General features: G+C 71.5%; 111 protein-coding genes, 1 tRNA gene, 2 pseudogenes and 1 riboswitch (1 of these 115 only partly in view). Of the genes and pseudogenes, 50 read left to right on the top strand and 64 right to left on the bottom strand.

What is annotated here, in order from left to right:
- Positions 1–121: 121 nt before the first annotated feature.
- Positions 122–1,258 carry a sn-glycerol-3-phosphate ABC transporter ATP-binding protein UgpC gene (ugpC, locus tag ABZ953_RS13420; protein ID WP_361721565.1) on the bottom strand — a complete coding sequence of 379 codons (1,137 nt, stop codon included), beginning with the start codon at positions 1,256–1,258 and terminating at the stop codon, positions 122–124.
- 214 nt (positions 1,259–1,472) lie between these two features.
- Between ugpC and ABZ953_RS13415 the strand changes: the two genes are divergently transcribed.
- Positions 1,473–1,546: transfer RNA gene (locus tag ABZ953_RS13415), tRNA-Thr, on the top strand.
- A gap of 137 nt (positions 1,547–1,683) precedes the next feature.
- Positions 1,684–3,633, top strand: a complete 1,950-nt coding sequence (locus ABZ953_RS13410; RefSeq protein ID WP_361721562.1) for a restriction endonuclease — start codon at positions 1,684–1,686, stop codon at positions 3,631–3,633.
- 93 nt (positions 3,634–3,726) lie between these two features.
- On the opposite strand, the gene ABZ953_RS13405 is transcribed toward ABZ953_RS13410, so the two are convergent.
- A complete protein-coding gene (locus tag ABZ953_RS13405; RefSeq protein ID WP_361721558.1) occupies positions 3,727–5,148 on the bottom strand; it encodes an FAD-dependent oxidoreductase in 1,422 nt (473 codons plus the stop codon).
- A gap of 141 nt (positions 5,149–5,289) precedes the next feature.
- On the opposite strand from ABZ953_RS13405, the gene ABZ953_RS13400 reads away from it, so the two are divergent.
- Entirely contained in the window at positions 5,290–6,045 is a 756-nt protein-coding gene (locus ABZ953_RS13400; protein WP_361721555.1) for a thioredoxin domain-containing protein, read from the top strand.
- Here ABZ953_RS13400 and ABZ953_RS13395 read toward each other — a convergent pair.
- Positions 6,023–6,709, bottom strand: coding sequence for a rhomboid-like protein (locus ABZ953_RS13395; protein ID WP_361721552.1), 687 nt, complete (start codon positions 6,707–6,709; stop codon positions 6,023–6,025). The two genes, ABZ953_RS13400 and ABZ953_RS13395, sit on opposite strands and share 23 nt — an antisense overlap.
- A 32-nt stretch (positions 6,710–6,741) precedes the next feature.
- Between ABZ953_RS13395 and ABZ953_RS13390 the strand changes: the two genes are divergently transcribed.
- Positions 6,742–7,665 carry an aminoglycoside phosphotransferase family protein gene (locus tag ABZ953_RS13390; protein WP_361721549.1) on the top strand — a complete coding sequence of 308 codons (924 nt, stop codon included), beginning with the start codon at positions 6,742–6,744 and terminating at the stop codon, positions 7,663–7,665.
- Between the two features lie 103 nt (positions 7,666–7,768).
- Here the strand turns inward: ABZ953_RS13390 and ABZ953_RS13385 are convergent, their stop codons facing one another.
- Positions 7,769–9,046 carry a GNAT family N-acetyltransferase gene (locus ABZ953_RS13385; protein ID WP_361721927.1) on the bottom strand — a complete coding sequence of 426 codons (1,278 nt, stop codon included), beginning with the start codon at positions 9,044–9,046 and terminating at the stop codon, positions 7,769–7,771.
- A gap of 149 nt (positions 9,047–9,195) precedes the next feature.
- Positions 9,196–10,386 carry an NAD(P)-binding protein gene (locus ABZ953_RS13380; protein WP_361721546.1) on the bottom strand — a complete coding sequence of 397 codons (1,191 nt, stop codon included), beginning with the start codon at positions 10,384–10,386 and terminating at the stop codon, positions 9,196–9,198.
- 228 nt (positions 10,387–10,614) lie between these two features.
- On the opposite strand from ABZ953_RS13380, the gene ABZ953_RS13375 reads away from it, so the two are divergent.
- Positions 10,615–11,292, top strand: a complete 678-nt coding sequence (locus tag ABZ953_RS13375) for a pentapeptide repeat-containing protein (protein ID WP_361721924.1) — start codon at positions 10,615–10,617, stop codon at positions 11,290–11,292.
- Between the two features lie 194 nt (positions 11,293–11,486).
- Here ABZ953_RS13375 and ABZ953_RS13370 read toward each other — a convergent pair whose 3' ends face one another.
- Complete coding sequence (locus tag ABZ953_RS13370) at positions 11,487–12,575, bottom strand: alcohol dehydrogenase catalytic domain-containing protein (RefSeq protein WP_361721543.1); 1,089 nt, start codon at positions 12,573–12,575, stop codon at positions 11,487–11,489.
- Between the two features lie 109 nt (positions 12,576–12,684).
- On the opposite strand from ABZ953_RS13370, the gene ABZ953_RS13365 reads away from it, so the two are divergent.
- The gene (locus tag ABZ953_RS13365) at positions 12,685–13,578 is read left to right on the top strand and encodes a LysR family transcriptional regulator (protein ID WP_361721540.1); all 894 of its coding nucleotides are present in this window, start codon (positions 12,685–12,687) and stop codon (positions 13,576–13,578) included.
- A 242-nt stretch (positions 13,579–13,820) separates the two neighbouring features.
- Here the strand turns inward: ABZ953_RS13365 and ABZ953_RS13360 are convergent, their stop codons facing one another.
- From ABZ953_RS13360 to ABZ953_RS13350, 3 genes are all read right to left on the bottom strand, one after another.
- Complete coding sequence (locus tag ABZ953_RS13360; protein ID WP_361721921.1) at positions 13,821–14,318, bottom strand: hypothetical protein; 498 nt, start codon at positions 14,316–14,318, stop codon at positions 13,821–13,823.
- A gap of 35 nt (positions 14,319–14,353) precedes the next feature.
- A complete protein-coding gene (locus tag ABZ953_RS13355) occupies positions 14,354–14,965 on the bottom strand; it encodes a response regulator transcription factor (RefSeq protein ID WP_361721918.1) in 612 nt (203 codons plus the stop codon).
- Between the two features lie 89 nt (positions 14,966–15,054).
- Positions 15,055–16,242 (bottom strand): sensor histidine kinase, encoded by a 1,188-nt coding sequence (locus tag ABZ953_RS13350; RefSeq protein ID WP_361721915.1) that lies wholly within the window; start codon positions 16,240–16,242, stop codon positions 15,055–15,057.
- A 382-nt stretch (positions 16,243–16,624) separates the two neighbouring features.
- Here ABZ953_RS13350 and ABZ953_RS13345 point away from each other — a divergent pair, with 382 nt between their 5' ends.
- The 4 genes from ABZ953_RS13345 (at position 16,625) to ABZ953_RS13330 (ending at position 20,558) form a co-directional block, all read left to right on the top strand.
- Positions 16,625–17,182, top strand: a complete 558-nt coding sequence (locus ABZ953_RS13345; RefSeq protein WP_361721537.1) for a heme-binding protein — start codon at positions 16,625–16,627, stop codon at positions 17,180–17,182.
- A 50-nt stretch (positions 17,183–17,232) separates the two neighbouring features.
- Positions 17,233–17,829 (top strand): ankyrin repeat domain-containing protein, encoded by a 597-nt coding sequence (locus tag ABZ953_RS13340; protein ID WP_361721534.1) that lies wholly within the window; start codon positions 17,233–17,235, stop codon positions 17,827–17,829.
- A complete protein-coding gene (locus ABZ953_RS13335; RefSeq protein ID WP_361721531.1) occupies positions 17,826–18,986 on the top strand; it encodes a hypothetical protein in 1,161 nt (386 codons plus the stop codon). Before ABZ953_RS13340 ends, ABZ953_RS13335 begins: the two co-directional genes overlap by 4 nt.
- Positions 18,987–19,181: 195 nt before the next feature.
- Positions 19,182–20,558 (top strand): M1 family metallopeptidase, encoded by a 1,377-nt coding sequence (locus ABZ953_RS13330; protein WP_361721912.1) that lies wholly within the window; start codon positions 19,182–19,184, stop codon positions 20,556–20,558.
- Positions 20,559–20,644: 86 nt separating this feature from the next.
- On the opposite strand, the gene ABZ953_RS13325 is transcribed toward ABZ953_RS13330, so the two are convergent.
- Positions 20,645–21,712: a hypothetical protein gene (locus tag ABZ953_RS13325; RefSeq protein WP_361721528.1), complete on the bottom strand. Its 1,068-nt coding sequence runs from the start codon at positions 21,710–21,712 to the stop codon at positions 20,645–20,647.
- Complete coding sequence (locus ABZ953_RS13320; RefSeq protein ID WP_361721525.1) at positions 21,712–22,056, bottom strand: PadR family transcriptional regulator; 345 nt, start codon at positions 22,054–22,056, stop codon at positions 21,712–21,714. Before ABZ953_RS13320 ends, ABZ953_RS13325 begins: the two co-directional genes overlap by 1 nt.
- 551 nt (positions 22,057–22,607) lie before the next feature.
- On the opposite strand from ABZ953_RS13320, the gene ABZ953_RS13315 reads away from it, so the two are divergent.
- The 3 genes from ABZ953_RS13315 (at position 22,608) to ABZ953_RS13305 (ending at position 23,855) form a co-directional block, all read left to right on the top strand.
- A complete protein-coding gene (locus ABZ953_RS13315) occupies positions 22,608–23,273 on the top strand; it encodes a DUF5753 domain-containing protein (protein ID WP_361721522.1) in 666 nt (221 codons plus the stop codon).
- Positions 23,270–23,461, top strand: coding sequence for a DUF397 domain-containing protein (locus tag ABZ953_RS13310; protein ID WP_361721519.1), 192 nt, complete (start codon positions 23,270–23,272; stop codon positions 23,459–23,461). The genes ABZ953_RS13315 and ABZ953_RS13310 overlap by 4 nt, the downstream gene beginning before the upstream one ends.
- Positions 23,462–23,609: 148 nt before the next feature.
- Positions 23,610–23,855, top strand: a complete 246-nt coding sequence (locus tag ABZ953_RS13305; RefSeq protein WP_361721516.1) for a DUF397 domain-containing protein — start codon at positions 23,610–23,612, stop codon at positions 23,853–23,855.
- Here ABZ953_RS13305 and ABZ953_RS13300 read toward each other — a convergent pair.
- Positions 23,795–24,436 (bottom strand): DUF5753 domain-containing protein, encoded by a 642-nt coding sequence (locus ABZ953_RS13300; protein WP_361721513.1) that lies wholly within the window; start codon positions 24,434–24,436, stop codon positions 23,795–23,797. The genes ABZ953_RS13305 and ABZ953_RS13300 overlap by 61 nt on opposite strands.
- Before the next feature lie 47 nt (positions 24,437–24,483).
- Between ABZ953_RS13300 and ABZ953_RS13295 the strand changes: the two genes are divergently transcribed.
- Both ABZ953_RS13295 and ABZ953_RS13290 read left to right on the top strand, forming a co-directional pair.
- Positions 24,484–24,639 carry a hypothetical protein gene (locus ABZ953_RS13295; RefSeq protein WP_361721510.1) on the top strand — a complete coding sequence of 52 codons (156 nt, stop codon included), beginning with the start codon at positions 24,484–24,486 and terminating at the stop codon, positions 24,637–24,639.
- Positions 24,617–25,144, top strand: coding sequence for a DUF6879 family protein (locus ABZ953_RS13290; RefSeq protein ID WP_361721507.1), 528 nt, complete (start codon positions 24,617–24,619; stop codon positions 25,142–25,144). The genes ABZ953_RS13295 and ABZ953_RS13290 overlap by 23 nt, the downstream gene beginning before the upstream one ends.
- 84 nt (positions 25,145–25,228) lie before the next feature.
- Here the strand turns inward: ABZ953_RS13290 and ABZ953_RS13285 are convergent, their stop codons facing one another.
- Both ABZ953_RS13285 and ABZ953_RS13280 read right to left on the bottom strand, forming a co-directional pair.
- Positions 25,229–25,606 (bottom strand): VOC family protein, encoded by a 378-nt coding sequence (locus ABZ953_RS13285; RefSeq protein WP_361721504.1) that lies wholly within the window; start codon positions 25,604–25,606, stop codon positions 25,229–25,231.
- Positions 25,607–25,795: 189 nt separating this feature from the next.
- Positions 25,796–26,371: a TerD family protein gene (locus tag ABZ953_RS13280; protein ID WP_361721501.1), complete on the bottom strand. Its 576-nt coding sequence runs from the start codon at positions 26,369–26,371 to the stop codon at positions 25,796–25,798.
- Between the two features lie 237 nt (positions 26,372–26,608).
- Between ABZ953_RS13280 and arfB the strand changes: the two genes are divergently transcribed.
- A complete protein-coding gene (gene arfB, locus ABZ953_RS13275; protein ID WP_361721498.1) occupies positions 26,609–27,037 on the top strand; it encodes an alternative ribosome rescue aminoacyl-tRNA hydrolase ArfB in 429 nt (142 codons plus the stop codon).
- A 141-nt stretch (positions 27,038–27,178) separates the two neighbouring features.
- Here the strand turns inward: arfB and ABZ953_RS13270 are convergent, their stop codons facing one another.
- Positions 27,179–27,697, bottom strand: coding sequence for a flavin reductase family protein (locus tag ABZ953_RS13270; RefSeq protein ID WP_361721495.1), 519 nt, complete (start codon positions 27,695–27,697; stop codon positions 27,179–27,181).
- A gap of 516 nt (positions 27,698–28,213) precedes the next feature.
- Here ABZ953_RS13270 and cdgB point away from each other — a divergent pair.
- Positions 28,214–29,851 (top strand): diguanylate cyclase CdgB, encoded by a 1,638-nt coding sequence (gene cdgB, locus ABZ953_RS13265; protein WP_361721492.1) that lies wholly within the window; start codon positions 28,214–28,216, stop codon positions 29,849–29,851.
- An 87-nt stretch (positions 29,852–29,938) separates the two neighbouring features.
- Positions 29,939–30,961 (top strand): carbohydrate-binding protein, encoded by a 1,023-nt coding sequence (locus tag ABZ953_RS13260; protein WP_361721489.1) that lies wholly within the window; start codon positions 29,939–29,941, stop codon positions 30,959–30,961.
- 76 nt (positions 30,962–31,037) lie between these two features.
- Here the strand turns inward: ABZ953_RS13260 and ABZ953_RS13255 are convergent, their stop codons facing one another.
- From ABZ953_RS13255 to ABZ953_RS13235, 5 genes are all read right to left on the bottom strand, one after another.
- Positions 31,038–31,886: a class II fructose-bisphosphate aldolase gene (locus ABZ953_RS13255; protein WP_361721486.1), complete on the bottom strand. Its 849-nt coding sequence runs from the start codon at positions 31,884–31,886 to the stop codon at positions 31,038–31,040.
- Positions 31,887–31,972: 86 nt separating this feature from the next.
- Entirely contained in the window at positions 31,973–32,911 is a 939-nt protein-coding gene (locus ABZ953_RS13250) for a 1-phosphofructokinase family hexose kinase (RefSeq protein ID WP_361721483.1), read from the bottom strand.
- Positions 32,912–33,100: 189 nt separating this feature from the next.
- Positions 33,101–34,240: an N-acetylglucosamine-6-phosphate deacetylase gene (gene nagA, locus ABZ953_RS13245; protein WP_361721480.1), complete on the bottom strand. Its 1,140-nt coding sequence runs from the start codon at positions 34,238–34,240 to the stop codon at positions 33,101–33,103.
- Entirely contained in the window at positions 34,240–35,229 is a 990-nt protein-coding gene (locus tag ABZ953_RS13240; RefSeq protein ID WP_361721477.1) for an ROK family protein, read from the bottom strand. The genes nagA and ABZ953_RS13240 overlap by 1 nt, the downstream gene beginning before the upstream one ends.
- 78 nt (positions 35,230–35,307) lie before the next feature.
- Entirely contained in the window at positions 35,308–36,201 is an 894-nt protein-coding gene (locus tag ABZ953_RS13235; RefSeq protein WP_361721474.1) for a sugar isomerase, read from the bottom strand.
- 288 nt (positions 36,202–36,489) lie between these two features.
- Between ABZ953_RS13235 and ABZ953_RS13230 the strand changes: the two genes are divergently transcribed.
- Genes ABZ953_RS13230 through otsB form a run of 3 tightly spaced genes read left to right on the top strand, consistent with a single transcriptional unit; the run spans position 36,490 to position 38,897 of the window.
- Positions 36,490–37,707 carry an extracellular solute-binding protein gene (locus tag ABZ953_RS13230; protein WP_361721909.1) on the top strand — a complete coding sequence of 406 codons (1,218 nt, stop codon included), beginning with the start codon at positions 36,490–36,492 and terminating at the stop codon, positions 37,705–37,707.
- Positions 37,708–37,741: 34 nt separating this feature from the next.
- Positions 37,742–38,005, top strand: coding sequence for a DUF3263 domain-containing protein (locus ABZ953_RS13225; protein WP_361721471.1), 264 nt, complete (start codon positions 37,742–37,744; stop codon positions 38,003–38,005).
- Between the two features lie 19 nt (positions 38,006–38,024).
- Positions 38,025–38,897 carry a trehalose-phosphatase gene (gene otsB, locus ABZ953_RS13220; protein WP_361721468.1) on the top strand — a complete coding sequence of 291 codons (873 nt, stop codon included), beginning with the start codon at positions 38,025–38,027 and terminating at the stop codon, positions 38,895–38,897.
- On the opposite strand, the gene ABZ953_RS13215 is transcribed toward otsB, so the two are convergent.
- The 4 genes from ABZ953_RS13215 to ABZ953_RS13200 all read right to left on the bottom strand — a co-directional run bounded on the left by ABZ953_RS13215 (position 38,885) and on the right by ABZ953_RS13200 (position 43,357).
- Positions 38,885–40,435: a right-handed parallel beta-helix repeat-containing protein gene (locus ABZ953_RS13215; RefSeq protein ID WP_361721465.1), complete on the bottom strand. Its 1,551-nt coding sequence runs from the start codon at positions 40,433–40,435 to the stop codon at positions 38,885–38,887. The genes otsB and ABZ953_RS13215 overlap by 13 nt on opposite strands.
- 114 nt (positions 40,436–40,549) lie before the next feature.
- A complete protein-coding gene (locus ABZ953_RS13210) occupies positions 40,550–41,956 on the bottom strand; it encodes a trehalose-6-phosphate synthase (protein WP_361721462.1) in 1,407 nt (468 codons plus the stop codon).
- 49 nt (positions 41,957–42,005) lie between these two features.
- The gene (locus ABZ953_RS13205) at positions 42,006–42,284 is read right to left on the bottom strand and encodes a hypothetical protein (RefSeq protein ID WP_361721459.1); all 279 of its coding nucleotides are present in this window, start codon (positions 42,282–42,284) and stop codon (positions 42,006–42,008) included.
- Between the two features lie 128 nt (positions 42,285–42,412).
- The gene (locus tag ABZ953_RS13200) at positions 42,413–43,357 is read right to left on the bottom strand and encodes a glucosyl-3-phosphoglycerate synthase (RefSeq protein WP_361721456.1); all 945 of its coding nucleotides are present in this window, start codon (positions 43,355–43,357) and stop codon (positions 42,413–42,415) included.
- A 136-nt stretch (positions 43,358–43,493) separates the two neighbouring features.
- Positions 43,494–43,664, top strand: a riboswitch (SAM riboswitch).
- 17 nt (positions 43,665–43,681) lie between these two features.
- On the opposite strand from ABZ953_RS13200, the gene thrC reads away from it, so the two are divergent.
- The 4 genes from thrC (at position 43,682) to groL (ending at position 47,974) form a co-directional block, all read left to right on the top strand.
- Entirely contained in the window at positions 43,682–44,977 is a 1,296-nt protein-coding gene (gene thrC, locus ABZ953_RS13195) for a threonine synthase (RefSeq protein ID WP_361721453.1), read from the top strand.
- Between the two features lie 116 nt (positions 44,978–45,093).
- On the top strand, positions 45,094–45,369 hold the full coding sequence (locus ABZ953_RS13190) for a MoaD/ThiS family protein (RefSeq protein WP_150217764.1): 276 nt from the start codon (positions 45,094–45,096) through the stop codon (positions 45,367–45,369).
- Between the two features lie 420 nt (positions 45,370–45,789).
- Complete coding sequence (locus ABZ953_RS13185) at positions 45,790–45,993, top strand: cold-shock protein (protein ID WP_005315736.1); 204 nt, start codon at positions 45,790–45,792, stop codon at positions 45,991–45,993.
- 355 nt (positions 45,994–46,348) lie between these two features.
- A complete protein-coding gene (groL, locus tag ABZ953_RS13180; RefSeq protein ID WP_355807995.1) occupies positions 46,349–47,974 on the top strand; it encodes a chaperonin GroEL in 1,626 nt (541 codons plus the stop codon).
- Between the two features lie 90 nt (positions 47,975–48,064).
- On the opposite strand, the gene ABZ953_RS13175 is transcribed toward groL, so the two are convergent.
- The 5 genes and pseudogenes from ABZ953_RS13175 to ABZ953_RS13155 all read right to left on the bottom strand — a co-directional run.
- Entirely contained in the window at positions 48,065–48,328 is a 264-nt protein-coding gene (locus ABZ953_RS13175) for a Txe/YoeB family addiction module toxin (RefSeq protein ID WP_361721449.1), read from the bottom strand.
- Entirely contained in the window at positions 48,325–48,576 is a 252-nt protein-coding gene (locus ABZ953_RS13170; RefSeq protein ID WP_361059127.1) for a type II toxin-antitoxin system prevent-host-death family antitoxin, read from the bottom strand. Before ABZ953_RS13170 ends, ABZ953_RS13175 begins: the two co-directional genes overlap by 4 nt.
- Before the next feature lie 77 nt (positions 48,577–48,653).
- Positions 48,654–49,928, bottom strand: coding sequence for a hypothetical protein (locus ABZ953_RS13165; protein ID WP_361721446.1), 1,275 nt, complete (start codon positions 49,926–49,928; stop codon positions 48,654–48,656).
- A 1,300-nt stretch (positions 49,929–51,228) separates the two neighbouring features.
- A pseudogene (locus ABZ953_RS13160) lies at positions 51,229–51,384 on the bottom strand (DUF397 domain-containing protein); the annotation flags it as partial.
- Positions 51,385–51,399: 15 nt separating this feature from the next.
- Positions 51,400–52,138, bottom strand: a pseudogene (locus ABZ953_RS13155) (helix-turn-helix transcriptional regulator); the annotation flags it as partial.
- 116 nt (positions 52,139–52,254) lie between these two features.
- Between ABZ953_RS13155 and ABZ953_RS13150 the strand changes: the two are divergent.
- Together ABZ953_RS13150 and ABZ953_RS13145 are read left to right on the top strand one after the other, a co-directional pair.
- Entirely contained in the window at positions 52,255–52,464 is a 210-nt protein-coding gene (locus ABZ953_RS13150; protein WP_361721906.1) for a hypothetical protein, read from the top strand.
- Entirely contained in the window at positions 52,461–52,685 is a 225-nt protein-coding gene (locus ABZ953_RS13145) for a hypothetical protein (protein ID WP_361721443.1), read from the top strand. Before ABZ953_RS13150 ends, ABZ953_RS13145 begins: the two co-directional genes overlap by 4 nt.
- A gap of 37 nt (positions 52,686–52,722) precedes the next feature.
- On the opposite strand, the gene ABZ953_RS13140 is transcribed toward ABZ953_RS13145, so the two are convergent.
- The 3 genes from ABZ953_RS13140 to ABZ953_RS13130 all read right to left on the bottom strand — a co-directional run bounded on the left by ABZ953_RS13140 (position 52,723) and on the right by ABZ953_RS13130 (position 55,407).
- Complete coding sequence (locus ABZ953_RS13140; protein ID WP_361721440.1) at positions 52,723–53,391, bottom strand: class I SAM-dependent methyltransferase; 669 nt, start codon at positions 53,389–53,391, stop codon at positions 52,723–52,725.
- A 32-nt stretch (positions 53,392–53,423) separates the two neighbouring features.
- Positions 53,424–54,404, bottom strand: coding sequence for an N-acetylmuramic acid 6-phosphate etherase (gene murQ, locus ABZ953_RS13135; RefSeq protein WP_361721437.1), 981 nt, complete (start codon positions 54,402–54,404; stop codon positions 53,424–53,426).
- Positions 54,405–54,480: 76 nt separating this feature from the next.
- The gene (locus ABZ953_RS13130; protein ID WP_361721434.1) at positions 54,481–55,407 is read right to left on the bottom strand and encodes a MurR/RpiR family transcriptional regulator; all 927 of its coding nucleotides are present in this window, start codon (positions 55,405–55,407) and stop codon (positions 54,481–54,483) included.
- Positions 55,408–55,517: 110 nt separating this feature from the next.
- On the opposite strand from ABZ953_RS13130, the gene ABZ953_RS13125 reads away from it, so the two are divergent.
- Positions 55,518–55,877 carry a hypothetical protein gene (locus ABZ953_RS13125; RefSeq protein WP_361721431.1) on the top strand — a complete coding sequence of 120 codons (360 nt, stop codon included), beginning with the start codon at positions 55,518–55,520 and terminating at the stop codon, positions 55,875–55,877.
- Positions 55,874–56,140, top strand: a complete 267-nt coding sequence (locus tag ABZ953_RS13120; RefSeq protein WP_361721428.1) for a DUF4031 domain-containing protein — start codon at positions 55,874–55,876, stop codon at positions 56,138–56,140. Before ABZ953_RS13125 ends, ABZ953_RS13120 begins: the two co-directional genes overlap by 4 nt.
- 65 nt (positions 56,141–56,205) lie before the next feature.
- On the opposite strand, the gene ABZ953_RS13115 is transcribed toward ABZ953_RS13120, so the two are convergent.
- Positions 56,206–57,282 (bottom strand): GNAT family N-acetyltransferase, encoded by a 1,077-nt coding sequence (locus tag ABZ953_RS13115; RefSeq protein WP_361721425.1) that lies wholly within the window; start codon positions 57,280–57,282, stop codon positions 56,206–56,208.
- A 59-nt stretch (positions 57,283–57,341) separates the two neighbouring features.
- Positions 57,342–58,043: a hypothetical protein gene (locus ABZ953_RS13110; RefSeq protein WP_361721422.1), complete on the bottom strand. Its 702-nt coding sequence runs from the start codon at positions 58,041–58,043 to the stop codon at positions 57,342–57,344.
- 126 nt (positions 58,044–58,169) lie between these two features.
- Here ABZ953_RS13110 and ABZ953_RS13105 point away from each other — a divergent pair, with 126 nt between their 5' ends.
- From ABZ953_RS13105 to ABZ953_RS13085, 5 genes are all read left to right on the top strand, one after another.
- On the top strand, positions 58,170–58,844 hold the full coding sequence (locus ABZ953_RS13105; protein ID WP_361721419.1) for a maleylpyruvate isomerase family mycothiol-dependent enzyme: 675 nt from the start codon (positions 58,170–58,172) through the stop codon (positions 58,842–58,844).
- Between the two features lie 16 nt (positions 58,845–58,860).
- Entirely contained in the window at positions 58,861–59,559 is a 699-nt protein-coding gene (locus ABZ953_RS13100; protein ID WP_361721416.1) for a CatB-related O-acetyltransferase, read from the top strand.
- A gap of 181 nt (positions 59,560–59,740) precedes the next feature.
- Positions 59,741–62,017, top strand: a complete 2,277-nt coding sequence (locus ABZ953_RS13095; RefSeq protein ID WP_361721413.1) for a heavy metal translocating P-type ATPase — start codon at positions 59,741–59,743, stop codon at positions 62,015–62,017.
- Positions 62,018–62,185: 168 nt separating this feature from the next.
- Positions 62,186–62,875, top strand: a complete 690-nt coding sequence (locus ABZ953_RS13090; RefSeq protein WP_361721410.1) for a copper homeostasis protein CutC — start codon at positions 62,186–62,188, stop codon at positions 62,873–62,875.
- 50 nt (positions 62,876–62,925) lie between these two features.
- Positions 62,926–63,519, top strand: a complete 594-nt coding sequence (locus ABZ953_RS13085; RefSeq protein ID WP_361721407.1) for a DUF2165 domain-containing protein — start codon at positions 62,926–62,928, stop codon at positions 63,517–63,519.
- On the opposite strand, the gene ABZ953_RS13080 is transcribed toward ABZ953_RS13085, so the two are convergent.
- The 3 genes from ABZ953_RS13080 to ABZ953_RS13070 all read right to left on the bottom strand — a co-directional run bounded on the left by ABZ953_RS13080 (position 63,516) and on the right by ABZ953_RS13070 (position 69,311).
- A complete protein-coding gene (locus ABZ953_RS13080) occupies positions 63,516–65,609 on the bottom strand; it encodes an ATP-binding domain-containing protein (protein ID WP_361721404.1) in 2,094 nt (697 codons plus the stop codon). The genes ABZ953_RS13085 and ABZ953_RS13080 overlap by 4 nt on opposite strands.
- Before the next feature lie 236 nt (positions 65,610–65,845).
- Positions 65,846–68,431, bottom strand: coding sequence for a helicase C-terminal domain-containing protein (locus tag ABZ953_RS13075; RefSeq protein ID WP_361721401.1), 2,586 nt, complete (start codon positions 68,429–68,431; stop codon positions 65,846–65,848).
- A gap of 118 nt (positions 68,432–68,549) precedes the next feature.
- Positions 68,550–69,311 carry a metallophosphoesterase family protein gene (locus ABZ953_RS13070; protein WP_361721398.1) on the bottom strand — a complete coding sequence of 254 codons (762 nt, stop codon included), beginning with the start codon at positions 69,309–69,311 and terminating at the stop codon, positions 68,550–68,552.
- A gap of 163 nt (positions 69,312–69,474) precedes the next feature.
- On the opposite strand from ABZ953_RS13070, the gene ABZ953_RS13065 reads away from it, so the two are divergent.
- Positions 69,475–71,115, top strand: a complete 1,641-nt coding sequence (locus ABZ953_RS13065) for a DNA repair helicase XPB (RefSeq protein ID WP_361721395.1) — start codon at positions 69,475–69,477, stop codon at positions 71,113–71,115.
- 18 nt (positions 71,116–71,133) lie between these two features.
- Here the strand turns inward: ABZ953_RS13065 and ABZ953_RS13060 are convergent, their stop codons facing one another.
- From ABZ953_RS13060 to ABZ953_RS13050, 3 genes are all read right to left on the bottom strand, one after another.
- Positions 71,134–71,493 carry a hypothetical protein gene (locus tag ABZ953_RS13060; RefSeq protein WP_361721392.1) on the bottom strand — a complete coding sequence of 120 codons (360 nt, stop codon included), beginning with the start codon at positions 71,491–71,493 and terminating at the stop codon, positions 71,134–71,136.
- Positions 71,447–72,550: a glycosyltransferase 87 family protein gene (locus ABZ953_RS13055; RefSeq protein ID WP_361721903.1), complete on the bottom strand. Its 1,104-nt coding sequence runs from the start codon at positions 72,548–72,550 to the stop codon at positions 71,447–71,449. Before ABZ953_RS13055 ends, ABZ953_RS13060 begins: the two co-directional genes overlap by 47 nt.
- A 215-nt stretch (positions 72,551–72,765) precedes the next feature.
- Complete coding sequence (locus ABZ953_RS13050) at positions 72,766–72,954, bottom strand: hypothetical protein (RefSeq protein ID WP_361721389.1); 189 nt, start codon at positions 72,952–72,954, stop codon at positions 72,766–72,768.
- Between the two features lie 223 nt (positions 72,955–73,177).
- Here ABZ953_RS13050 and ABZ953_RS13045 point away from each other — a divergent pair, with 223 nt between their 5' ends.
- Positions 73,178–74,266, top strand: a complete 1,089-nt coding sequence (locus ABZ953_RS13045) for a hypothetical protein (protein WP_361721386.1) — start codon at positions 73,178–73,180, stop codon at positions 74,264–74,266.
- A 12-nt stretch (positions 74,267–74,278) separates the two neighbouring features.
- Here the strand turns inward: ABZ953_RS13045 and ABZ953_RS13040 are convergent, their stop codons facing one another.
- Genes ABZ953_RS13040 through ABZ953_RS13025 form a run of 4 tightly spaced genes read right to left on the bottom strand, consistent with a single transcriptional unit; the run spans position 74,279 to position 78,189 of the window.
- Positions 74,279–75,259, bottom strand: a complete 981-nt coding sequence (locus tag ABZ953_RS13040) for an iron-siderophore ABC transporter substrate-binding protein (protein ID WP_361721383.1) — start codon at positions 75,257–75,259, stop codon at positions 74,279–74,281.
- 22 nt (positions 75,260–75,281) lie between these two features.
- Positions 75,282–76,127: an ABC transporter ATP-binding protein gene (locus ABZ953_RS13035; protein ID WP_361721380.1), complete on the bottom strand. Its 846-nt coding sequence runs from the start codon at positions 76,125–76,127 to the stop codon at positions 75,282–75,284.
- On the bottom strand, positions 76,124–77,194 hold the full coding sequence (locus ABZ953_RS13030; RefSeq protein WP_361721377.1) for an iron chelate uptake ABC transporter family permease subunit: 1,071 nt from the start codon (positions 77,192–77,194) through the stop codon (positions 76,124–76,126). Before ABZ953_RS13030 ends, ABZ953_RS13035 begins: the two co-directional genes overlap by 4 nt.
- Entirely contained in the window at positions 77,191–78,189 is a 999-nt protein-coding gene (locus ABZ953_RS13025) for an iron ABC transporter permease (RefSeq protein WP_361721374.1), read from the bottom strand. The genes ABZ953_RS13030 and ABZ953_RS13025 overlap by 4 nt, the downstream gene beginning before the upstream one ends.
- Before the next feature lie 149 nt (positions 78,190–78,338).
- Between ABZ953_RS13025 and ABZ953_RS13020 the strand changes: the two genes are divergently transcribed.
- A complete protein-coding gene (locus ABZ953_RS13020) occupies positions 78,339–78,977 on the top strand; it encodes an HAD hydrolase-like protein (protein ID WP_361721370.1) in 639 nt (212 codons plus the stop codon).
- A 6-nt stretch (positions 78,978–78,983) separates the two neighbouring features.
- On the opposite strand, the gene ABZ953_RS13015 is transcribed toward ABZ953_RS13020, so the two are convergent.
- Positions 78,984–79,232 (bottom strand): hypothetical protein, encoded by a 249-nt coding sequence (locus tag ABZ953_RS13015; RefSeq protein WP_361721367.1) that lies wholly within the window; start codon positions 79,230–79,232, stop codon positions 78,984–78,986.
- A gap of 192 nt (positions 79,233–79,424) precedes the next feature.
- Between ABZ953_RS13015 and ABZ953_RS13010 the strand changes: the two genes are divergently transcribed.
- Positions 79,425–79,808, top strand: coding sequence for a cold-shock protein (locus tag ABZ953_RS13010; protein WP_076685560.1), 384 nt, complete (start codon positions 79,425–79,427; stop codon positions 79,806–79,808).
- Between the two features lie 73 nt (positions 79,809–79,881).
- Here ABZ953_RS13010 and ABZ953_RS13005 read toward each other — a convergent pair whose 3' ends face one another.
- From ABZ953_RS13005 to ABZ953_RS12990, 4 genes are all read right to left on the bottom strand, one after another.
- Positions 79,882–80,826, bottom strand: a complete 945-nt coding sequence (locus ABZ953_RS13005; protein WP_361721364.1) for a 1,4-dihydroxy-6-naphthoate synthase — start codon at positions 80,824–80,826, stop codon at positions 79,882–79,884.
- Positions 80,807–81,559 carry a futalosine hydrolase gene (locus ABZ953_RS13000; RefSeq protein WP_361721900.1) on the bottom strand — a complete coding sequence of 251 codons (753 nt, stop codon included), beginning with the start codon at positions 81,557–81,559 and terminating at the stop codon, positions 80,807–80,809. The genes ABZ953_RS13005 and ABZ953_RS13000 overlap by 20 nt, the downstream gene beginning before the upstream one ends.
- On the bottom strand, positions 81,556–82,065 hold the full coding sequence (locus tag ABZ953_RS12995) for a DUF2771 domain-containing protein (RefSeq protein WP_361721361.1): 510 nt from the start codon (positions 82,063–82,065) through the stop codon (positions 81,556–81,558). Before ABZ953_RS12995 ends, ABZ953_RS13000 begins: the two co-directional genes overlap by 4 nt.
- A gap of 117 nt (positions 82,066–82,182) precedes the next feature.
- Positions 82,183–83,577 carry an MFS transporter gene (locus ABZ953_RS12990; protein WP_361721897.1) on the bottom strand — a complete coding sequence of 465 codons (1,395 nt, stop codon included), beginning with the start codon at positions 83,575–83,577 and terminating at the stop codon, positions 82,183–82,185.
- A gap of 711 nt (positions 83,578–84,288) precedes the next feature.
- On the opposite strand from ABZ953_RS12990, the gene ABZ953_RS12985 reads away from it, so the two are divergent.
- The 3 genes from ABZ953_RS12985 (at position 84,289) to ABZ953_RS12975 (ending at position 89,773) form a co-directional block, all read left to right on the top strand.
- Positions 84,289–85,227: a DUF3027 domain-containing protein gene (locus tag ABZ953_RS12985; RefSeq protein ID WP_361721358.1), complete on the top strand. Its 939-nt coding sequence runs from the start codon at positions 84,289–84,291 to the stop codon at positions 85,225–85,227.
- A gap of 285 nt (positions 85,228–85,512) precedes the next feature.
- On the top strand, positions 85,513–88,782 hold the full coding sequence (locus tag ABZ953_RS12980; RefSeq protein ID WP_361721356.1) for a molecular chaperone Hsp90: 3,270 nt from the start codon (positions 85,513–85,515) through the stop codon (positions 88,780–88,782).
- A gap of 214 nt (positions 88,783–88,996) precedes the next feature.
- Positions 88,997–89,773: a calcium-binding protein gene (locus tag ABZ953_RS12975; RefSeq protein ID WP_361721353.1), complete on the top strand. Its 777-nt coding sequence runs from the start codon at positions 88,997–88,999 to the stop codon at positions 89,771–89,773.
- Positions 89,774–89,796: 23 nt separating this feature from the next.
- On the opposite strand, the gene ABZ953_RS12970 is transcribed toward ABZ953_RS12975, so the two are convergent.
- Positions 89,797–92,202 (bottom strand): HAD-IC family P-type ATPase, encoded by a 2,406-nt coding sequence (locus tag ABZ953_RS12970; RefSeq protein ID WP_361721350.1) that lies wholly within the window; start codon positions 92,200–92,202, stop codon positions 89,797–89,799.
- Positions 92,203–92,381: 179 nt separating this feature from the next.
- Positions 92,382–92,657, bottom strand: coding sequence for a DUF2530 domain-containing protein (locus ABZ953_RS12965; protein WP_361721347.1), 276 nt, complete (start codon positions 92,655–92,657; stop codon positions 92,382–92,384).
- Positions 92,658–92,920: 263 nt separating this feature from the next.
- Between ABZ953_RS12965 and ABZ953_RS12960 the strand changes: the two genes are divergently transcribed.
- Positions 92,921–94,369 (top strand): NCS2 family permease, encoded by a 1,449-nt coding sequence (locus ABZ953_RS12960; RefSeq protein WP_361721344.1) that lies wholly within the window; start codon positions 92,921–92,923, stop codon positions 94,367–94,369.
- Positions 94,370–94,390: 21 nt separating this feature from the next.
- On the opposite strand, the gene ABZ953_RS12955 is transcribed toward ABZ953_RS12960, so the two are convergent.
- Entirely contained in the window at positions 94,391–94,573 is a 183-nt protein-coding gene (locus tag ABZ953_RS12955) for a ribbon-helix-helix protein, CopG family (protein WP_361721341.1), read from the bottom strand.
- 143 nt (positions 94,574–94,716) lie between these two features.
- On the opposite strand from ABZ953_RS12955, the gene ABZ953_RS12950 reads away from it, so the two are divergent.
- A complete protein-coding gene (locus ABZ953_RS12950; protein WP_361721338.1) occupies positions 94,717–95,154 on the top strand; it encodes a MarR family transcriptional regulator in 438 nt (145 codons plus the stop codon).
- An 88-nt stretch (positions 95,155–95,242) separates the two neighbouring features.
- Positions 95,243–96,589, top strand: coding sequence for an MFS transporter (locus tag ABZ953_RS12945; protein WP_361721335.1), 1,347 nt, complete (start codon positions 95,243–95,245; stop codon positions 96,587–96,589).
- Positions 96,590–96,603: 14 nt separating this feature from the next.
- Here ABZ953_RS12945 and ABZ953_RS12940 read toward each other — a convergent pair whose 3' ends face one another.
- Positions 96,604–97,140 (bottom strand): GNAT family N-acetyltransferase, encoded by a 537-nt coding sequence (locus ABZ953_RS12940; RefSeq protein ID WP_361721332.1) that lies wholly within the window; start codon positions 97,138–97,140, stop codon positions 96,604–96,606.
- Between the two features lie 22 nt (positions 97,141–97,162).
- Here ABZ953_RS12940 and thpR point away from each other — a divergent pair, with 22 nt between their 5' ends.
- A complete protein-coding gene (gene thpR / locus ABZ953_RS12935) occupies positions 97,163–97,768 on the top strand; it encodes an RNA 2',3'-cyclic phosphodiesterase (protein WP_361721329.1) in 606 nt (201 codons plus the stop codon).
- A gap of 128 nt (positions 97,769–97,896) precedes the next feature.
- On the opposite strand, the gene ABZ953_RS12930 is transcribed toward thpR, so the two are convergent.
- From ABZ953_RS12930 to ABZ953_RS12920, 3 genes are all read right to left on the bottom strand, one after another.
- The gene (locus tag ABZ953_RS12930) at positions 97,897–98,889 is read right to left on the bottom strand and encodes an aldo/keto reductase (RefSeq protein ID WP_361721326.1); all 993 of its coding nucleotides are present in this window, start codon (positions 98,887–98,889) and stop codon (positions 97,897–97,899) included.
- 57 nt (positions 98,890–98,946) lie between these two features.
- Positions 98,947–99,534: a Uma2 family endonuclease gene (locus tag ABZ953_RS12925; RefSeq protein WP_361721323.1), complete on the bottom strand. Its 588-nt coding sequence runs from the start codon at positions 99,532–99,534 to the stop codon at positions 98,947–98,949.
- Between the two features lie 94 nt (positions 99,535–99,628).
- Positions 99,629–100,141, bottom strand: a complete 513-nt coding sequence (locus ABZ953_RS12920) for a MarR family transcriptional regulator (protein WP_361721320.1) — start codon at positions 100,139–100,141, stop codon at positions 99,629–99,631.
- Positions 100,142–100,175: 34 nt separating this feature from the next.
- Between ABZ953_RS12920 and ABZ953_RS12915 the strand changes: the two genes are divergently transcribed.
- A complete protein-coding gene (locus ABZ953_RS12915) occupies positions 100,176–100,682 on the top strand; it encodes a carboxymuconolactone decarboxylase family protein (RefSeq protein WP_361721317.1) in 507 nt (168 codons plus the stop codon).
- A gap of 17 nt (positions 100,683–100,699) precedes the next feature.
- Here the strand turns inward: ABZ953_RS12915 and ABZ953_RS12910 are convergent, their stop codons facing one another.
- From ABZ953_RS12910 to ABZ953_RS12895, 4 genes are read right to left on the bottom strand one after another with little or no spacing between them, the layout of a single operon-like run.
- Entirely contained in the window at positions 100,700–101,962 is a 1,263-nt protein-coding gene (locus ABZ953_RS12910) for a DUF418 domain-containing protein (protein WP_361721314.1), read from the bottom strand.
- A 48-nt stretch (positions 101,963–102,010) separates the two neighbouring features.
- Positions 102,011–102,268 (bottom strand): DUF397 domain-containing protein, encoded by a 258-nt coding sequence (locus tag ABZ953_RS12905; RefSeq protein WP_361721311.1) that lies wholly within the window; start codon positions 102,266–102,268, stop codon positions 102,011–102,013.
- Complete coding sequence (locus tag ABZ953_RS12900) at positions 102,265–102,756, bottom strand: DUF5753 domain-containing protein (RefSeq protein ID WP_361721308.1); 492 nt, start codon at positions 102,754–102,756, stop codon at positions 102,265–102,267. Before ABZ953_RS12900 ends, ABZ953_RS12905 begins: the two co-directional genes overlap by 4 nt.
- Positions 102,757–102,768: 12 nt before the next feature.
- Entirely contained in the window at positions 102,769–103,071 is a 303-nt protein-coding gene (locus tag ABZ953_RS12895) for a helix-turn-helix transcriptional regulator (protein ID WP_361721305.1), read from the bottom strand.
- 83 nt (positions 103,072–103,154) lie between these two features.
- On the opposite strand from ABZ953_RS12895, the gene ABZ953_RS12890 reads away from it, so the two are divergent.
- Positions 103,155–103,565, top strand: coding sequence for a hypothetical protein (locus ABZ953_RS12890; protein ID WP_361721302.1), 411 nt, complete (start codon positions 103,155–103,157; stop codon positions 103,563–103,565).
- Between the two features lie 186 nt (positions 103,566–103,751).
- On the opposite strand, the gene ABZ953_RS12885 is transcribed toward ABZ953_RS12890, so the two are convergent.
- Together ABZ953_RS12885 and ABZ953_RS12880 are read right to left on the bottom strand one after the other, a co-directional pair.
- Complete coding sequence (locus tag ABZ953_RS12885; protein WP_361721299.1) at positions 103,752–104,258, bottom strand: hypothetical protein; 507 nt, start codon at positions 104,256–104,258, stop codon at positions 103,752–103,754.
- Between the two features lie 57 nt (positions 104,259–104,315).
- On the bottom strand, positions 104,316–105,353 hold the full coding sequence (locus ABZ953_RS12880) for an AraC family transcriptional regulator (protein ID WP_361721296.1): 1,038 nt from the start codon (positions 105,351–105,353) through the stop codon (positions 104,316–104,318).
- A 103-nt stretch (positions 105,354–105,456) separates the two neighbouring features.
- On the opposite strand from ABZ953_RS12880, the gene ABZ953_RS12875 reads away from it, so the two are divergent.
- Positions 105,457–106,374 carry an MBL fold metallo-hydrolase gene (locus ABZ953_RS12875; RefSeq protein WP_361721293.1) on the top strand — a complete coding sequence of 306 codons (918 nt, stop codon included), beginning with the start codon at positions 105,457–105,459 and terminating at the stop codon, positions 106,372–106,374.
- Here ABZ953_RS12875 and ABZ953_RS12870 read toward each other — a convergent pair.
- Complete coding sequence (locus ABZ953_RS12870) at positions 106,355–107,104, bottom strand: GDSL-type esterase/lipase family protein (protein WP_361721290.1); 750 nt, start codon at positions 107,102–107,104, stop codon at positions 106,355–106,357. The genes ABZ953_RS12875 and ABZ953_RS12870 overlap by 20 nt on opposite strands.
- Before the next feature lie 129 nt (positions 107,105–107,233).
- Here ABZ953_RS12870 and ABZ953_RS12865 point away from each other — a divergent pair, with 129 nt between their 5' ends.
- Complete coding sequence (locus tag ABZ953_RS12865) at positions 107,234–108,241, top strand: WD40 repeat domain-containing protein (protein ID WP_361721287.1); 1,008 nt, start codon at positions 107,234–107,236, stop codon at positions 108,239–108,241.
- Positions 108,242–108,308: 67 nt separating this feature from the next.
- Here the strand turns inward: ABZ953_RS12865 and ABZ953_RS12860 are convergent, their stop codons facing one another.
- On the bottom strand, positions 108,309–109,076 hold the full coding sequence (locus tag ABZ953_RS12860; protein WP_361721284.1) for a TetR/AcrR family transcriptional regulator: 768 nt from the start codon (positions 109,074–109,076) through the stop codon (positions 108,309–108,311).
- A gap of 129 nt (positions 109,077–109,205) precedes the next feature.
- On the opposite strand from ABZ953_RS12860, the gene ABZ953_RS12855 reads away from it, so the two are divergent.
- Positions 109,206–109,549: the beginning of an ATP-binding cassette domain-containing protein gene (locus tag ABZ953_RS12855; RefSeq protein WP_361721281.1), read on the top strand. Its footprint extends 688 nt past the window's final position; only the first 344 of its 1,032 coding nucleotides appear in the window; its start codon is at positions 109,206–109,208; the stop codon falls past the right edge of the window.

Here is a 109,549-nt window from a genome sequence, read left to right as displayed (position 1 = left end):
GCGGTGTTGACGGGGCGGCGGTGAAATGACCGGTCTGCCGGGGTATTTGTCGACAACATGGGTGAACGCGCAGGGCCCCGCACCGAAGTGCGGGGCCCTGCGCGTCGCTGGTGAGCGGGTGTCAGTCGGTGAGGCGCTCGCCCGTCGAGGTCGAGAACACGTGGGTCTCACCCGGACGCGGTACGACGTGCAGCTGGGCGCCCTTCTCCGGGACGCGGCGGCCGTTGACGCGGACCACGAGGTCCTTGTGCTCGCCGCCGACCTCGGCGCTGCCGTAGACGTAGCCGTCGGCGCCGAGCTCCTCGACGACGTTCACGGAGACGGCGAGACCGGCCGGGGCGTCCTCGGTCTCCTTGGAGAGGGACTTCGCCGTGGAGCCGTCCTGCTCGATGATGTCGAAGTGCTCCGGGCGGACGCCGACGGTGACGGTGCGGTCGCCGCGGTCGGCGGCGGCGGAGAGCGCCTCGCGGTTCACGGGAACCACCGAGTTGCCGAACTTCACGCCGCCGTCGGTGATCGGGACCTCGACGAGGTTCATGGCGGGGGAGCCGATGAAGCCCGCGACGAAGAGGTTGGCCGGGCGGTCGTACATGTTGCGCGGCGAGTCGACCTGCTGGAGCAGCCCGTCCTTGAGCACGGCGACGCGGTCGCCCATGGTCATGGCCTCGACCTGGTCGTGGGTGACGTACACGGTGGTGATGCCGAGGCGCCGCTGGAGCGAGGCGATCTGCGTACGGGTCGAGACACGGAGCTTGGCGTCGAGGTTCGACAGCGGCTCGTCCATGAGGAAGACCTGCGGCTCACGCACGATGGCGCGGCCCATGGCGACACGCTGACGCTGACCGCCGGAGAGGGCCTTGGGCTTGCGGGCCAGGTAGTCGGTGAGGTCGAGGATCTTCGCCGCGTCCTCGACCTTCTGGCGGATCTCGGCCTTGTTGACGCCGGCGATCTTCAGGGCGAAGCCCATGTTGTCGGCGACGGTCATGTGCGGGTAGAGCGCGTAGTTCTGGAACACCATGGCGATGTCCCGGTCCTTCGGCGGCAGGTGCGTGACGTCGCGGTCGCCGATGCGGATGGCGCCTGCGTTCACGTCCTCGAGCCCCGCGAGCATGCGGAGCGAGGTGGACTTGCCGCAGCCGGACGGCCCGACGAGTACGAGGAATTCGCCGTCCGCGACATCGAGCTCGAGCTGGTCGACGGCGGGCTTGTCGCCACCCGGGTAGATGCGGGTCGCCTTGTCGAACGAAACAGTGGCCATGGTGAGGGCCCCCTTCACCGGCAGGAACGTGCCGGACGATCCGAGTAGAGGGAGTGGTGTAGTCCACCTGAGTGAACTGCTCGTGACCGTACCCCGGAGGTCACAGGTCTGTCAGTAGTCGGAGCGCGCCGACCTTCGCCAAAATTTTCGACGGCCGCACGGGCGGTGTTGGTTACACTGCACGGGCACGATCTGTTCGGGTCCGTGCGGGTGTGCCTCCTTAGCTCAGATGGCCAGAGCAACGCACTTGTAATGCGTAGGTCGTCGGTTCGAATCCGACAGGGGGCTCGATCGAAAGCCCAGGTCAGGATCATCCTGACCTGGGCTTCGTGGTGTCCGAAGTGCTACCGCCCGACCTGTGGTCCCCGCCCTTCCCCCTCCGGCACACTTGGTTTCCGGGGCAGTGCGCAAGGGGGACGGGCGATATGAGCGGTCGTTCGAGTGGCCTGATAGGGGCATGGGCCGAAACACAGCGCCAGCAGCAGCGGCAGCGGGAAGCGGAGCTTCGTACGGAGCGGCGGCGGCAGCGCGAGGAGCTGCGACGGCAGCGGAACCACGAGCGGGACACGGCGCGGATGCAGCGCGGGCGGCAGGCGGAGTACCGGCTGCGGTGCGAGGCGGACGCCCGTCGGTTCACGGAGGAGCTGGATGTGCGGGTGGAGTCCCTGTCGGGGCTCCTGGCGGCCGGGTGCCGGGCCCCGGCGTTCCGCGTCGCTTCGCTGCTGCGGGAGGAACCCGTCGGGCACCGGCCCGACTACGACAGGCACAGCGCGGCGCGGCTGAGCGAGATCCGCGCACACAACGCGCGCGTGGCCGAGCTGACGGGCGCGCTGCGCGACGGTGACCCGGCGACGGTGGTGGACTACTTCTCCGCGGCTCTGTACGCGTCGAGCGGGTGGCCCGACGGGTTTCCGCGGCAGGTGGCCGCTGCCTTCGACCCGGCGGTGCGGCAACTGGTCCTGAACTGGGAGCTGCCCGCGTACGAGGTGGTGCCGACGGCCCGGCTCGTCCGGTACTTCGTCGGTTCGGACCAGCAGCGGGAGATCCCGAGACCGGTCGGGCAGCGGAGATCCCTGTACCGGAGCGTGCTGGCGCAGTGCGTCCTGCTGGCCCTGCGCGATCTCTTCGCCGCCGACGAGTTCGGGATCCTCTCCGCGGTCGCGTTGAACGGCTTCGTGGACGACTTCGATCCGGCCACGGGGCTGCGTGCGGACATCGTCCTGGCCACGGTGATGGTCGAGGCGGAGGCGTTCGCCCGGCTGCGCCTGGAGTCGGTGAGTCCGGTGGACTGCCTGGTCGACGGGTTGCACGGCCGACTGTCCGTGCGGCCGGACCAGCGGATGGCGGTGCCCCCGGGGCGGCTTCCCGAACGGGTCGGTTCCGGCGTGGTGGCCCGCGGGGGCGAGGAGGAGCCGGACCTGCTCGAGATGGATCCGGCGGAGTTCGAGGCGCTGGTCGCCGATCTGTTCCGCGCGCGGGGACTGCAGGCGGTGACGACGCAGCGCTCGCACGACGGGGGTGTCGACGTGGACGCGGTCGACCCGGATCCGATCAGTGGCGGAAAGATCGTCGTGCAGGTGAAGCGGTACCGGAACACCGTGCCGCCGAGCGCGGTGCGGGACCTGTTCGGCACGGTCCAGGGGGCGGGCGCCAACAAAGGAGTACTGGTGACGACGTCGGGGTTCGGCCCCGGCTCCTACACGTTCGCCAACGGGAAACCGCTGACGCTGGTGCCGGGTTCGGATCTGGTCGACCTGCTGCACCGCTGCGGAATGCGCGGTCGGTTGGGTGGTGTCGAGGGGGCAGCGGTTCCGCGGTCGGGGGCCGGGGCCGGGGCCGGGACGGAACCGAACGGTGAGAGCGGAGACGGCACCGGTGACCACAACGGCGGTGACTACAACGTGGTGGGCATGTCGTGGACGGGCCGGGTGGCGCTGGACATGTGCGCGCTGGTGTGCCGGGGGAGCCGCGTCCTGAGCGACAGCCACTTCGTCTTCTACAACAACGTCCGGACGCCCGAAGGGTCGGTGCGGATGCTGGGCGGTTTCGCGGGGGACCGGGCCGCGGTCCGGGTGGCGTTCGACGAACTGCCGGTGGCGGCCGACCGACTTGTGCTGGTGGCGGCGGTGGATCCCGAGGCCGATCCCGAGGCCGACCTCGCCGGGTTCACCGGCGCCGGCGTCCGGCTGCGGGGCGCGGACGGCGCGGAGCTGGACCAGGTGGCGGTGTCGGACGGCAGGCCGGGGGAGACCGCGCTGGTCCTGGGGTCGTTCAGACGGCGGTCGAGCGGGGACTGGAGCTTCGTGGTGGGCGGGAAGGGGTATGCGGGCGGACTGGAGGAACTGGTCAGGGAGTTCGGGATCGACGTCGAATGACGGAGACGTCGGATGACGGAGACGTCGGATGACGGAGAGGGCGAATGGCGGAGAGAGAGGGGAGGCCGCCTACGAGGTCTCCCCCCCCTCGGCTCAGTGGCGGCCCGCCACCCTGTCCGCCCACTGGGCCAGGCGCGATGAGGTGGCCGTGTGGGTGGTTTGTTCGCGGTGGTCGGCTGCTGAGTAGGTGGCGTACATGCCGTGGACGCCGAGCCAGCGGAACGGCTCCGGTTCCCATTTGCGGACCTTGTGGTTGACCCAGGGGAGGGTCGTCAGGTCCGTGGGGCCCGCCTGGCCCGAGTCCTGTTGGACCAGGTCGCGCAGGGTGCGGGCGGCGAGGTTGGCGGTGGCGACGCCCGAGCCGACGTAGCCGCCCGCCCAGCCGAGGCCCGTGGCGCGGTCCAGGGTGACCGTGGCGCACCAGTCGCGGGGGACGCCGAGGACGCCGGACCAGGCGTGCGCGATCGGGACGCCGGCGAGCTGGGGGAAGAAGCGGGTGAGGATGGCCTGGAGGGAGTCGATCGTGGCGGGCTGCGTGCGGCCGTCGTTGTCCGTCTTCGATCCGTAGCGGTACGGGACGCCGCGGCCGCCGAGCGCGATGCGGCCGTCGGCGGTGCGCTGGGCGTACATGTACGCGTGCGCCATGTCGCCTAGCGTCTCGCGGCCCTCCCAGCCGATCGACTCCCACTGGGAGGCCGACAGCGGCTCCGTCGCGATCATTGAGGAGTTCATGGGGAGCCAGGTGCGGCGCTGGCCCTTGAGGGAGGCCGTGAAGCCTTCCGTGCAGCGCAGGACGTAGGGGGCGCGGACGGTGCCGAACGGGGTGATGGCGTGTTTGGGCCTGATCTCCGTGACCGGGGTGGATTCGTGGATCGTGACGCCGAGCGCCTCGACGGCCGACGCCAGGCCCTTCACCAGCTTCACGGGGTGCAGGCGCGCGCCGTGCGGGGTCCAGGTCGAGGCGACGGCGCCCGCCACCCGTACCCGCTCGGCCGTCTCGCGGGCGCCGTGCAGGGTGCGGTCCTTCTCGCCGTACGAGAGTTCCGTCTCGTGGAATGCCTTCAGACGGGCCAACTGCGCCGGGGTGTACGCGATTTCGAGGACGCCGCCGTGGTGGATGTCCGCCTCGATCTGCTCCTCGGCGGCGGCTCTGATCACCTCGTCGACCGTATCGTTCATCGCGCCCTGGAGGCGGACCGCCGCTTCGTGGCCGTGCAGCTTGGCGTAGCGGTCGCGGCCCGCGATGCCGTTGTAGAGCCAGCCGCCGTTGCGGCCGGAGGCGCCGTAGCCGCAGAACTTCTGCTCCAGGACGGTGACGCGCAGGAAGGGGGCGGCTTTCTTCAGGTAGTACGCGGTCCACAGGCCCGTGTAGCCGCCGCCGACGATGCAGACGTCTGCCGTCGTGTCGGCGGTCAGGGGCTCGCGGGCGGTGGGCAGGCCCTGGTCCGCGTACCAGAACGATATGCCGCCGTTGACCGCGCCGGTCCCGTGCCGCGTGTTGCTCGTGCTGCTCATGAGCGGACGTTACTGCGCAGGTGGGGGCCTTGTGGAGGGGTCGGGGCCTTGGTCCCGAGGGGTGGGTCCTTCGGCGGCCGGGGCGCGGGATAGATTCCGATACTTTGAGCGGTACGTGTTGAAATCTGGAGGGCTCTACTCATGGCCGTACACAAGGCCGGGCGCATGGCCGGGCGCGTCGCCGTCGCGGTGGCAGCGGCGGCGCTGATCGGGGTGGCCGCGTCCGCCTGCGGCCCCGACGAGAACGGTGACAGTGGTGGCAACGGCAGCAACGGTGGCGGCGGCGACAAGCCGTCGGCGTCGGCGTCCGCGGCCGCCGGTACCGGACTCGCCGACGTGCCCGCGTCGGTGAAGGGCGGCGTGATCACCGTCGGCGACCCGAAGGCCAAGCATACGGTCAAGGTGTACGAGGACCCGCGCTGCCCGTTCTGCAAGAAGTTCGAGGACGGCGGGGCGCAGGCGCTGGTGAAGCCGGTCGCCGACGGCAAGGTCAAGGTCGAGTACACGATCGCCTCGTTCCTCGACAAGAGCCTCGGCGGCAGCGGCTCGGTGAACGCGGCGAACGCGCTCCGGGCGTCCGTTGAGGCAGGCAAGTTCCCGCAGTTCCACGCCGTCGTCTTCGCCCACCAGCCCGCGGAGGAGACGGACGACGCCTACACCCCGGCCTTCCTGCTGAAGATCGCGGGCAAGGTCGACGGCTTGCGCGGCGGCGCCTTCGACAAGGCGGTCAAGGGCGGCACGTACAAGAAGTGGGTCGGTGAGGCGATGGACACCTTCTCCGGCGACGGCGTCCAGGGCACGCCGACCGTCGTCATCGACGGGAAGAAGGCCGACGGCAACGCCCTGTACGAGCAGCCCGCGTTCGCCGAGCAACTCAAGGCGGCGGGCATTTCCTGACCCGTCCCCGCGCGTGGTGTGCGGCGCCCCGCGTCAGCGGATAGCAGGCCAGACCGATCAGGACCGCGGTGAAGTGGCCCAGGTCGGTGAAGGTCCTGCCCGTGATCAGCGGGGTGCCGTACACCGCGACGACGACGAGGAGATACCCGTACCGCCATGGCGCGGGAATCCGGTACGTGAGGACGGCGACCACGCCCGCCAGCGCGTAACTCACCCCGACATCAAGGGTGTTGACCGCCGAACGGGGCGCCGCCCCGTGGTGGACGGCGAGCGCGAGGACGCCCTCGCTGACGAGCGTGGCGAGGACGTGGGCGAGCGCCGCCACCGCCAGCCAGCGCCGGGTGCCGAAGCTCCGCTCGGCGCTCGCGTGGAACACCGTGTAGAGGACGGCGTACGACAGCCAGCCGCCGCCGTCGATCCAGAACGCGCTGGAGATCAGCACCCGCACCGGGTTCCGCGACAGTTCGTGGATGTTCGTGGAGCGCTGGCGCAGGAACTCGGCCTCGAACTCCGGCGACATGTGGTGCATCGCGACGGCCGTCACGAAGAGAGCCGCCAGCCAGATGTACGTTCCCGGGGCGCTGCGGATGTATGAGCGGATGTATGAGGTGACGGCCGCGGTGCCCCTGCGGGCGGCCCCCGCCACCTCCCGAAAAGCCCTCATGAAGCCCTCACGCCGCGTCCCGAAAAATCCTCATGCGGCGATTCACGCACGTCGGTAGGGTCCCGAACGTGATCGACATTCGCATTCCGGACGCCCTGGTCGAGTCGCAGCACCTGTACGCCGGGGAGGCGGGCCGGGCCTTCATCGCCGCGCTGCCCGCGCGGGTGCGGGAGTTCACCGAGCGCTGGGGCCTGACCCCCGACGGCGACCCGATGCACGGCATGGCCGCGCTCGTGCTGCCCGTGGTGCGCGCCGACGGGACGCCCGCCGCGGTCAAGTTCCAGGTCCTGGACGAGGAGACCGAGGGCGAGCCGGTCGCGCTGCGGGTCTGGGACGGCGACGGCGCGGTCCGCCTCCTCGACCACGACGCGGCCACCGGCACGATGCTCCTCGAACGCCTCGACGCCGGGCGGATGTTGTCGACGATGGCCGACACCCGCAAGGCCGTACTCGTCCTCGCCGAACTCCTCGCCCGGCTGACCGCGGGGCCCGCGCCCGACGGCATGCGCCGCCTCGGTGACATCGCCGCCGAGATGCTCGACGGCCTGCCAAAAGCGCTGCGGGCGATCGCCGACCCCGCCGAACGCGCCGTCGTCGAACGGTGCGGGGGCGCGGTGCGCGAGGTCATGGGCGAGCCGGGCGACCGGATGCTCCACTGGGACCTGCACTTCGAGAACGTCCTGGCGAGCGACCGCGAACCGTGGCTCGCCATCGACCCGAAGCCGCTCGCGGGCGACCCCGGGTTCGATCTGTGGCCCGCCCTCGACAACCGGTTCGAGCCGGACGAGGTGCTGTGGCGGTTCGACGCGTTGACCGAGGTCCTGGGGCTCGACCGGGAGCGGGCGCGCGCGTGGACGCTGGGCCGGGTCCTGCAGAACGCGGTGTGGGAGGCCGAGGACGGGCGGCAGCCGGAGGCCGACGACATGGAGATCGCGCGCCTGCTGCTCGGACGCTGAGGCCCGCCCGGCACCCCCTAGAACTCGCCTGGCCCCCCTAGAACCCGCCTAGAACCCGCCTAGAACCCATCTAGAACCCATCTAGAACCCATCTAGAACCCGTCTAGAACTCGTCCACGGTGTGCGGGAGTCGGGCCGTGCGCAGCGCCGCGTCCAGCGCCGCCGCCGTACCCGGCGTGTGCTCCGTCGCCAGGCCCGCGCGGACGAGCGCGTCGATCCTCGTACCGCCCAGGTAGGCCGCGGCCAGGTCGCGCGCCTCGACGGTGAGGTCCGCGGGGCGCTCGGTGCTCTCGTACGTACAGCCGTCGGGGGACGCCGTCAGGCGGTGGCGGCCCGCGTTGGCCGGGAGGCGGTCGTCCCGTACGTCGAGGACCGCGTCCACCGGCGCCGCCCACGTGCGGGCGGTGAGCGCGGCCCGCACGTCGATCAGGCGGAGCCGGAGCGCGGGGAACTCGCCCGTCACGCGGACCTGGTCGCGGTCGGCGGCGAAGAGGTGCAGCGAGTCGTCCACGGGGCGGCCCCAGGCGCGGATCAGGCCCGTCAGGTCGATCGATGCGAGGTAGCGCCAGAGCGCGGCCTCGGCGGCCGGGGAGTCCGCCTCAAGCTCGTCGAGGCGGACCAGGCCGGGGGCGTCGTCGCGGGTCTTGGTGCGATAGATCGCGTAACCGGCGACGGCTCCCTCGGGGGCGGCGGGTCCTTCGGACGCGGCGGGTCCTTCGCGACCGACGGGTCCTTCGGGGGCGCCGAGGACGACCACGCGGGGCGGCGACAGCTCGTCGTCCTCCTCGTCCTCCGTCACCAGCCACTCCTCGCGCCACCACGCCTCACCGCGGGCGATGCGGCCCGCGCGCTCGGAGCGGGTGCGGTCGTAATACTCGGAGAGCAGCGCGGGGGCGTCGGCCGGGTCGACCAGGCGCAGCGGGCGGTCGTCCGGGGTGATGCGCAGGGCCAGGGGCCGCCGCGAGTCGATCTCCACGGAGTGGCCATACGTGGCCGGGCCGAAGCCGAACCTGCCGTAGATCGCGTCCTCCGACGCCCACAGGGCGGCGATCGGCGAACCGTCCGCCGCCGCCCGCGCGAACAGCTCCGCGATCATTCCGGAGAGCACGCCCCGCCGCCGGTGCGTCGGCGCCACGGAGACGAACGTCACGCAGGGGCAGGGCAGTTCGCCGCCGGGCACCGACACCGTGAAGGGAAACGAGGCGAGGAAGCCGACCAGCTCGCCGTTCTCATACGCGCCGATGCGGGTGCAGTCGCGCAACAGGTCGTGGTGGTGCTTGCGCTTCTCCTCCTCCGGGGTCTCGTGGAAGACGAGGTAGGCGAGGGAGAGCGCGCGGTCGATTCCCGACTCGGGGATGTCGCAGAACTGGACGGATTCCATACCCATATAACGGACGGTAGTTCCCGTATGCGGTGCGGGCATCCGAATATCGGGGCGGTGGCAAGGGGGAGGGGTGGGGTGGGGTGGGGAGGGTGGGTCAGGGGATCGGAGGCTGCCGCGGGTCTCCAGCCGTGACGTGCCCCCAGCCTTCAACCTGAAGTGGACTTGAGGTCAAGGGCGCACCCGGCCAGCGCGAGCGACACCGCCTCCACCGCGCTGTTGAACGACACCTCGGAGAGCATGCCGGGGGCCGCCACCTGGTCGCCCGCGAGGAAGACGCCGTCTCCCCGGACGATCGCGGGGCGGTCCCGCCACGTGGTGCCGGGGCGGTCGAGGGCGCCCGTACGGCCGCCCGCGACCGAGGCGCGGCGCCACGTGAGGCGCTCGCGCCAACCGGGGCAGCCCAGGTCGAGCAGGTGCTCGGCGCGGGCCACGCCGTCCGCCTTGGTCTCGTTCGGGGCGAGGGGGATCTGCGCCTGCGCGAGTTGTTCGCCGTCGGGGGCGAGCGTGCGGTCCTGGGCGGTGAAACGTTCGACCCAGCCCGTCCGGTCAAGGTCGGACACGACGAAGGCGTCGCCTCTGCGGGAGCGGAACGCCACGTCGACGAGCGCGGTGCGGCCGCTCTCCCAGCACAAGGACTCGTCCCCGAGGATGCGGCGGGCGGAATCGAGGGACGTCGCGACGACCACCGGGCCGGTCCGGGCGATGTCGGACAGGCTGTCGACGCGGTCAAGGGTCTCCGTGCGTACGCCCATGTTCCAGGCCCGCGCGGCCATCCGGTCGATGAGCGAGCCCCAGCCGCCGCGCGGGTAGTGCGCCTCCGGGGGCAGCTTGGCGGCGCGGCGCAGGCGCTCGTGCACGAAGCGGGCGGAGAGCGAGCCGGGGTCGTGGTGGAACGTGGCCACCGCGGCGTAGTGCGCGGCGGCGTGCGCGCCCTCCTCGCCGACCTCGTCCGTCGCCCAGCTCGTGAAATCGAGGTCCACCGGGGCGTGTTCCGCCTTGCGGCGCAGCAGCTTCAGCATGGCGAGGGGCGGTGTGCGACGCAGCTCGCCGTGGTGCAGCAGGCGCAGCCTGGCGGCTTCGAGGGGCGGGAGGGGGGCGAGGGGGCCGATGAGGTTGCGCTGCTTGAGCCAGGCCCAGTGGGGGCCGCCGTTGTAGAGGGCGTGCGGGCCCTCGTTCGTCTTGTACGTGCCCTCGGACGTACGGGCCCGGCCGCCGAGCGTGTGGTGGGCCTCGCGGAGGGTCACGCGGGCGCCCGCCTCGGCGGCGCTGATGGCCGCGGTGAGGCCGGCGAAGCCGCCGCCGATGACGGTGATGTGGTGGGCGTTGGTGTCGGGCATGGGGTGGGCTCCCTAAGGGCGGGTGCGTGGGCTTCACCTCTTGGACGCCCGGGGGTGGGCCGGATGTGACATCGAGGGGCGGGAAGCGGCCTGCTCGGGTGGGCGGGCGATGTCAGACGTGGCGTGCACGATGGAGGCATGGATCGGACAGCGGGCGTGGGTCGGACGGCGGGCATGGATCGGACGGCGGGCATGGGCCGGACAGCGGGCGTGGATCGGACAGCAGGCATGGGCCGGACAGCGAAACCGGCGCGGGTGGTCAAGGCGGCTCGGCGGGCCGAGGTGCGGCTGCCTCCCCTCCAGCCCTTCGAGGGCGGGGAACTGGAGCCCGACGGGGACTATGACGGGGTCGAGTTCCGCGGCCTGGACCTCGGGGGACAGGACGGCGCGGGCGCGCTCTTCATGGACTCCGCGGTGACGGGGTGCGCGGTCGGCGAGACCAGGCTCTCCCGGGCGCGCTTCGTCGACTCCGTGCTGACGGAGCTGCGCGGCGTGGGCACCGACCTCATGGAGGCGTCGCTGCGGGACGTCGAGGTGGTCGACGCGCGGCTCGGCGGCGTGCAGTTGCACGGGGGCGTGCTGGAGCGGGTGGTGGTGCGGGGCGGAAAGATCGACTACCTGAACCTGCGGAAGGCCCGGTTGCGGGACGTCGTCTTCGAGGAGTGCGTCCTGGTGGAGCCGGACTTCGGGCTTGCCTCGCTGGAGCGGGTGGAGTTCCGGGGGTGCGCGGTGCGGGGGGCCGACTTCTCGGGGGTGCGGATGGTGGACGTGGACTTCCGGGGGGCTTCGGAGCTGGAGATCGCGCGGGGGGTCGAGTGCCTGACCGGCTCGGTGATCAGCCCCGCCCAGCTCCTCGAACTGGCGCCGGTGTTCGCGGCGCAGGTGGGGGTGCGGGTGGCGTCTTGAGCGGGGGGCTCTCTTCAGGTGCTGTTTCTGCCCTGAGCCCTGAGCCCTGAGCCCTGAGCCCTGAGCCCTTAGAGGCCGGTTCGTGACTCTTTAGGTGGCTCTGTGATCGCCTGATGGTGTGGGTGTGGGTGTGGGCGGAAATCGCTGGTCCGCCGCCTACGGTCTGTTGGGGTGGTGGGGATCAGGGGGCCTTGTCAGCCAGCCGATGGGGTGAGGCTGGTGCGGTCGAACGGGCCACCGTGCGCGGCGGCGTACGCGATGGCGTCGTTGACAGCATCGAGGCCGAACGACCGGACTCGTTCGGGGGCGAGATCCAGAGTGCCCGAGGCGAGGAGCCGGATGATGCCGACATTGGCTGTGCGCGGGTACATCCACTGCCCGCGCACGGTGATCGAGTTGCGCATGATCCATGGGTACGGGAGTGCGAGGTCGTCGCCACCGAGCATGCCGACGCCGCCCATGAGGACGATGCGGCCGTACTCGCGCACGGTCATGGCCGCCGCGCGCGACGCCGAGCTGGGTGCGCTCGGCGGCAGCAAGTCGATCACCATGTCGATCGGGCCGTCGGCCCCCGCGGACATCGCCGCGCGGTCGGTGGCCTCGTCTCCGGTCAGCGGGACCGGGCGCAGACGCGGACCGAACCGGTCGGCGAGGAGGTCGAGGGCGGCCTTGTTGCGGCCCGGGGCGACCACGCGGCCCGCTCCCATCGCGAGCGCGACCGCGACCGCGCTGCTGCCGAGGTTGCCGGTGGCCCCGCTGACGAGCAGCGTTTCGCCGGCTGCGAGCCCGCCTGCCAGCAGCCCGCCGTAGGAGATGGCGTGCACGGTGAGTGCGGCCCAGCGGGCCGGATCGTCCCCGGCCGCGGCGGGCAGCGGAAAGACGTTCTCCGTCGGGACCCGCATGAGCTCGGCGAACGCACCGTCGTGCCAATACCGGGCGAGCCGCGCGCCGCCCTCGCCGCGCGAGCTCCAGCCCTGGAGCGTGATGTCGGGCGTCAGGGCGTCGTCCCGCGAGCGCACCATCGAGTCGCACCACACCACATCGCCGACGCGCAGCCGGGTGGTGTCCGGGCCGACGTGGACGATCCGCCCCACGCCGCCGACACCGGGCACGACAGGCGGGACAAGGGGGTAGTTCCGTTCGCCGCTGAAGACTTCGCCCGCGTAGGGCCCCACATTGGCGGCGAGAACCTCGACCACCACCTCGCCGCCGCCGGCCTTGGGGTCGGGCACCTCCCGCACCGTGAGCTGGGCGCCGAACCGCGTCAGAACTGCTGCTCGCACGTGATGACCTCCATGTTTCCGTGTTCGTCCGTGCTCGTGAGATCGACACTAGGAGCTGGGTGAGCATGCCGGAAGCGACGATCTGGCATCCGTGGTATGCGTAGGTCGCATGGACATCTCCAGCACGGGACTGCGGGTCCTGCGGCAGATCGCCGAGTCCGGCAGCTTCACCGCGGCAGCCGAGCGACTCGGCTACACGCAGTCGGCCGTCTCACGTCAGGCCGCCGCCCTCGAACGCAGTACCGGCACCACCCTCTTCGAACGCCGCCCGGACGGGGTACGGCTCACTCCTTCCGGTCTGACCCTGCTGCGGCATGCCCACACGGTCCTGGCCTCGCTCGCAGCAGCCGAGCGTGAGCTCGCCGGCACCGTCCCGCGGACCGAACTGGTGCGGCTCGGGGCCGTCCCGAGCGCGGGCGCGGCGATCCTGCCCGCCGTACTCGCACACCTCGCGGTGACCGACCCGCAGACCACGGTCACCACCCGCGAGAGCACCACGCCCACCCTGATCCGGGCGCTGCGCGCCGGCTCACTCGACCTCGCCGTGCTGACGTCCCGCCCACCCCACCGGCCCTTCGACGGCGACTCACCGCGCCTGCACGTCGAGACCGTCGCGGACACCGAACTGGTCGTGGCAGCGCCCTCGACCGGAGAGTTCGCCGGGCGCACAACGGTGCACGTCGACGAGCTGGTCGACGCCGCGTGGATCGCCACCCCGTCATCGGGCTCCGAGCCGCTGCTCGGCGTCTGGCCCGGCCTGCCCGGACGGCCCCGCGTCATCCACTCCACGCGCGACTGGCTGACCAAGCTCCAGCTGGTCGCCGGCGGCTTCGGCGTGACGACGGTGCCGTCCCGGCTCTCACCGGTGCTGCCGCCCGGGGTGAGCCTGCTGCGCATCGACGGCGCACCCCCCGAGATCCGCAGGGTGCTCGTGGCACGCCTCCCCGGCCACCCCGCCCCGGCGATCACGACCGTCACCCGAGCGATCACTTCGACCGCCTGAACCGCCGCCGAGGCCGCGCACGATCGCGTGTACCCCCTTCCCCTCACGGGTGGGGGTGGGCACCGCGGTCACCGTCGGCCTGTTCTTCGCAGTACTGGCGATCGGCCTCGCCGTCGTCACGGCCCTGCACGAACTCCTCGCGCCCCGCGGCCGCGCATAACGGCCTCGGCAGCCAGCCTTCCGCCGAGGCAAGCGGACCTAGGTCTTAGGCCTTAGGCGGTTTAAGCCGTAGGGGGAAGGCCCTAGCTCCGCGGGTAGCGGGACAGGAGTGACCAGATCGCGGGGTTGTCCGCCAGGGAGTCGTGGAGGTCGGTGAGGTCCGCCACGACATCGTGGAGGAAATCCCGTGCCTCGCGCCGGAGTTCCGCGTGGGAGAAGGAGAGCGGCGGGTCGTCCGGGTCCATCCAGTCCGCCTCGATGTCCACCCACCCGAAGCGGCGGGCGAACAGCATGCGGTCCGTCGACTCCGTGAAGTCGAGCTCCGCGTACTGGGGCCGGGAGGCCCGGCTGCCGAGGGGATCCTTGTCCAGCGCTTCGACGATGTCGCACAGGGCCCACGCGAAGTCGAGGACGGGCACCCATCCCCAGGCTGTGGACAGTTCCCGGTCCGCCTTCGTGTCCGCCAGGTACACGTCTCCGCAGAAGAGGTCGTGGCGCAGGGTGTGGACGTCCGCCCGGCTGTAGTCCAGCCGAGGGGGGTCCGGGAAGCGGGCGGAGAGCGCGTAGCCGATGTCGAGCACGGGGTCGATGGTGTCACGACCGGGCGCCCGGAGGATCACGGCAGCAGCCGCCGCTCCTTCGCCACCGCCACCGCCCCCGCCCGCGTCTCCACACCGAGCTTGTCGTAGATGCGGCCCAGGTGCGTTTTCACCGTGGCCTCGCTGATGAACAGGGCGCGGGCGATCTCACGGTTGCCGAGCCCCCGGGAGAGCTGGCCGAGGATGTCGCGTTCGCGGTCGGTGAGCGTGGGGTGCGGGGCGCGCATGTGGGCCATGACGCGGGAGGCGACGGGGGGCGAGAGCGTGGTGCGGCCCCGGGACGCGGCGTGGATCGCGGCGAAGAGTTCTTCGGGGCGCTCCGCCTTGAGCAGGTAGCCCGTCGCGCCCGCCTCGATGGCGCGGGTGATGTCCGCGTCCGTGTCGTACGTGGTGAGGACGAGGACGTGCGGGGCGGGGGAGAGGCCCGTGATGCGCCGGGTCGCCTCGACGCCGTCGATGCCGTCGCCGAGCTGCAGGTCCATCAGGACGACGTCGGGCGTCAGCTTGGTGGCGAGGGCGAGTGCCTCCTCACCCGTGCCCGCCTCGCCGACGACCTCGATGTCCGGTGCGCTGCCGAGCAGGGCGAGCAGTCCGGCGCGTACGACGACGTGGTCGTCGCAGACGAGCAGACGGACGGGGCGGGTGGGGCGGTCGGGGTGCTCGGGGTGGTCGGGGCCGTCGGAGTGGGCGGGGCGGTCGGGGCGATCGGGGACGTTCGTCACTGCGGCTCCAGCGGGATCGATACGGAGAGGACCGCGCCTTCGCCGGGCGCCGACTCGATCGTCAGTGTGCCGCCGAGCTGCCCGGCGCGGGCGCGGATCGCGGGCAGCCCGTGTCCCCGTACGCCACCGGCCGTATCGGAGGCGGTGCCGCCGGGGGCGGTGTCGGGGGGTGTGAAACCGCGACCGTCGTCCGCGACGTCAAGGACCACCTGGTCGTCCAGGAGCGTCAGGGTCAGCGCCGCCGTGGTCGCGTCGGCGTGCTCCCGTACGTTGGCCAGGGCGCCCTGCGCGATACGCAGCAGCGCCGAACTGACCCGGTCGGGGAGGCGTACGGGAGTGTCCTCCGTGCCTTCCGCGCCCTCCGCATCCTCCGTGCCCTCCGCGTGGAAGCGGACGGTGAGGCCGGTGTCGGATTCGCGTTCCGCGAGCGCCCGCAGCGCCTGGGCGAGACCGCCGCCGTCCGCGAGGTCGGCGGGGGCGAGGTCGTGCACGAAGCGGCGGGCCTCGGCGAGGCCGCGCTCGGTGATCGACTCGGCGGTGCGGATGTGCGTGCGCGCCTTCGCGGGGTCCGTGTCCCAGACGCGGTCGGCCGCCTGCAACAGCATCTGCTGGCTGGACAGGCCCTGCGCGAGGGTGTCGTGGATCTCCATGGACAGGCGCTGGCGCTCGGCGAGGGTGCCCTCGCGGCGCTCGGTGGCGGCGAGTTCGCGGCGGGTGCGGATGAGGTCGTCGATCAGCTCGCGCTGCCGCGCCGCCTGACGCTGCATGTAGAGGAAGACGGCGGCGGCGACCGCGGCCCAGGCGGGCGGCGCGAACAGCAGTATCGGGTCGAAGCCGCCCGCGAGCTTCAGCTGCGCGACGACCACGAAGGCGGTCAGGACGGCCACGAGGAAGAGCGCGGCGCGCGGTGGGAGGGTCCGCAGGCCCGTGTAGAAGAGCGGCACCGCGCACCAGGCGAAGCTCGGCGCGAGTATCACGATGACGACCCAGACGGCCACGACGAGGGTCAGCCAGCTGAGGCGGCGCGGCGCGGAGGGGCGGGCGCCGACGGTGGGGCCGAGCACGTAGAGGAGAGCGAGGGCGACCGACAGCGCGATGATCCACGGGGTGCGGGGTTCGCCGGGGTGGCGCATGAGGAAGCGGGCGAGCGACGAGCCCAGGAGCAGGAAGAACGCCGTGTGCATGACGGTCGCGAGCCAGCGGGCGTCGGGGTCCGGCGTGCGCTGTTCCACGGCGGCTCCTTCTCGTACGGCCATTTTGTGCGGCCCCGTACTGTGCGGCCCCGTACTGCTTGCGTACTGCCGTCACACGGTCGCTGAACTGGGCAGACACCTTCATTGTGACCCGCCGGGACCACCACGGGGTCAACCGATCGGTTGACCCGGGTGTCGGTCGAGTCGCGCGCCGCTGCGAGCCGGTACGTCGAGGGGTGGGCCCCGGATGCGGCCACAGGATTGAGGGCAGAGGCAAGCATCAGCCCCAGGCCCCAAGCCCCAAACACCCCTCGGACCCACCGAACCCGCCTCGCACCTCACCCTCACCCTCACCCTCACACCAGGAGCCCCCATGCAGAAGCTCTCCCGCCGCACCCGCGTCCTCACGATCGCCGCCACCGCCGCCGTTCTCGGCGCCGGTACCTTCGGCGCCGTCTCCGCGAGCGCCGAGTCACCGGCCGCCGCCCCCAAGGCCGCCGTCACCGCCGACGCGGGCAACAAGAACCTCACGCAGTCGACGCACCTCACCGTCGCCGCCGCCACCAAGGCCGCGCAGGCCACCCTCGACGCCGCGAAAAAGGAGAACCAGCGCGTCTCCGTCGCCGTCGTCGACCGCAACGGCAACACCATCGTCGAGCTGCGCGGCGACGGCGCGGGCCCGCAGTCCCCCGAGTCCGCCGTGAAGAAGGCCTACACCGCCGTCTCCTGGAACGCGCCCACCTCCGAGCTGACCAAGCGCCTGGAGCAGACCCCGAACCTGAAGGACATCCCCGGCACGCTGTTCCTCGCGGGCGGCGCCCCGGTCACCGCCAAGGGCGCGCCCATCGCGGGCGTCGGCGTCGCGGGCGCCCCGAGCGGCGACCTGGACGAGAAGTTCGCGAAGGCGGGCGTGGCGGCCCTCGGCCGCTGAGGCTCGTGCCGAGGCTGTTCCCGGCCCGTACGACGACAAGGAGAACGCACATGTCCACCGTCGATCAGCGGCTGCTCGACGCCGCACGGGCCGGTGCCGCCGCGGAGGTGACCGCCGCCCTCGCCGCGGGCGCACGCGTCGAGGCCCGGGACGCCGAGCTGCGCTCACCCCTGCTGCTCGCCGCCCTGGGCGGCCACGTCGAGGCGGCCGAGGTGCTGGTCGCCGCCGGCGCCGACGTCAACGCGCAGGACCACAGGGCCGACAGCCCCTGGCTGGTCACCGGGGTGACGGGCAGCGTCGCGATGCTGCACGTGCTGCTGCCCGCGGGGCCCGACCTGAAGCTGCGCAACCGCTTCGGCGGGATCTCCGTGATCCCCGCCTCGGAGCGCGGCCACGTCGCGTACGTACGAGAGGTGCTGCGCGTCACCGACACCGATGCCGACCACGTCAACGACCTCGGCTGGACGGCCCTGTTGGAGGCCGTGATCCTCGGCGACGGGGGCCGCGCGCACCAAGAGATCGTGGAGTTGCTGCTGGCCGCGGGCGCGACGCCGGATCTCGCCGACCGGGACGGCGTCACGCCGCTCGCGCACGCGGAACAGCGGGGCTTCGCGGAGATCGCGGAGTTGCTCAGGGACGCGTCGTGAGGAGGCACCGGAGGCACCGGAGGCACCCGCCCAGGGCCGCCCTCGGTGGGGCCGCGGCCCTCCTCGCCGCAGGCTTCCTCGCGGGCTGCGACACCGGCCCGGACGGTCCCGCCGCCCTCCCCGCCGCGACCGAGACCCCCGAAGGCACCCTCCTGGTGGCCGACTTCGGCTCCGACACGGTGACCTTCGTAGACCCCGAAAAGGGCCCCGTCGACTCGGTGAAGGTGGGCAAGGCACCGTACGGCCTGGTCGTCGGGAAGGACGGCCGCGCCTGGGTGGCGACCGCGGAGGGCGTCGCCGTCGTCGACACGGAGCGCCGCGAACGCGTGGACCGCATCCCGTACGAGACGGAAATCCCGTACGAGACGGAAATCCCATACGAGGCAGGGTCGGGGACAGAGACGGGGTCGGCCACCACCGGCGAGTACCGCGGCGGCGGCATGGGCATCGCCCTCGCGCCGGACGGCGAGCACGTGTACGTGGGCGTCAACGTCCCCGGCGCCAAGGGCACGCTGGAGGTCATCGATACGGACGAGCGCGAGGTGACCGACACCGTGCCCGTGGGGCGCCGCCCCTTCGACGTCGACGTGTCCGAGGACGGCCGCGAGGTCTACGCGACCGGCCACGACTCCTTCGACGTGACGGTCGTACGCGCCGACTCGCTGAAGCCGCGCCGCATCGAGGTCGCCCCCTACGGCACGGAGGGCGGTCTCGGCTCCTGGCTGAATCCGCACTACGCGGCCGTGCGGCCGTCCGACGGGCGGCTCCTGCTGCCTTTCGAGGGCGAGCGGCTCGTCGTGCTCGATCCGCGCACCGGCGAGTACGACGTCGAGAAGACGACCGCGAACACGCATCAGCACGGCGTGACGGTCGCCGACGACGGCACGCTGTTCGCGGTCGGCACGGGGCCCATCGACCCGGACACCGACGAGGGCCCCTCGCTGACCGTGCGGGCCGCGGGCGGTAAGGAGCGGGTGATCCCGCTGGACGGTCCGCACGAGGACGTCGCCGTGTCGCGGGACGGCCGCACCGCGTACGTCACGGGCGGCTTCACGCGTGACGGCTATTGGAACGGCATCTCGGTCGTCGACACGGACGACGGGACGGTACGCCGACTCCCCGCGGGCGAGCGGCCGTTGGGCATCGCGGTGCTCTGACCAGCAGGTACCCGGCAGGTACCCGGCAGGTACTTAGCAGGTACCCAGTAAGTATGGGGCCCGGCGTGGACCCCGGTACGGACCCCGGCACCGAGCACCCATACCGCCCCCGCCCGCACATTTGCCGCATAAGATCACCCGGTGGACCTGCGATCTCCGGCCGTGCGAGCCGCCGCCGTCACCTGCTCCCTCGCCCTGCTCGCCACCGTCAGCGCCTGCGGCACGGGTGTGGACGGCACCCCGGGCGCCGACGGCGTGCGCGACCCGTACTTTCCCAAGCTGGGCAACGGCGGGTACGAAGTGACGCACTACGGCCTCACCCTCGGCTACGAGCCCGACTCCCGGCACCTCACAGGGACCGCCGAGATCACCGCCCGCGCCACCAAGAACCTCAGCTCCTTCACCCTCGACCTCAAGGGCCTGGACGTCTCGGGCATCACGGTCGAGGGGGAGGCGGCCCGCTTCCAGCGGGCCGGTCAGGAGCTGCGGGTCCGCCCGGCCGACGAGCTCGACCGGGGCGAGACGTTCCGTGCGAGCGTCCGCTACTCGGGCACTCCGGAGACCATCACCGACGCGGACGACGCCGAGGAGGGCTGGCTGGAGACCGAGGACGGCGCGCTGGCGCTCGGCGAGCCCACGGGGTCCATGGCGTGGTTCCCCGGCAACCACCACCCGAGCGACAAGGCCTCGTACGACATAGAGGTCACCGTTCCCGAGGGCCTCAAGGCCATCTCCAACGGCGAGTTGACCCGCGAGTCGACCAAGGGCGGCCGCACCACCTTCGCCTGGCACAGCGCCGAACCGATGGCGAGCTATCTGGCGACCGTGGCCATCGGGAAGTTCGAGATGAAGACGTCGACGACGGACGACGGGCTGCCGGTCGTCACCGCCGTCGACCCCACCCAGGCGAAGGCGAGCGAGAAGGTCCTCGCGAGGATCCCGGACATCCTGGAGTGGCAGGAGTACAACTTCGGCCCCTACCCCTTCTCCTCGGCGGGCGCGATCGTCGACCGCGAGGGGGACGCGGGCTATGCCCTGGAGACCCAGACCCGCCCGGTCTTCCCCGGCGCCCCCGACACCGACCTCCTCGTCCACGAGCTGGCCCACCAGTGGTTCGGCGACTCCGTCACGCCCAAGACGTGGCGGGACATGTGGCTCAACGAGGGCTTCGCGACGTACGCGCAGTGGCTCTACGAGGAGGACCACGACGGCGACAGCGCGCAGGAGACCTTCGACGCGCTCTACGAGGGCGACTACTACGACGACGCCGACGACAACGAGGCGATCTGGGACTTCCCGCCCGCCAGGCCCACGGACGCCGCCCACATCTCGGACCCGCCCGTCTACGACCGCGGCGCGATGGTCATCCACAAGATCCGCCAGGCGGTCGGCGACGACGCGTTCTACGACATCGTGCAGGGCTGGACGAAGACGTACCGGCACAAGAACGCGGACACCGCGGACTTCACGGAGTACGTCGAGCAGCACGCGGGCGGCGAGGAGGCGCGGCGGAAGGTCGGCCGCATCTGGGGCGACTGGCTGTACGGGGACGGAAAGCCGGACCACCCCTGACGGCCCGCTTCGCACGGCCCAGTCCGACGGCCCCTGCTACTCAGTGCTACTCCGTGCTACCCCCTGCTACTCCCTGCTGCGCCCTGCTACGTCCTGTCCGCCGCCGCGGTGGCGCGCAGCTCGCGCAGGCGGCGCCACTCGCCGACCGCGGCCCAGGCCGCGCAGCCGAACGCGCCCACGTAACAGGCGATCCACCCCGACCGCTCCTGCGGATCGATCAGCTGGTCCGCGGTGAGGACGGCGAAGACCACGGACGAGAAGAGAGCGCCGTAGAACTTCTGGCGCGTGACACGCTGTTGCCTGCGCGGGCCTTCGGAGAGACGCAGGGCGTAGATCTCGGCGTCACCGAAGACGTCCTCGGCGCGTCCGTCCTGCGGGGCCGCGGCGAGGTGCTGCCGGACCTCGCGCACATGGCCGCGGGCCTCGGCGGCCGTCATGCCGTGCCGCCCGCGCAACAGGTTCTCCAGGCGGGCCAGCCACCGGTCGTCGTCGAGGCCGCCGGACGGGCGCGCGGGGGTGAACCAGCGGTTGACGCGCTCGTCGGGGAGCAGGAAGGCGGCCACCATCCACGCGACGCCGAGCAGCATGAGCGCGGGCGCGGGCACGCGGAACAGCCGCTCCTCGGAGAGCGCGGTGGCGAGGGTGATCCCGCCCACCAGCGCGGCGGCCGCGCCCGCCAGGAACGCCCACATGCCCCGGAGCAGCCCTGCGGCGCGGGCGACGAAGGCCAGGCACCCCAGCGTGGCGCCCAGCGCGATCCCGGCGAAGCCCGCGAGCGAGGACCGGCTCACCGTCACCCACAGGCCGTCCTGGATCCAGTAGAGCCCGAAGACGCCGAGCAGGATGAACCCGAGCGACCCGACGGAGGCGGTGACCCGGTCCCCGGGTTGCATGCCATGCGTGTCGATCCCGGCCCGGTACTGCTCGCTGACGCGTTCGGCGGCGACGGTACGGGCGTACGAGGCCGGGTCGCCGAGCACGTCGGCGGCGGGCTGCCCTGCCTCGGCCACGAGCTGGTGGGCCTCGGCGAGCATCTCCTCGGCGAACCCGACCGGCACGTCTTCGTCGAGGGCGAGCCGCACGTGCACGGCGTCGGCCCACTCCTGGTCCTGGTCGCGAGCCCAACTGAGTTCAGGCGTATGTGTCTTGCTCATCAATGTCCCCCTTCGACCTGCGCCGGGAGGAGCGAGGCGACGGTTCGGGAGAAGTCCCCCCAAGCGGCCTGGTCACGCCGCAGCCTCGCCCGCCCCTCCTCGGTGATCCGGTAGTACTTGCGCCCGGGCCCGCCCTCGCCGGCACCCCACTCGACCTCCACGGCACCTTCCTCTTCGAGGCGGGTGAGCGCTGGATAGAGGGTTGCTGCCTTGACGCCGTCGAGCCCGGCGTCACCGAGCCTGCTGAGCAGGGCGTACCCGTAGCTCTTCGGCTCCCCGTCGAGGATGCCGAGCAGACAGAGGGGGAGCGCGGCACGGGTCCATGCGGTGGGTGGAACGGCCACGGTGCTCTCTCCTTCGCCGTTGCTGGGCCTACTCGGCTCACTCGATCTACTCGGCTTACTCGGCTTTCCCGACTATTCAAGTATCCAGAATAGTCGGGAGTTTGTAAATCCTGGCCTCCGTGTGGTTCGGCCAGGATGCGGGTGTCCATGCGGGTGGTTGGGGAACCGGTGTGCGTGACGGCGTTGGTGACGACTTCGGAGACGAGGGTGCGGGCGGTGTCGACGAGCTCGGGCCTGCCGGTCAGGGTGAGGAGCAGGGCGATGGTGTCGCGGCAGATCTTGGGGGAGAGGGGGGTGTTGGGGGTGGTGAGGTGGTACGTCTGAGGGGTGGCCGGGGACTCGTGCGGGTGGTCCATGGTCGTCAACTCCCGTTTTCCGTTGCTGGGTTGCTGCCCGGGGCCACCGTGGCTCGGCCGCCTTGCGGCGGCTGCTCTGCGGTTTCACTGACGTCCGGAGTGGCTGTAGGCGTGACGCTCGGGAACCAAGCCCAGATCAGCCACATCGAAGCAGGCCGTTGGGGTGTCAGTGCCGAGCGGGTACGTCAGCTGGCTGTGAACTACGAGGCATCGAACGCCGAACTGGTCGAAGCGTTGTGCGCGATGGCTGAGGAGCGAGGCAAGAGATGGTGGAGCGATTACCGGAGCGTGCTCGCCCCGGGGTTCCTGGACGTTGCCGAACTTGAGCACCACGCGACGTATCTGAGGTCCCTCCAGACGGTGACCCTGCCGGGGCTCCTACAGGCCGAGGGCTACGTACGGGCCATCTATGGCGGCCACCTCCCCCAACTCCCGTCTGAGGAGCTCGATCTGCGCGTGGAGTTCCGGATGAAGCGGCGCCGCATTTTCGAGCGGGACGAGCCGCCCCGGTTCGAGGCGCTCATTCACGAGGCGGCACTGCGCATGCGGTTCGGTGGGGCCCAAGTGGCGCGGACGCAACTCGGCTACCTCCGGGAAGCCTCCGAGTGGCCGACCGTAACCGTGCGCGTCATCCCCTTTGCCAGCGAGCAATTCATCGAGGTCACCCAGCCCGTGCTCTATGCGGGTGGCCCGATGAGAGAACTGGACACGGTCCGCCTGGCCGGCGCTCTGGGCGGGCGCAGTCTGAGCACGGACGCAGGGCTCGAAAAGTACCGTGCGCTGCTCGACGTCGCGGACCGAGCCGCACTCAGCGTCGAGAAGTCCCGGCAACTCATCCACGATATCGAGAGAGCGCTGTGAATACCTTCCCCAAGGCAGCCCTGTGGCAGAAGTCGTCCTACTCAGGGGCGGGTGACGAGGACTGCGTGGAGGTGGCCCGTCACGAGGCCCGAAACCTGCTCCGCGAAAGCGACACCCCCGACGCCACGCTCACCGTCACCCCCGAGGGCCTCGCCGCCCTGATACGCACGTGCAAGGCCGCGAATTAGCCGACCAACGGAGACGGGAGAGGTGAATGGTGCGGCTGGCGCAACGGTCCGCCGCGCACCTGGAGATGCGGGACGGCTACAGGCAGTCCGCCCCGGAGTGCATCGCCATCGCCATCGCCATCGCGAGAGAACTGTGAGAGCCCACCCCATGACCGTTCAGTGGCAGAAGTCGTCCTTCTCCGGGGCCGGAGGAGAAAACTGCGTCGAGCTGGCCCGGCACGCGCCCCACACCCTGGTCCGCGAAAGCGATACCCCCCACGCGACCCTCACCGTCACACCCGACGGTCTCGCCGCCCTGATACGCACGTGCAAGGCTGAACGTTGGACGCCCGGTCAGGAGACGGAGACGGCGTGCAGCTCCGTCTCCATCAGGGCCCGGGCCTCGCGTCCGTAGACCGCCGACTGCTCAAGAAGCCGGAACGCCCGCTCGTAGGCGTGGACTTCGTCCTCATCCGTGATGGTGAGGCCCGCCGAAAAGTTCTCCACCTCGACCCGTCGCCCGTCGAAGATGGAGAAGGCATGCCCCGGGTAGAGGGCCAGTTCCGCCCGCGCAGGGATGATGCCGAGCCTGAGGCCCGGTACGTCCAGCGCACCGATGAGCCGCTTCAGCTGTCCCCTCATGACCTCCGCGCCACCAAGATTCGTCCGCAGCGCCTGCTCGCCCAGGAGTGTGTGATACGTACGTTCCCCTTGCCCGAGGAACTGTGCGCGGGAGGTGCGACGCACCACGCCTTCCTCCACGTCGTCGAGGGTCTCGTGGAAGTCCACGACCCGCTGGAAGACGGCTCTGGCGTAGTCGGCGGTCTGGAGGTTGCCCCAGATGATGTTCGGACAGTAGTGGTGCGAGTGCTGGGTCCTGCGGACGAGTTCCAGGAACGCGTCCTGCACCGGCCCGGTGCCCTCCTGGCGGGCCTTGTCCCACGTCTTGTGTTCACTGCCGGACGCTGTCATGCCCAGGAGTCTTCCCGTGGTCATGCACGGTGTGAACCTTAAATCCCTGCAGGTATCCGCAAGTTCCATGCATGACGCGGAGCTTTCTGGCCCAAGGCTGGAAGGTGTTGGACCAGGAGCGGTTGTCGAAGCTGGAGCTGCCGGACCACGAGACTGTCGTGGAGATTCCCCGACGCATGCTGCAGTTCTTTCCGGAGGTGAACGGTGGCGGAGTCGCCCACGTTTGAGGAGTTGTTCCGGCTGGCGCGACGGTCCGCCGTGCACCTGGAGATGCGGGACGGCTACATGCAGTCCGCCCCGGACTACATCGCTTGGCGGGAGGGCGCGAGGGACACGTCTCGCTCCCTGGACCGGGAGGAGAGCGCATGGCTCTCGCTCATGCGGGAGATCACCGGCCGGGGCGTCGAGGTGCGCCGGGCGAGGATCGTGTCGGAACCCGTCACCGACTACATCCGGTTTGAGCACCACGTAACGGCCGGGAACGTTCAGGCGGGGGAGCAGGTCCGGTGGCTGCCCCGGCGCCGGGCCTCGGATCTGGCGCTGCCGGGGAATGATTTCTGGCTGTTCGACGACAGCCTGGTCGTGTTCCTGCATTTCACCGGGGACGGGGAGCTTTCCCCCGACGGGGATGAGGAGCGTACGACGGATCCTGCCCAGGCCCGGCTGTGCTCCACGGCTTTCGAAGCTGTGTGGGGTCGGGCCGTTCCGCACGAGGAATACAGGATCTTCTGAAGGGCGCGGCATCGGTCGGCGGGGCGACAGTGCCGCACCAAGGCCTCAGTGCGGCACGGAAGCCTCAAGTGCGGCACGGAAGCCTCAGTGCCGCACCAAGCAGAACGGGTGCCCCGCCGGGTCCCCGTACACCCGCCACCCACCGCCCCCGGACTCCGCGTCAAGGACCGTCGCGCCCAGCGACAGCACCTGCTCATGGGCGGCCTCCAAGTCGGTGACCTGGAAGTCGAGATGGAACTGCTGAGGTGCGGCCGGGTCGGGCCAGCGCGGCGGGGTGTACGGGGTTACGCGCTGGAAAGACAGGATCAGGCCCGTGGGCGTGTGCAGGGTCGACCAGTCGGCGCTGATGGCCCAGCGGGGGTCCGGGCGGTTCACCGTGCCGCCCAGGAGGGCACCGTAGAACTCCGCGAGGGGCAGGGGGGCGGGGCAGTCCAGGACCACGCACTGCAGGTTGGCGATCATGCGGTGAGCGTAGGGCGGGTTGTGGGCGGTGCAGGGGGCAGGGGGTGCGACAGAGGGCCCCGGCGGCAACTGCCGTCGGGGCCCTCCGGTGTGTCAGTCGGTCACGTCGTCTCAGACGTTCACGTCAGACGTCCACGTGAGACGTCCACGTGAGACGTCCACGTGAGACGTCCACGTGAGACGTTCACGTCAGACGTTCACGCCGAAGTCCTGCGCGATGCCGGTCAGGCCCGAGGCGTAGCCCTGGCCGACGGCGCGGAACTTCCACTCCGCGCCGTTGCGGTACAGCTCGCCGAAGACCATGGCGGTCTCGGTGGCGGCGTCCTCGGAGAGGTCGTAACGCGCGATCTCCGTGCCACCCGCCTGGTTGAGGATGCGGATGTACGCGTTGCGGACCTGGCCGAAGTTCTGCGAGCGGTTCTCGGCGTCGTAGATCGAGACCGGGAAGACGATCTTCTCGATGTCGGCCGGCAGGCCCTCGAGGTTCACGTTGATCTGCTCGTCGTCGCCCTCGCCCTGGCCGGTGACGTTGTCACCGGTGTGGACGATGGTCTGGTCCGGCGTCGCCTTGTTGTTGAAGAAGACGAAGTGCTGGTCGGAGAAGACCTTGCCCTGCGTGTTCACCGCGATCGCGGAGGCGTCCAGGTCGAAGTCGGTGCCAGTGGTGGTGCGGACGTCCCAGCCGAGCCCCACGGTGACGGCGGTCAGGCCCGGAGCCTCCTTGGTGAGCGAGACGTTGCCACCCTTGGACAGGCTTACTGCCATTGTTGGGAGTCCCTTCCCTCGTTACGACGCACCGCCGCCCTGTGCGGGCAGTGCGTACGGGCTTCGTACTGGGGACGAAGCTACCTTCACTCCTACCAACGCCGACCGGGGTCCCCAAGGTTCCACTTGGCTTTACTTTCTTTACTCGCCTCTTTTCGCGCCCCGGTTTCGCGCCCGGCTTCGCGCCCCGGGAAAAAGAGCGTGACGTGAGCCCGACAGGCGCGGGACCATGGAGGCATGTCCGGTCCCTATGTAATCCGCGGTTCGGTCTCCCTGCCGGAGGCCGAGCTCATGTGGCGTTTCTCGCGGTCGTCCGGGCCGGGCGGGCAGCACGTCAACACCAGCGACTCCCAGGTCGAGCTGCGGTTCGACCTCGCGAACACCGACGCGCTCCCCGATGTGTGGAAACAGCGCGCCCTGGAGCGCCTGGCCTCCCGGCTCGTCGACGGCGTCGTCAGCGTGCGGGCGAGCGAGCACCGGTCCCAGTGGCGGAACCGGGAGATGGCCGCCACCCGGCTCGCCTCCCTGCTCGCCGAGGCCACCGGCCCGCCGCCCAAGCCGCGACGCGCCACGAAGATCCCTCGCGGGATCAATGAGCGGCGTCTGCGGACGAAGAAGGCGCGCAGCGAGACGAAGCGGGGGCGGTCGGGGCAGGGGTGGGGCTGACCCCGCCCCGTCAGGGGCGCGGGGAAGGGCGCGGCCGGCCACGAACAAGCCGCAGCCGCATCTGCCGGGATCCCGGCAGTCGCGGCTGCGGCTCATTTCGTGGTTGCTCGCGCCGTTCCCCGAGCCCCTGACGGGGCGGGGTCAGCCCAGCTGGCGATAGCGGCCCCGGAAGTACAGCAGGGGGCCACCCTCCCCGCTCGGGAGCGACGCGGTCAGGACCCGGCCGATCACCAGCGTGTGGTCGCCCGCCGTCACCGTCTGTTCCGTGCGGCACTCCAGTGTCGAGAGGGCGCCGCCGACCAGCGGAGCGCCCGACGCCGCGCCCCGCGCGTACGGGATGTCCTCGAAGAGCAGGCGGTCGCTGATGCGGCCCTTCATGGCGAAGCGGCCCGCGATGTGGCGCTGGCTCTCGGCCAGGACCGAGACCGCCCACAGCGGCTGCTCGGCGAGCAGGTCGTCCATGCGGGAGCCCTCGCGCAGGCTCACCATGACCAGGGGCGGGTCGAGGGAGACGGAGAGGAAGGCCGTGGCCGTCATGCCCACGTCCTCGCCCATCGGGGCGCTCGGGTCGTCCGGGTCCAGGCCGGGCTCGCGCGCCGTCACCAGGACCACGCCCGCGGCCAGCCGGGACATCGCCGCACGGAACTCGTCGTTGCTCACACCGTCAGCATGCCCACCCGATGACGGGTGGCGTGGGGAAGGCGGGGCCGGGAAGGTCTTGAGTACATGAGCCACGTCATCGAAGCTAGCCCGTGCGCACCGCCCAAAACATCGGGCTGTGGGCCCAGATCGGTCCTAGGTCCGAAGGTCCGACGGCCGGGTGCCCGGCCAATGCCAGGCCCGCGCCGGGCCCACCGACCAGGCCTGGCACGCAGTGCCGCCCACGCGGTGGACTAGTCCAAGGGACTGGACCAACGGCGGCTTCCCATCTGTGACTTGACTCACAGGAGCCATATTTTGTTGACCCTGTGTACCGAGTGAGCAGCTCGCTGTGATTCAGTGACGGTGGCAATAAGACACTGAGGGCACCAAAGGCACAAGGGCACAGAAGAGCCACTGCCACACGAAGTACGGGCACGAAGTACGGGCACGGGCACGAAGTACGGGCACGGGCACGGAATCACTGCGGGCGCTGCGCATCCTGGAGTTGCTGTCGAGGTCTCGGGGAGAACGAGCATGGAGACCGAGTCGGAGCCGTACGTCCGTCTTGCGACCCTGCGGCAGCTGCACCAGGTGGTAGCGGAGCTGAATACGGCCCGGAGCCTGGCGGACACGCTGCAGACCGTCGCCGACGGCGTCGTCAACGGCCTTGGCTATGAGCTGGCGTGTGTCAATCTCGTGCGCCCGGACGGCGATCTCGTCGTCGCCGCCTTCGCGGGCAACTCCTCCGCCGAGGCCCTCATCACCGGCCGCGTCGGCTCGCGCGACGCCTGGGAGCGCCGCCTCGCCATGGGTGAGGCCTGGGGCGCCCTGCGCTTCATCTCGTACACCGAGGGCTGGGTCCTCGACGACGACGACGTCCCGCAGTGGTACACCGAAGGACCCGAGCCCCGCTTCGAGGACGAGTGGCACCCCTCCGACCGCCTCTTCGCCCCCATGTACGCGACCGGCGCGGCCGGCGGCGAACTGCTCGGCGTGATCTCCGTGGACCGGCCGCGCAACGGCCGCAGGCCCGGCGCCTGGGGCCGCGAGGCCCTGCAGATGTACGCCTTCCAGGCCGCCATCGCGATCAGCAACGCCCGCCTCCGGGCCAACATGCAGCGCGCCCTGGTCCGCCTGGAGCGGGAACAGCAGGCACTGCGGGCCAGCGAGGAAAGCTTCCGGCAGGCCTTCGAGTACGCGCCGTCCGGCATGGCCATCGCCGAGATGGGCGGCGACCAGCACGGGCGGATCCTGCGTACGAACGACGCGCTCTGCCGCCTCCTCGGCAGGCCCGCCTCCGCCATGCGGCGCTACTCCTTCTCCGACCTCGTGCATCCCGAGGACATCGGGACGCTCCTGCGCACCTCCGCCGAGGGCGGCCGCGCCGAGCTGCGGCTCGCGCGGCGCGACGGCACGTACGTATGGGTGTCGCTGCGCAACTCCGTCGTCGCGGACGCCGCCGACGGGCCCCGCTTCCTGCTCACGCACGTCGAGGACATCGAGGAGCGCAAGCGCCGCGAGCTCCAGCTCGCCCACCGGGCCAGCCACGACTCCCTCACCGGCCTGCCCAACTCCGCCGAGCTGCGCGCCCGGCTCAGCGCCCGTCTCTGTCGCAGGCCCCACGCGGGCCAGCCCAGCGCCGTGGACTCCCTCGACGCCGCGTACGAGCACGGCTTCGACTTCGGGCCCGCCGCGCACCAGCCGGACGACGGGTTCGACCACCACGTGCACACCGTCGCCCCCGAGGGCGGCGACGGCGACGTGGACGACGGAACCAAGGGTCTCGCCGTCCTCTTCTGCGACCTCGACGGCTTCAAGTCGATCAACGACAGGTTCGGCCACCACACCGGCGACGCCGTCCTCATCGAGGTCGCCCGCCGCCTCACCCACGCGGTCAGGGACGGGGACACCGTGGCGCGGCTCGGCGGCGACGAGTTCGTCGTCCTCGCCGACGGGCTCGGCCGCGCCGACGCCCAGGACCTCGCCGTCCGGCTGCGGAACGGCATCATCCCGCCGATCCGCGTCGACGGCAGGGCAGTCCGCGTAGGGGCCAGTTTCGGCATCGGCTGGGCGCACTGCGGGATGTCGGCGGACGAAGTGTTGCACTCCGCCGACCAGCGGATGTACGTGGAGAAACGGTCCCGTGCCAAACAGCACCGGCGGGCCGGATAGCGGCCTGGATGAGGCCGACGCCACCCCTTGGGCCCGTGTGGACCGGGTAGGCTCCCCGCGTCAGCGATGTGAGGGAGTGACCTGGGAATGACGCCCGGCAATAACGGCGAGAACACGCCGAGCGCGCCGCAGGGCGACGACGATCCGTTCGGCTACCTGTATGAGGACGGACAGGCGGCCGGAGCGACCCCGCCCAGCGGCGGCGGCGGATACGGGTACCCGGGTCCCCGCTCCTCGTACAACCACGTGCGGGCGGTCGGCGACCGGCGTCCGGCGTACGGCCAGCAGACCTACGGCGGCCAGCAGGCGTACGGCCAGCAGGTCCCGCAGCAGCAGGGTCAGCAAGGCCAGCACGGCCAGCACGGTCAGCAGGGCTACGGGCAGCCGAACGCCCACTACACCGCCCCCGAGGCCCAGCCCGGCGGCGCCCCCGTCGCGTCGCCGCAGTACGCGCCCGCGGGCGGCGGCCGGGGCCGGGGGCCCAACACCAAGGGGCTGCTGATCGGCGCGGTCGCCGTGGTGGCGGTCGTCGCGGTGGGCATCATCGCCGCCGTGGTCACCGGCAACGACGACGACAAGGGCGGCGACACGGGCGCGGGCGGCAAGCCGTCGCAGGCCGAGTCCGTCAAGCCCAGCGAGAAGCCGGAGAAGAAGCCCGAGAAGAAGGCCGAGCTGCCGCAGACGGACGCGAAGGCCCTCAAGCTGGAGGGCGGCACGTCCACGGCGTCCGACGTCGAAGGCGCCAAGGCCGCGGGCGGGACGTACGTGGCCGGGTTCGACAAGGTCGGCGCCCAGGTGACGTGGACCGTCAACGGCATCCCCAAGGCCGGCTCGTACAAGCTGTGGGTCAACTACGGCGTCCCCGGCAAGAACTCCAACGCCACGATCCTCGTCAACGGCAAGAAGCAGACCCGCCCCCTGAACATGGAGAACTTCTCCGGCGGGCCGGAAGGCGACTGGGAGAAGGGCTGGACGCACACCTGGGCGCTGGTCCAGCTCACCAAGGGCACCAACACGGTCACGCTCACCTGCGCCCAGAGTGACCTGTGCGGGACGACCGGAGCGAACATCGACCAGATGTGGCTCAAGGAGGCGGGCAGCGAGGGCTGACGCTCCCAGCGCCCCCCTTGAGGCTTGCGGCCACCTTCACTCCTGGGGCTACTTCAGCAGCCCCAGGAAACCCGGGCTACTTCAGCAGCCCCAGGAAACCCGCCACCGTCCCGGCCATCGCCTCGCGAGCCGGGACGAGGTATTTCCGGGGGTCGACGCCCTTCTCATGGGCGTTCAGGTAGGCGCGGACCTCGCCGGTGAACGCCGTGTTGAGGGCCGTGCCCACGTTGATCTTCACCATGCCGGAGGCGATGGCCCGCCGGATCTCGTTGTCCGGTACGCCACTTGAGCCGTGCAGCACGAGCGGTACGGGCACGGCGGCCGCGAGGGACGCGATCAACTCGTGGTCCAGGGCCGCCGTGCGCTCCGTCATCGCGTGCGAGGAGCCCACCGCCACCGCGAGGGCGTCGACGCCCGTCTCCGCGACGTACGCGACCGCCTCCCCGGCATCCGTCCGCACCCCCGGCGCGTGCGCGTCGAGCGGCGCCTCACCCTCCTTGCCGCCCACCTCGCCGAGCTCGGCCTCGATCCAGATGCCGCGCTCGCGCCCCCAGCGGACCGCGTCCGCCGTCGCCTTCACGTTGTCGCCGTACGCCAGCTTCGACGCGTCGAACATGACGGAGCTGAAGCCCTCCGGGTGCGCGGCGCGCAGCAGTTCGGGGTCCGTCACGTGGTCGAGGTGGAGGGAGAGCCGTGCGGAGGATGCGCGGGCCACCGCTGCCGTCGCCGCCGCGATGGCGGTCGGGCGGCCGCCGTGGAACTTCACCGCGTTCTCGGATATCTGCAGGATCGCGGGGGCCCCGGCCCGCTCCGCGCCCAGCGCGACCGCCTCCGCGTGCTCCAGGGTGATGACGTTGAACGCGGCGACGCCGTGCCCGGCCCCACGCGCCTCCGTGACGAGTTCTCCGGTGCTGACCAGTGGCACGTGCTCCCCAATTCCCGGGGCGCTGCGCCCCGTTGCGCGGTGCGGATACGGCTCTGCGTACGGGCCTGTGGAGGCTGTGTACGGCTCTACGTGGCTGCGGGCCCCGTCGCGGCGACCTCGACCCGCGGCAGCAGTTCGTCGTACGTGGCGGGGTCGAACTCGCCCGCCACCGGCGCCGCCACCGTCGCCGCCGACAGCGCCACGGCACGGGCCAGGCGGTCGGGCCACGGCAGGTGTTCGGCGAGCCCGGAGAGCAGCCCCGCGACCGCCGAGTCGCCGGCGCCGGTCGGGTTGCCGCGCACCCGCTCCGGGGGCCGCGCCTGCCAGGTGCCGTCCGGCGTCACCGCGACCAGCCCTTCGGCGCCGAGCGAGGCGATCACGGCGTGCGCGCCCCTGCGGCGGGCATCGCGGATGGCCTGGGCGGGCTCGTGGGAGCCGGTCAGCTCGGCGAGCTCGTCGGCGTTGGGCTTGACGATGTCGGGGCGGGCGGCGACGCCACGGCGCAGCGGTTCGCCGCTGGTGTCGAGCAGGACCGGGACGCGGGCGGTCCGTGCGGCCCGTACGAGCAGGGCGTACGCCCCGACGGGCACGCCGGGCGGCAGGCTGCCGCAGAGCGCGACCGCGGCCGTGCCCGCTCGGTGCACCAACTCCGTGTAGGAGTCCAGGAACGCGGCCCATTCGGCGGGCGTGACGGTCGGCCCCGGCTCGTTGAGCTGGGTGGTGTCGCCGGTCGTCGCGTCGACCACGGCGAGGGTGCGGCGGGTGGCGCCCGCGACCGGGGCGAGCGCGTCCGTGACGCGCGGTTCACCGGCGAGGCGCTCGTGCAGGGTGCGGCCGGTGTCGCCGCCAGCGAAGCCGGTGACCGTCACGTCGTGGCCGATGGCGGCGAGCACGCGGGCGACGTTCAGGCCCTTGCCGCCGGGGCGTTCGGTCACTTCGGTGACGCGGTGCGAGGCGTGCGGGGTGAGGGCGGGGACGCGGTAGGTGAGGTCGAGGGCGGCGTTCAGTGTGACGGTGATGATCATTCGTGCCACCCCAGAAGTGCCTTGCCGAGTACCTTGCTGCGTGCCTTGCCGAATACCTTGCCACCGGCGTTGCCACCGGCCTCTTCAGGATTCTGATCATGCCAAACGGAAGGCGGTTGGCCCAGGGGTGAGGGCCAACCGCCTTGTGTTTCACGGGTCTACGCGGGCTACGGGGGACTGATACGGGGGCTAAAAGGGCTCAACCACCCATTCGCCCTTGCGCATCACGCCCTTGAGGTCGAAGGCCGCGTCCAGGACCACCAGGTCCGCGTCCTTGCCCGGCTCCAGGGAGCCGATCCTGTCGTACTGGCCGAGGAGCCGCGCCGGGTTCACGGAGATCGCGCGGACGGTCTCCTCGACGGAAAGACCGTCGACGGTCACCGAGCGCTTGAACGCGCGGTCCTGGGTGAGGGTGGAGCCCGCGATCGAACCGCCCTCGACGAGCCGCGCCACGCTGTCCTTCACCTCGACCTCCAGCGGGCCGAGCATGTAGCGGCCGTCGCCGAAGCCCGCCGCGTCCATCGCGTCGGTGATCAGCGCGACGCGGGACGCGCCCGCGTGGTGGAAGGCCAGCTCGAAGGAGGCGGGGTGGAGATGGGTGCCGTCGTTGATCAGCTCGACGGTGATCCGCTCGTCCTCCAGGAGGGCGGCGATCGGCCCCGGGACGCGGTGGCCGAGGCCCGGCATGGCGTTGAACAGGTGCGTGGCGACGGTGGCGCCCGCGTCGATGGCCTCGACCGTCTGCTCGTACGTGGCGTCGGTGTGGCCGATCGCCGCGATCACGCCGTGCTCGGCGAGGAGCCGCACGGAGTCGATGCCGCCGGGGAGTTCGGTGGCCAGCGTGAACATCTTCGCCTGGCCGCGCGCCGCGTCCATCAGCTTGCGCACGTCGGCCGGGTCGGGGTGCCGCAGCAGGCCCTCGCTGTGCGCGCCCTTGCGGCACGGGGAGATGAACGGGCCCTCGAAGTGGATGCCCGCGAGGTCGCCCTGCTCGGCGAGTTCGCTGAGCACTCCGGCGCGCTGGGCGAGGAAGCCCATCTCGCCGGTGACGGTGGAGGCGACGACGGTGGTCGTGCCGTGCAGGCGGTGGGTGTGGATGCCCTTGAGGACGTCCTCGACGGTGCCCGACGTGAAGGACGCGCCGCCGCCGCCGTGGTTGTGGATGTCGACGAAGCCGGGGACGACCCAGTGGCCGGTGAGGTCGACGGTCTCGGCGTCCGCGGCGGGAGCCCCCGCGATACGGGCGCCGTCGACGATCACTCGGCCGTTCGTGACGGTCCCGGTGGGCAGTACCACCTGGGCACCGGCGAGAACCTTGCTAGTGGCCATCAGGTGGCTACCTCCGTGGGGTCGGATTTCCGGTCGACGGTCTTCCCGTCGTTCTTTTCGTCGTTCTTTCCGCCGACGAGGTCCCAGGCGAGCAGGCCCGCGCCCAGGCATCCGGCGGTGTCGCCGAGGGCCGCGGGGACGATCTCCGGCAGAGTCTGGAACTGCACGATGCGTGCCGTGACAGCGGCCCGCAGCGGCGTGAACAACGTTTCCCCGGCCTCGGCGAGACCGCCACCGATGATCAGCGTGTGCGGGTCCAGCAGAGTGAGGGCGGTGAGGAGGCCGTCGGCCAGGGCGTCGACGGCGTTCCGCCAGACCTCCTGGGCCCGCGGGTCGCCCGACTCCACGGCCTTCGCGCAGTCCGCGGCGTCCGCCTCCGGGTCGCCGCTCGCCTCGGCCCACGCCTTGCTCACCGCGGACGCGGAGGCCAGGCGCTCCAGGCAGCCGTACTGGCCGCAGCCGCAGGGCGGGCCGCCGGGCCGTACGACGATGTGGCCGATCTCGCCGGCCGAGCCATGGGCGCCCGGCTCGATGGCGCCGCCGATGCCGATGGCGCCCGCGATGCCGGTGCCCAGGGGGACGAACAGGAACCGGTCGGCGTCCTTGCCCGCGCCGAGCCGCCCCTCCGCGAGGCCCCCCGTGCGGACGTCGTGGCCCAGGGCCACGGGGACGCCCTCCAGGCGGGTGCTGAGGAGCTCCCGCAGGGGGACGTCGTGCCAGCCGAGGTTGGCCGCGTACACCGCGATGCCGTGCTCGGCGTCGACGATGCCGGGGACGGCGACGCCGGCCGCGGCGGCGGGTTCGCCGAAGCGGTCGATGCCGAGTGCGCGGAGGTCCGCGGCGAAGTCGAGGATGGACTCCACGACGGCGTCGGCGCCCCGCTCGCGGCCAGTGGGCCGGCGCGCCTCGTGCAGCAGGGCGCCGTCCGCCCCTACCAGGGCGGCCTTCATTCCGGTGCCGCCCACATCGAGGGCGATGACGTGTCTCACGGGGGACAGTCTCGCGCGTCACCCCGTGAGAGGTCTAGTCCACTCCGGGGTGTCTCTTTTAGCGGGGAGCCCGCGAGGTCAGGGCAGGATCACGCTGCGGGTGAGGTTTCGGGGGCGGTCCGGGTCGTAGCCGCGGGACTCCGCCAGGGCCACGGCGAGGCGCTGCGCGCGGACGAGGTCGGCCAGCGGGTCGGCCTCCTGCCGGGCGACCAGTTCGCCGCCGACGCGGGCCACGTCACCGGCGAGACCGTCGGGCAGGGTGCCGAACATCCAGGTGACCCGGCCGGGGCCGGTGATGGAGATGGGGCCGTGGCGGTACTCCATCGCCGGGTAGGACTCCGTCCACGCGCCCGCGGCCTCCCGCATCTTCAGTGCCGCTTCAAGCGCGAGCCCGTACGTCCAGCCGCGCCCGAGGAACGTCCACTGCTCCGCGCCGACGACCGCCGCGGGCAGCGGCTCGGTCACCGCGAGCTCCGCGTCGACGGCCGCCTCGGCCACCGTCTTCATGCCGGGGATGTCACCGAGCCCGGCCCGCAGGAAGGCGAGGGCGGTCGTGGCGAAGCGGGTCTGGACCACCGACTCCTCGTCGGCCCAGTCCAGGACCGCGACGGCGTCCGCCGCGTCCATGACGGGGGTCTTGGGGTCGGCGGTCAGCGCGAGGGTCGGGACCGTGCCCTTGAGCCGGGTGAGGAGTTCCAGGACCTCCGTCGTCGTACCGGAGCGGGTGATCGCGACGACCCGGTCGTAGGACCGTCCGGCGGGGAACTCGGAGGACGCGAAGGCGTCCGTCTCGCCGAGACCGGCGGCCTCGCGCAGCGCCGCGTACGCGATGGCCATGAACCACGATGTCCCGCATCCGGTGACGGCGACCCGCTCGCCGGGCTCCGGCAGCCCGTCGAAGGAGGCGGCCGCCTCCACCGCCCGTGTCCAGCAGGCGGGCTGGGTGGCTATTTCTGCTGCGGTACGCGACATGCGGCGAGGCTCCTCGTCAGTGCGGGGTTTCCGGCGTGCTGTGCATGAACGTGACGTGCATAGCAGCCGCCGGGCGGACGCGGCAATGGCGGGCCGCCCGGTGGGGCCGCTGTGGAGGCCGTTGCACAAGTGATATGCGGGTGGTGTAGACCTTGTGTCCGGACTCGGGGGAAACTCGCAGTTCAAGGGCATTGAGGCCGAGAAGCCTCGGAACGCGGAAGCAATGAGGGTGGGACAGCTGTGCAGCGGCGCGTGACAGGACTGACCGCGGCGGTGGCCGTACTGGGCATGGCGGGCGTTCTCGCCGGCTGCGGCGGGTCCGGTGACTCGGGCGACGTCACCCTCAAGCTGGTGGCCGCGGACTACGGCGACTCCGCGGAGAACAGTTCCAAGAAGTACTGGGACCAGCTGGCCCGGGGGTTCGAGAAGGAGAACCCCGGCATCAAGGTCGACGTGACCGTCCACTCCTGGAACGACGTGGACCGCGAGGTCAAGGAGAGCGTCAAGAAGGGCGACGCCCCCGACCTGGCGCAGATCGGCGCGTACGCCGACTACGCCGCGCAGGGCAAGCTCTACGAGGCCGACGAGCTCCTCTCGATCGCCACCCAGGCGGACTTCCTGGCCCCGCTCTCCCGCGCCGGCGAGGTCAACCGCATCCAGTACGGCATGCCGTTCGCCTCCTCGACCCGGCTGCTCTTCTACAACACCAAGCTCTTCAAGGACGCCAACCTCACCCCGCCGCAGAGCTGGAGCGAGCTGAAGGCGGACGCGAAGGCGCTCAAGGCGCGCGGCGTGAAGATCCCGTACGCGCTGCCGCTCGGCCCGGAGGAGGCGCCCGCCGAGACGCTGATGTGGATGCTCAGCGGCGGCGGCGGTTACACCGACAACGTCGGCTCGTACGACATCGACTCCAAGCAGAACGCGAAGACGTTCGGCTGGCTCAGGGACAACCTCGTCGGCGAGGGCCTGACCGGCCCGACGGCGCCCGGCGAGATGAACCGTGCCGAGGCGTTCGCGGCGTTCTCGCGCGGCGAGGTCGGCATGCTCAACGGCCACCCGACGCTGATGAAGATGGCGGCGAAGAAGGGCGTGAAGTTCGGCATGGTGCCGGCGCCCGGCGTCAACGGCAAAGCGCAGGCCACGATGGGCGTCGCCGACTGGATGATGGCGTTCAAGCAGAACGGTCACCGCAAGGAGGCCGGCAAGTTCCTCGACTACGTGTACAGCAAGAAGAACGTGCTCGACTTCTCCAACGAGTACGACATCCTGCCGGTGACCACGTCCGCGTCGCAGGCGATGGCCAAGGACCGCGGCCACACGGCCCTGGGCAAGTTCCTCGACGAGCTCCCGACGTCGGAGCTCTACCCGGTGGGCAAGACGTCCTGGGCCGAGGTCTCGGCGCAGATCAAGAAGGACATCGGCAAGACCGTCCAGGAGGGCGGCAACCCCGACTCGGTGCTCAAGGGCATCCAGAACCGGGCGGTCACCGAGGAGAACGCGGAGTAGAGCAGCGGAGTGGGGCGAGGCATAGCGTGTCCGCATGGATCCTCAGGAAGCTGGAGTGAGCGCTCCGGAACCGGCGGAGCTCTCCGAGCGCGACCGCGCCGTCCTCGCCCTGGAGCGCCGCTCGTGGCCGGGCCCGGGCGCGAAGGAACGCGCCATCCGTGAGGAGCTCGGCATGGTCCCGGTGCGCTACTACCAGGTACTGAACGCACTCCTGGACGACGCTCGGGCGCTCGCCCACGACCCGATTACGGTCAATCGGCTGCGCCGGGTGCGGGAGTCACGGCGCGACGAGCGCTGACGCCGTTAAGGTCGGGCCCATGGGTGACCCTACGTACGCGCAGCCCGACAGGCCCGGACGCCCCGGCCTGCCCGAGCCCGTGACGCCTGCCGGGCGGGACGGGCTCTCCGCACTCCTCGCGCGGCCCGAACGGGCCGTCGTCGCGCTGGACTTCGACGGCACGCTCGCCCCGATCGTGGCCGACCCCGAGCAGGCCCGCGCCCACCCCGACGCCGTGCCCGCGCTCGCCGCGCTCGCGCCGCGCCTGCGGTCGGTCGCCGTGGTCACGGGCCGCCCCGCGGGCGTCGCCGTCCGCTACGGCGGCTTCGCGGGCGTGGCGGGCCTTGAGCACCTCGTGGTCCTCGGGCACTACGGCGCCGAGCGCTGGGACGCCGTCACCGGCACCGTGCACGCCGCCGAAGCGCACCCCGGGGTCGCGGCGGTCCGTGCCGAGCTGCCCGGGTTCCTCGACGCGATCGACGCCTGGCGGGGCTCCTGGATAGAGGAGAAGGGCCGGGCCGTCGCCGTCCACACGCGCCGCGCGGAGGACCCGCAGGCGGCCTTCGACGCGCTGCGCGAGCCGCTCGCCGAGCTGGCGGGCAGACACGGCCTGATCGTCGAACCGGGCCGCATGGTCCTGGAGTTGCGGCCGCCCGGCATGGACAAGGGCGTGGCCCTTGAGGAGTATCTGCGCGAGGTCGGCGCCGAGTCCGTCCTCTACGCGGGCGACGACCTCGGCGATCTCCCGGCCTTCGGCGCGGTGGAGAAGCTCCGCTCGGACGGCGTCGCGGGGCTCCTCGTGTGCAGCGGCAGTACGGAAGTCACGGAGCTGGCAGGGCGGGCCGACCTGGTGGTGGACGGTCCGCCCGGTGTCGTACGGCTGCTTTCGGCGATCGGCGCTCAACTGCCCTGATCGGCGCCGATGTTGGGAGGGTCGGGGATCGGGTTGCCGAAGTAGTCGTGGCCTTCCGTGCCATCGGGGTCGTCGGGGTCGTCGGGGTCTGCGGTCCCCGTCCCGGCGCCGCGCGCCGGTGAGCCCTCCCGCAGGCGTACGTCACCGGGCTTTTCGGGGGCCGGGTCGACGAACCGGGGGTCGGCGACGACGGCGCCCGGGTCGCGGGGCTGCGCGGTGTGCCAGTACAGGTTGCCGGTGAAGGTGCTCACCGTGTCCTTGATGGGGGAGCCCGCGCCGGGCGCGCCCACGAAGACGTTGTCCTGGAAGGTGACGCCGGTGGGTCCGTTGTTGGAGACAAGGGCGGTGTCGGAGCGGTTGGTCACGACGGTGTTCCGGTAGATCCGGGTGTCCGTCGAGGCGCCGCAGACCACGGAGATCACACCGTACGGCGATGCGGTGTTGCGGTCGTTCACGCTGATGTTGTCGTGCACGCGGTTGCCATCGCTGACGGTGTCCTCGGCGTTGCAGACGAGGAGGAAGCCGCCCTCGTTGTCGTGGCTGTAGTTGTACCGGTAGACGTTGCGGTTGTTGCCGCCGTCGATGTCGTACGCCATGGAGTCGCGCGTCCCGTGGCCGCCCGTGACCTCGTTGTACTGGTAGACGACGTCGTCGGACTGCCACGCCCACAGGCCCGCGTTGTAACCGGCGGAGCGCATGTTGAAGCCGTCGACGTAGTTGCGCTCGGCCAGCGCGCCCCGGGCCTTCTGCACGACGATCGCGTCGCCGCCCACGTCGTACACCTTGTTCCGCTCGAACCGCACGCCGGTGGAGAGCCAGTTGGCGCCCTCTTCGTCGCGGCCCCAGGTGGAGGAGGTGCCGATGCCGGTGCGGTCGACGTGGCGGACGGTGGAGTCCGACACGCGCACGCCGTCGAAACGGGTGGGCCTCGCCGTGCCTTGGACGGTGAAGAGGATGCCGCCGGAGGGGTCGGGGTCCTTGAAGTCGGCGCCGTTCACGTCGTGCACGTCCACGCCGTCGACGACGAAGTGGTGGGCGACGCCGTAGTCGGTGAGCTGGACGTAGAGCCCGGCGCGGCGCCGGGTGGTGGTGGCGGGGCCGGTGTTGGAGAGGTCCAGGTTCCGGATCTCCCACTGTTCGGTGTCGACCAGGTGCAGGGCGGCGCGGGCGCCCTTGGCCTCGATGTGCGGCTTGGCCAGGCGCTTGTTCCCGTACGCGTCGATGCGCACGGGGGCGCCGGCCGCACCCGCACCTTGGGGAGCCAGCACCCCCGTGCAGCTTGTGCCCCGCTTGAGCAGGAGCCGGTCGCCGGGGCCGAAGGTGTGCCCGCTCGCCTTGGCCACGGTGCGCCACGCGGCGCTCGCGGAGGTGCCGGGCGCGGTGTCGTCGCCCTTGGCGCAGTCGACGTAGTACGCGGTGCCGGTTCGTGCGGTGCCGGTTTGTGCGGTGCCGGTTTGTGCGGCGGCGGGGGACGCGGCCGCGCCGGTGGTGGCGAGAGCGGTGAGGATCACGATGCTCGTGCTGCGGCGCAGGGTCATGCGGGGACCGTAGTGACGGTGCCCGCGCCGGGCCCATGGACAAACCGAAGCGGTCCTTGGACTGGCCGAGGTCTTCCGCCGTACTCGGTTGCCGTACTCGGTTGCCGTGCTCGGTCAGCCGGTGAGGGCCCGCAACTGGTCCAGGAACCACTGCGCGGGCGGCAGCGCCGTCGCCGCCGACGCGAGACGCTTGGTGCGCTCGGCGCGCTCGTCGTCCGGCATGGTCAGCGCCGTGTGCAGGGCGGCGGCCGTGGCCGTGATGTCGTACGGGTTCACCGTCAGCGCGTCCTCGCCCAGCTCCTCGTACGCCCCCGCCTCCCGCGAGAGCACGAGCGCGCAGCCCTCGTCGGAGACGACGGGGACCTCCTTGGCGACGAGGTTCATGCCGTCGCGGATGGGGTTGACCAGGGCCACGTCCGCCATCCGGTAGGCGGCGAGGGAGCGCGCGAAGTCGTCCTTGACGTGCAGTACGACGGGGGTCCAGCCGGGCGTGCCGTAGCGGGAGTTGATGTCGGCGGCGACCCGGGAGACCTCGTCCGTGTAGTCGCGGTAGACCGCCAGGTCCTGCCGCGACGGGTAGGCGAAGGCGACGTGCACGACGCGCTCGTGCCACTCGGGGCGGGTGTCGAGGAGCTCGCGGTAGGCCAGCATGCCCCGCACGATGTTCTTGGAGAGCTCGGTGCGGTCCACCCGGACGATCAGCTTGCGGGCCTCCCCGTCCTGCTCGCCCGCCTGCTCCCGCAGCGCCCGCATCCGCTCCTCGACGTCGTCCCGCCGCGACCGCTCCCGCAGGAAGTCCGCGTCGGCGCCGAGCCCGTGCACCCCGATCCGGGTGCCCGTGGTCCCGCCGACGATCTGTACGCAGCACTCCGTGAACGCGTCCGCCCACCGCCCGGTCAGGAAGGCGAGCCGGTCGGCGCCGAGCATCCCGCGCAGCAACTGCTCCGCGATGTCGTCCGGCAGCATCCTGAAGTAGTCGGCGGGCGCCCAGGGAGTGTGCGAGAAGTGGCCGATGCGCACGTCCTCGCGCAGCTCGCGGAGCATGCCGGGCACCAGCGCCAGGTGGTAGTCCTGTACGAGGACCGCCGCGCCCGGCGCCGCCTCCGCGGCCAGTGCCTCGGCGAAGGCGCGGTTGTACGTCTCGTACGCCGCCCACTGCGCACGGAACTCCGGTCCGAAAACCGGCTCGAGCGGGGTCTGGTAGAGCATGTGGTGGACGAACCACAGCACCGAGTTCGCGATGCCGTTGTACGCGGCCGCGTGCACGTCCGCGTCGATGTCCAGCATCCGGACGCCGTCCTCGCCGACGCCGCGCCGCACCGCCTCGCGGTCGCCGTCGCCGAGCGCCGCGCACACCCACAGGGCGTCCGCCTCGTCGCCGATGGCGCTGAGCCCGGACACCAGGCCGCCGCCGCCGCGCTTGGCGGACAGCTCCCCGTCCTCTCCCACCGTGTACGAGACGGGGCCGCGGTTGGAGGCGACCAGTACCTGCGCTGCTGACGATTCGTACTCGGAGACCATGTGGCAGAACGTAGCCCGTCCCGGGGACGGGCAAACGTACGGCCGGTGGTCAGTCCCGACGCCTGCGCCCCGCGGCGATCAGCAGCACGCCCAGGACGCACAGTGCGACCGCGATCCCGCCGTACAACAGGGCCCGGGAGTCCCCGGTCGTGGCGAGCTCACCGGCCGGGCGCCCGTGCGGCTGTCCGGGCTGCGGCGGGGCGGGGGGCGGGGCGGGGGCGGTCGCCGTGAGGTGCTTGACGACCGGCGCGGGGGCGGCTGCCGCGGTCGCCGGTGGCGCGCTGACGGCGAGCGCGCCCACCGCGACCGCGGCGGAGGCGATCCCCACCGCGCTCCGTCCGACTCTGTCCCACAACGCAGCTCTGGCCCACGCAGCTCTGGCCCACGCAGCTCTATCCCACACAGATCTATCCCACATAAGACGGAAATGTAGGCAAAGCACATCATCGGCGGAGGTTACGCCACGCGACGATGCGCATACTCGGCGATATCCGTCATCGGCGGACGCTCCTCCGTGTCGACCGCGTACGTCCGCGGCACGAACCCGTGCTCGCCCCGCTCGAACTGCGTCAGTTCGGGCCGCAGCAGATGGCCGCGGGCGAGCCGCAGCTGCGCCGTCCGGTATATCGCCGCCGCCATCCGCCCGAGCGCCTGCCCGTCCTGGTGCCGGTGCCTGCGCACCCCGACATCGACCTGCGCGAGCGCGTCAAGACCCACGGTGTGCAGCGCGTCGACGAGCAGCCCCAGCTCCACGCCGTATCCGACGGGAAACGGCAGCCGCTCGAGGAGCGACCTGCGCGCCGCGTACTCGCCGCCCAGCGGCTGGACGAACCCCGCGAGGCGCGGCCAGTGCATGTTCAGGAGCGGGCGCGCCATCAGCTCGGTCACCCGGCCGCCCTGACCCGCCGCGGCGCCGAGCGGCCGGTCGTACATGGCCTTCACGAAGGCCACGTCCGGGTCGGTGAGCAGCGGTCCCACGATGCCCGAGACGAAGTCCGCGGAGAACTCCCGAAGGTCCGCGTCGACGAAGGCCACGACGTCCCCGCCGGTCACGAGCAGTGACCGCCACAGGACCTCGCCCTTGCCGGGCACCGGTGAGATGCGCGGCAGGATCTCGTCCCGGTGGACGACCTTGGCGCCCGCCGCCGACGCGACCTCGGCCGTACGGTCCGTGGAGCCTGAGTCGATCACCACGAGCTCGTCGACCAGCGGAATCTTCTCCATCAGAGCGCGGCGGATCTCGGCGACGATCTCGCCGACCGTCCCCTCCTCGTCGAGCGCGGGCAGTACGACGCTCACCGAGGTTCCTGACGCGCGTTTGGCGGCGACCAGGAGGTCCAGCGGGCGGTCGGCGACGGACCAGGAACGCCTGCTCAGCCAGTGCTCGACCTCTTCCAGCACGGTCGCGGTCCTCCCATATGTGATCCATCTCGCGGTTCGGACGACTATCTCAAGGGTCCGGGGCTTCGGTTACAGTCTTGAACAACGCCGGTGACCATCGCATGTCGGGGGTCCCGGGCGTCACACAATCGAATACCGCTCATCCAGAGGGGCAGAGGGATACGGCCCGTTGAAGCCCCGGCAACCACCCAGCCGCGCGTCGCAAGACGCAAGTGTCACCGTGTGCGCGATCAGCGCCGCGAGGCTCCCGGCTCGGGAAGGTGCCAATTCCGTCTCGCGGCGAGATGCGTCGCGAGGAAGATGAGGAGAAAGGGCCTCGCCTCCATGGCTGTGCAGACTGTCGCCACCGAAAACACCACCTCTTCCGTAGACCTCGGCCCCGCATCGGGTCTCTCCTGCCGAGAGTGCGGCACGAAGTTCCCGCTCGGTCCGATCTTCGCGTGCGTCGAGTGTTTCGGCCCCCTCGAAGTCGCGTACGACCTGCCGCTGGGCGACCCGGAATCTCTGCGCAAGCAGATCGAGGCCGGTCCCGCCAACATCTGGCGTTATGCCCCGCTCCTGCCCGTCCCCGCCGACGTCGCCGAGAAGCCGAACCTGAACCCCGGCTGGACCAAGCTGGTCAAGGCCGACAACCTCGCGCGTGAACTGGGCGTCGACCAGGGCAAGTTGTTCGTCAAGGACGACTCGGGCAACCCCACGCACTCCTTCAAGGACCGGGTCGTCGCGCAGGCGCTCGAAGCCGCGCGTGCCTTCGGCTTCACCACCCTCTCCTGCTCCTCCACCGGCAACCTGGCGGGCGCCGTCGGCGCCGCCGCGGCCCGCGCCGGTTTCCGCTCCTGCGTGTTCATCCCGCACGACCTGGAGCAGGGCAAGGTCGTCATGGCCGCGGTGTACGGCGGCGAGCTCGTCGGCATCGAGGGCAACTACGACGACGTGAACCGCTTCTGCTCCGAGCTCATCGGCGACCCGCTGGGCGAGGGCTGGGGCTTCGTCAACGTCAACCTGCGGCCCTACTACGGCGAGGGCTCCAAGACCCTCGCGTACGAGATCTGCGAGCAGCTCGGCTGGGAGCTGCCCGACCAGCTGGTCATCCCGATCGCCTCGGGCTCGCAGCTCACGAAGATCGACAAGGGTCTGAAGGAGCTCATCGCGCTGGGCCTCGTCGAGGACAAGCCGTACAAGATCTTCGGCGCCCAGGCCGAGGGCTGTTCCCCGGTGTCGACCGCCTTCAAGGCAGGTCACGACGTGGTCCGCCCCCAGAAGCCGAACACCATCGCCAAGTCCCTCGCCATCGGCAACCCCGCCGACGGGCCGTACGTCCTGGACATCGCGCGCCGCACGGGTGGCGCCGTGGAGGACGTGAACGACGAACAGGTCGTCGAGGCGATCGAGCTGCTCGCTCGGACCGAGGGGATCTTCGCGGAGACCGCGGGCGGTGTGACGGTGGGCGTCACGCGGAAGCTGGTCGACGCCGGGCTCATCGACCCGGCCCTCACCACGGTGGTGTTGAACACCGGGGACGGGCTCAAGACGCTCGACGCGGTTGCCGAGAGGTCTCAGGCGACGGCGACGATCAAGCCGAGCCTCGACGCGTTTCGCTCCGCGGGTCTCGCCGGTTAAGTCGCCGTTGGGCCCGTCGCTCGCCGCCGACTGCGGGTCGTGGTCCGTCCTCGCGCAGTTCCCCGCGCCCCTTTCAGGGCGCCTCCCCTCCGCCCCCGTACCCCTGAGGTGAACCCATGAGTGTCAACGTCCGGATTCCCACCATTCTCCGCACCTACACCGGCGGCAAGGCCGAGGTCGCCGCCGAGGGGGCGAACCTCGGTGAGGTCATCGCCGATCTGGAGAAGAACCACACGGGCATCGCGGCCCGCGTCCTGGACGACCAGGGCAAGCTGCGCCGTTTCGTGAACGTGTACGTCAACGACGACGACGTCCGCTTCGAACAGGGCCTGGAGACGGCCACCCCGGACGGCGCGGGCGTCTCGATCATTCCGGCCGTCGCCGGCGGCTGATCCTTTTCCGCAAGAACCCTGCTTAAACCGAATTGCCCTCTCCGGTCGAGAAACGGAGGGGGCAATTCTGCATGGTTGAGCGCGGTACAGTTGGGAAGAGTGCTTCGCCGTTAATGCCGAGCGCATATACGAAGTCGGCCTGGAGCCGACAAGAAGTAGCCAAAGAGCGCTGCCCATTTGAACCTTATGTGGCTTTTGCCTGGCCCTTCTTGCCCTGAATCGTGGCGAATTCTCCGCATATTACCGATCGGGCGTGCCCAGAATTCTCGTCCGATTGACCTGTTGCAGACGGCAGTTGGACAGATACATTCAGCGGCGGTCGACGCGTTCCGGCGCACACCCCCAGCAGTGGGGGGTGAGGTCTGACCCGGGTCCGCGAAGTGCGGTCCTGTGCAAGGGCCAGTAATAGGGGAGTTAGGCATGGCTCAGGGCACCGTCAAGTGGTTCAACGCGGAGAAGGGGTACGGCTTCATCGCGGTCGACGGTGGTGCGGATGTTTTCGTCCACTACAGCGCGATCCAGATGGACGGGTACCGCACCCTTGAAGAAGGTCAGCGAGTCGAATTCGAGATCTCGCAGGGCCAGAAGGGTCCGCAGGCGGACATGGTCAAGCTCGCCGTCTAGCTCGGCGCGACCGACCACCGAAGCAAGCATCGCGAGGGGCTCGTATCCCAGCCGGGGTACGGGCCCCTCGTGTGCGTGGGGTACGCGGGGGCGCGCGCCCGGAAGCTGTCCGGGATCCAGAGAGGCGCTTGCACTCGCAGGGGTCGAGTGCTAATCATTGGGCTTAGCACTCTCCGAGTGAGAGTGACAGAACTTGGATCGGGTCGGTGAGGCCCGCAGGCCGGGTGGGGCAAGGAACCACAAGGGCTGCAGGCCGTCCGTCGCGGGCGCCGGCACGATCTGTTTGCTTGCGTTTCCTTCCCCAAGCTCTTAACGAGCTGGGGGAGACCCCATTCGTCCGGGAGGACCACTTCACATGGCCAAGATCATCGCGTTCGACGAGGAGGCACGGCGCGGCCTCGAGCGCGGCATGAACCAGCTCGCCGACGCCGTCAAGGTGACCCTGGGCCCCAAGGGTCGCAACGTCGTCCTCGAGAAGAAGTGGGGTGCCCCCACGATCACCAACGATGGTGTGTCCATCGCCAAGGAGATCGAGCTCGAGGACCCGTACGAGAAGATCGGCGCCGAGCTGGTCAAGGAGGTCGCGAAGAAGACGGACGACGTCGCCGGTGACGGCACGACGACCGCGACCGTCCTGGCCCAGGCGCTGGTCCGCGAGGGCCTGCGCAACGTGGCCGCCGGTGCCAACCCGATGGCCCTCAAGCGCGGCATCGAGAAGGCCGTCGAGGCCGTCTCGGGCGCCCTGCTCGAGCAGGCCAAGGACGTGGAGACCAAGGAGCAGATCGCTTCGACGGCCTCCATCTCCGCCGCCGACACCCAGATCGGCGAGCTCATCGCCGAGGCGATGGACAAGGTCGGCAAGGAAGGCGTCATCACCGTCGAGGAGTCGCAGACCTTCGGGCTCGAGCTTGAGCTCACCGAGGGCATGCGCTTCGACAAGGGCTACATCTCGGCGTACTTCGCGACCGACATGGAGCGTATGGAGGCGTCACTCGACGACCCGTACATCCTGATCGTCAACTCGAAGATCTCGAACGTGAAGGACCTCCTTCCGCTCCTCGAGAAGGTCATGCAGTCCGGCAAGCCGCTGCTGATCATCGCCGAGGACGTCGAGGGCGAGGCCCTGTCGACCCTGGTCGTCAACAAGATCCGTGGCACCTTCAAGTCCGTCGCCGTCAAGGCCCCGGGCTTCGGTGACCGCCGCAAGGCCATGCTCGGCGACATCGCCATCCTCACCGGTGGCACCGTCATCTCCGAGGAGGTCGGCCTCAAGCTGGAGAACGCCGGTCTCGACCTGCTCGGCCGCGCCCGCAAGGTCGTCATCACCAAGGACGAGACGACCATCGTCGACGGCTCCGGTGAGAGCGACCAGGTCCAGGGTCGCGTCAACCAGATCCGCGCCGAGATCGAGAACTCGGACAGCGACTACGACCGCGAGAAGCTGCAGGAGCGCCTGGCGAAGCTCGCCGGCGGTGTTGCGGTCATCAAGGCCGGTGCCGCGACCGAGGTCGAGCTCAAGGAGCGCAAGCACCGCATCGAGGACGCCGTTCGCAACGCGAAGGCTGCCGTCGAAGAGGGCATCGTCGCCGGTGGTGGCGTGGCCCTCCTCCAGGCCGCCTCGGTCTTCGAGAAGCTCGACCTGCAGGGTGACGAGGCGACCGGCGCCAACGCCGTGAAGCTCGCCCTGGAGGCCCCGCTCAAGCAGATCGCCGTCAACGGTGGTCTCGAGGGTGGCGTCGTCGTCGAGAAGGTGCGCAACCTGACCGTCGGCCACGGCCTGAACGCCGCGACCGGTGAGTACGTCGACATGATCGCCGAGGGCATCCTCGACCCGGCGAAGGTCACGCGCTCTGCCCTGCAGAACGCCGCGTCCATCGCCGCGCTGTTCCTCACCACCGAGGCCGTCATCGCCGACAAGCCGGAGAAGGCGGGCGCTGCCCCGGCCGGCGGCGGCATGCCGGGCGGTGACATGGACTTCTGAGCCTCTTCGGCTCGGTAGGCCAGTCTTCACGTACCGAGGGCGGCACCCCCATCGCAGGGGTGCCGCCCTCGGGCGTTTTGAGCCTGTGGTTCAGCGTTCGTAGTGGTAGCGGCAGGCGGCGATGCGGACCTCGTCCTCGACGACCTTGTAGACCAGCCGGTGCTCGTCGGTGATGCGCCGGGACAAGTACCCATGGAATCCGTGCTTCAGAGCCTCGGGTTTGCCGATGCCCTCATCGGGGCCGTTGCGGGCGATGTCCTGGAGGAGAGTATTGATGCGCTTCAGTACCTTGCGCTCCTGCTCCTGCCACCGGACGTAGTCGGCCCAGGCCCTCTCTTGCCAGACGAGCTTCAATCGAGCAGCTCCCTGACCGTGCCGCCGCCGTTCTCCAAGTCCTCGATGGCGGCCAGAATGCGCCGCGCGTTCTCCGGGCTGCGCAGCAGGTACGCCGTCTCCTTCAAGGACTCGTACTCGTCGAGCGCCACGATGACGACCGGTTCGCGGCCCGCGCGGGTCACTATGACCTCTTCGCGGTCGTCGACCACCGCGTTGAGCGTCTCGGCATAGTTGGCCCGGGACTCGGTGTAGGTCATGGTGCGCATCGCTGCCTCCTCAGGGCGTACGGATGTACGGGATCCTGTACGTACAGGAAATTGTACGACCGCTCGCCTGTGCCCGGCTACGGCAGGCGGGCCATGATCCAGGTGCAGAGTTCCTCGGTCACCGTCGTGTGGCCCTCGTTCTGGGAGGCGCAGAGGAACTCGTCCAGTTCGCTCTCCTCCTCCGCCGAGGCCGTGACCGGGCCGTACAGCTTCTCGTGCGTGTCGATGTCGCGCAGTGCGATCGCGCTGACCACCGGTACGAAGCAGTGCTCGCGGATGTCCGCCTCGGAGCCGAGACCGATGAGCGCCGGGATCTTGTCCAGCTCGTCGGCGAGGATGCCGAAGCCCTCCAGGGTGCCGCCCGGCGCGCCGTCCATCTCCGGCAGGCCCGACGTGTGGATCTGCGGCTTGCGCAGCGTCACCACCCGCAGTTGCGCGATGAGTTGACGCTCGCCCGCGGGCTGCGTGTGCAGCCGGGTGCCGGTGATCGCCAGGCCCTTGCCGTGGAAGGCCCTCTCCCCGCCGCGGATCCCGTTCCCCTCGCCGGTGCGCACCCCGTTGGCCACGCCGATCTTGCGGGGCCGCCTCGGCCAGCCCCCGACCCGCTCCAGCTCGGCGAGGAACTCCACCCGCTCCTTGTCCGTCTCCGGGCTGTCGTCCCATTCGGAGATGTGCTGCCACAGCAGCTGCCGGGCGGCAGGGCTGTTCATCTGGTTCGAGAACGCCGCGTTGAGCCGCCGGATGTAGTGCGCGAACGACTGAAGCGCGAGGGGGACCCACGCGCCCCGGTGCGGGCTGTCGAAGGAGAAGTACAGGGCGGTCTGGTGGTCGTTCTCCTCGCCGCCGTCGTGCTCCATCTTTGCCAGCGCGTAGCGGGTGACGAGGCCGCCCATGCTGAAGCCGCCGACGGTCAGCGGGTGGTCGCCCCTGCGGCGCGCTATCGCCTCCAGGATCGCGGCCCGTACGACCTGCGCGTTGTCCAGGATGGAGGCGCTGCGCTCGTCGTAGCCGATCAGTACGACGTCGTAGCCGCGCCGGCGCAGCTCGCCGATGAACGGGTACGGGCCGCACTCCAGGATCTCCCACGAGAAGTTCAGCTCGCTGGGCCCGCTGCTGAACCCGTCGCCGATGATCACCGGCCGGGTCAGTCCCCGCTCGGTGTCGGCGAGGTACACCCAGGCCCTGCCGTTCGGCAGCGCCCACTCGTCGTCCGGCTCCGGTGCCTCGGTCGGCTGCTCCCTGGCCTCCTTGGAACCGGGCGCCAGGGTGACGCGGGCGGCGGCTCCGAAGGCGGCGGAGATCTGTGAATCGGCGGGCTCGTGGGGTTCGTTCGACGCGGTGGGCTTGGACATGAGGGTCCCCTCGGGTGCGTGGTCGGTGGTCGGTGGTCGCTAGTCGTGGGCGTACCGGTTACGTGCGGTGCCATCTTTGGTACGTCCGGTAGTCGTCCGGTAGTCGTCGGGCAGGGGGCGCGGGGCCTTTCGGACAGGGCGGGTTCGGCCGGTTACGGGTGGGGCGCGAGGGGGTCGGCCGTCTGGCCAGGGGGGCGGGAACGGGTGTGTCGGGAGTGCGGGTCCGGGTGGCGGCGCGTCGGCCAACTTCGCCTTGCGGCGGGGGTGAAGGGGCCGGTGGTGAGGCGCGGAAGTATGTCGCGAAGGTGCCTGGGCCCCGTTCCGGGGCATCACGGGTGACTTCGGTGGGCCGGGGCCTTTGATGGTTCCCGGGGCCGCCCGGCTTTTTGCGGAGTGTGGCGGTTCCGGGCCGCCAGTAAAGGGCGCTCCGCTGCGCTCCGCGTCGGCTGCGCCGATGGCCCTTCGGCCCACCCTTGACTGCCGCCCCTACACCGCACGTGAACTTTGACCCGGACGCCCAGGGGTGGGGGCTGCGGACTCCTCTGCTCGGGCCATCACCTTTCACTGCCGGGTGCGGACCGGCCCAACGTGAGCGCGGGCTACGGAAGGCGCTCGGCCAGCCGCCCGGCTTCGCCGCTCGGGCCATCCCCGCCCGCTGCCGGGTGCGGACCGGCCCAACGTGGGTCCCCGTCACGGTCGAGACGCCGCCGGGCACGCGGAATGAATGGCGAGATCGGCCGCTCCCGGACATCTACTTTGGAAAAGTTGCGAAGCAGACCGCCGCGCGCCCCCCTGTCGGAGGGAGTGCGCCCCCCATCGCCATCAGGTACACGGGCCATGACAATGCCGTTGGGGAGGGCGCGCGGGGTGTGGTCGGGGGGCGCGCGGCGAAACGATTCGCAACTTTCCCAAAGTAGATGTCCGGGGGCGGGGCCAGCATGCTCGTCGGTGCCTCGACCCTCACGGCCGCCCACGTTGGGCCGGTCCGCACCCGGCAGCGGGCGGGGATGGCCCGAGCGGCGTGGCCGGGGACCGCGCTCAGACCGTAGCCCGCGCTCACGTTGGGCCGGTCCGCACCCGGCGATGAAAGGTGATGAACCGAGCAAGGCCCCCCGTCGGCCCCACCCCTGGCCGTCCGGGTCAAAGTTCACGTGCGGTGGAGGGGCGGCAGTCAAGGGTGGAGCGGAGCGGAATCGGCGTAGCCGACGCGACCGCAGGGAGCGCCCTTTACTGGCGGCCCGGAACCGCCACACTCCGCAAAAAGCCGGGCGGCCCCAGTACCGTTCGTTGCCGGGCTTCGTCAGGCGTGCTTGATGTTCGTGACGAAGACGGACCAGGCAGAGGCTTGGAACATGAGCTTCGGCCCCGTGGGGTTCTTGGAATCCCGGACGGGGACGAGGTTCGGATCTGGGTTGTTCCGGTGCCCGTCGGCTACTTCGAGGCAGTCGCTGCCGTCTCCGGCGCTGTACGGGTGTGGTTCCTCATGGTCGTAATCGTGCGCCACCGACTCGATTAGGGCCAGAGAAGCCTTGGGTGAAAGCCCCAACGCCTGCAAGAGGTTGAACGTCATGGTGTGGCGAGCCACCGTCGCGGGGTCATCGATCAGCCTGCCTGTGTCCAGCCCTTCGACGAAGCAGAGGGGTGGGGCATCCGCGAACTCCATGAGCTTCAGGGAGCGGCCCATTCCCGCGTGCGCCTCGGCGCTGAACGGCAGCACCTGCAGAATGATTCGATGTCGACGTGCCAGCTCGGCAACGCGACGGAGCGCCTCGGCCATGACGGCCCGACCGCCGACCGGGCGGCGGAGCGCGGCCTCGTCGAGAACTACCCACAACAACGGTGCTGTTGAGTCCTCGATCAGGCGACCGCGATCCATGCGCGTCGCCACCAGGTCCTTGATCTCATCGGCCGTGGCCTCGGGCCGGTAGGGCCGGAACAGGGCGGCAGCGTATGCCGGTGTCTGGAGCAGGCCTGGGACCAGCAGCGGCAGGTAGTGCTTGATGGTCGTGGCGGCCGTCTCCATCTCCGCCGCCTCCGCGAAGTGATCCGGGTACTTGGACTTGGCCAGGGCGCCGCAAACGCGTACCGGCCTCCAACTGTCCGATGAACGAACCGCTCACGAAGAGCGGCGAGCCCAGCGCCTCCTGGCTGAGTCCGACCCGTTCGCGGGCGTGGCGGAGCTCCGCGCCGAGGTCTTTGGGGCGGGCCATGGGGCAACTCCTCGATGAACACGGGGGGTTGTTGGGTCGCCTGCGTTGTTCAGCGTACGCAGACTCGGACACGCTGGGTGAGGAAAAGGCAACACTCGGTGGGAGAGGCAGAGATGATGGCGCTGACGGCGGAGGAACGTATGCGGGCGGCGGAGGAGGCCGTACGGCAGGTGAGGGCGGCACTCACAGGCGTGGGGATCACGTTGCCGTCGCTGCGGGTGGACCCGCTGAGCGTGACGGAGGGTGCGCTGCCGCTCGTGGAGTTGGGGCGCTGCAACCTCGACACGGCGCTGCGCCTTGCGGCGGTGCTGGAGGAGGCGCGGTGAGCGAGGACCCCTGTGTGCCGGAGACGGGGACGTTCGCGGTCGACTTCAGGGACGGGAGTGTCGGGCAGGTGATGGGCTGCGAGGGCGGGCTGGTGCAGCTGAGGCCGATCGGGGGCGGCCGGGAGTGGGACTGCCCGCCGGCTTCGGTGAGGGAGGCGCCGCCGGTGGAGGTGCTGCGGGAGCGGGTGCGGCAGGTGAACCGGGAGGGGCGGCTGCCGTGACCTCTTCGTGGAGGGCTACGGCAGCCGAAGGGCGGCGTCAGGCAGGTCGTTCGGCCATGATGACCACGCCGGGCCCGGCCTGCTCGCTCGCGGGGAGCCGGAGGTCGGCGACGGGGCGCAGACCGGCCTGTTCGATCAGGGCGGTGAGCTGTTCCGGCTGCCACTTGTGCGTCGTCCAGCTGACGGGCACGTCCCCGTACGCAGAGGTGCGCGCCAGGTCCTCGTCGCCGACGTGCGTCGCGGCGATGAGGTGTCCGCCCGGCTTCAGTGCGCGGGTGAACATGGCGAGGACCTGCGGAAGGACGTCGCGGGGGAGGTTGAACAGCGACCACCAGCCGAGGACGCCGCCGAGGGACGCCTCTTCGAGGTCGAGCTCGGTGGCGGAGGCGACGCTGAAGCGGCACTGCGGGTGCAGTCGGCGGGCGTTCTCGATCATGCGGGGGGAGAGGTCGACGCCGGAGACGTCGAGGCCGCGCTCGGCGAGGTAGGCGGTGACCTGGCCGGGGCCGCAGCCGACGTCGAGGACGGGCCCGTGCCCGCTCACCGTGTCGGCGAAGGCGTCCATCGATGCCTTGAGCCACGGATGGCGGCGGATGTCGCCCATGCCTGTCGTCTGCATCATGTGGACGTAGGTGTCGGACACGCGGTCGTAGGACTGGCGGACCTCGTCGAGATCGGCCGGGCGGTCGATGGGGTGTGCGCGCATCCGTCAACCTTAGGGCCGAGGTTCGGTGTTGCTCAGTTGGGGCGGCTGGTGCGGGCGTGGTCGAGGGCCGCGCGGAGGTGGCCGTCGGAGGTGGTGAGCAGATCGGCGGCGGTGGGGCCGTCGATCCGGCCGAGGATCGTGAGGATGGCGTTCTTCACCTCCCCGTCGGTCGCGGCGAGCGCGGCCTCGATCTCGTCGTCCCCGGCGCCGGTGGCGAGGGCGACAATGCGGCGGGAGCGTGCGCGCAGCTTCTCGTTCGAGGCGCGCACGTCCACCATCAGGTTTCCGTACGTCTTGCCGAGGCGGATCATCGTGATGGTCGACAGCATGTTGAGGACGAGCTTCTGGGCCGTGCCCGCCTTGAGGCGGGTGGAGCCGGTGAGGAGTTCGGGGCCGACGACGACTTCGATGCCGTGCTCGGCGGCGGCCGCGAGTGCGCTGTCCGCGTTGCAGGAGAGGCCGATGGTGAGTGCGCCGCGGCGCTCGCGGGCGTGCTCGACGGCGCCGATCGCGTACGGGGTGCGGCCGGAGGCGGAGACGCCGACGACGACGTCGTCCGCCGTGAGGTTCAGGGCGTCCAGGTCCTCGGCGGCGAGCACCTTGCTGTCCTCGGCGCCCTCGACCGCCGTGACCATGGCGCTCGGGCCGCCCGCGATGAGGCCGACGACCTCGCTCGGGTCGGTGTTGAAGGTGGGCGGGCACTCGGAGGCGTCGAGCACGCCGAGCCGCCCGGCGGTGCCCGCGCCCGCGTAGACCAGGCGGCCGCCGCGGGCCATGCGCTCGGCGGTGCCGTCGATGGCGGCGGCGATGGCGGGGAGCTGCTCGGCGACGGCCGCGGGGACGGTGGCGTCCTCGCCGTTCATGATCCGCGCGATCTCCAGCGTGGGCAGCCGGTCGATCTCGGACAGCTCGGGCCGGAACGCCTCGGTGGTGAGGGTGGCGAGCTGGGCGCGGAGCTCGCCGTAGGTGTCGCCCTGGGAGGAGGAGTCGGGGGCGTCGGTGGTGGAGGTCATGGCGTCTGCGGCTCTTTCGTGTCCGGTGCGGGGGGGGGAGTGGGACGGTGAGTGGTTTGCGGCGGGCGGTGCCGCCTCAGCGGCTGCCGCCGCCGCGCGGGTGGTGGCGGTGCGCGAGCGCCTCGTAGGACGCGGCGAGTGCGGGCGCCGCCGTCTCGTACGTCCGCTGTGCGACGCCCACGAACAGGCAGTCCACGACGAGGAGTTGACTCGTACGGGACGACATCGCGGCGGGCCTCAGCTCGCTCTCGCGGGCCGTCGACGTGGTGAGGATGTGATCCGCGTACTGGGAGACGGCCGCGCCGGGCCGCCCGGTGATCGCGATCGTGGTGGCGCCGTGCTCGAAGGCGACCCGGAGGGGTTCGATCACGTCGCCCGTCGAACCGGAGTGAGTGATCGCGATCGCCACGTCCTTGGCGCGCAGCGTCACCGCGTTGGTGACGGCGAGGTGCGGGTCGGAGTGTGCGTGCGCGATGTGCCCGATGCGGAGCAGCTTCTGCGCGAGGTCCTGGGCGACGAGGCCGGAGGCGGCGACGCCGTAGATCTCCACGCGGCGGGCGGTGGCGAGCGCGGCGACGGCGGCGCCGAGCTGCACGGTGTCGAGCCCGGCGGCCGTGTCGGCGAGGGTCTGCTGCTCGTCGTACGCGAGCTTCGCCACGACGTCGGAGATGGGGTCGTCGACCGCTATGTCCGCGGTCACGGCGGGCGCGCGCCCCGACTGCTGCTGGGCGGCGAGCCCGGCGAGGGCGAGACGCAGGTCGCGGTAGCCGGGATAGCCGAGGAGGCGGGCGGTCCGCACGACCGTCGCCTCGCTGGTGCCGGTGAGCTCGGCGAGGCCGGTGACCGTGAGGGCGGCGCATCCGGCGGGGTCCCCGGCGACGGCCTCGGCGACGCGCTGCATGGAGCGGGTCATCGACGGCGCCAGGGTCCGCACCTTCGCCGCGAGGGCGGCGGGGGCGGGGGGTGCGGTGCCTGCGAAAATTTCCTTCACGCTATGGGTCACATCTGAAAGATATTTTCGGACCTGTGGCCGGTCAAGACCCCTGTCGAGACCTCCCGCGTCCCGGGCCGCAGCTGTGCGCGGTTGTCGCGTACGGGGTGACAATGGAGTGCATGGACACGATCGACCCCCTGGAGCAGGCGTTGCACGCCGCCCGCGCACTCGTCCTCGCCGACCTCGTAGCCCGTGAGGTCGCCGAGGCCGAGGTCGTCTCGATGGTCGAGGAGGCGGTGGCGCACCGCCGCTGGTGGGTCGAGCAGTGGCCGGAGGGCGTCGAGTACGTTGCCGGTCTCGTCGCCCAGGACGTCCAGGACTCGCTCCTGGAACGGTACGGGCGGTGGCCGCTGTGCCCCGTCTGCGGCTCCGGCGACCCCCACGCGCTCGACGTGGAACCGGAGTTGGGGCCCGACCCGCACTGGGTGTGCGGCAAGGCGGGCGTGGTGGTGGCGCCGGTGGGGAGCCTGACGGCATGACGCTCTACATAGACCCGCCGACCTGGCCCGGCCACGGCCGCATGTGGTCCCACCTGGTCAGCGACGTCTCGTTCGAGGAGCTCCACGCGTTCGCGGAGTCGGTCGGCTGCCCGCGGCGCGCTTTCGAGCGGGACCACTACGACGTCCCGGCGGAGCGGTACGAGGACGCGGTGCGGGCGGGGGCCGTGGAGATCGGGTCCAAGGAGCTGGTGCGGAGGATCACGGGGGCGGGGCTGCGGAGGCCTAAGGGGCGGCCGGCGTAACGGGGGTCTCGGGGGAGGCCGAGGAGGAAGGAGAGGGTGATCGCGGCGGCGCTCAGCGGCCGGGGTCAGGCGCGGGACAACCCGAACGCGAGGTTGGGAGCCCGATCCGGGAGGCGGGTGAAGCCCGCCCTCGTGGCGACCCCCTGCGACGCGACATTCGCGGGGTCGACCACGGCGAGGACCGTGCCCACCTCGGCCCGGTCGAGCGCCCACCGCGAAAGCGAGCGCAGCGCCTCCGTGGCGTAACCGCGGCCCCGCGCCCCTTCGGCCAGGTCGTAGCCGACCTCCACGCAGCCGTTGTCGTCGGGCGGCCCGTGGAAGCCCATGCCGCCCACGGCCAGCTCGTCGGCGGTGCGGATCAGCGCGTACATGCCCCATTCGGGGCGGTACACCCCGGCCGCGTACGCCTTCATCACCATGACGGCGGCCGTCCGCGTCCCTTCGAAGGGGCCGCCGTCGACCCAGTCGAGACCGCCCGTGCCGCCCGCCGCGAGGTCCGCCGCGGCCGCGGGGGTCACCTGGCGGAGGGCGAGGGGGCCGGCCGGCAGGGAGGCGGCGTTGTGCCAGCGCCAGTGGGCGAGGCGGGGGCGGCCCGGCAGGGTGCCGCGGCCCGTGGCCCAGAGCAGGGTCGTCCAGGGGGTGCCGCCGGAGGGGGCGGGCGGCACGTGCGGGAAGAGGTGCGCGAGGACGGCCTCGCAGAGGGAGGCGGGGGGCTCCGCGTCGATGTCGAGCGCGCGGGCGATGTCGTACGTGTGGAGCAGGACCTCCGCCACGCCCATCGCCGCGAAGCCGGGCGCGTCCGCGCTGCCGCAGGGGTAGGGGTGGTAGGCGCGGACTCCGCGGGGCGTCGTGCGGACCACCGCAGCCAGCATGCGGCCCGTCGCCTCGATCACCCGGATCGCGCCGTCGGGGCCCGTGCCGTCGTCGAGCGCGGTCTCGAAGGGGACGTAGGCGTCGGTGGGCCGGCCGGTCAGCTGGCCCGCGTAGGCGACGAAGTCGCCCGCGATGTGCTCGGCCGTCTTCAGACAGGTCCAGTCGAGTCCGCCCGCCGGGACGCTCCAGTCGCGGTCCGCCGCCCCGCGCAGCACCTTCGCCGCGTGTGCCACGGCCTCGTCGATCCGGTCCTCACCCATCAGAAGCATGCGGTGAGGGTACGGGAGCGGGGGGTAAGGGTACGGGAGCGGGGGCCCGGTCGGGATGCTCAGGGATCCAGCAGGGCCAGTTCCGTGGCCAGGTTCTCGCGGGCGGGCGCCTCCCAGTGGGCCGTCCCGTACGGCGTCCTGAACAGGCGCGGCAGCGCGACGAGTTGGCGCAGGATGTCAGCCCGGCCCCGGCGGAACGCCTCGTCCGGCACGAAGCCGTACTCCTCGCGGACGGCGGCCGCATAGGCGGCGTAGGCGTCCGAGGGTGCCGCCAGGATCGCCAGGTCGGCGTCGCAGAGCGCCTCGCCGTTGTGGTCGTCGTCGGCGGGGTCGTGCGTGATGGTGAGGCGGACGAGGCGGGCGACCTCGGCGACCTGCGTTTCTGCCAACCCCGCCTCGGAGAGCGCGCGTTCGGCAAGGCGGGCCGAGCGCTCCTCGTTCTCGGAGCGGTCGGGCGCGTACACCGCGTCGTGGAACCACGCGGCCAGGCGTACGAGCTCCGGGTCGTCGGCGTGGTCCGCGAGGACGTCGAGGTGGTCGAGGACCGCCGTCAGGTGGGCGGTGGTGTGGTACTTGCGCTGCGGTTCGGACCAGCGGGCCAGGAGCCGGTCCGCGTAGGGCGCGGGGTGGGGGGCGGCATGGGCGGCTTGGGCGGTCTCGCTCGCGCGGAGCAGGGTCGCGTGCCAGCGGGTGCGGAGCGCGGCGTTCGGCTCGTGGTCTTGCGGCTCGTCGTCGGGCAGCTCGTCGTCGTGGTCGGCCATGCGGCGACTGTAGCTGTTGGGTACGGGGCGGGGGTATGTGTGACGGTGTGCGTGGTGGGGGGCCTCGTGGCCGGTTCCTCGTGCGGGGCGTTGCCATGCGCCATCACGCACTGTTGGCTTCGGGCCATGACTCATGACGACGCGAGCTACGAACCCGAACGTGCCGGGCGCCTCCTGCGTACGGAGCGCGATGCGCTGATCCCGCTGCTGCGGGCCGCGCCCGACGAGGCGTACGCGATCCGCACCTGCTGCCCCGGCTGGACCGTGCGGCACGTGCTCGCGCACTGCGGCTCCGTGCTGATGCGGGTGGTGGAGAGCCGGTTCGAGGAGGGCGTTTTCAGCCCGGAGAGCAATGACCGCGACATCGCGGAGCGCGCCGACTGGTCCAACTCCCGGATCGTGGACGAGCTGGAGCGCGGTATGACGGAGGCCGGGCCCGTGCTCGCCGCGGCGAAGGGGCGGCTCGACGGCGTGTCGCTGGGGGAGTGGGTGCACGCCGGTGACGTACGGGAGGCGTGGGGAAAGCCGGGTGCGTACGGCGGGGACGGGGTGCCGGACGCGCTGTGCCTCCTTGAGCAGTTCAGCAGGTCGGAGAACTCCCTCCCGATGCCGTCGCTGCACGCGGACGTCAACGGCCGGGACGATCCGCTGACCCTGGGCCTCACCGACGGACAGCGGCCGCCGGCCCGCTACATCGGCGACGCGCCCACCCTGATCCGGCTCTGCGCGGGGCGGCCGCTGACCGGCACGCGGTACGAGCTCGCGGGCGCCACCGAAAAGGAGTTGGCACTCTTCACGTAAGAGGGATCATGGCGGCATGACGACCTCCGACCACCCCGCCGCTTCCGGCGGCCACGCTCCCCTCGTGCCCGCCGACCCGACCGTCGTGCACCCGATGCCGGGCCAGCCGCGCGTCGTGCTGCTCAAGCCGCTCGTGACCTCGCCGCTGATCGAGGTGGGGGACTTCTCGTACTACGACGATCCCGATGACCCGACCGCCTTCGAGACGCGCAACGTGCTCTATCACTACGGGCCCGAGCGGCTTGTCATCGGGAAGTTCTGTGCGCTCGGGGAGGGCGTGCGGTTCATCATGAACGGTGCCAACCACCGGATGGACGGGCCCTCGACGTTCCCCTTCCCGATCATGGGCGGGTCCTGGAGCGAGCACTTCGACCTGATCAGCGGGTTGCCGGGGCGCGGTGACACCGTCGTCGGCAACGACGTCTGGTTCGGCTACCGCGCGACCGTCATGCCGGGCGTGCGGATCGGGCACGGCGCCGTCATCGCGTCGGGCGCGGTCGTCGTCGACGATGTGCCGGACTACGGCATCGTCGGCGGCAACCCGGCGAAGCTGATCCGGCGCCGCTTCGGCGACGAGGACATCGCCCGGCTGCTCGAACTGGCCTGGTGGGACTGGCCCGTCGAGCATCTCACCGCGCACGTCCGGGCCGTCATGTCCGGCTCGGTGGAGGAACTGGCCGCCGCGGCGCCCGCCCCCGCCCCGGAGGGTGCTTGAAGTCCAGGGACAGGCGGTACGCGCCCAGCGCCCAGGTAGGACTCGAAGATACCCCCGGGGGGTATTAAGTCAAGCGGTTCGCCACCCTTGCGTTCGGTACCCCCTGGGGGTATAGATGGATTCCGTCAGCGATACCCGCCCCGGGTATCGGAGCGAGTCCACTCGTACAGGAGATCCGGACATGGCCACCACCGCCGCACCCGCCCCCGCCGCAGAGGTAGAGCTCGCCATCGGTGGCATGACCTGCGCGTCCTGCGCTGCCCGTATCGAGAAGAAGCTCAACCGCATGGACGGCGTCGAGGCGACCGTCAACTACGCCACCGAGAAGGCCAAGGTCACCTACCGCGGCCAGGGCGTCACCGTGGGGGATCTGATCGCCACGGTCGAAGCCACCGGGTACACCGCCCAGGAGCCCGCCCCCGTGCGTGCTGCGCCCGGCGCCGGGGAAGAGGGCGGGGAGCCACCCGAAAGTGACGGGCTGCGGACGCTGCGGCAGCGCTTGACCGTCGCCGTCCTGCTGTCCGTTCCGGTGATCGCGATGGCGATGGCCCCCGCACTCCAGTTCGAGTACTGGCAGTGGCTGTCGCTCACGCTGGCCGCGCCCGTCGTCACGTACGCGGCCTGGCCCTTCCACAAGGCCGCCGTCACCAACGCCCGGCACGGCGCGGCGACCATGGACACCCTGATCTCGGTCGGTACGTCGGCGGCGTTCCTCTGGTCGCTGTGGGCGCTGTTCTTCGGTACCGCGGGCATGCCCGGCATGACGCACCCCTTCGAGCTGACCATCGCGAGGAGCGACGGCGCGGGGAACATCTACCTGGAGGCCGCGGCCGGTGTCACCGCCTTCATCCTCGCCGGGCGGTACTTCGAGGTTCGGTCCAAGCGGAAGGCGGGCGCCGCGCTCAAGGCACTGCTCCAGCTCGGCGCCAAGGACGTCACCGTGCTGAGGCAGAGCGGGCGCGAAGAGACCATTCCCGTGGCCGAGTTGGCGGTCGGCGACCGTTTCCTCGTACGGCCCGGCGAGAAGATCGCCACGGACGGCAGGGTCGTCGAGGGCTCCTCGGCGGTGGACGCGTCCATGCTCACCGGCGAGTCCGTGCCCGTCGAGGTCGCGGCGGGCGACGCGGTCACCGGCGCCACCCTCAACGTCGGCGGGCGGCTCGTCGTCGAGGCCACCCGCGTCGGCGCCGACACCCAGCTCGCCCGCATGGCCGAGCTCGTCGAGGACGCGCAGAACGGCAAGGCCGCCGCCCAGCGCCTGGCCGACCGGATCTCCGCGGTGTTCGTGCCCGTCGTCATCGGGCTCGCGCTCGCCACACTCGGCTTCTGGCTCGGCAGCGGGGCCGGACTCACTGCCGCCTTCACCGCCGCGGTCGCCGTCCTGATCATTGCCTGCCCGTGCGCCCTGGGCCTCGCCACCCCGACCGCCCTCATGGTCGGCACCGGCCGCGGCGCCCAGCTCGGCATCCTCATCAAGGGCCCGGAGGTCCTGGAGAACACCCGCAAGGCCGACACCATCGTCCTGGACAAGACCGGCACCGTCACCACCGGCAAGATGACCCTGCTCGCCACCCACACCGCCCCCGGCACCTCCGCCTCCGACGCCCTGCGCCTGGCGGGCGCCCTGGAGCACTCCTCGGAGCACCCCATCGCCCGCGCCGTCGCCGCCGGTGCCGCCGCCGAGGTGGGCGAGCTGCCCGTACCCGAGGACTTCGCCGACGTCGCGGGCCTCGGCGTGCAGGGCATCGTCGAGGGACACGCGGTCCTGGTCGGCCGCGAGCAGCTGCTCGGGGAGTGGGAGATCCGGCTCCCCGACGAGCTGCGGCGGGCCAAGGCCGAGGCCGAGGCGGCCGGTCGTACGGCCATCGCGGTCGCCTGGGACGGCGAGGCCCGCGCGGTGCTCGTGGTCGCCGACGCGGTGAAGGCCACCAGCGCCGAGGCCATCGAGAGGCTGCGCGCGCTCGGCCTGACCCCCCTCCTGCTGACCGGCGACAACAAGGCGGTCGCGGCATCGGTGGCCGCCGAGGTGGGCATCGCCGCCGACGACGTGATCGCCGAGGTCATGCCGCAGGACAAGGTCGACGTGGTGAAGCGGTTGCAGGGTGAGGGGCGCGTCGTGGCCATGGTCGGCGACGGCGTCAACGACGCGGCGGCGCTGGCCCAGGCCGATCTGGGCCTGGCGATGGGCACGGGCACGGACGCCGCGATCGAGGCGGGCGACCTGACGCTCGTACGGGGTGACCTGCGCGCCGCGGCGGACGCGATCAGGCTCGCCCGCCGCACCCTCGGCACGATCAGGTCGAACCTGTTCTGGGCCTTCGCCTACAACGTGGGCGCCCTGCCCCTTGCCGCGGCCGGTCTGCTCAACCCGATGATCGCGGGCGCGGCGATGGCCTTCTCGTCGGTCTTCGTGGTCGGCAACAGCCTGCGCCTGCGGGGGTTCAAGCCGTTGGCCTGACGCGATGTCCGACGTGATGTCCGAAGTGATGTCCGACGCCCCGGTGCGAGCGACACGGCTCGCGCCGGGGCGTTCTGCGCGTAGGCTGGTAATTGGACTAGACCTATGTGACTGGCCTATGTGGCTGACCTGCGTGACGGGTATCGCGACCAGAAGGAAGAGACATCCATGAGCAAGCGTGCAGTCCTGGAGGTGATCGCCCTCGACGCCGAGGACGCCGTCGCCGCCCAGGCAGGCGGAGCGGACCGCCTCGAGCTGGTGACCGACATGGCCGCGGACGGCCTCACCCCGTCCCGCGAGACCTTCGCCGGAATCCGCTCCTCCGTCGACATCTCGCTGCGCGTGATGCTCAGGCTCGCCGACGGCTTCGCCGCGGGCGACGTCGACGCACTGGTGCGCCGTGCCCAGGAGCTCCGGAGCGAGGGCGCCGACGAGTTCGTGCTCGGCTTCCTCGACGAGGACGGCGGCCCCGACATGGCCGCGGTCGAGACGCTGGCCGGGGCCATCGACGGCTGCCGCTGGACCTTCCACCGGGCCATCGACCGCGCCGCCGACCGCGACGCGCTGCGCAAACAGCTCGCCGACCTGCCGGGCCTCGACACCTACCTCACCGCGGGCTCCGCGACCGGCGTCGACGACGGACTGCCCACCCTGATCGCCGAGGCGGCGCGGTGCGGCGAACCGGGGTACGAGCCGCGTCTCCTCATCGGCGGCGGACTCCGCCTCGACCACCTGCCCCGACTGCGGGAAGCGGGCGTCGACGCGTTCCACATCGGCGGGGCCGCCCGACCCGACGGCTGGTCCGCCCCGGTCTGTGCCGAGGCCGTCGCACAGTGGCGGGCCGCACTCGACGGTTGATCGTTTCTCCGCGGGACGCGATAGAACTGGGTTGACACGGAGGGGACCTCATGCCGACACCAGTACATCAACCGCGTCCTGCGGAGCGCATCCTCGCAGCCGGGACGCTGCCCGTCGCAGCGATGCTGCTCACCGGGACAGTCGCGCTCTACATCGCACTCGTCGCGTTCGGGAACATCACCGACTTCGGCACCAACCAGCAGTTCGTACGCCATGTCCTGTCGATGGACACCACCTTCAAGGACAACGGCCTGAGATGGCGCGCGGTCGACTCGACCGGCCTCCAGGACGCGGCCTACGTCGGGATCATCGCCTGGGAGACCCTGGCGGCGCTGACGCTCATCGCGGCGACGGTCCTGTGGGCCGGAGCGCTGCGCCGCCCCCGGGGCGTCCTGACCCGCCCCCAGAAGCTGCGCCGGGCCCAACAGGCCGCCACCATAGGCCTGTTGATGATCCTCTTCCTCTTCGGGGTCGGGTTCATCGGCATTGGCGGCGAGTGGTTCGCCATGTGGCAGTCGGAGGCCTGGAACGGCCTGGACTCCGCCATCCGCATCGTGACGCTCGCGGGCATCGCGCTCGTGGTCACACACCTGCCGTCCGCCGGGGCCGCACCGACGGACGGAGACAGCGAAAAGGGCAGTTAGCCGAGCTGCGCGGGCAGTCCGGCCGAGTGCACGACGATCAGCCCGGACACGGCACGGGTCAGCGCCACATAGAGCCGGCGCAGGCCCGTCCGCTCGTCGGGCTCGCCGTCGACGACGGCGGCAGGCTCGTCGAGCACCACATAGTCGTACTCAAGGCCCTTGGCGAGGGACGCGGGCACCAGGGTGAGCCGGGTGTCCGGCGTCGTCTCCTCGCCGGGCGAGAGATACGTGATCCCGGCCGCGGTCAGCGCCGCGGTGAGCGCGGGAATGCGGGCGTCCGCCGCGATCAGGCCGACCGACCCCTCCTGCCGCAGCGACTCCGCGCACGCCTCCAGGCAGGCCGCGTCCAGGCCGTCGGCGCCGTCGGTGCCGTTGGTGTCCGGTACCTCGCGCACCGCCAGGGAACCCGGCGACTCACGCACCGAGTCGACCGCCGCCAGGCCGGGCGCGATGTCCGGCAGCAGCCGTGACGCGTACGCGATGACCTCGCGCGGCACACGGAAACCTGCCGTCAGCTCCTCGACGACCGCGCTGCCCTTGCCCAGATGACCCAGGGCCTCGGCCCAACTCCGCGTAGCCCACGGGGTGGTGCCCTGCGCGAGATCGCCGAGCACGGTCGCCGAACCGGTCGTGCAGCGCCGCCCCACCGCGCGGTACTGCATCGGCGAGAGGTCCTGCGCCTCGTCGAGGACGACGTGCCCCAGCGAGTGCGTGCGCGAGACGAGGTCGGTCGTCTCGTCGATCAGTACGGCGTCCGCGGCCGACCACTTGGCCGCCTTCACGCTCCGCGCGGGCTTCGCCCACAGGATGGTCCGCTGCTCGTCCTCGCTCAGGATTCCGTCGGCGTGCGCGGCGAGGAAAGCCGCGTCGGACAGCAGCCGCAGCACGAGCTTCGCGGGCTCGACGGGCGGCCAGACCGCCTTCACGGCCGCCTTCACCGCGGTATTGCGGGCGACGGCGTCCTGCACCCGGTCGTCCGGGGCCTCGCCCGACTCCTCCATGCGGACCAGCACGGCATGGGCGATGCGCTGCGGCAGGGCGTCCCGCGCGGCGCCGTACCGGATGTCCCGCGCGAGCAACTCCTGGACGAGCTCCTCCAGTTCGTACGCGGGGATCCGCCATCTGCGCGAGCCGCGGACGACCACGACGGGCTCGGTGGGCGGGGTGACGTGCGACCGCACCGCCTTGCGCAGCACCTCGGCCATGCGGGCGTCGCCCTTGACGAGGGCTGCGGCGGCGTCGTCCGTGCCGCGCACCTCCACGTGGGCGACGAGGTCGTCGACGGTGGCCTGTTTGACCTCCAGCTCGCCGAGCGCGGGCAGGACCTGCTCGATGTAGTGCAGGAAGGAGGAGTTCGGGCCGATGACGAGGGTGCCGGTACGGGCGAGCCGCTCCCGGTGCGCGTACAGGAGGTAGGCGACGCGGTGCAGGCCGACGGCGGTCTTGCCGGTCCCGGGACCGCCCTGCACGCATACGCTCCCGCTCAGCCCGCTGCGGACGATCTCGTCCTGCTCCGGCTGGATGGTGGCGACGATGTCCCGCATCGGCCCCACGCGCGGCCGCTCGATCTCCTGCTGCAGGAGCTTGCTGGTCTGCTCCGCCTCCGTCGCGTCGCTGAGGTGCTCGTCCTCGTACGCGGTGAGGCCGCCGCCCGTGTAGCCGAAGCGGCGGCGCAGCGCGATGTCCATCGGGTCCTTCTTCGAGGCCCGGTAGAACGGCTGGGAGACCGGCGCCCGCCAGTCGATGACCATCGGGTCCCCGTCGGCGTCGTGCACGTGCCGCCGCCCGATGTAGAACTGCTCGCCCTCGGCGCCCTCCGCCTGCTCGGCGCCCGGCGCGTGCAGATAGTCCAGGCGCCCGAAGAAGAGCGGGGTGTGGGCGAGGTCGGCGAGGGACTTGATGCGCTCGCCGAGCTGCCGCTCAAGGACCGCGGCGTTCACCCAGTTCGCGGTGACGTCCCGGATGTCGAGGGCCTCGGCGTCCTCACGCATGGCGCGCAGGGCGGCACGGGACGCGGCGAGGTGCGCGCGCTCGCGGGCGAGCGGGTCAGAGGGGTCGAGAGGGTCAGAGGGGTCGAGAGGGTGGTCCACGGGAGTGCCTCCGGCCGTTCAGCGGTGTCGTGTGAACCGACCGGTTTCCGTCCGGACGGCGGCGCTCCGCGGGGGGAGGCGGGAAGGGGGCATCCTAGAGCGCGGAAGTGTGGCGAGGCCAACGAGTTTCCGCGGGGACGGGCCCCGTTAGGGACGCCGGGAACTGCGCGATCGGCCCCCACCGGCGGGGCAGCCGGAGAATCACCGGGCCCCGCAAGGCGCACGCGGCACGGCACTCACTCGTCGGCGAGCTCGGCCACACCCGTGACGCGGTGCAAGGGATACGTGCGGACCTCGTCCGCCGTGTGGTCGTACGCCGTGACGAAGCCGCCCTCCACCCGGACCGGGGCGATCACCCGCTGGCTCGCGGCGCCTTCGGCGTTCACGTAGCCGATCCAGACGGCCTCGCCGGTCAGCACCGCGGCCTGCATCGTCGCGAGGGTCTCGGCGGCCGCGGTGCGGGGCAGCTTGCCGTCCGCCGCGGCCGGAGCCTCCTTGCGGGGCGCCGTCGACGCCAGATCGCCCGCGCGGATCGCCCGTACCGCCGCGTCGACGAGCGTGGCGCCGGGCAGCGGCGGACCGTCGGGGACCGGCTCGGGGGCCGAGCGGGGCGGCGTGCGGTGCGCGTGGGCACGGGTGATCAGGACGTCGCCCTCCGCGCTCTCCGCGGCCGGTGCGAACCCCATGGCTCGCAGCCCGTCGAGCAGCGTGCCGGGGTCCGCCTGGGCGGCGAGGACGGTGGGCGCGAGACGGCGCAGGCGCAGGGTCTGGGCGCGCTTGTCGGCCATGATCTCGTTGAGCAGGGCCTCGTCGTCGCAGCGCACGTACGCGGAGGCGGCGCCGATCCGCAGGTGGCCGTGTTTCCGCGCCACGTCGTCGATCAGATAGGCCAGGGGCTGCGGCACCGGCGTACGGGAGTGGGCGGCGAGGAAGGCGTGCAGGTCCGACGCGGACTGCCCGGCGTCGAGGGCGCGGCGCACGGAGCCGGGCGTGAAGCGGTAGACGGTGGCGCCGCCCTTCGACTCGACGTCGGCGATGACGGCGAGGGCGTCGCCGAGCGGCCGTTCCAGCGGGCCGGGGGCCACGGCGGTGAGGTCGGCCTGGAGGAGGACGTGGTCGAGGGGTTCGGGGAGGAGCGGGGCGAGGAGCCGGGCGGCACGGGCGGCGGCGACGGCGCGCGCGGCGAGGCTGTCGGCGTCGGAGTCCGCGTTCTCCGCAGGGGCCGGAAGCAGGGCACGGCCGTGCGTCGACAGCGCGCCCCGCCCCGTGATGCCCAGCAACTCGGCTTCGCTGAGGGTCCATCGGGCGATACGGGAGCGCAGGTCCTGCGGGGCGGTGGGGGAGTCGGAGGGGTTCGCGGCGCCGTCCTTGACGAAGGCGGAGGCGGCGGCGGGGGCGGGGGCGGGGCGCGGGCGGCCTGCGACGGGGCGTTCCCAGCCGAGCCGGGACAGGAGGGATTCGGGGGCCGGGGCGGAGCCCTCGGGGAGCGTGCCGAGGAGGGAGAGGACGCGCAGGCGGACCTCGGGGGCGGCGGAGCGGTCCAGGTGCGGGCCGAGCGCGGAGAGCGTGCGGTCCTTGCCGTCCCGGCCGCCGACCAGGCCCGCCGTGCGGGTGGCCGCGAGCCAGGCCGTGGCGAGGGCCGACCAGCGCTCGGGGGCGGGCAGCTCCTGCCACTCGTCGTACGCGGGGGTCGCGGCGTACCGTTCGTCGGCCTCGCCGTCGGAGGCGAGGAGGCCCGCCGCGTAGGCCAGTTCGACCCAGAAGGCGGCCATCGGCTCGGACGTGTCGAGCGCCACGGCGGTCCGTTTCAGATCGCGCACGCTCAGTCCGCCCGCGCGCAGCACCGTGGGGCCGCCCTCGTCCCAGTCCTTCAGGAGCTCCTCGACGGTGGCGAGCGCGGTGTAGGCCTGGCCCGCGGCGGTCGCGTCCACAACCTGTGGACGGTGCTCGCGCGCGGACTCGACGGGTGGCGGCGTCGGCTCGGTGACGCGGTGGGCGCGGCCCGCGCGCAGGTGCAGGGCGGCCTCGCGGGGCAGGACGACCGTGCCGGGCGCGGTGGGCAGGAGCAGTCCCCGGTCGAGGAGCCAGCGAAGGTGCCGGGCCGGATCGGCGGTGACCTGCCCGTACGGCGGCCCCCACACGAGGCGGGACAGCACCTCCACGGACTCGGCGGGCGCCTCGTCGAGCAGGGCCGACATCCGGGTGCGGTCCGTGAAGAGGGCGGTCAGGGACCGCACGGCCGACACCGGATCGTGGGTCGTCGGCAGCCCGGCCGCCCCGACGATGTCCTGGATCCGGGTCGGCGACATCCCTGCCGTGGCCTCGGCGACGGTCGGGCCGAGGCCGGTCGAGGAGGGGTGCTGCGGGGTGGGGGCGAGCAGCTCGCGGGCGGTACGGACGAGCCGGAGCCGGTCGTCGGGCCCCCACACCAGGGCCTGCTCGTGCAGGGTGGCGAGGGCGCGGGGCAGCGCCTCCTCGACGGCGGCGTCCCTGTCGTCCCCCGCGAGCAGTGCGCGCACCTCGTCGTACGAGGCGGGCTCCGACGCCACGGCCAACGCCTCGGCCACCTGCTGGGCGAACCGGTCGAGCCGCTCAAGGGCACGCACGACGGAGGCGCGGGTCCCCGCGCGCGTCGCCAGCTGCGTCAGATCGTTCGGCACCGGACTGAGCAGATCGGGCCGCGCCCGAAGCAGCCCGGCAAGCGCCTCGTCCGCCCGCGACCGCAACGCCTCGGCGAGGGACCGGGGCACGTCCGCGCCGCGCGACGGTGCGGTGGCGCTCGCGTCGGCGCTGTCCGTGTGCTGCGACTCGTCGGTGCTCATCCGGTTCACGGTAGCGGGTCGGGCCCGGTCCCCGGCGTGCTGACGCCCGAGCCGGGCCGCCCGCCCCCTGCCCCGCCACCCTGCCCCCTGCCCCGCCACCCCGCCTTGCCGCCCGGCCTTACCGTCCCCGGCCGTCCAGGGGCCCGAACACCGCGAGCGCCTCGGCATCGCTGTCACGGGCCCGCAGATAGTGACCGGCCCACTCGGCGATGCCGGGGTAGTCGCACTCCCGGGTCAAGCGGGCGACGGCGGCCTCGACGTCGTACTCCGTGGTCCGCAGCTCGACGCCCGGACCGAGGAGCGCCCAGTGGGCCCCCGCCCTGCCGTAGGGCATGCCGACGCTGCCGGGGTTGATCACCATGCGGCCGTGCGCGAGGCGGACGAACGGCATGTGGGTGTGGCCGCAGACCACCGTGCGCACGGCGGGGTCGAGGTCGCCCAGGACCTCCTGCCACCGTTCGAGGCGGGAGTCGACGAGGACGATCTCCTCGTCGTCGCGGGGCGTGGCGTGGCAGAACAGGACGTCACCGAGGCCGTGGAGGGAGAGGCGACGGGACGGCGGCAGGGCGGACAGGAGGGCGAGGTGGTCCGGGCGGAGCTGTTCGGAGGCCCAGGGAGAGATGGGATCGGGGAGGGTGTCGCGTTCGCCGCGTCGGTGTTCGAGCAGCTCGCGGTCGGCGTTGCCGCTGACCCAGACGACGCGCTCGCCGAGACCGGACAGCAGGTCCAGGACCTGGGCGGGCTGTGGTCCCGCCGTGATGTCGCCGGTCAGCACGATGCGGTCCGCCGCACGTACCTCCGGTTCGGCGAGGACGGCCTCCAGGGCGGGCAGGACGCCGTGTATGTCGGACAGGACAGCTACTCGGTTCAGCGTGGTCATGGTCCATACGGTGGCGGAGCGCACCCGCCGGTGCGAGGCGTTTCGCCGCCCGCGAAGGGCCGCGTGTGCGCCCGCGCGTACGCCCGGGCTGTAGCCGACGTCACCGTCGCAGGGCGCGTCCATGCGGCACACTGGACGTTTGGCCTAACCGAAAGGCGCTCGCGTGAACGGTCCCCTCATCGTCCAGTCGGACAAGACCCTCCTGCTCGAGGTCGATCACGAGCGGGCCGACGCCTGTCGACGGGCCATCGCGCCCTTCGCCGAGCTGGAGCGGGCGCCCGAGCACATCCACACCTATCGCGTCACCCCGCTGGGGCTGTGGAACGCGCGCGCCGCGGGGCACGACGCGGAGCAGGTCGTGGACTCGCTCGTGGAGTTCTCGCGGTATCCCGTACCGCACGCGCTGCTCGTCGACGTCGCCGAGACGATGGCGCGGTACGGACGCCTCACGCTCTCCAAGCACCCCACCCACGGGCTCGTGCTCACCACCACCGACCGGCCGGTCCTGGAGGAGATCCTGCGGTCGAAGAAGGTGCAGCCGCTCGTCGGCGCCCGGCTCGACCCGGACACCGTCGCCGTGCACCCCTCCGAGCGCGGGCAGATCAAGCAGACGCTGCTCAAGCTGGGCTGGCCCGCCGAGGACCTCGCCGGGTACGTCGACGGGGAGGCGCACGCGATCGACCTCGACGAGAGCAGCTGGTCGCTGCGGCCGTATCAGCAGCAGGCCGTCGAGGGGTTCTGGCACGGCGGGAGCGGCGTCGTCGTGCTGCCCTGCGGAGCCGGGAAGACGCTGGTCGGCGCGGGCGCCATGGCGCAGGCCAAGGCCACCACCCTCATCCTCGTCACCAACACCGTCTCCGCCCGCCAGTGGAAGCACGAGCTGGTCAAGCGGACCTCGCTCACCGAGGACGAGATCGGCGAGTACAGCGGGACCAGGAAAGAGATCCGGCCCGTCACCATCGCCACGTATCAGGTGCTCACCACGAAGCGGAAGGGCATCTATCCGCACCTGGAGCTCTTCGACTCCAGGGACTGGGGGCTCGTGATCTACGACGAGGTGCATCTCCTTCCCGCGCCCGTCTTCAAGTTCACCGCCGACCTCCAGGCGCGCCGCCGTCTCGGGCTCACCGCGACCCTCGTACGGGAGGACGGGCGCGAGTCCGACGTCTTCTCGCTCATCGGGCCGAAGCGGTTCGACGCCCCGTGGAAGGAGATCGAGGCGCAGGGCTACATCGCGCCCGCCGACTGCGTGGAGGTGCGGGTCAACCTGACCGACAGCGAGCGGCTCGCGTACGCCACCGCAGAGGCCGAGGAGAAGTACCGGTTCTGCGCGACCACCGCCAGCAAGCGGAAGGTCACGGAGGCGCTGGTCAAGAAGCACGCCGGTGAGCAGACCCTGGTCATCGGGCAGTACATCGACCAGCTCGACGAGCTCGGCGAACACCTGGACGCGCCCGTCATCAAGGGCGAGACCACGAACGCGCAGCGCGAGAAGCTCTTCGACGCGTTCCGCCAGGGCGAGCTCTCCGTACTCGTCGTCTCGAAGGTCGCCAACTTCTCCATCGACCTGCCCGAGGCGACCGTCGCCATCCAGGTGTCCGGCACGTTCGGTTCGCGGCAGGAGGAGGCCCAGCGGCTCGGGCGGGTTCTTCGGCCCAAGGCCGACGGGCACGAGGCGCGCTTCTACTCCGTCGTCGCCCGCGACACCATCGACCAGGACTTCGCCGCCCACCGGCAGCGGTTCCTCGCCGAGCAGGGGTACGCGTACCGGATCGTGGACGCGGACGAACTGCTGGCCGGGTAGCGGGCCGGTCGGCGGCCCTCAGCCGCCCACGAGCATCGCCGCGGGGACCGTCACGAGCGACGTCAGGGCGAACGCCGTCCGCAGCCACGCCGCGCGCGAGTCGCGCGGCGTGAGCCAGCCCGCCGTCAGGCAGCCGAGGCCACCGAAGGCGGCGAGGACGTAGCGGGCCACCAGGTCCTGGTGCGCCGACGACGCCGCGTCGCCGAGCTCCGCGTCGAGCTCGACGACCCACCAGCCGACGACGAGGAGCAGCAGGACGGCCGGGGTCGCCAGGGCCAGCGCGACGACGCGGGAGGGGCGGGGGACCGGGTGCGCGGCGGCGTAGGCGGCGTTACGGGCGGCCCACTCGGTGCGCGACTCGGTCGGCTCGGTGGTCATGGGGTGAGTCAACCGCCCCGCGCGGGGGCGGCACCTCTGTCCGCGTACTCAGGTACGTACTCAACATCGGCAGCAGCGCCAGCGCGAGCAGCGGGTACGGCGACGCCAACGGCTGCTGCCACCACGGCAGCCGCAGGTCCAGGTCACCGTCGTGCGGGAGCAGCCAGAAGGTGCGGGCCGTGAACACCACGGCCACCGCGGCGGCGAGGCGCGGCCTGCCCCCGGCGACCAGCACGGCGAGCAGGGGCACGCACCACACCCAGTGGTGGGACCAGCTGATCGGCGAGATCAGCACGGTCGTGAACGCGGTCAGGAGCAGCGCGTGGGCTTCGCCGGGGGCGCGGCGGACGAGCCAGAGGCCGACGGCCGCCGTCAGGGCCGCCGGTACGGCCCAGGCCGCGCCCGGCTCCGCCGCGTGGAGGAGGCGGGCGATCAGGCCCTGCAGCGACTGGTTGTCGATGATCCACGCCTTGCCGACGCGCCCCGTCTCGAAGACCCGCCGCGTGAAGAACTCCATGCTGGCCGCGGGCAGCACCAGCGCGCCGAGCAGCACCGTGCCCGTGAGCGAGGCGAGCGCGGTGAGCGCCTCGCGGGTGCGGCCCCGCAGGAAGAGGTACGCGATGAAGACGGCCGGAGTCAGCTTGATCCCGGCCGCGACACCGAGCGCGAAGCCCTTGCCGACGGCGCCGGGCGGCCGGGTCAGGTCCCACAGGATCAGGCAGGCGAGCGCGAGGTTGATCTGGCCGAACACCACGGTCTGGAAGACGGGTTCGAGCCAGAGGGCGAGGGCCGTGGCGGCGCAGAGGGGCGCGGTGCGGGCGGGGAGGCCCGCAAGGCGGCAGGAGAGGCGGACGAGGACCGCGAGGAGGACGACGTTGCCCGCGAGGAAGACGGCCTTCAGCGCCCCCAGGGGGAGCCAGGTCGTCGGCACGAAGAGGATCGCGGCGAACGGCGGGTAGGTGGCCGGGAGTTGCCACGGGGTGACCGTGAACCCGTACAGATCGCCGCCGTCGGCGACGGCTGCGCCCTCGGCCCGGTAGACCAGGGTGTCGGCCATCGGGACGTGCTTGACGACGCAGAGGATGGCCAGCGCGGTGAGGGAGGCCGCGAGCAGTGCGCCGCCCGCGAGCAGGGTGCCTGTTGCTGGGGGTTGCGGGCGGGTCACAGTCCGTGGTTTCACGGCGTGACCTTAGTGGACGGCGGTCCGGCGGAGGGTGGGTCCGGTGGAGGGGGTCCGCGGGGCGGGTCGCCGGGGTGGGGCGCCGGGGCGGGTCAGCGGCGTCGTACGCCCGCTTCCTCCCCGTACTCGCCGAGCACGACGACGCCGAACGCCGCGCTCACGAAGGCCTTGGCGGCGCGCAGGGCGCCACCCTTGCGGTGCGGGTGCGCGGCGTCGTGGGACGCGGCGGCGGAGCCTGCGGAGGACGGCACGGACGCGGAGGTGAAGGTTGCTGCGCTCATGTATCCATGGTCGTTTCCCGGCGTCCCCCGCACATCGGCCTGTGGTGCAACCCGCCCTCGGCCTCCGGTGCACCCTGCGAAGGACCGCGTACGCCTTGAGATGGAGGCCGACCCCTAGGGCCTGTGTCGGAAGTCCCGTCTGCCCTCCCGCCGAGAGGCGGTACCGTCGAGTGCGCTGTGCACCATCGCGGCGCGTCAACGCAGCCGCCCCTGAGGGGACTTCGTGGGGATCGAGAGCGACCAGCTGGTCTACGACTATCTGAGCCGGGTCGGGGACCTGGCCCAGCAGCGGCAGTTGCCGTCCGGAGACCGGATGAGACTGGTCTCCGAGCTGCGGCACACGATCGACCGCGGCCGGGCCAAGGCCGTCGGCGACAGCCCCGCAGGGGTGCGCCGCATCCTCGACCGCCTCGGCACCCCGGAAGAGATCGTCGACGACGCGGCGGGCGGCACCGCGGCAGGCGGCACCTCGGCGGGCGGCGCCCCGGCGCAGGACGTACCGGCGGAGCCGCGCGCGCCCCGACCCCGCCCCGCGGTACCGGCCCAGCGGACCGGATGGTCCCGGCCACGCCCCCGCCCCCGCCGCGCCGCCCCCGCGCCCCCCGACCCGGACCCGGTGGAGTTCGACGGGCCCGTCCCCTCACCGCCCCACCTCGCGGGCGCCGACGAACTGGGGCCCAGCGGCTCCCAACCGGACTGGTGGCGGGTGGACAGCAGCCCGTTCGGCGTCGCCGACAGCGTCCCCGGTTTCGTCGGCGGCGTGGAGATCCCCGAACTGCTCAAGCCCCCGCCTTCCGAGGACGAGGACGAGGGCGAAGAGGAACAGGAAGAGGGGGAGGACGAGGACGAGTACCAGGAGGAAGGCGCGTCCGAGGGGGCGGCGGCGCAGGAAGGAGCTGCGGGCGGCCGGCGGCGGTGGCGGCTGCCCCGGGGGCGGGCCGCGGCCGTGGCGGCGGGCACGGGCGCGGGTGCCACGTTCAGCAATCCGCTGCTCCTGCTCGCCGCCGCCCTCCTCACCGTCGGCGCGATCCTCGGCAACTTCCTCGCCCTCGGCGTCGGCTGGCTCATCGCCTACGCCTCCCGCAGGCTCTCCCGCACCGAGGCGAAGTTCGCCGCGCTGGGGCTTCCCGTGCTCGCGGTGGCCGCCGGGATCGGCTGGCTGTGGGGGCGCAGCGACGGACGCTGGGGCGAGCCGATCAGGGACGGCCACCTGAGCGACGCCATGGCCGACACCTGGCCGTGGGTGGTGCGGGGCGCGGCCGTCGCCTCCGCGCTCTTCCTGCTGTGGAGGTCGCAGCGGCACCGGCCCTGACCCACCGGTGAGCTACTTCTTCCTGGTCAGGTCCGCCCGCATCTCGTCCAGGATCTTCTCCGCCGCCGTGTAGCCGCAGCCCTGGATCCACAGCTCGTCGTCGACGGTGTGGACGTTGCCCGACTTCACCGCCGTCATGTTCTTCCACAGGCCGCTGCCCACGGTCCGGGTCTCCTTGGACTTCTTCGGATCGCCGTACGTGGACCGGAAGATGACGTCCGTGTCCGCGAGGTCGATCTTCTCGGGGGACAGGTCGTAGGAGAAGCCGTCCTTCGCCTTCGCGGAGATGGGCGCGCGGCCGAGGCCGACGTCCTTGAGGACCGTGGCGATGTAGCTCTGGTCGCCGTAGAGGCGGATGTCGGCGCCTTCGATGAAGCGGACCACGTTGACCTCGGTCTGTCCGGCCTTCGCGCGGCCGCCGATGGCCGCGGTGACCTTCTTGGCGTGGGCGCGGTAGGCGGCGACGGTCTTCGCCGCCTCGGCCTTCTTGCCCAGGGCCTCGGCGTGCACCTGGAAGTTCTCCTTCCAGGGGTAGCCGGTCGACTCCGTCATGACGGTCGGGGCGATCTGCTTGAGCTGGTCGTACTTGGCGGCGTGCCGGATCTTCGAGGTGAGGATCAGGTCGGGCTTGAGCGCGGCGATGGCCTCCATGTTGGGGTTCATCATCTCGCCGACGTCCTTGATGCCGCCGACCTCGTCCTTGGGCAGGTAGCTCAGGAAGCCCGAGGACGCCTCGACGTGCGTGGCGCCGACCGGGCGCACGCCGAGCGTGATCGCCGAGTCCAGTTCGGCGGTGTCGAGGACGATGACGCGCCGCGGGGCCTCGGGCACCTTCACGTCGCCCATGGCCGTCCGGACCGTGCGGGTGCTGCCGGACGTGCCGGAGCCGTCGGAGTCCGACGAGCCGCAGGCGGTGAGGGTCAGGGCGCCGGTGAGGGCCAGGGCGCCGGTGGCGAGGGCGCGGCGGCGCAGCGGGGAGCGGAAGCGGTTCACGGGGACGCCTTTCACGAGGGCCTCATGCGGGGGTGGTGGTGCGGGCGGGTGCGGACCAGGGCGCCCCGGGGACGACCAGCGGGGAGCCGGTCACGGGGTCCGGCACGACGACGCACTCCAGGCCGAACACCTCACGTACGAGGTCCTCGGTGACGATCTGCGAGGGGGCGCCCTCGGCGACGACCTCGCCTGCCTTCATGGCGACGAGATGATCGGCGTACCGCGCGGCCTGGTTGAGGTCGTGCAGGACGACGACGACCGTGCGCCCTCGGTCGCCCGTACGCGTGGCGGCGGCCAACTGCCGCACCAGATCGAGGACTTCGACCTGGTGGGAGATGTCCAGATAGGTCGTGGGCTCGTCGAGGAGGAGGATGTCCGTGTCCTGGGCGATGGCCATCGCGATCCACACGCGCTGGCGCTGGCCGCCGGAGAGTTCGTCGACGGGGCGTTCGGCGAGCGCGGTCACGTCGGTACGTTCCATCGCCTCCGTCACCGTCCTCTCGTCGTCGTCGGACCACTGCTGCCACCAGTGCTGGTGCGGCTGGCGGCCGCGGGCCACGAGGTCGGCGACGGTGATCGCCTCGGGGGCGACGGGCGTCTGCGGGAGCAGTCCGATCTGCTGAGCGATCTTCCTGGTGGGCAGCTCGGTCAGCGCCGCGCCGTCGAGGAGGACGGCGCCGCGCCGCGGTTTGAGGAGGCGGCCGAGGGCCCGCAGCGTCGTGGACTTGCCGCAGGCGTTGGGGCCGACGATCACCGTGACCCGGCCGTCGGGGATCGTCAGGTCGAGGCCGTCGACGACCGTGCGGTCCTCGTAGGCGAGGGTCAGCTCGCGGGCCGTGAGGCGGGCGGTGAGGCGGGTGGCGGTCACGGCGTGCCTCCAGTGCGGACAGAGCGGCTGCGGACGATGAGCCAGATCAGGTACGGGGCGCCGATCGCCGCCGTCAGGACGCCGACCGGGAGTTCGGTGGGCGAGAAGAGGCGGCGGCCCGCCAGGTCGGCCAGGACCACGATCAGCGCGCCGAGCAGCGCCGAGCACAGGAGCGGGATCTGCGCGGTGCGGGTCAGTCTGCGGGCGGTCTGCGGGGCGAGGAGCGCGACGAAGTCGACGGGGCCCGCGGCGCCGGTGGCCACCGAGGCGAGGACGACACCGAGCAGGACGAGGCCGAGGCGTACGTGTCCCAGGCGGGTGCCGAGGGCCGTCGCCGTGTCGTCGTCCATGGTGACGGCGCGCTGGGCGCGGGCCGCCCACAGGACGCAGGGGAGCAGGACGAGCAGGGTCAGGCCGAGCGGGTTCGCCTCGGCCCAGCCGCGGCCGTTGAGGGAGCCCGTCATCCAGATCTGCGCCTGCTGGGCCACGAGGTAGTCGCCCTTCGTCATGAAGAGCGTCGTCACCGAGCGCAGGGCGACGGCGAAGCCGATGCCGATCAGGACGAAGCGGGTGGCGTGCAGGCCGCCGCGCCACGCGAAGACGTACACGAGGGCGGCCGCGGTGATGCCGCCCAGCACGGACAGGTAGGGCAGGACGGTGTACGAGGTGACCCCGTACGTCATCGCGCCGACCGTCAGGGCGCTCGCGCCGTGGCTGATGCCGATGATGTCGGGGCTGGCGAGGGGGTTGCGGGCCACGGTCTGGATGAGGGCGCCCGCCACGCCGAACGCGGCGCCGGTCAACAGGCCCACCACCATGCGGGGTTCGCGCAGCGTTCCCACGACCAGCTCGTCGGGGGAGGGCTGCCCGAGGACGACCTTCAGGGCCTCGACGGGCGGGACGAAGGACTCGCCGACGCAGAGGTACGCGAGGCAGCCGGCGGCGAGCAGCAGGGCGAGCGCGGCGGCGACGGCGGCGGCCCGCCGGTGCAGGAGGAAGGTGGCGCGGCGCAGGCGGAGCACCGCGTATCCGGCGGGGCGGACGCCGGGCCGGGTGGCCGCGGTCATGCGGCCACCGCCTTCCTGCGTACGAGGGTCACGAGGAAAGGCACGCCGATGAGCGCGGTCATCACGCCCGCGGGGACTTCGCCGGGCGGGAAGACGATCCGGCCGACCGTGTCGGAGACCAGCAGCAGCACGGGGCCGAGGAGCGCCGCGAGCGGCAGCACCCAGCGGTGACCCGCGCCGACGAGCGCGCGGGCGATGTGCGGGACGGCGAGGCCGATGAAGGCGATGGGCCCGGCGGCGGCCACGCCCGCTCCGGTGAGGATGGTCGCGCCGACGCCGCCGACGATCCGTACCGCCGCGACGTTCTGGCCGAGCCCCTTCGCCACGTCCTCGCCGAGCGCGAGCGCGTCGAGGCCGCGGGCGACGGTGAGGACGAGCACCACGCCGACGGCGAGGAACGGCCAGATCTGGCCGACGATCGCGGAGTCGCGGCCGGAGAGCGAGCCGACCTGCCAGAACCGGAACTCGTCGAGCGCGGCGGCCCGGGTGGTGAGGACGGCGGTCGTCACGGAGACGAGGAGCGCGTTGACGGCGGCGCCGCCGAGCGCGAGTTTCACGGGGGTCGCGCCGCCCCGGCCACCGGCGGCGACCGCGTAGACGGCGACGGCCGCGAGCCCGGCGCCGGTGAACGCCCACCACACGTAACCGGTCAGGGTGTGCACCCCGGCGAAGGCGATGGCGAGGACGACGCCCACGGAGGCGCCCTGGCTGATGCCGAGGATGCCGGGGTCGGCGATCGGATTGCGGGTCATGCCCTGGAGGACGGTGCCGGCCAGCGCGAGCGCGGCGCCGACCAGGACGCCGAGCACGGTGCGCGGCACCCGCATCTCGCGGACCACCTCGGCGGAGTCGCCGTGCCCGCCGTGCAGCAGGGCGTCGAGGACGGCGGAGGGTGCGATGGCGCGGGCGCCGACGGCGAGGCTGAGCAGGACGGCGAGCAGCAGGGCCACGACGGCCGCCGTGAGCACGGCCGTGTGCCGGACGGGCACACGCATCAACTGAGCTCGTTTCACGTGGAGGGCAGGCACTCGTGCAGGTACTCGTGCGGGTACTCGTGTGGGCACTCGTGGAGCATGACGTGGCTCGGTAAGGCGAGGCTAAGTCTAGGTGCGGTCCCGGTGCCCGCCGTCGGCAGAATGGCCTCATGAGCTCACACACGCTGACCGTCGGCTTCGACCTCGACATGACCCTGATCGACTCCCGGCCCGGTATCAAGGCCGCCTATCAGGCGCTTTCCGCGGAGACGGGGACGTACGTCGATGCCGATCTGGCCGTGACGCGGCTCGGCCCGCCCCTGGAGGAGGAACTGAGGAACTGGTTTCCGGAGGAGAAGATCCGGGAGACGGGCGACCTCTACCGTGAGATCTACACCACACACGCCATCGTGCCGACGCTCGCGATGGCGGGTGCCCGTGAGGCCGTCGCCGCGGTCCACGCGCACGGCGGCCGCGCGATCGTGGTGACCGCCAAGCACGAGCCCAACGCGAAGCTCCACCTGTCGCACCTGGGCATCGAGGCCGACGCGGTCATCGGCTGGCTGTGGGCGGAGGCGAAGGCGGAGGCGCTGCGCGAGTACGGCGCGGCGGTGTACGTCGGGGACCACACCGGTGATGTACGCGGCGCGCGTACGGCGGGCGCGCTGTCCGTCGCGGTGTCGACCGGACCGTGCGACGCAGCCGAACTGCGCGCGGCGGGCGCGGACGTCGTCCTCGGCGGGCTCGCGGAGTTCCCCGCCTGGCTGGACGGGTACGTCGCGCGGGGCGCGGAAGGCGTTAAGGCCTAGGGCGCCCTAAGTGCCGGACCTGGCCCGACGTCGCTGGAAGGCGATGCCGCGGAGGACGCCGGCACCGGCGATGAGGAACCCGACGCCCATCAGCATGCACACCGCGTAGGCGATGGACGGAAAGGGATCAGTGCCCAGAAAGAGCGGGGCCACCGTGACCAGTGTGGCCACGGCTCCGACGAAGAAGACGATTGCTCCGGTCCGGACCATTCCATCGCCCGGCCCGGCGGAATTCGCTTGGGTTTTGTCACGCACCCGACCAGGGTAGTTCCCAGCGCGAAGGAAGAATCCGGGGACGTCTTGTCACCGGCCCCCGGACCAATAGTCTTGGTGCCGGCGGGTCGGGCGACCCGCTGTAGTGCTATCCAGAGCCGTTTTCGACCCGTCGTACCGGATGGGCGGACCCGGCATAGACGAGTACGACGAGTACGAGGACGAGGACTTCACGTGCCTACCGGCAAGGTCAAGTGGTTCAACAGCGAGAAGGGCTTCGGCTTTCTCTCCCGCGACGACGGCGGCGACGTCTTCGTGCACTCCTCAGTACTGCCCGCCGGCGTCGACACACTCAAGCCCGGCCAGCGCGTGGAATTCGGCGTGGTCGCGGGACAACGCGGTGACCAGGCCCTTTCGGTGGCCATTCTCGACCCGACCCCGTCAGTGGCGGCCGCGCAGCGCCGCAAGCCGGACGAACTGGCCTCGATCGTCCAGGACTTGACGACACTGCTCGAAAACATCACGCCCATGCTGGAGAAGGGCCGATACCCCGACAAGGCGTCCGGCGCGAAGATCGCGGGCCTGCTGAGGGCGGTCGCGGACCAACTCGACGTGTAGCTGCCGGTTTTCGACAGCCAGTACAGCTTTCGAGGAGATCCGCTCGAATTCCGCTAGGGAAACGACAGGGCCTCTACGGGAACGACAGGGCGTCCGGGCCGAGGGGCGGTACGAGTCCCTCGGCCGCGGCGCGCGTAAGGAGACCGCGGACCGCCGCGTAGCCGTCCTCGCCGAGATCGGCCGTGAACTCGTTGACGTACAGGCCGATGTGCTGGTCGGCCACGGCCGGGTCCATCTCCTGGGCGTGCTCGAGGACGTACGGACGGGAGGCCTCCGGGTCGTCCCACGCCTGGCGGACCGAGGCGCGCGTGACGTCCGCGAGGGAGCGCAGCACCTCCGTGCCCAGCGACCGCCTCGCGATGATCGCGCCCAGCGGGATCGGCAGCCCCGTCGTGGCCTCCCAGTGCTCGCCCATGTCGGCGAGGCAGTGCAGGCCGTAGTTCCGATACGTGAAGCGGGCCTCGTGGATCACCAGGCCCGCGTCGACCTTGCCGTCGCGCACCGCCGGCATGATCTGGTCGAAGGGCAGCACCACGATCTCGCCGACGCCCTCGTCGGAGAGCGTGTCCGCCGCCCACAGCCGGAAGAGCAGATACGCCGTCGACTTCTCGCTGGGCACCGCGACGGTCTTCCCCGTGAGGTCGACGCCGGGCTCCCGGGTCAGCACCAGCGGGCCGCAGCCCCGGCCGAGGGCGCCGCCGCAGGGCAGCAGCGCGTACGCGTCGAGGACGTACGGGAGGACGGCGTAAGAGACCTTCAGGACGTCGAGGTCGAGGTCGAGGTCGGGCGAGGCCAGAGATGAGGGCGCGGACGAGTGCGCGGCCGCGGCGCGCTCCGCGATGCCGTTGGTGATGTCGATGTCCGCGAACGTGACGTCGAGCTCGGGCGCGCCCGGCACCCGGCCGTGGGCCCAGGCGTCGAAGACGAACGTGTCGTTGGGGCAGGGCGAGTACGCGATGCGCAGGGGGCGGCCGAGGGGGGCCGTGGCGGGCTCGGGCTCAGTCGTGTGGGATGCCATGTGTGTTCCAACTCCTCAGTACGGGCGCGCACTTCCCGAAAGCGTCGCTCAGTGCGGCCAGCGCGTCGCCGATCCGCCAGGCGGCGCGGTCGCGCGGGCCGACGGGATTGGAGACCGCGCGGATCTCCAGGACGGGCAGCCCGTGCAGGGCGGCCGCCTCGGCGACCCCGAAGCCCTCCATCGCCTCGGCCAGGGCGCGCGGATGGCGCCGCCGCAGCTCGGCGGCGCGCTCGGCCGAGCCGGTCACGGTGGAGACGGTCAGGACGGTGCCGGTCGCGGCACCGCAGGCGTCGGCCGCTTCCCGTACGAGGGAACGCGGCGGACGGTGAGTGACGGCGCCGAAACCCAGCTCGGTGACGGGCGCGAAGCCCTCGGGGGTCTCGGCGCCCAGATCGGCGACGGTGATCTCGTCGGCGACGACGAGCGAGCCGACGGGGGCGTGGGGCGGGAAACCGCCGCCGATACCGGCCGAGACGACGAGGTCGTAGGGCCGGCCGTCGGCGGCGGCACGGGCGAGTGCGGTCGCCGTGCCCGCCGCGGCGGCGGCCGGACCCACACCGACGGCCAGGACGTCGGCGTCGAGGCTGTGAGTGTTCAGGCTGTCGGTGTCGAGGCCGCCTGTGGTCAGCGTGCGGGCCACCGCGTCCCGTTCGGCCGGGACCGCGGTGGCCACGAGGACGCGCGGGGAAGACCCCGGCGCGGCGTGCGGAGCGTGCGGGGCAGACGTGGTCAGGAGTCCTTCTCGAACTTGAACGACCACAGGCCCGTGGCCTTCGACGTGGAGCCCTTGCCGCCCTCAAGGAGGCTGACGGTCGACTTGTCGCCGCCACCGCCGTACTGCTGGTTGAAGAAAACGCTGCCCGGGATGACCACGTACGTCTTCTTGCTGGCCTCGGTCAGCGGCTGACCGTTCATCAGGAGCGTCCAGCCCTTGTCGGCCATCTCCGGGTCGACGCCGAAGCGGACCTTCTCGTCGGGGTCGACCTTGATGGACTTGACGTCCTTGTCCTGCAGGCAGGACTTCAGCTGCGACTCCTCCAGCTCCTTGCCGTCGTTGTAGCAGGAGGCTTCGGAGTTCACCGAGTCGCTGCCGACGGTCACGGTGGCCAGCGGCGTCGGCTTGTCACAGGCGGAGAGCACGAGGAGTCCGGCGGAGACGGCGCCAAGCGCGGCCACTGTGCGGCGGCGGCGTGCCGCGCGGTACACATTCGCGGCTCCGCCGCGGAGCAGGGAGGTCATGGGCGAAGGCTATCGGGCGCGCCGGGGGGTGCCGTTACGCGGGGGTCACGGGCGTGCCGTGCCGCAACCCGTCTCACACCACCCGGGACCTCGTCTCACACCACCCGGGCCCCCGTCTCACACCACTCGAGTACGCCGCGAGCCGCCGCGCCGGGACGAGGCGAGGAGACCGCGGACCGTCGAGAGCCAGCCCACCGCGACGATCCCGGCCGCCACCGACATGCCGAGCGTCCCCACAAGCGGCAGGGCGATCCCGACGCCGCCGCCGATCACCCAGGCCACCTGGAGCAGCGTCTCGGAACGGGCGAACGCGGACGTACGGACCTGCTCGGGGACGTCCCGCTGCAGCAGCGCGTCCAGGGACAGCTTCGAGAGGGCCTGCGCGAAGCCCGCACACGCGCCGAGGCAGGCCACCCCGACCGCCCCGAAGAACAGCGCGGCCATGACCGCCACGCCAAGCACCACCGCGACGACCGTGACGATGATGAGCTCCGGCGCCCGGGACTTCAGCCAGGCGCCGACCGCCGTGCCCAGCGCGTTGCCCACGCCCGCCGAGACGCCCACTATGCCGAGCGAGACCGCCGCGCTCTGGCCCGCGAGCGGGTGCTCGCGCAGCAGGAACGCCAGGAAGAAGATGAGGAAGCCGGAGAGACAGCGCAGCGCCGCGTTGGCCCCGAGGGCGTGGGTCACGGCCGGGCCGACCGTGCGCAGCCCCATGCGCTTTCTGCGGGTGGTGTCGCCCGCGGCCTCCGCGCGGGCGTGCAGATGCAGATGCTCCTCGTCGGCGGCGAGCAGCGCCTTGCTCTCGCCCTTCGCCGAGTCGACCTTCCGCGGCAGCGAGAACGACAGGAACATCCCCGAGACGAAGATCACGAAGGCGCCGGCCAGTGGCCAGCGCGGCCCCAGCGCCTGTAGACCGGCTCCCGCGGGGGCCGCGACGGCCGTGGCGAGGAGACCGCCGAGTGTGACCCGCGAGTTCGCCTTGACGAGGGAGAACCCGAGCGGCAGGAGCCGCGGTACGACGGCGCTTCTGACCACCCCGTACGCCTTGGACGCGACGAGTACGCCCAGCGCGGCCGGATAGAGCTCCACGCTGCCCGTCACGACCGCGCCCGACAGCACGAGGGCGAGCAGGGCACGCGCCAGCATCGCCCCCGCCATCGCGGCCCTGCGGCCGTGCGGGAGCCGGTCCAGGAGCGGGCCGATGACCGGGGCGAGGAGAGTGAACGGGGCCATCGTGATGGCCAGGTAGAGGGCGACGCGGCCGCGGGCCTCGTCGGTCGGCACCGAGAAGAAGACGGTGGACGCGAGAGCGACCGTGATCATCACGTCACCGGCGCCGTTCACCGCGTGCAGCTCGATGAGTTTCCCGAGCCCCGACTCGCCCGCTCCGTGGGCGTGGGTGGCCTTGCGGATGCCGCGGGCGGTGCCGGTGAAGGGGAGGTGCAGGGCGCGGCCCAGCGCACGCGCGGTCCGTCTCGCCGGGCCCGGCGAGACGGTTCCTACGGGTATCGACCTGGTGGGCGCCACTCCGTCATAGTGCCCTGTTGGGGGGCCGCTAGTGCGAATACTGGCTGTGAGCCGTGCGGGCTTTCTCCGCCGCTTCGCGGCGGGGGCGGTGTGCTGCCGCGCCGGGGGCGGGGTGCTTCGCCGCTCCGCGGCGGTGGGGTGGTCCGGTGGGCTGTCACTCGGAGTGGCGGGGTGCTTCGCCGCTTCGCGGCGGGTTTCCCACCCGCCCACCCGTTTGCCCCGCGCCGTGGGGTTGGGGTGGGGAGCCGGGGTGCTGTCACTCGGAATGGGTGGACTGCTTCGCCGCTTCGCGGCGGGGCTCACCCGCCCACCCACCCGTTTGCTCCGCGGCGGGTAGGTGGGGGAAACGCCGCGGAGCGGCGACGGGGTGGTGTTGCGGGGCAGGGGGAGTGGGGCGCGCGGGAGGCGGATTTCGGCGGGGGAACGGGCGGCCGGAGGGGGCCCGGGACACGGCTCGGGGCGCCGCGACGTACGTCGGTGTAGGCCCAGGGGCCAGGAGAAGGTAGCGTGCGTAGCGCGCCTGCGGCGGTTGTTCTTGGCCGCGCGCCTCTCGGTCATCCCGCAGAATGGGTGACGTAGGCGCGCCCCAGAACGTCGGGCGCGGACGTTGACGCGGCCCTCTGGTCCGCTCCGTCCGCACCCCCGCGTAAGGGTGGCGCACTCGTGAGACGGCGTAGGAGAGAAGCGATACTTGTGAGCGCAGCGACAACGCGAAGCCGTACCCCGCGCACCCCGCGTACCCCCGACCGCCTGTGCGCCGAGGCGGTCGGCCTGGCACGCGCCGCGGCGGAGGAGACCGCCGCGCCCGGTGTGGTCGGTGAGCACGTCGAGGTTCTGGTGGAGGGCGACCGGGTCGTCACCCACCTCTTCGAGTGCAAGGAATTCGGCTACCGCGGCTGGCGCTGGGCGGTGACGGTCGCCCGCGCCTCGCGGGCCAAGGTCGTCACGCTCGACGAGACCGTGCTCCTTCCGGGCCCCGACGCCCTCCTCGCCCCCGAGTGGGTGCCGTGGAGCGAGCGGCTCCGCCCCGGCGACATGGGCCCCGGCGACCTGCTGCCGACCGACGCCGAGGACCTGCGCCTGGAGCCCGGCTACTCGGGCGAGGAGGAGCCGCCGCCGAACTCCGTCGTATCGGAGGAGATGGCCGAGCTCGTCGAGGCTGAGGACGCCGAGATCACGGCCGTCCCGCCCGCCGAACTGCCGGCCGCGCCGGCCCGCGGCTCGATCGCGGCGGTCGCCGAGGAACTGGGCATGCGGCGCGCGCGAGTGCTGTCCCGTTACGGCCTGCACGTCGCCGCCGACCGCTGGGACGAGGCGCACGGCGCGAAGACCGCGATGGCGCAGGCGGCGCCCGCGGCGTGTGTCAGCTGTGGCTTCCTCGTCCGGATCGGCGGCTCGCTCGGTCAGGCGTTCGGTATCTGCGCCAATGAGTTCGGGCCCGCGGACGGGCAGGTCGTCTCCCTGTCGTACGGGTGCGGCGGGCACTCGGAGGCCGCGGTCATGCCGAAGCCGCCGCGGCCCGCGCCGCCCGTCCTGGACGAGACGCGCGTGGACGTGCTTCCGCTGCGGCCCGCGGCGGATTCCGGATCGGTGAGTGCGGAGGGGCCGAGCGAGGACCTCGGTCACTCGTAGGTTCCGACGGCGGGGCGGGGTCCTTACGCGCCCCGCACCCCGTGCCACGCGCCCCGCACCCCGTGCCACGCACCCCGCGCCCGGTGGGGCGCTTCGCTTCGAGCCGTATGGCGCCCTGCGGGAGCGTGTCCTGAGCGGCCTGCGCCGGATCGCGCACGCGTCGCCGCTGCGCGGCGTTCTCCCCACCCACCCGCCCGATCTCTGCGCGGTACCGTTCGCCGCAGGGCACAAGCACGCCTCCCCGTAACCCCGTAACGGGTGCCGACGCAGAGAAGAGAGACGACCGTGAGCAAGACCGTGCGGCCGGCGGCCGAGGGCACCGACCCTTTCGGCACCGCCCGCCTCCGCCGCGGAGTCCTCGACGCGTGGGCCGCGGCCCCGGCCCGGTTCCGTGAGGACGCGAACGCCGAGGAGGACCTCGCCCTCGGCGGCTACCGCGACCGCCTCGTCGTGGAGCTCGCTCAGAACGCCTCGGACGCCGCCGCCCGCGCGGGCGTACCCGGCCGCCTCGCGCTGACCCTGCGCGGCGGGGTCCTCGCCGCCGCGAACAGCGGCGCCCCCCTGGACGCCACCGGCGTCGAGTCCCTCTCCACCCTGCGCGCCTCCGCCAAGCGGCAGCACGAGCCGGCGGCGGGCGCGCCGTCCGGCACCCCGGGCAGCGTCGGGCGCTTCGGCGTCGGTTTCGCCGCCGTGCTCGCCGTGACCGATGAGCCGGCCGTCGTCGGGCGCACCGGCGGTATCCGCTGGTCGCTGTCCGAGGCGCGTGAACTGGCCGCGGAGACCGCCCGGTTCAGCCCGGGTCTCGGCGACGAGATCCGGCGCAGGGACGGGCACGTGCCGCTGCTGCGGCTGCCGATGGCCGCCGAGGGCACCGCCCCCGACGGCTACGACACCGTCGTCATCCTGCCGCTGCGCGACGCCGCCGCGGAGGACCTGGTGGCGCGGCTGCTCGACGGCGTCGACGACGCGCTGCTCCTGGCCCTGCCCGGCCTGGAGGAAGTCCGCATCGAGACCCCGGACGGCCGGACACGCACGCTGCGCCGCCGCGTCGAGGCCCCGTACACCGTCGTCGAGGACAGCCGGGACGGTACGACGCGCTGGCGCACGGTCGACGCGCGCGGCCCGCTCGACGCCGCGCTCCTGAAGGACCGGCCCGTCGAGGAGCGGCTTCGGCCGCACTGGTCGGTGACGTGGGCCGTGCCCGTGGGTCCCGACGGCGCTCCGGAGCGGCCCCGTACGACTCCCGTGGTGCACGCGCCGACGCCGAGCGACGAGCCCTTGGGCGTACCGGCGCTGCTCATCGCGTCGTTCCCGCTGGACACCGCGCGGCGGCATGCCGCGCCGGGGCCGTTGACCGACTTCCTGGTGGAGCGGGCGGCGGACGCGTACGCCGAACTCCTCGACGGCTGGCGGCCGGTGACCGAGGGCATCATCGGTCTCGTGCCTGGGCCGCTGGGCAGGAGCGAGCTGGACGGCGCGCTGCGGCAGGGCATCCTGGCGCGGCTGCCCCGCACCGCTTTCCTGCCGCCCGCGCTGCCTCGCGCCGAGGGCGACGAGGACGAGCTGCCGCAGGCGCTGCGGCCGCGTGACGCGGAGGTGGTGGAGGGTGCGGGAGCCGATACGGTCCGGGTCCTCGCCGAGGTCCTGCCGAGCCTGCTGCCCGCGGGCCTGGAGCGCCGCGCCGAGCTGCGCACCCTCGGTGTCGCGCGGGTGCCGCTGACCGAGGCGGTCGACCGGCTCGCGGGGCTCGACCGGGAGCCGGGCTGGTGGCGGCGCCTTTACGACACGCTGGCCGGGGTGGACCCGGACCGGCTCTCGGGACTGCCGGTGCCGTTGGCGGGTGGCGCGCGGGGTGGCGGCCCCACGGCCCTCGGCGCCGAAGGGGACGCGCCGGACTTCGACTCCATGGGCACCCCCACCGGCCCCCGCCCCCGTTCCCGTTCCCGCTCCGCGGGCGCGTGGCGTACGACGATCGGGCCCCGGCAAGTACTGCTCCCCGCCCCCGGTGGCGGGGACACGGGCGGCCCCGACCCCGCCGTCCTGGCGCGCCTCGGGCTGAAGATCGCCCACCCGGAAGCCGCCCACCCGCTCCTGGAGAAGCTCGGCGCGCTGCCCGCGACGCCCCGCGCCGTCCTCACGACGCCGCAGGTGCGGGCCGCCGTGGCCGCGTCTCTCGACGACGAGACGTGGGACGAGGAGGCGCTGGACGCCGAGGAGTTGGCGGACGTCGTGCTCGCGCTCGTGCGGGACGCGAACCTCGCGCCCGGCGACGAGCCGTGGCTGGCCGCGCTCGCGCTGCCCGACGAGGAGGGCGAGCTCGCTCCGGCCGGTGAGCTCGTCCTGCCCGGCAGCCCCTTCGCGCAGGTCATGCGGGAGGACGAACTCGCCCTGGTCGACGAGGAACTGGCCGCGCGCTGGGGCGAGCAGCCCCTCGCCGCCTGCGGTGTGCTCGCCACCTTCGCGCTCGTACGGGCCACCGACGTCGTGCTCGACCCCGACGAACTGGAGCCGCGCGAGGGCGACTTCGCCGAGCCGGACGACGCGGGGCTCCTCGACGCGGTCGACGTGTGGTGCGAGGACGTGCTCGACCGGCTGCCCGACACCCCCGTGCCGCCGGTGGCGACCGAGATCGTCGCGGTACGGGACCTCGATCTGGTCGACGACGACTGCTGGCCGCAGGCCCTTGCGATGCTGTCGCGCCCGCCGTTGCGGGACGCGCTGACGCAGCCGCTGCGGGTGCTCCTGCCGGACGGGACGACGGAGACGGTCCGCTCGTACACGGCGTGGTGGCTGCGCGGGCATCCGGTTCTTGACGGTCGCCGGCCCGCCGGGCTGCGGGCGGAGGGCGGCGATCCGCTGCTGGAGGGCTTGTACGACGCGGCGGACGCGACGGGCTTCGGGGACGAGCAGGTGCTGCGGGCGCTGGGCGTACGGACGTCCGTCGGCGCCCTCCTGGAGGAGCCGGGCGGCGCGGCGGAGCTCCTCGACCGGCTCGCGGACCCGGAGAGGACCGTTTCCGCCGCCCAGCTGCACGCGCTGTACGGCGCGCTTGCCGACCTCGATCCCGACCAGGTGACGCTCCCGGACGAGCTGCGCGCGGTGGTGGACGGCGAGGTCGTGGTGGTCGACGCGGCGGACGCGGTGGTCGCCGACGCCCCCGACCTGCTGCCCCTTGCCGGTGGCGTGGCGCTGCTGCCCGTACAGCCCCGCAGGGCGGGCAACCTGGCCGAGCTGTTCCAGGTGCGGCGGCTCAGCGAGACGGCGGCGGAGCCGTCGGGTGAGGGCGTCGAGCACGCGGTGCCCGAAGCGGTACGGATCCTCCTTGGCCCGTCGGCCCCGGAGACGTACATCGAGCACGATGAACTGATCGCGTCCGGCGTGGAGCTGGACTGGCGCCGCACGCCGAACGGCGCGGTGCACGCGGCGACGCTTGAGGGCGTCGCGGCGGGCCTCGCCTGGGCAGCGGGCCAGTGGCCGCGCCGCTTCGAGGTGGCGGCACTGCTGGAAGACCCCACACGAACGTCGGAGCTGGCGCGGGACCGCTGGTTCGACTGAGGCGGTTCGACTGAGGCGGTTCGACTGAGGCGGTACGACTGAAGCGGTTCGGCTATGGCGGTTCCGTGGCGCGGTCACATTTTCTTCACTTGGTGTACAACCAGGACCCCCTGTCGAGAGTCTGATCTTGCGAGTCAACAGACTCCTAGATCACTTGGGACCCGCGTGACGGCGTGACGCACCGCGGGTCCCCTTCTCCAACTGGGGAAAAAACATGCGCATCCGTGCCACTGTGGCCGCCGTCTCCGGCGCCCTGGCTCTGTCCGCCATCGCTGTTCCGGCCGCGCAGGCCGACGCGGCCGCGGGCGATCTCAAGATCTCGAAGGTGAGTGTCAACGGCGGCAAGGACGTCGTGATCGGCACCACGGAGATGAAGAAGTTCAAGCTCTCCATCACCGCCACCGACCCGGTCGGCGTGCGCGGCATCAGCGGTTTCCTGTGGTTCGGCTCGGACTTCAACACGTCCACCGAGGTCATCAAGCCGATTGTCTTCGACCCCCAGTGCGTGGCCGTGGACGAGACCACGACGACCTGCACCGACACGGTCATCGCCTTCCCGCAGGACCTCCGCAACGCCCACGCCGGGTCCCGCTGGAACGTCTTCGCGACCGCGGTCAACAACGACGGCGACAAGCACCGCGAGGAGTACCTCAAGTCGGACGCCCGTCTGAAGCGCGCCGCCCGCCTCACCACCAACGCCTCCCCCGAGCCCGTCAAGAAGGGCAAGACCCTCACGGTCACCGGTGCGCTGACCCGGGCCAACTGGGACACCAGCAAGTACGCGGGCTACACCAAGCAGAGCGTGCAGTTGCAGTACAAGAAGAAGGGTGCCGGCAGCTACAGCACCCTCAAGACGGTCAAGTCCGACACCAAGGGCAACCTGAAGACCACGGTGAAGGCGTCGGCCGACGGCTACTTCCGTTACGTCTTCGCCGGTACGTCCACCACCCCGGCCGTGACGTCGACCAGCGACTTCGTCGACGTCCGCTAGTTCGCCGGTTCCCTGGTAAAGACCTACGCCGGGAAGCGGCGGTCCACCCAGCGGTAGACGATCTCGACAGCCAGCGAGGCCACCGCCGCTATCCCGACCGCCGCCCACGGCATCGTCGTGCCCACCAGCTTCAGCTGGAAGAAGTCCTGGAGCCAGGGCACGGTCAGGACGAGCAGGAAGCCGAGACCCATCGCGCCGATCAGGCAGATCCGCCACCACGTGTAGGGGCGGGCGATGATGGCGAGCACCCACATGGCGATCAGGAACAGCGCCAGGGTCGCCGCGCTGGTCTCGGCTTCCCGTGCGCCCGCACCCTCGTAGTGGTGCCGGGCGAGCAGGTACGTCACGAAGGTGGCGACGCCCGCGATCACCCCGCCCGGAATCGCGTACCGCATGACTCTGCGGACGAAGTGCGGCTTCGCGCGCTCCTTGTTGGGGGCGAGGGCGAGGAAGAAGGCCGGGATGCCGATGGTGAGGGTGGAGAGCAGCGTCAGGTGGCGCGGCAGGAAGAGGTACTCGACCTGTGAGCAGACCACGAGCAGCGCGATGATCACCGAATAGACGGTCTTCACCAGGAACAGCGTGGCGACGCGCGTGATGTTGCCGATGACCCGGCGGCCCTCCGCGACCACCGAGGGCAGTGTCGCGAAGCTGTTGTTGAGCAGGACGATCTGGGCGACCGCGCGGGTGGCCTCCGAACCCGAGCCCATCGAGACGCCGATGTCGGCGTCCTTGAGGGCCAGGACGTCGTTCACGCCGTCGCCGGTCATCGCGACCGTGTGGCCGTGCGACTGCAGGGCGCCCACCATGTCGCGCTTCTGCTGCGGGGTGACCCGGCCGAAGACGGTGTGCTCGTCCAGGGCCTGCGCCATGCCGTCCCGCTCGGTGGGCAGCTTGCGGGCGTCCACGGTGTTCTCGGCGCCGGTCAGGCCGAGCTTGCCCGCGACCGCGCCGACCGAGACGGCGTTGTCGCCGGAGATGACCTTGGCGGCGACGTCCTGCTCCGCGAAGTAGCGCAGGGTGTCGGCGGCGTCGGGGCGCAGCCGCTGTTCCAGGACGACCAGGGCGCTCGCCTCCGCCTGCGCGGCCACGTCGGGGTCGTCGAGGTCGTTGCCGGCCGCGCGGGCGAGCAGCAGGACGCGCAGCCCCTGCTGGTTGAGCTCCTCGATCTCGGCGAGGGACGGGTCGCCGTCGGGCAGCAGCACGTCGGGGGCGCCGAGCAGCCAGGTCGACGTGGTGCCGTCGCCCTCGCTGAAGGAGGCGCCGCTGTACTTGCGGGCGGAGGAAAAGGGCAGCGACTCCGTGCAGCGCCACTCCTCGCTGTCGGGGTAGGAGTCGATGATCGCCTGGAGCGACGCGTTCGGCCGGGGGTCGGATTCGCCGAGGGCGCCGAGGACCTTGCGTACGTACGCCTCGTCGCCGCCGTTCAGCGGGCGCAGCTCGGTGACGTCCATGCCGCCCTCGGTGAGGGTGCCGGTCTTGTCGAGGCAGACCGTGTCGACGCGGGCGAGGCCCTCGATGGCGGGGAGTTCCTGGACGAGGCACTGCTGGCGGCCGAGCCGGATCACGCCGATCGCGAAGGCGACGGAGGTGAGGAGGACCAGGCCCTCGGGGATCATCGGGACGATGCCGCCCACCGTGTACGCGATGGACTCCTTGAAGTTGTCGTCCTTGACGACGAGCTGGGAGATCACCAGGCCGATGGAGGTGGGGACCATCAGCCACGTCACGTACTTGAGGATCGTGGAGATGCCGGTGCGCAGCTCGGAGTGGACGAGCGTGAAGCGGCTGGCCTCCTCGGCGAGCTGCGCGGCATACGCCTCGCGGCCGACCTTGGTGGCGGTGAACGCGCCACCGCCCGCGACCACGAAGGAGCCCGACATCATCCTGTCGCCGGGCTTCTTGACGACCGGGTCGGCCTCGCCGGTCAGGAGCGACTCGTCGACCTCGAGGCTGTCGGTCTCTACGGCCTCGCCGTCCACCGGGATCTTGTCGCCGGGCCCGAGCTCCACCAGGTCGCCGAGCACGATCTCGGAGGCGGAGATCTCGGTGGCGCCGCCGTCGCGCCGGACGGTGGGCTTGGCCTCGCCGATGACGGCGAGGGAGTCCAGGGTCTTCTTGGCGCGCCACTCCTGGATGATGCCGATGCCGGTGTTGGCGACGATCACGAAGCCGAAGAGGCTGTCCTGGATCGGCGCCACGAAGAGCATGATCACCCAGAGCACGCCGATGATCGCGTTGAAGCGGGTGAAGACGTTGGCCCGGACGATCTCGCCGAGGGAGCGGGAGCTGCGTACCGGTACGTCGTTGACCTCGCCGCGGGACACCCGCTCGGCGACCTCCGCTGCGGTCAGCCCCGTGGCGCGCCCCTGCGGGGGCGGCACCGGGTGGACCGGGTCGAGTTCGGCGCCCGCGTCGATATGCGTCATGCATTCGACGGTAAGCGTGGATGTGGGGCTTCACCCCTTGAATGTCCCGAAGATCCGACCTCGGGAGGACGTGGTCGGTCCTGAGGTCGTACGGCGTACTGCGGGCGCAGGACGTCCGGGGAGCGGGGCCGGGACCTTCGGCCCTGGCGGCGCGCCCCTACTCCGCCCCGCTGCGAGCCCTACTCCGCCCGCGCCGTCTCCGCCCCGGCCTCCGCCTCGGCCCGCTTGATCGCGGCGTCGCGCCCCCGTACGTACCAGATGCCGATGAGACCGAGACCGGCACCGGCCAGGCAGGTCCACACCCACCAGGTCGCGTCGCGGTCGTCGAACCAGCCGTAGAACGGGAGCTGGACCAGGAAGAGGACGAACCAGAGGATCGTGCCGCCCGTGATGGTGGCGACCACGGGGCCCTCAAGGGGCTCCGGCGCCTCGTGCTTAGGGGTCCACTTCGCCATGCGTACAGCTTATGCCGGGCCCGGGGGCGCCCGGCAGCGAGCCCGCCAGCCCTTGCCGCGCAGGGGTCTACGCGCGGAGATAGCGATTTCTCTCTCATGTATTCATACTGAAACGGCTCGTTAATGGCCGATTGCTTTCGTACGAACTCACAAGTCGGACCGCAGTCACCGCACCGCAGTCACCGCAGCCACACCGCAGTCACCGCAGTCATCGCAGTCACCGCCAAACGATCTCCCCCTTCTCTGAGTCCACGAGGTCCCGCATGTCTTCCTCGGCCACCGCTCCGGTCGACGCCAGCAAGGAGCCCCCGAAGCCCCCGCAGAACGGGCTCGACAGCTTCTTCAAGATCTCCGAGCGGGGCTCGACCCTCGCCCGCGAGGTCCGCGGTGGCTTCGCCACCTTCTTCGCGATGGCCTACATCGTCGTGCTCAACCCGATCATCCTGGGCAGCGCGAAGGACATGTACGGGCACCAGCTCGACAACAAGCAGCTGGTCACCGCGACCGTGCTGACCGCCGCCTTCACCACGCTCCTGATGGGCGTCATCGGCAACGTCCCGATCGCGCTGGCCGCCGGTCTCGGCGTGAACACCGTCGTCGCCCTCCAGCTCGCGCCCCGCATGTCGTGGCCCGACGCGATGGGCATGGTCGTCCTCGCCGGGTTCGTCGTGATGCTGCTCGTCGCGACCGGGCTGCGGGAACGCGTCATGAGCGCCGTGCCGCTCGGCCTTCGCAAGGGCATCGCCATCGGCATCGGCCTCTTCATCATGCTGATCGGCCTCGTCGACTCCGGCTTCATCTCGCGCATGCCGGACGCCGCGCACACCACCGTCCCGCTCCAGCTCGGCGCCGACGGCCACCTCAACGGCTGGCCCGTGCTCGTCTTCGTGCTCGGCGTGCTGCTCACCCTGGCGCTGCTCGTACGCAAGGTGCCGGGCGCCATCCTCATCAGCATCGTCGTCATGACGGTCGTCGCGATGATCATCAACGCTGCCGCGGACATCCCTTCCTGGGGCCTGACCACCCCGGAGTGGCCCGGCAACCCCGTCTCGACGCCGGACTTCGGGCTCGTCGGCCAGATCAGCCTCTTCGGCGGCTTCGGCAAGGTCGGCGTCCTGACCGGCGTCCTCTTCGTCTTCACCGTGCTGCTCTCGTGCTTCTTCGACGCGATGGGCACGATCATGGGCATCGGCGACGAGGCGGGTCTGACCGACTCCAAGGGCAACATGCCCGGCATGAACAAGGTGCTCTTCGTCGACGGCATCGCGGTCGCCGCGGGCGGCGCCTCCTCCGCCTCCGCCACCACCTGCTTCGTGGAGTCCACGGCGGGCGTCGGCGAGGGGGCCCGTACGGGCTTCGCGAACGTCGTCACCGGCGGGCTCTTCGCCGTCGCGCTGTTCCTCACGCCGATCGCCACGATGGTCCCGTCCCAGGCGGCCACGCCCGCGCTGCTCGCGGTGGGCTTCCTGATCCTGTCCGGGTCCATCCGGCAGATCGACTGGGCGGACTCCACGATCGCGATCCCCGCGTTCGTGACGATGCTGATGATGCCGTTCACGTACTCGATCACGAACGGCATCGGCATGGGCTTCGTCACCTTCACCGTGCTGCGGCTCGCGGCCGGGCGGGCCCGGGAGGTGCCGGTGGCGATGTACGTGGTGTCGGCCGTGTTCGCCTTCTACTACCTGATGCCGGCGCTGAACCTGACGTAAGCGCCAGGCAGGCGGGGGCGGTCACGCCGCTCCGTAGAACTTCTCCGTCTCCTCGATCGATGTCGCGAACCGTTCGTCGAAGTCGTCGCGAATGAGCGTCCGGACCACATAGTCCTGGACGCTCATTCCTCTTTTGGCCGCGTGCTGTCGGAGCCGGTCGAGCAGCTCACCGTCTATGCGCAGGCTGAGCACTGGCGATCCCATACGCGACAGAGTCCCGGGCGCTCGGCGGCCGGTGCGTCACTTTTCGGCGCCGCCTCACTCGTACGGGTGACGAAAGGGTTCGCCGACCAGGGTGTGGGAATCCGAGTGGTCTTTAGCTAGGGTAATGAGTTACGCTAACAACCATGCCGGACCTCTCCCATGGTGACGATGCCGTCGCCGTGAACGCCTTGCGCTCCGCTGTGATGCGCCTCTCCCGTCGACTCAAGCACCAGCGTGTCGACGAGTCGCTGAGCCCCACCGAAATGTCGGTGCTCGGCACCCTTGCCCGCTGCGGCTCCGCCACCCCGGGTGAACTCGCCCGCAAGGAGCACGTGCAGCCCCCGTCGATGACCCGCATCGTCGCCCTGCTCGAGGCGAAGGGACTTGTCCGGCTCGAGCCGCACCCCGAGGACCGCCGCCAGAAGGTGGTGACCCAGACCGAGACCGCCGAGGCCATGCTCGAAGAGAGCCGCCGCAAGCGGAACGCCTGGCTCGCCTCGCTCACCGAGCACCTCGACGACGACGAGTGGGCGCGGCTGCGCGCCGCCGCTCCCGTACTGGAGAAGCTCGCGCACCTCTAGGGGGCTGCCGACCCCAAGCCCCGCGGCACCCCGCGGGCACTCCCGCCGCCCGCGGGAGCCGTACGTACGCCAAGGAGGCGAACCTACTTTGAGTACGGGATCCGGAGCAGACTCCGCCCCCGCACCAACCGCCCTCGACTCAACCGTCCGCCCCCGCAAGACCTCGATGTTCAGCTCGCTGAAGATCCGTAACTACCGGCTGTTCGCGACCGGCGCGGTCGTCTCCAACACCGGTACCTGGATGGCCCGCATCACCCAGGACTGGCTGGTCCTGAGCCTGACCGGCTCCTCCGCGGCCGTCGGTATCACCACGGCCATGCAGTTCCTGCCGATGCTGCTCTTCGGCCTGTACGGCGGCGTGATCGCCGACCGCTTCGCCAAGCGGAACCTGCTCTTCCTTACCCAGGGCGCGATGAGCCTCAGCGGGCTCTTCCTCGCGACCCTCACCCTGACCGGCAACGTCCAGGTCTGGCACGTCTACTTCGCGGCCTTCTTCACCGGCCTCGTCACCGTCGTCGACAACCCGACGCGGCAGTCCTTCGTATCCGAGATGGTGGGACCCGACCAGGTCCGCAACGCCGTCTCACTGAACTCCGCCAACTTCCAGTCCGCCCGCCTCGTCGGCCCCGCCGTGGCGAGCGCGCTGACCGCCGCCGTCGGACCCGGCTGGGCGTTCCTCGCCAACGGCCTGTCCTTCCTCGCCCCGCTCACCGGCCTCATGCTGATGCGCACCGCCGAGCTGCACCACACCCCGCGCAAGCCGCGCGGCAAGGGGCAGCTGCGGGAAGGCCTGAACTACGTCTCGAAGAACCCCGAGCTGATCTGGCCGATCGTCCTCGTCGGCTTCATCGGCACCTTCGGCTTCAACTTCCCGATCTGGCTGAGCGCCTTCGCGGACGACATCTTCCACGGCGGCGTGGGGATGTACGGGCTGTTCAACACCCTGATGGCGATCGGCTCACTGGCGGGTGCGCTGCTCGCGGCCCGCCGCGGCACCTCGCGCCTGCGGCTCCTCGCCGGGGCGGCCACCGCCTTCGGCGTGCTGCAGATCGTGGCCGCGTTCGCGCCCGAGCTGTGGATGTTCGTCGCGCTGATCGTGCCGATCGGCATCCTCGGCCTGACGGTGAACGTCACCGCCAACTCCTCGGTGCAGATGGCCACCGACCCCGAGATGCGGGGCCGCGTCATGTCGCTCTTCATGATGGTCTTCACCGGCGGCACACCGCTGGGCGGCCCGCTCTTCGGCTGGCTCGCCGACGCCTACGGCGTCCGGATCAGCATGGCCGCGGGCGGACTCGTCTGCGCCCTCGCCGCGGTCGCCGTCGGCCTGATGCTGGCCCGCGCGGCCAACCTCCGCCTCAAGGTGGACCTGCGCCGGGGCCGCCAGCACGTGCAGTTCGTACCGAGGGAGCGGGAGCTGGCGGCTGCGGCGTAGCGCCCGTGCGCCGGTCAGACGCGGCGGGACAGGACCTGGCCCGGCCAGGTGCCGTCCGGCCCCGTGAAGAGGTCATTCGATGTGAAGCCGTTGGACTCGTAGTACGCGACGAGCTTGCCGTCGTCGCCCGCGTAGCAGTCGACCCGGAGCAGGGACACTCCCTGCCTCCGGGTCTCCTCCGCCGCGTGGGCGAGGAGGGCGCGGCCCACTCCGCGGCCGGGGAAGCGGCGGTGGTCGGCGACGAGGAGGTGGACGTACCGCTCGGGCTCGTCGGCCGCGGGGATGTAGTCGCCGCCGGGCCCGTCGGTGAGCGTCACCGTCCCCGCCACCGTGCCGTCGATCTCCGCGATCCAGGGTTCGCCCGTCGTCAGGTACTTCTCGATCATCGCGACAGCCTTGGGGTTGGCCGACCAGGGCCGCGTCCCCCACTGCCCGGTCCGGCCCTGCGAGACGAGCCACTCCACGGCCCCGTCGAAGAGCGCGGTGACGGCGGGGATGTCGTCGGCACTGCCCGGCCTGATCTTTATGGTCTCCGTGTCCGTGTCCTTCATGGAGGGAGGCTAGCGTCACCCCATGAGACTCTTCGCCGCCGTCCTCCCGCCCGACTCCGCGGCCTGCGAACTGGCCGCCGCGGCAGGCGCGTTGAAGGGGCTGCCCGGCGCCGACGAGCTGCGCTGGACGCCCCGTGACAGCTGGCACTTCACGCTCGCCTTCATGGCGGAGGTCGACGAAGGGGCGGTGCCGGACCTCACCGCCCGCCTGGAGCGTGCCGCGCACCGTACGCCGCCCTTCTCCCTCGCCCTGCGCGGCGGCGGGCACTTCGGGGACCGGGCGCTGTGGGCCGGGGCGGCGGGGGCCCCCGGGGACACGGCCGCGCTGCGGCTGCTCGCCCAGCGGGCGGACGCGGCGGCGCGCAAGGCGGGCATCACGATGGAGGAGCACCGGCACTACCGCCCGCACCTGACGCTGGCGCGCGGCCGGGGCGATGCCGGCACGGCCCTCGCGCCGTTCGCGGACGCGCTCGCCGCCTTCGAGGGCACGGCGTGGACCGTACGGGAGCTGACGCTGGTCCGCAGCAATCTGCCGAGGAGCGGGGTGCCGGGGGAGCGGCCGCGTTACGAGGCGGTGGGGAGCTGGGCACTGGGAGGCGGCGCGGGGGCGCCGGGCGGGGCCGGTTAACCTCGACTACGTGGACCCGAAAACCAGAAACCGGATCATGGCCGGCGTGCTCGTGCTGATGTTCATCGTGGTGGCGGTGGCGGCCGCGGTCGGCGGTTAGCCGACGCGGGCCGCCCCGCTCACCGGGCTCACCAGGCGAAGGACTCCGGGGACGGCCCGGGGCCGGGGAAGATCTCGTCCAGCGCGTCGAGGACTTCTGCGGAGAGTTCGAGATCGACGGCGCGCAGCGCGGATTCGAGCTGCTCGGCCGTGCGCGGGCCGACGATCGGCGCGGTGACGCCGGGCCGGGTGAGCAGCCAGGCGAGGGCGACCTCGCCGGGTTCGAGGCCGTGCTTGTCGAGCAGGTCCTCGTACGCCTGGACCTGCGCGCGGACCTCCGGCTTGGCGAGCTCGGCGGCGGCGCGTCCGCCGGTGCGGCGCGAGCCCTCGCCCTCCTTCTTCAGCACGCCGCCGAGCAGTCCGCCGTGCAGCGGCGACCACGGGATGACGCCGAGGCCGTACTCCTCGGAGGCGGGGATGACCTCCATCTCGGCGTCGCGGGCGGCGAGGTTGTAGAGGCACTGCTCGCTGACGAGGCCGTAGCCGCCGAGGCGCCGTGCGGTCTCGTTGGCCTGGGCGATCTTGTAGCCGGGGAAGTTGGACGATCCCGCGTAGAGGATCTTGCCCTGTCGTACGAGGACGTCGACGGCCTGCCAGATCTCCTCGAACGGCGTCTGCCGGTCGATGTGGTGGAACTGGTAGATGTCGATGTAGTCGGTTTGCAGCCGCTTCAGCGACGCGTCGACGGCGCGGCGGATGCTGAGTGCGGAGAGCCGGTCGTGGTTGGGCCAGGTGGGTTCCTCGCCCGTGGTCATGGGCCCGTACACCTTGGTGGCGAGGACGACCTTGTCGCGGCGGCCGCCGCCCTGGGTGAACCAGGTGCCGAGGATCTCCTCGGTGCGGCCCCTGCCCGCGCTCTGCCCGTAGACGTTGGCGGTGTCGAAGTAGTTGATGCCCGCGTCGAGCGCGGAGTCCATGAGTGTGTGGCTGTCGGGTTCGTTGGTGAGCGGCCCGAAGTTCATGGTGCCGAGCGTGAGCCGGCTGACCTTGAGCCCTGTGCGTCCCAGCTGCGTGTACCTCATGGTGATCCACCCAACGGGGTGGAGTGGGCTCTAGGCAAGGGGGGGTGGCGGGGGCGGTCAGTCGCGGCAGAAGTCGGAGGTGTCGAGGGCGAGACCGAGGAAGGTATGGGTCAGGTCGACTTTTTCGCCGAAGTCGACGGTCGTCTGGACGTGGTAGTCGCCGTCCCTGGGTTGGGTGTAGGCGTGACACTTGCCCTGGTAGGGGTCGACGACGACATAAACGGCGACTTCGGCGGCAGCGTATCCGGTCTTCTTGGGGCCGTAATCGTTCGCACTTGTGCCGCGGGAGATCACTTCGGCGACGAATTCGACGTCGTGGCAGAGAAAGCCGCCTTGTCTCGTGCGTCCGGCCTCTTCGGCGATGACTGCCACATCACTGCAGAAGGCGTTGAGCTCGCCGGGGTAGTCGATGCGAACGTCCGACAGCACGCGTCGACGCGGATATTTGGTCCGCAGCTGGTCATAGATGCCCGCGATGATGTCCCAGTGGTTGGCCCGCTGCGGCGTCATGTGGACGGCCCCCTCGATGATGTCGATCTTGTATCCCTCGAGGAAGGGCCCCTGCTCGAGCGTCTTGAACATCTCGTCCAAGCGCAGGGTGTTGTCGTCGGCCATCTCGATCCTGTCGGTCTCTACGACGGTCATCGTGGCGCTCCTCCCCGACCACCCTCGGTCGAGCGCGGCAGCGCAGTACAACGATACGCACGGAGGATACGCACGGAGCCGAGGTCACGTCCGGTCACGAACCGCCGAGCCACCCGGCCGCGTCGAGCCGGAACGCCTCCGGGGGAACGACCGTGCGAAGGCCCGCTTCCAGGTCGCTGAGCCCGCGATCGCCGAGGGACGCCGCCCACTCCGCCCGCAACTCGTCGAAGACCGCCGCTGAGCGGCGCAGCGCGTCGATGCCGTGCGGGGTGAGGCGGACGAGTTTGCGGCGGGCGTCGGCGGGGTCGTCGGTGCGGGCCGCGTAGCCGAGGGCGATGAGGCGGTCGACGGTCTTGCCCGCCGCCTGCTTGGAGACGCCGAGGCGTCGCCCGACCTCGCTGGCGGTGGCGCCTTCCGGCCCGATGGCCTGCATGGCGAAACCGTGGGCGGGGCGGATGTCGGGGTGGCCCTGACGGGCGAGTTCGGCGTGCAGGCGGTCGATGAGGGTGCGGAATCCCGCGAAGAGGAGCAGGGGCAGCTCGTATCCCTTTCCCTTGCCGTTATCGACAACCTGGTTTACCTTCTTGTCGTCAACCATGTTGTCCATTTTAGGGCCGGGTCAGGCCCACAGGGGGTACGGGATGTTCACCGAGCACACACTGGAAACCGCACCGCCCGCCTCGCGCACCGCCATGGAGCGCACCGCTGCCGCCTTCGGGAAGGTGCCGGACGCGGTGGCGCGCCTCGCTGAGTCGCCCGAACTCCTCAACGGATTCCTGGAGATGAGTGCGGCGTTCGAGCGGACGACCCTGGAGCCCGTCGCCCGGGAGGTCGTCATCATGACGGTGGCGACGCGCAACGACTGCCACATCTGCGTGACCATGCACACGGGGAAGCTGCGGAAGCTGGGCGCGGGGGCGGAACTGGTGAGTGCCCTGCGCGAGCAGCGCCCGCTGGACGATGAACGCCTCGAAGCGGTCCGCCGGTTCACCCTCACCGTCCTCGCGACGGCGGGCGGCGTCCCCGACGACGACCTCAAGGAGTTCCTCGCGTACGGCTACACCGAGCGCAACGCCCTCGAAGTCGTCCTCGGCATCGGCACGTACACGATGTCGACGCTGGCGAACCGGCTGACGCGGGCGGCGTGAAGGCCGTGCCCTCACGCTCACGGCCGGTACATCAGGCGCCGCAGGACCGCCTCCACCGGCCCCCGGCGCCCCGCCCGTTCCAGGGCGTACGCGCCCGCCACCGTCACCAGCCACACCCCGACCGCGACCAGCGCCATGGTCGAGCTGGTCAGGTGCGCGCCGAGACCCAGCCCCCAGGCGGCGAGGAGCGGGGCGAAGAGGAGGGAGTGCGTGAGGTAGCAGGACAGGGAGCGTTTGCCGACGGCGGAGAGTGCGGTGACGGCTCGTGCGCCGCGCCTCTTCGGGCGCCGCGTCCACCAGTGGACGAAGAGGGCGAGTGCGGCGACGTAGCCGAGCCCGGCGGCGTTGCCGGTGACGTCGCGAAGCAGGCCCAGGGCCCCCGACTCGCTCTGTGCGTCGTCCGGTACGTCGAGTGCGCCGATGTGCGCGAGCGCGGCGGGCAGCGCGCCGAGCCAGCCGATCGCGATGCCGATGACGGCGGTGCGGCGCAGGAGGGGGAGGTGGCGGCCCGGCTCCTCCAGGATGCGGCGCCGCGCGGCCCAGAAGCCGAGCAGGAATACGGTGAAGCCGCCGCCCACGAGGGAGAGGGGCGCGGCGACGAAGGTGACGAAGAGGCCGCTCTCCAGCCGGGTCCCGGCGGCACCGAGCCAGCTCGGGTCGCCCGCCGCGTAGGCCTCGGCGCCCGGCTCGGCGCCCGCGTCCCCGAGTGACCCCAACTCGCCGTTCAACGTCGCGGATACGAGGGGCTCAAGGGCCCCGAAGATCAGCAGCGCGGCGCCGATCCCGATCCACCACTTCAGCGCGCGGTCGCTTCGGCGCAGGAAGAGCCAGCCGAGGGCGAGGCTCAGCAGCCCGTAGTAGCCGACGATGTCGCCCGCCATGAGCAGGGTGGCGTGCGCGAGCCCGATGACGATCAGCAGGAGACTGCGCCTGCGGAGGAGCTCCACGGCCCCGCGTCCGCTCGTCCCCGTGGAGGTCTGGCGCAGGTACAGCTGCGTCATCCCGTACCCGAAGAGGAAGGCGAAGAGCGGGTACACCCGCAGGTCCAGGGTGGTGATCATCGTGAACTGGACGGCGTGGTCCAGCCACCCGCCGTCCACGGGCTGCCAGCCGGAGGGCCCGTGCGTGGCCTTCCAGAGGTGGAACCCGGTGTTGGACAGCACGATGAGCAGGAGCATCAGCCCTCGGGCGAGGTCCGGAGCGAGTGCGCGGGACGCTGCGCGGACGGGGGCGGGTCCGGGTGCGGGTGCGGCTGCGTGCTGGGGGGTTTCTGCCGTCATGCCCTGGACGGTAGGGAGGCGGGCGGGGGCCCCGCGTCGGCCTTCCGGCTAGGGGGCGGTGACGAAAGTGGTGGCCTGGGTGAGGAAGGCGGTCCAGGTGGCGGGGGATATGTGGAGGGCGGGGCCGGTCTCGGGGGCGTGCTTTGAGTCGCGGATGTGGATGGTGGTGGGGGTGGCGGCCAGTTCGAGGCATTCGTTGCCTTGGCTGCCGCTGTGGCTGGACTTGGTCCAGGCGAGGGCGACCTCAAGGCACTCGCCCTCGCCGACGCTGTAGCTGCTCTTGAGCCAGTGCATTCTGTCGCTCATAGTCCGGCTGCCGTCCTCTCGATGAGTTGCGCGGAATCCTCCGGGGCGAGCGCCTGGCTGCGGAGAATTCCGTACTTACCCTGCAGGTTGCCCAAGTCAGGCTGCTCGGTGACGAAATATCCGCCCTGGTGTCCTTCGATGTAGGCGACCTGCTGGTGCTCGCCCGTCTCCAGCAGAATCATCGGCCCCATGAGACCGGCGTGGGTCCGTCGGTCGTGCGGCATGATCTGGATCGTGATGTTCCGGAGTTCCCCGAACTCGACCATGTTGTGCAGCTGCTCCTTGAGCACGGGCTTGCCGCCCAACGGGCGGGTCAGGGCGCTCTCCTCGACGATGAAATTGAGAACTGCAACGGGTTTGCGCGCGAAGAGCGCCTTCCGCGCCAGTCGATCTGCCGTCCGCTTGTCGATCTCGTCGTCGTCCAAGGGCGGGTATACGGAGTTGAACACAGCTCGGGCGTAGCTCTCGGTCTGCAGCAACCCAGGCATCACGTGGTCCTGTTAGGAGTGGATGGACAGCGCCGCCTTCTCGTGTTCCAGGAAGTCCTCGGTCCACAGCTGGAGCCCGCCCTTCTGGAACTCCTTCTCCGCGAGCAACATCAGTGCACCTTGTGCGCCCAACACGGCATCCGCGATCTCGACCAACTTCCCCTTGGGCGGCCGCTCTCCCCGCTCCACCATCGCCACCTGCGACTTGGAGTACTGGACGTGCGTGCCCAACGTTTCCTGCGTGATCCCGGCCCGCTCGCGGTAGAACCGCAACAACGCACCGAAGGACTCCGAACCTCGTTCACCTGAGCGCACAACGTCCTCCCCGAGCGCACGGCCCCGCACCACCAGAGCGAAACCCTGGTCACAGTATGTGAGCGAGGTGAAGCATTCGGTGCATGAACTCGGAAACCTCATCACTCAGGGTCCACGACTGGATCCCGGCGTCCGGCCACGCCCTGCGCCACGCGGGCATCCACTTCGACGCGGTGCGGGTCGGCGGCGTGTTCGGCGAGAAGACGACGTACGAGCTGCAGCAGTTCACGGACTTCCGCGCGGGCCCGGTCGTCCGCGAGGCGACGGGCGGGCGTTACTTCTACTTCCTGCTGCCCCCGCTGGAAGCGACCACGTACGACTGGCCGGCGGGGGCGCGGGCGCTGAGCCGGGGCGCGGGGGTCTTCGCTTTCGTGGGCGTGCCCGCGCTGGACGGATACACGTGGCCGCTGGACTGGCAGTCGCGGCCGACGGCGGATGTGCCGTTCGTGGAGGGCGAGTTGCTGTACGAGGCGGTACGGCGCGCCGAGAGGTGAGGAGGCGGGGTTCAGATGCGGAACGCAGGCGGGGCGGCGCGGAAGTGCCGAGGCCCCGTGACGCCCGGCACGAAGAACGCTAGGAGCCTTCGCCAACGCGACGCCAACTTTGTTTGTCCTGTGGCCCGTTGAGGTCTCGCGTGCCTGTCGGTACAGGCTCTCCCAGCCCTTCGCCGCGGCCCGCCGTCATTCCGCGTTCCTGGGATCCGGCGCCAGGCCGTAGTCCGCGTCGTGGTCCCTGGTCAGCGCTGCGAGGAGGGCCGGGTCCGAGTGGGCCTCGGCTGTGTGCTGCCAGGCGGTGAGGAGTTGGGCCACGGCCGCGCTATTGGAGATCGAGTCGGCGGCGCGCATCGTGTCGACAAGTTCGAGGGCGAAGGCGTGGACGTCCGCTTCGGGGAGGAAGCGGACCCACGGGAAAGCCTCCGGCAGTATGTCGAGAAGGAGTTCCATGCTGCCGGGCTCGCGACGGGCCATCGCGGCGAGCATGCGGGTCGCCGCCGAGACCACCGTCTGGTCCTGCTCGGCCCGCGCCGCCGTGGTGAGGACCAGGTCCTCGCCGTCCCTGCGGTGCAGGAGAAGCCGTGGGGATTCCTTGAGGCGGGCGAGCGTCTGCCTGTTCTTGTTCACCAGCTCGGAGAAGTTCACCGCGTCCGTGGAAGCGGCGGCGCCGGTGGCTGTGCTCTTGGAGCTCATGACTTCGAAAGTACTTTGAAGGTTGCCGGTGCGCCATCGCCCTCAAGGGTGGTCCTCTCAGGGTGCGGGCCACCGCTCCTCGGTCCGCGTCCTGTAGCGGCCCGGCGTCGTGCCGAACGTGCGGGTGAAAGCGTGGGAGAGGGCGTACGGGGAGCTGTAGCCGACCTGGCGGGCCACCGCGTCCAGGGAGGACGTCGTATCGCGCAGGAGCGTCGCGACGCGGGACATGCGCCACCAGGTGAGGTACGCCATGGGGGCGCGGCCCACCAGGGGCGTGAAGCGGCGGGCGAGCGTGGCGCGGGAGACGCCCGTGCGGGACGCCAACTCCTCGTTGGACCAGGGGGCTTCGGGGGCGTCGTGCAGGAGGCGCAGGGCCTTGGCCACCACCGGGTCGCTGAGCGCGGCGGGCCAGCGGGCCATGCCGTGCGAGTCGGCGGCGGAGTCCGCCAGCCAGGCGCGGACCATGTACACCAGGAGCAGGTCAAGGAGGCTGGGCACGGCCACGTCCGCGCCGCAGCGTGACGTGCCCGCCTCCCTGCGGAGCAGGTCGATCGCGGCCTGGAGCTCCGGGTGGCGGCCGGACCGGTGGGGCAGGTGCACGATCTCGGGGAGCTCCGCGAGCAACGGGTGCGTGTGGTCGCCGCCGTCCAGGCGGTATTTGCCGCAGAGCATCTCCAGGGCGGCGGGGGCCGCGGGGTCAGTATCGGAGGGTGCCGGGTCGGAGGGTGCCGGGTCGGAGGGTGCCGGGTCGGAGGGTGCGCGGTCGGAGAGATCCGTCGCGTCCGTCGTCGGCGACGCGTGTGTCTCCAGCCAGTGGTCGAAAGGGATCGCCCGCTCGATCGTGGGCCCGTCCACGGGAGAGTCCGCGGCGATGTGCCCCGCGCCGCGTGGCAGCAGCACCGCGTCGCCCGTCGTGAGCGTGATCGGGGCGCCGCCGTCCTCGGGGAGCAGCCAGCAACTGCCCTCCAGGACCACGTGGAAGCCCACCCCGTCGTACGAGGGAATTCTGCTGCACCAGGAGCCGGACACCCTGACCCGGTCGGAGGAGGGCTGCCCGATCCGTACCGCCGAGATCACATCGCTGACGACGTCCATGGGGAAATTCTAGAGCGGGAGCCCAGTGCCGTGAGACGTATGCGTATTCAGTTGAGGTGAGTGGGCATTGAGGCACTCGCTGCTGGATTCCTACGGTGGGGGCATGAGTGAAGTCGGCGGTATCAGTCAAACCAGTACAGAGCGCCTCGTGTTGGGCGACGTCGAGATCAGCCGCGTCGTCGAAGTGGAGAGGCTGGCCCTCGGCGCCGAGGCGATCGTGCCCGACGCGCCCGGAGAAGTGTGGCGCGAGAACACCGACTGGCTCGCGCCCGATCACTGGGACCCGGCCAGTGGCGACGCCCTCGCTGTCGTGCAGACCTGGGTGCTGCGGAGCGAGGGGAAGACCATCCTCGTCGACACGGGCATCGGCAACGGGCGGGAACGGCCCGGAGTACCCCTCTTCGAGCACCTCGACACCGACTACCTCGACCGGCTCGCCGCCGCCGGGGTGCGCCCCGAGGACGTCGACATCGTCGTCAACACCCATCTGCACGCCGATCACATCGGCTGGAACACCAGGGAGGGGCACGGGAGTTGGGTGCCCACCTTCCCCAACGCCAGCTACCTCATGCCCGCCGCCGACCTCGCCTACTTCGGCCCCGAGCGCGGTGACGCCGTCCGCGTCGACCACCGGTACGGCATCGCGGACGCCGTCACGCCCGTCGTACAGGCGGGCCAGGCCGTGCTGTGGGAGGGCGCCCACCGCATCGACTCCCACCTCACCCTGGAGGCCGCGCCCGGCCATACCCCCGGCTCCTCCGTGCTGCGGCTGACGTCCGGCACCGACCGCGCCGTCTTCACGGGCGACCTGTTCCACGTCCCGGTGCAGATCCTCGAACCGTGCTGCAGCAGCGGTTTCTGCGAGGACCCGAAGGGAGCGGCGGAGTCCCGTGTCCGGGTTCTCGGGCGGGCGGCGGACGAGGGGGAGCTGGTGATCCCCGCGCACTTCGGCGGGTCGGGGGCGGTGGAGGTGCGGCGTCGTCAGGGGGAGAAGTTCGCGATCAGCCGGTGGGTGTCATGACCGCCGACTCGCCCTTCCTCGGGGCGTTCTCGACCTTCCTTCCCGTCGTCCCGGCGTAAAGTCCGCCGATCCCCCACGCCTGCGCCATCGCGTCCGCGAACGCCCCCGCCAGCTTGTGTTCGCCGCTCGCGTTCGGGTGCGTGCCGTCGTACGTGTCCACGTGGATGTCGTACGACGGCGGGCGCGCGGCCAGGAGCAGGGGCGAGGGGGCGGAGTCCAGGTCCGCCACCGTCTTCGCGAGGAGTTCGTTGAAGTGGGCGACCTCGGCGGCGAAGGGCGCGTCCGACTCGGCGCGGATGTTGGGGATGACGGGGAGCAGGACCATCCGGATGTGGGGGTTCGCCGTGCGGGCCGCCCCGACGAAGGTGCGGACGTTGTGCGCCGTCTGCTCCGCGTTCGTGTAGAAGCCCAGGTCGATCAGGCCGAGCGAGACGAGCAGGATGTCGGCGGGGTCGCGGGTCAGCGCGTCGGCGATCCGAGGGGCCAGGTGCTGCCAGCCCTCGCCCCAGCCCGCGAGATGGTGGCGGGGGAAGTCGGGGGACGCGTCCGCGTAGTCGTGGGAGAGGGGCTCGCCCGCCGTCTTGTCGTAGAGGGCGGTGCGTGGGCCGACCACGGCGACGCCCTCGGGGCCGAGGGCGTCGCGCAGGTGGCGCCACATCCGGTACCGCCAGGTATGTTCCCCGGCGCTTCCGATCGTCATGGAGTCGCCGACGAACATGAACCTGAGCATCCGCTCATCATCGCGGATCGGGGGCGCCGACTGCGATGTGAGGCTGCGCACGCTGCGATGTGAGGCTGCGCACGCCGCGATGTGAGGCTGCGCACGCCGCCCGCGCGGGCGGATGGCACGCTTGGGCCCATGCGTACGCTTCGGGCTGTTCCGTCAGTTCTCGCCGGTGCCGTACTGGTCTTCGCCGTGGCCGTGCCTGCCGCACCCGCCGTGGCCGACGACCACGACGGGTTCACGATCAAGGATCCACGGATCATCGAGTCCAGCGGTCTGGCCGCCTCCCGCGCCCACCCCGGCATCTACTGGACGCACAACGACCAGGACAAGGGCGCCTTCCTGTACGCGGTCGACTCGAAGACGGGGGAGACGGTCGCCACCGTCACGATGACCGGCGTGGGCGCCCCGCGCGACGTCGAGGCGATCTCGGTCGGCAGCGACGGCAACATCTACGTCGGCGACATCGGCGACAACCTCAACGGCACCTGGAAGAACGTCTGGATCTACCAGCTCCCCGAGCCGAAGCAGCTCAAGAACCAGACGGTCCGCGCCACCCAGTACGTCGTGAAGTACGCCGACGGGGCGCGGGACGCCGAGGCGATGATGGTCCACCCGAAGACCGGGCGGATCTACATCGTGAGCAAGAACGAGGACGGCGGCGGGCTGTACGAGGGCCCGGAGCGGATGTCCGCCTCCGGCACGAACGTCTTCAAGCGCGTCTCCGACATCGACCTCTGGGTGACCGACGGCGCCTTCTCGCCGAACGGCAAGCAGCTCGCTGTGCGCGGTTACTTCGGCGGCGTCTGGTACGCGTGGCAGGGCGACGGCAAGAAGCCGCAGCGCAAGGGCCGCCTGAGCGTGCCGCTGCAGCGGCAGGGCGAGTCCGTCACGTACACCCTGGACGGCACGACCCTGATGTACGGCAGCGAGGGCGCGCAGAGCGAGGTGGAGCCGGTCGAGGCGCCCGGCGGGGGCGGCAGCGGCGACGCCGACTCCTCTTCGGGGAACGGGGGTACGGCCCGCGAGGGTGACGACGACCCGTTCCTCAGCGGCAGCCTCAAGACGGGCGCCGTCGTCGTCGGAGCCGTGCTGCTCGCCGTGTTCGGCTTGAAGCGGCTGGGGCGGCGCGGCGGCAAGTAGCCAGTAGCCAGTAGTAAGTAGCCAGTAGCCAGTAGCCAGTAGCAAGTAGTCCGAAGGGACCGGCGGCTCACTCCTGCGCGCGCCGGGCGGCCACCAGCACGTCCAGGCCGTCCAGGAGGCGCTGCAGGCCGAACTCGAAGTGGTCGAAGTCCGGGCCGAACGAGTCGTGCGAGAGGTGCGCGAGGGTCGGGTAGCGGCCGCTGCGCATGATCCGGTCGAGGGTCGGGGCCTGCGCCTCCCAGAACGCCTCGTCCGTCAGGCCGGTCTTCTTCGCCGCCTCCGCCTCGTGCACCTGGGTGCGGGCGACCCCGGTGACGTACCCCTCGGTCATGACGATCACGCCGACCAGTTCGGGGTCGGTCAGGCCCATCGACTTGATCCGGGACAGGGTGCGGTCGAGGCCGCCGACGGAGCCGGGGCCGAGCACCGGGCGGGCCTGGTTGGCGTGGAGCAGCCAGGGGTGGCGGCGGTAGAGGACGAGGGTCGCGCGGGCGTACTCCTCGATGCCCTCGCGCCAGCCGCCCGTCCAGGGCCCGTCCTCCTCGGGGGGCGTGTGCACGCGGTCCAGCATCAGGTCGACGAGGTCGCCCTTGCCGGGGACGTAGCGGTACAGGGACATCGTGCCGGTGCCGAGTTCCGTGGCCAGGCGGCGCATGGAGACCGCCGCGAGCCCCTCGGCGTCGGCGAGACGCACCGCCTCCGTGACGATCCGGTCCAGGGTGAGCCCCGGCTTGGGGCCCCGGGCCGGGCGTCCGCCCTCGCCCCAGAGCAGGTCCAGGCTGCGGGTGATGTCGCTGCCGGTGCGCCGGTCGTCGCCGCCGTTGGTGCTCGTCATGGCGCTCACTTTAATCGCCGGAACAGAAACTGGGTACGGTGTACCCGTAAAACTGAGTACGGTGTACTCTAATCTGAGTACGGCGTACTCAGAGGGTGGGTTCGCGGTGGGGCTCGGGAAGGGGCAGCGATGAACGGGATCGGCATCAGGAGCGGGAGCGGGGTCGGGAGCGGCGGCGGCAGCGGGAGCGGCAGCGGGAGCGGGAGCGGCTATGCGGTGCTGGCCGAGGGGCTGGTGAAGCGGTACGGGGAGAAACACGCCCTCAACGGCTTCGACCTGCACGTCGAACCGGGCACGGTGCACGGGCTCCTCGGGCCCAACGGCGCGGGCAAGACCACCGCCGTACGCATCCTCGCCACCCTCGTCCGGCTCGACGGCGGCCGCGCCGAGGTGGCCGGCGCGGACGTGGCGCGCGAACCGGCGCACGTCCGCAACCGCATCGGCCTCACCGGGCAGTACGCGGCCGTCGATGA

The sequence above is a fragment of the Streptomyces sp. NPDC046465 genome (assembly GCF_040646035.1).
In the GTDB taxonomy this organism is placed as follows: domain Bacteria; phylum Actinomycetota; class Actinomycetes; order Streptomycetales; family Streptomycetaceae; genus Streptomyces.
The sequence above is the reverse complement of the archived record's forward strand: the minus strand, read 5'-3'. Positions and strand labels throughout refer to the sequence as shown.

Excerpts from the sequence above, each read along its gene's own strand:
- ABZ953_RS12940 (WP_361721332.1), bottom strand. The coding sequence starts at position 97,140 with ATGAAGGACACGGACACGGAGACCATAAAGATCAGGCCGGGCAGTGCC.
- groL (WP_355807995.1), top strand. The coding sequence starts at position 46,349 with ATGGCCAAGATCATCGCGTTCGACGAGGAGGCACGGCGCGGCCTCGAG.
- ABZ953_RS13365 (WP_361721540.1), top strand. The coding sequence starts at position 12,685 with ATGGACATCTCCAGCACGGGACTGCGGGTCCTGCGGCAGATCGCCGAG.
- ABZ953_RS13390 (WP_361721549.1), top strand. The coding sequence starts at position 6,742 with ATGCGGCGATTCACGCACGTCGGTAGGGTCCCGAACGTGATCGACATT.
- ABZ953_RS12910 (WP_361721314.1), bottom strand. The coding sequence starts at position 101,962 with ATGACGGCAGAAACCCCCCAGCACGCAGCCGCACCCGCACCCGGACCC.
- ABZ953_RS12950 (WP_361721338.1), top strand. The coding sequence starts at position 94,717 with ATGCCGGACCTCTCCCATGGTGACGATGCCGTCGCCGTGAACGCCTTG.
- ABZ953_RS13190 (WP_150217764.1), top strand. The coding sequence starts at position 45,094 with ATGAGTGTCAACGTCCGGATTCCCACCATTCTCCGCACCTACACCGGC.
- ABZ953_RS13055 (WP_361721903.1), bottom strand. The coding sequence starts at position 72,550 with ATGGCCGACACCCTGGTCTACCGGGCCGAGGGCGCAGCCGTCGCCGAC.
- ABZ953_RS12905 (WP_361721311.1), bottom strand. The coding sequence starts at position 102,268 with ATGAGCGACAGAATGCACTGGCTCAAGAGCAGCTACAGCGTCGGCGAG.
- ABZ953_RS13400 (WP_361721555.1), top strand. The coding sequence starts at position 5,290 with ATGGCCGTACACAAGGCCGGGCGCATGGCCGGGCGCGTCGCCGTCGCG.
- ABZ953_RS12875 (WP_361721293.1), top strand. The coding sequence starts at position 105,457 with ATGAGTGAAGTCGGCGGTATCAGTCAAACCAGTACAGAGCGCCTCGTG.
- ABZ953_RS12930 (WP_361721326.1), bottom strand. The coding sequence starts at position 98,889 with ATGAGGTACACGCAGCTGGGACGCACAGGGCTCAAGGTCAGCCGGCTC.
- ABZ953_RS12915 (WP_361721317.1), top strand. The coding sequence starts at position 100,176 with ATGTTCACCGAGCACACACTGGAAACCGCACCGCCCGCCTCGCGCACC.
- cdgB (WP_361721492.1), top strand. The coding sequence starts at position 28,214 with ATGGAGACCGAGTCGGAGCCGTACGTCCGTCTTGCGACCCTGCGGCAG.
- ABZ953_RS13120 (WP_361721428.1), top strand. The coding sequence starts at position 55,874 with ATGACGCTCTACATAGACCCGCCGACCTGGCCCGGCCACGGCCGCATG.
- ABZ953_RS12920 (WP_361721320.1), bottom strand. The coding sequence starts at position 100,141 with ATGGACAACATGGTTGACGACAAGAAGGTAAACCAGGTTGTCGATAAC.
- ABZ953_RS13325 (WP_361721528.1), bottom strand. The coding sequence starts at position 21,712 with ATGAGCAAGACACATACGCCTGAACTCAGTTGGGCTCGCGACCAGGAC.
- ABZ953_RS12960 (WP_361721344.1), top strand. The coding sequence starts at position 92,921 with ATGTCTTCCTCGGCCACCGCTCCGGTCGACGCCAGCAAGGAGCCCCCG.
- ABZ953_RS13250 (WP_361721483.1), bottom strand. The coding sequence starts at position 32,911 with ATGATCATCACCGTCACACTGAACGCCGCCCTCGACCTCACCTACCGC.
- ABZ953_RS13225 (WP_361721471.1), top strand. The coding sequence starts at position 37,742 with ATGGATCCTCAGGAAGCTGGAGTGAGCGCTCCGGAACCGGCGGAGCTC.
- ABZ953_RS13340 (WP_361721534.1), top strand. The coding sequence starts at position 17,233 with ATGTCCACCGTCGATCAGCGGCTGCTCGACGCCGCACGGGCCGGTGCC.
- ABZ953_RS13100 (WP_361721416.1), top strand. The coding sequence starts at position 58,861 with ATGACGACCTCCGACCACCCCGCCGCTTCCGGCGGCCACGCTCCCCTC.
- ABZ953_RS13410 (WP_361721562.1), top strand. The coding sequence starts at position 1,684 with ATGAGCGGTCGTTCGAGTGGCCTGATAGGGGCATGGGCCGAAACACAG.
- ugpC (WP_361721565.1), bottom strand. The coding sequence starts at position 1,258 with ATGGCCACTGTTTCGTTCGACAAGGCGACCCGCATCTACCCGGGTGGC.
- ABZ953_RS13405 (WP_361721558.1), bottom strand. The coding sequence starts at position 5,148 with ATGAGCAGCACGAGCAACACGCGGCACGGGACCGGCGCGGTCAACGGC.
- ABZ953_RS13050 (WP_361721389.1), bottom strand. The coding sequence starts at position 72,954 with ATGAGCGCAGCAACCTTCACCTCCGCGTCCGTGCCGTCCTCCGCAGGC.
- arfB (WP_361721498.1), top strand. The coding sequence starts at position 26,609 with ATGTCCGGTCCCTATGTAATCCGCGGTTCGGTCTCCCTGCCGGAGGCC.
- ABZ953_RS13030 (WP_361721377.1), bottom strand. The coding sequence starts at position 77,194 with ATGACCGCGGCCACCCGGCCCGGCGTCCGCCCCGCCGGATACGCGGTG.
- ABZ953_RS13235 (WP_361721474.1), bottom strand. The coding sequence starts at position 36,201 with ATGTCGCGTACCGCAGCAGAAATAGCCACCCAGCCCGCCTGCTGGACA.
- ABZ953_RS13125 (WP_361721431.1), top strand. The coding sequence starts at position 55,518 with ATGGACACGATCGACCCCCTGGAGCAGGCGTTGCACGCCGCCCGCGCA.
- murQ (WP_361721437.1), bottom strand. The coding sequence starts at position 54,404 with ATGACCTCCACCACCGACGCCCCCGACTCCTCCTCCCAGGGCGACACC.
- ABZ953_RS13380 (WP_361721546.1), bottom strand. The coding sequence starts at position 10,386 with ATGCCCGACACCAACGCCCACCACATCACCGTCATCGGCGGCGGCTTC.
- ABZ953_RS12965 (WP_361721347.1), bottom strand. The coding sequence starts at position 92,657 with ATGGCGAAGTGGACCCCTAAGCACGAGGCGCCGGAGCCCCTTGAGGGC.
- ABZ953_RS13105 (WP_361721419.1), top strand. The coding sequence starts at position 58,170 with ATGACTCATGACGACGCGAGCTACGAACCCGAACGTGCCGGGCGCCTC.
- ABZ953_RS13060 (WP_361721392.1), bottom strand. The coding sequence starts at position 71,493 with ATGACCACCGAGCCGACCGAGTCGCGCACCGAGTGGGCCGCCCGTAAC.
- nagA (WP_361721480.1), bottom strand. The coding sequence starts at position 34,240 with ATGGCCACTAGCAAGGTTCTCGCCGGTGCCCAGGTGGTACTGCCCACC.
- ABZ953_RS13070 (WP_361721398.1), bottom strand. The coding sequence starts at position 69,311 with ATGACCACGCTGAACCGAGTAGCTGTCCTGTCCGACATACACGGCGTC.
- ABZ953_RS13350 (WP_361721915.1), bottom strand. The coding sequence starts at position 16,242 with ATGCACACGGCGTTCTTCCTGCTCCTGGGCTCGTCGCTCGCCCGCTTC.
- ABZ953_RS13375 (WP_361721924.1), top strand. The coding sequence starts at position 10,615 with ATGGGCCGGACAGCGAAACCGGCGCGGGTGGTCAAGGCGGCTCGGCGG.
- ABZ953_RS13285 (WP_361721504.1), bottom strand. The coding sequence starts at position 25,606 with ATGATCGCCAACCTGCAGTGCGTGGTCCTGGACTGCCCCGCCCCCCTG.
- ABZ953_RS13210 (WP_361721462.1), bottom strand. The coding sequence starts at position 41,956 with ATGGTCTCCGAGTACGAATCGTCAGCAGCGCAGGTACTGGTCGCCTCC.
- ABZ953_RS13140 (WP_361721440.1), bottom strand. The coding sequence starts at position 53,391 with ATGCGCGCACACCCCATCGACCGCCCGGCCGATCTCGACGAGGTCCGC.
- ABZ953_RS13170 (WP_361059127.1), bottom strand. The coding sequence starts at position 48,576 with ATGCGCACCATGACCTACACCGAGTCCCGGGCCAACTATGCCGAGACG.
- ABZ953_RS13025 (WP_361721374.1), bottom strand. The coding sequence starts at position 78,189 with ATGCGTGTGCCCGTCCGGCACACGGCCGTGCTCACGGCGGCCGTCGTG.
- ABZ953_RS12860 (WP_361721284.1), bottom strand. The coding sequence starts at position 109,076 with ATGACGAGCACCAACGGCGGCGACGACCGGCGCACCGGCAGCGACATC.
- ABZ953_RS13150 (WP_361721906.1), top strand. The coding sequence starts at position 52,255 with ATGGCGCTGACGGCGGAGGAACGTATGCGGGCGGCGGAGGAGGCCGTA.
- ABZ953_RS13085 (WP_361721407.1), top strand. The coding sequence starts at position 62,926 with ATGCCGACACCAGTACATCAACCGCGTCCTGCGGAGCGCATCCTCGCA.
- thrC (WP_361721453.1), top strand. The coding sequence starts at position 43,682 with ATGGCTGTGCAGACTGTCGCCACCGAAAACACCACCTCTTCCGTAGAC.
- ABZ953_RS13110 (WP_361721422.1), bottom strand. The coding sequence starts at position 58,043 with ATGGCCGACCACGACGACGAGCTGCCCGACGACGAGCCGCAAGACCAC.
- ABZ953_RS12925 (WP_361721323.1), bottom strand. The coding sequence starts at position 99,534 with ATGACCGTCGTAGAGACCGACAGGATCGAGATGGCCGACGACAACACC.
- ABZ953_RS13075 (WP_361721401.1), bottom strand. The coding sequence starts at position 68,431 with ATGAGCACCGACGAGTCGCAGCACACGGACAGCGCCGACGCGAGCGCC.
- ABZ953_RS13395 (WP_361721552.1), bottom strand. The coding sequence starts at position 6,709 with ATGAGGGCTTTTCGGGAGGTGGCGGGGGCCGCCCGCAGGGGCACCGCG.
- ABZ953_RS13385 (WP_361721927.1), bottom strand. The coding sequence starts at position 9,046 with ATGGAATCCGTCCAGTTCTGCGACATCCCCGAGTCGGGAATCGACCGC.
- ABZ953_RS13165 (WP_361721446.1), bottom strand. The coding sequence starts at position 49,928 with ATGTCCAAGCCCACCGCGTCGAACGAACCCCACGAGCCCGCCGATTCA.
- ABZ953_RS12975 (WP_361721353.1), top strand. The coding sequence starts at position 88,997 with ATGCGCATCCGTGCCACTGTGGCCGCCGTCTCCGGCGCCCTGGCTCTG.
- ABZ953_RS12880 (WP_361721296.1), bottom strand. The coding sequence starts at position 105,353 with ATGGACGTCGTCAGCGATGTGATCTCGGCGGTACGGATCGGGCAGCCC.
- ABZ953_RS12890 (WP_361721302.1), top strand. The coding sequence starts at position 103,155 with ATGAACTCGGAAACCTCATCACTCAGGGTCCACGACTGGATCCCGGCG.
- ABZ953_RS13215 (WP_361721465.1), bottom strand. The coding sequence starts at position 40,435 with ATGACCCTGCGCCGCAGCACGAGCATCGTGATCCTCACCGCTCTCGCC.
- ABZ953_RS12870 (WP_361721290.1), bottom strand. The coding sequence starts at position 107,104 with ATGCTCAGGTTCATGTTCGTCGGCGACTCCATGACGATCGGAAGCGCC.
- otsB (WP_361721468.1), top strand. The coding sequence starts at position 38,025 with ATGGGTGACCCTACGTACGCGCAGCCCGACAGGCCCGGACGCCCCGGC.
- ABZ953_RS13345 (WP_361721537.1), top strand. The coding sequence starts at position 16,625 with ATGCAGAAGCTCTCCCGCCGCACCCGCGTCCTCACGATCGCCGCCACC.
- ABZ953_RS12900 (WP_361721308.1), bottom strand. The coding sequence starts at position 102,756 with ATGCCTGGGTTGCTGCAGACCGAGAGCTACGCCCGAGCTGTGTTCAAC.
- ABZ953_RS13300 (WP_361721513.1), bottom strand. The coding sequence starts at position 24,436 with ATGACCACGGGAAGACTCCTGGGCATGACAGCGTCCGGCAGTGAACAC.
- ABZ953_RS13020 (WP_361721370.1), top strand. The coding sequence starts at position 78,339 with ATGAGCTCACACACGCTGACCGTCGGCTTCGACCTCGACATGACCCTG.
- ABZ953_RS13295 (WP_361721510.1), top strand. The coding sequence starts at position 24,484 with ATGACGCGGAGCTTTCTGGCCCAAGGCTGGAAGGTGTTGGACCAGGAG.
- ABZ953_RS12865 (WP_361721287.1), top strand. The coding sequence starts at position 107,234 with ATGCGTACGCTTCGGGCTGTTCCGTCAGTTCTCGCCGGTGCCGTACTG.
- ABZ953_RS13230 (WP_361721909.1), top strand. The coding sequence starts at position 36,490 with ATGGCGGGCGTTCTCGCCGGCTGCGGCGGGTCCGGTGACTCGGGCGAC.
- ABZ953_RS13005 (WP_361721364.1), bottom strand. The coding sequence starts at position 80,826 with ATGGCATCCCACACGACTGAGCCCGAGCCCGCCACGGCCCCCCTCGGC.
- ABZ953_RS13095 (WP_361721413.1), top strand. The coding sequence starts at position 59,741 with ATGGCCACCACCGCCGCACCCGCCCCCGCCGCAGAGGTAGAGCTCGCC.
- ABZ953_RS13185 (WP_005315736.1), top strand. The coding sequence starts at position 45,790 with ATGGCTCAGGGCACCGTCAAGTGGTTCAACGCGGAGAAGGGGTACGGC.
- ABZ953_RS12955 (WP_361721341.1), bottom strand. The coding sequence starts at position 94,573 with ATGGGATCGCCAGTGCTCAGCCTGCGCATAGACGGTGAGCTGCTCGAC.
- ABZ953_RS13090 (WP_361721410.1), top strand. The coding sequence starts at position 62,186 with ATGAGCAAGCGTGCAGTCCTGGAGGTGATCGCCCTCGACGCCGAGGAC.
- ABZ953_RS13280 (WP_361721501.1), bottom strand. The coding sequence starts at position 26,371 with ATGGCAGTAAGCCTGTCCAAGGGTGGCAACGTCTCGCTCACCAAGGAG.
- ABZ953_RS12970 (WP_361721350.1), bottom strand. The coding sequence starts at position 92,202 with ATGACGCATATCGACGCGGGCGCCGAACTCGACCCGGTCCACCCGGTG.
- ABZ953_RS13305 (WP_361721516.1), top strand. The coding sequence starts at position 23,610 with ATGACCGTTCAGTGGCAGAAGTCGTCCTTCTCCGGGGCCGGAGGAGAA.
- ABZ953_RS12885 (WP_361721299.1), bottom strand. The coding sequence starts at position 104,258 with ATGAGCTCCAAGAGCACAGCCACCGGCGCCGCCGCTTCCACGGACGCG.
- ABZ953_RS12995 (WP_361721361.1), bottom strand. The coding sequence starts at position 82,065 with ATGACCTCCCTGCTCCGCGGCGGAGCCGCGAATGTGTACCGCGCGGCA.
- ABZ953_RS13115 (WP_361721425.1), bottom strand. The coding sequence starts at position 57,282 with ATGCTTCTGATGGGTGAGGACCGGATCGACGAGGCCGTGGCACACGCG.
- ABZ953_RS13260 (WP_361721489.1), top strand. The coding sequence starts at position 29,939 with ATGACGCCCGGCAATAACGGCGAGAACACGCCGAGCGCGCCGCAGGGC.
- thpR (WP_361721329.1), top strand. The coding sequence starts at position 97,163 with ATGAGACTCTTCGCCGCCGTCCTCCCGCCCGACTCCGCGGCCTGCGAA.